The sequence below is a fragment of the Bifidobacterium olomucense genome, from assembly GCF_012932375.1.
GTDB lineage: Bacteria > Actinomycetota > Actinomycetes > Actinomycetales > Bifidobacteriaceae > Bifidobacterium > Bifidobacterium olomucense.
On record NZ_JAAIIG010000008.1, the window covers coordinates 1 to 115,343 of the forward strand.

The window sequence follows — 115,343 nt, forward strand, 5'->3', positions numbered from 1 at the left end:
GCCGGCCGTCGGCATCGATGCCTACGAGAACGGATTCGGCATCAGAAAAGGATGGGCAGGACGCTCAAAATAATCCACGCCACGCGATGACACGCGCGGATAAGACCCACGTTTCTTTACTTAACCCGTTTATCCAGTAGACGCTGAGCCATGCCATTCGATGCGGTCTCGCTGATGGTCTGCCAACCTCGGCGTTCCGCCATACGCCGGAACTCGGCAAGTATTACTGTTTTGCCCACGCCGCGTGCGCCGGTTACACGCATAAGTCGTCCAGGTGCTCCCGATCCATTATCGAGTCCCTCTTCAAAATCATCGAGCACAATGTCTCTTCCAATAAGCACCGGAGGTAAATGTCCTGCGCTTGGCTTGAAAGGATTGATTCTTGTGCTCAGCATGATACTCCAGAGACTAAGTTAATACATATGTTGCGTAGTGCGACGTTGCTTGCCCATTGTAGCAAGATTCTAAAAGAATCTAAGAAGTTCTAAAACAATCTAAAAGTTCTAAAACAATCTAAAAGTTTCTAAATCTTCGATGTCGCCCCCATTCGCCGCAGGGCACAGGCTACAGTAATATAAAGAACCATGGCTGAAGAACTTTTCACTCCACACAACATCATTGTGACCGGTGGCTGTGGCTTCATCGGTTCCAACTTTGTCCATTATGTCTATAACAACCACCCGGATGTGCATATCACGGTGTTGGACGCGCTGACCTACGCCGGCAATCTGGAAAACATCAAGTCCATTCTGGGCGACCGAGTGGAGTTCGTGCACGGCAACATCTGCGACGCCGAGCTGCTCGACAAGATCGTGCCCGGCCACGACGCGATCGTGCATTACGCCGCCGAATCCCACAATGACAACTCCATCGCCAACCCGGAACCGTTCCTCAAGACCAACGTCGAGGGCACCTTCCGCCTGCTGGAAGCCGCCCGCAAGTACGACGTGCGCTACCATCACGTCTCCACCGACGAAGTCTATGGCGACCTCGCTCTGGACGATCCGGCCAAGTTCACCGAAGAGACCCCATACCATCCTTCCAGCCCGTACAGCTCCACCAAGGCCAGCTCCGACCTGCTGGTGCGCGCGTGGCACCGCACCTTCGGCATCCGCGCCACGATCTCCAACTGCTCCAACAACTACGGCCCCTACCAGCATGTGGAGAAGTTCATCCCGCGCCAGATCACGAATATTCTGGAGGGCCTCAAGCCGAAGCTGTACGGTAACGGCTCCAACGTGCGCGACTGGATTCACACCGACGACCACTCCACCGGCGTGTGGACCATCCTGACCAAGGGCCGCATCGGCGAGACGTATCTGATCGGCGCGAACGGCGAGCGCAACAACCTGACCGTTCTGCGCGACATCCTGACCGTAATGGGCAAGAGCCCCGACGATTTCGACTGGGTCAAGGACCGTCCGGGCCACGATCGCCGTTACGCAATCGACTCGACCAAGTTGCAGACCGAACTCGGTTGGAAGCCCACTCATACCGACTTCCAGAAGGGTTTGGAACAGACCATCGCTTGGTACACCGACAACCGTGATTGGTGGGAGCCTGCCAAGGCCGCTACCGAAGCCAAGTACAAGCAGCAGGGACAGTGAACTATTGAGGGGAGTGGCGTCCGAATTGGACTGGCTCCCCTCAATCAATTTTACTGGTCAACCATGCCGATGCCTTATCGCGGGCACATCCTCTCCCTCAAATCAGGGAACAAGCTAAGAGCAACCGAATACGAATACCTTATATATAAGGACAATAATTATGTCGTTTGATTTCGAAAAGGAACTCAAGGTCACAGAGACCAATATCCCGGGCCTTCTGGTGTTCGATCTGCCGGTCCATGGCGATAACCGTGGTTGGTTCAAGGAGAACTGGCAGCGTGCCAAGATGACCGCGCTGGGCCTGCCGGATTTCGGCCCGGTTCAGAACAACATCAGCTTTAACGCTACCAAAGGCGTGACCCGTGGCATTCATGCCGAGCCTTGGGACAAGTACATCTCCATCGCCGCAGGAGAGATCTTCGGCGCATGGGTGGATCTTCGTCCGGGGGAGAGCTTCGGTCAGGTGTTCACCACCCGTCTTGACCCGAGCAAAGCAATTTACGTGCCGCGCGGCGTGGGCAACAGCTTCCAGGCGCTGCAGGACGGCACCGTGTACACCTATCTGGTGAACGCGCATTGGAGTCTGGAACAGAAGAAAACTTATACGTTCGTGAACCTCGCCGACCCGGAACTCAACATTCAGTGGCCGATCCCGCTGGAAGAATCCGAGCGCTCCGAAGCCGACCTCCACCATCCGATACTCAAGGACGCCAAGCCCATGGCTTCCAAGCGCACGCTGGTGACCGGCTGCAACGGCCAGCTTGGCCACGCGATCCGTGCATATGCCGAGGCGCACAACCTTGAAGGCTTCGAATACACCGATATCGATGAATTTGATTTCTCTGATCCTGCTGCATACAGCAAATACGACTGGAGCCTGTACGGCACGATCATCAATGCCGGTGCCTACACGGCTGTGGACAAGGCCGAAACCGCTGAAGGCCGTCCGATCGCGTGGAAGGCAAACGCTCAGGGGCCGGCGCTGCTGGCGAAGGTAGCCAAAGACCACCACATCACGCTGGTGCATGTCAGCTCTGATTACGTGTTCGACGGAACTGCTGAGGAACATACGGAAACCGAGGCGTTCGCGCCGCTGGGCGTGTACGGTCAGACTAAGGCCGCCGGCGACATCGCCGTGGCCAATGCGCCGGAGCATTACATTCTGCGCTCCAGCTGGGTAATTGGCGAAGGCCATAACTTCGTCAAGACCATGATGATGCTGTCCAACAAGGTAGCCGATCCGAATGATGGTCTGAATCAGGTGACCGTGGTGGACGATCAGTACGGCCGCCTCACCTTCACGCGCGATATGGCCGAAGCGATCTTCCATCTGCTGGACTCCCGCGCTCCGTATGGTACGTACAACCTGACTGGATCCGGTGCCGTGAAGTCCTGGGCGGACATTGCCGCTGCCGTGTTCGAGCAGACCAACGGCAACGGAGACAAAGTCAAGCCGATTAGCACCGCAGAGTACTTCGCCAACGCCAAGGCTCCGGTCAGCCCGCGCCCGACCCACTCCGCGCTTGATCTGACCAAGATCAGCGAGGCCGGCTACACGCCTGCCGACTGGGAGGAGACGCTCAAGACGTATGTGGCCCAAGAACTGGCCAAGTAAGCCAAGTAAGGAGAACAGGCAATGAAGGGCATTATTCTTGCGGGAGGCTCGGGCACTCGTCTCTACCCGTTGACCACGGTGACCTCCAAGCAGCTGCTGCCGGTGTATGACAAGCCGATGATCTACTACCCGCTGAGCGTGCTCATGCTGGCCGGTATTCGAGACATCCTTATCATCTCCACGCCGAAAGACCTGCCGAACTTCGAGCGCCTGCTAGGTGATGGTTCTCATTACGGTGTGAACTTCTCCTACAAGGTGCAGCCTTCGCCGGACGGTCTGGCACAGGCGTTCCTGCTCGGCGAAGAGTTCATCGATGGCGAGCCGTGTGCGCTGGTACTGGGCGACAACATCTTCTACGGCAACGGTCTGGGCAACACGTTGCGCAAGGCTGTGGCCAAGGCCGAAGACGGTGAAGGCGCGAGCGTGTTCGGCTACTATGTGGACGATCCGGAACGCTATGGCGTAGTGGAGTTTGACGCGAACAAGAAGGCCGTGTCCATTGAAGAGAAGCCGGCGGTGCCGAAGTCGAATTACGCGGTGACCGGCCTGTACTTCTACGATGAGCGCGTGACCGAGTTTGCCAAGCAGGTCAAGCCTTCCGCCCGTGGTGAGCTGGAAATCACCGATTTGAACAAGATGTATTTGGAAGCCGGTTCGCTGAATGTGCGTACGTTGGGCCGCGGTTACGCATGGTTGGATACGGGCACCATGGATTCCCTGTATGAGGCAGGTGAATTCGTGCGTACCGTGCAGCGCGCGCAGGGCTTGCCGATTGCGGTGGTTGAGGAGATCGCTTACCAGAACGGTTGGATTAACCGCGATGAGCTGCTGGAGTCCGCTGAGCGTTACGGTAAGAGCCCGTATGGCAAGCATCTGAAGGATGTGGCCGACGGCAAGGTGGTGCTGATTCCCAACCAGTACTGATGTGACGCCGATGAGCTGTGGCTCTCAGCTTAGCTGATTGATGAATGACGCGGCTAACGTCGAATGTAGACGTGGCCGCGTCATTGTCGTATTAGAAAGTTTTTTTAAAGACCGAATGCAGCTACGACCCCGCTCCTCGTCTCTCTAAAACTCGCGGGGTGGTATTAGTCTGTTGAACTATATGTGAGATTTTTTCCGAAGAGTTAGGGAAGACCATTGACCATCGCTGATTTGCTGCAGATTTTACGCAAGCATTTGGTATCTGCGATTATTTCCTTTGTGGTGGTGTTCGCCGCTGTCGCTGCAGTCACGTTCATTATGCCGCCCAAGTACACGGCCACCGCTGAAGTGTTCGCTACGTATACCGGCCAGTCCGGGCAGGAGCAGTCCACGAACGACATGAGCTCCGGTACCAACTACCTGAACACCCAGATCAAGACCTATCCGGAACTGGTCAAGACCGAATCGGTGCTGCAGCCGGTGATCAACGATCTTGGTCTCGACATGACCACCGCCGATCTGGCCAATGTGGTGACCGCCACCAACCCGACGAACACGTTCATGGTGGATATCTCCGCTGAGGTGGGTGATCCGCAGCAGGCTGCCGACATCGCCAACAGCGTGGCCAAGAACCTTTCCAACCAGATCTCCTCCGATCTGTACAGCACGGACGGCGGCAAGTCGCCGATTAAGCTTTCCGTAGTGCAGAAGGCTCAGGTGCCGACCGGCCAGAGCTCCCCGAACATCCCGCTGTATCTGGCCGCCGGTCTGGTGCTGGGTGTGATTGTGGCCGTGGGCGTCGCCCTGCTCAAGGACATCCTGAACACCAAGGTCGATACGACCGACGACGTGCGTGAAATTACCCACGCTTCTTCGCTGGGTACCGTGCCGTCCGCAACGATTCTTGACGACAGCCGCCCTGTGGTGGTCGCTCAGCCCGCCGGCAGCGAGGCCGAAGAGTTCCGTCGCATCCGTACCAACCTCTCCTTCCTCACCACCACCGCCACCAACGATCGTGGCCGTCTGCTGGTCATCACCTCCACCGACCCGTCCGAAGGCAAGACCACCGTCTCCTCCAACGTGGCTGTGGCACTGGCCGAGGAAGGCAAGAGCGTACTGCTTATCGACGCCGATCTTCGTCACCCGTCCGTGGCACACAAGCTCGGCATCGAAGGCCATGTGGGTCTGTCCCACGTGCTGTCCCGTCAGGCTTCTCCGGCGGACGTCATCCAGAAGTACTGGAAGCAGAACCTGCACATCATGCCTGCCGGCAAGCGTCCGGCCAACGCCAGCATTCTGCTCAACTCCGACATCATGAAGGAGATGGTGGAACAGGCGCTCACCCAGTACAACTACGTGATCATCGATACTGCACCGCTGTCCGTGGCCAGCGACGCCACCGTGTTCGGCCGTATGGCCGGCGGCCTGGTGCTGGTAACCGGCAAGGGCGTTGTGGAGAAGAAGGAGCTGGAAGGCACCGCGCAGGCGCTGAAGACCGCCGAAGTGCCGATTCTGGGCTTCATCTTCAACTTCGCCGATCCGAAGAAGATTCATTCGAAGAACTATTACTACTACTATTACGAGGACGGCAACAAGCGTTCCTCCCGCAAGGAGAGCCGCTCTCGTAAGAAGTGATCTTCTCTAACTGAAGAATCTCATTGAACGTGCCGGTTGTGGATATGAATCCATAGCCGGCATGTTTTGTTTTTTCCGTTGTCAGTTCAACTATTGGTAAAGAAATATGGAGTCTTGCGGACAATTGGTTCGTTATGGCAACGGGTCTGGATAGACTAGCCCTTTGGTACGGTCTTGATACGCAGTTCGATAGACAGACTGGAATAAGGCTGGGACGCGCCGTTACCGGTGCGTGTGAGTTTGAGTGAGTTGCAAAGGAATGAAAGATATGGGAACAGAGGGACGTCCTGAACCGAAGCTGGACGCAGGTTCTCCCGCAACGCCCGCGAGCGGAGACATCGTTGACACCTTCTGGGACATTCCGCCAATCGAATTTCCCTCTGAATCTGGTAACGCTGGTGCGTCTGCTACCACCGATAGCGAAGCTCAGAGCACGCTGAAGGGATTGCATGACGGTACGAATGCACTGAACGTCGACGAAAACGCCGGTCTGTCGTTCCCCTCGTTCGATGACGTGCTGCAGTGGCCTACCGCCAATTCCTCCGCATCATCGGCAAAGTCCTCGGCCGACAACGCCGAAACTGCGGTGCTTGGTACTTTCCCGGATGCTCATGCGGCAACGCAGCCCGATGCTCCAACCGCGACGATGGCGATGCCGAGCGTGCCATCGGCTGATGCACAGTCTTCTGCTTCCGCCGGGCAGACGCTGCCTTTGTTCACACCGGTCGATAAGCCGTCGTCTGATACGTCCAAGAGCAATGAACACGACGATTTGAATATCGACTTCAGCGCCATCGAACACAATCCGGAACCGGTGGAGGAGCCGAAGCACGAGAATGCCGGTGGCGCTCGTGCCGAGAAGGGAAATGGCAAAGGCAAGATCATCGCTATCTCAGTGATCGCAGTTGTGGCCGTGATAGCGGCGATCGTAGGCGGTATTTATTACTGGCGTACCGATGATCAGCGTCAGGAAGCCCGGCGTCTGCACAGTGCCGCACTGGCGCAATGCGAAAAGGCGGTGGATGAATACTCTGCGGCGCAGGAGGCTTTGACCAAGGTGCTTTCCAACGCGAAGAGCGCTCAGGCCATCAAGTCCGATCAAGTGGCGGACGGTGCTACCGTAACCGCGCTGAAAAAGGCGGTCTCTGCAGTGAAGGATGCTGAAACCATCGAGTGCAAGGCATCCGCGTCTACGACGAACCTAAAGGAATACGCGAAGACGGCTACTACGCAGAGCAAGACTGCGGAAAGCAATGCTCAGGCGATCACCGCCGCCGCCAAGGCCGTTACGGACAGCAAGAACGCCAAGGATGTGAACGACGCCAAGCAGTCTCTGCAAGACAAGATCACCGAGGCGCAGACGTTGCTGGATTCCAGCCTGTACGCCGTGGCGGACGACACCACGCGTACCACGCTGAGCGCTGACGTCGATGCAGCCAACGATGTGCTGGCCAACAAGTCCACCGATGTCAAGGCGATGCAGGCCGCAGTGACCACGCTGAACACGGATATTGACGCCGTCAACGCGTCCATGGCCGCATACACCGCCCAGCAGCAGGCCGCAGCTCAGGCGCAGCCTGATACCGGTTATTACAACGGTGGTTTGACGGGCGGCAACACCGGCGGTGCCTTAGGCGACGATACTGGTGGTAATTCTGGTGGTAACTCTGGCGATAACTCGGGTAGTAACGGTAGTGGCAATTCCGGAAGTAACTCTGGTGGTAATTCTGGAGGTAATGGTGGTAGTAACTCCGGAAGTAACTCGGGCAGTAATGGTAGTAACGGTGGTAGCTCTGGTGGTAACTCTAGTGGTAACTCCGGCGATAACTCAGGCTCTAATGGCTCTGGAACTGGAACCGGTAGCGAAAGCGAAGAGACTGAATGATTTTGGATATGTATAGAATTAAAAGTCGTATGCATATCACATAAGAAATGTCCTGCACCGCAGCAAAGTGGTGCAGGACATTTCTTTATATAAACCGAAAATCGATACCAATCAGGCGGTCTTCTTGCGGCCGCGGCGCTTCATCGTGCCGGCGGTGGCATTGTCCACATCGAAGATCACGGTCTTGTTTTCCGGGTAGGCGGCACCGTTGACGGAAGCGTAAGCCACTTCACCTTCCGGAGCTTCGGCCAGCGTGAAATAGGCCTTCACAGCCTCCACAATCACCGGATCCTTAATGCTCACGGAAGCGGTCTGCTTGCCCTCGGCCTTGCTGAACTTTACTGCGTTATCGGACTTATCCGAAGCGGGGGCAATAGCGATTTGCTTGGTCTTCTCGTTGATCAGCACCTTGACGAACGGCGGGAAACCAAGCACTTCAACGGTGGCCTTGTTGAAACGAACAATCGAATCGGTCACCGTCATAACAGTTTTGCCCACCGGCTTGACCAAACGGACCTCTTCAAATCCCTGCAGCAAGGAAGCCATAATGATCTCCTTAATAGTCGAATAATATATGTATTCTCCTTGGCTATTCTAACGAATAATAACTGAATAATGCAAATGCAATTATGGAGATATGATCAGGCAATTATCGAATGAAAACCGACAATAAAACGTAAGATTTGATTCAAGATATTCTATAAAAGAACCGCGCATACAGTGCAATGCAAAAAGTCCTTTTCGTGAATCTTATTCACGAAAAGGACTTTATTGTACCTGACGAATCCTGATGAATCGAACCCGGAGAAGTCAGAGATCAAAAATCAGTAGTTCTTATACGTCATCCAGTGGTTGTACGCCTGCACAATGCCGCCGTAACGCTGGTTGCAATAGTCCACGAACCACTTGAACTGGGTCTTATAGTTGGTCTGCCAATCAGCGCCGGCGGAAACCATCTTGCTGCCCGGGTAAGCCTGAGCCAATCCGTAGGCGCCGGATGTGGGGTTGGTCGCCGTGGGGCTCCAGCCGGATTCGTGGCTGATGATGTAGTTCGCGGCGGTGAAATCTTCTTCGCTGTACCCATTGGACAGCAAATACTGATGCGCCCACGACTGAATTTCACCAGCTGGCGTCGTAGTGCCAAGCGAAGCGGACGACGATGACGAGGAAGACGACGTAGCCGTACCCACCAAAATCACCTTGTCGACCGGAGCCTGTTTGACCCACGATGCGAACACATTGGAGGACACGACCTTATCGCCGGCCTTGGTCACCAAAGCAGTGGTTTCCAGAATACCGTTCTGGCCTTCGGTCTCCACCTTCTCCTGTCCCTTCGGCAGATCGCTGGTTTCCTTGCGGACCTCATTGAAAGCGATTTCCGTTTCCGTGGTCTCCACATCGGCATTGGCGCGATCAATGGTGATCACCGTAGCCTCGGTAACTTTGGAATCCAGCGCCGGGGAGACCGAATCGCTCGGATCCAACGTGATATTGCCGGTTTCCAGCACATCCTTGACGGTGGTCATATCCGGCTTTTCACCGAGCACCACGCGCGAATCACCGTTGATTTTCACCGTGACGAATGTGGTGTTCTTATCCGCACTGTTGATCGCGCCGCGAGCGGCGGAACGCGAGGCGGCCGAATCAGTGGCGGAAAAAGCGGTGACGGTGTTGATGGGGGCCGTGGAATCCGACTGGTAAAAGTTGCGGGACACCACGCCGGCAGCAGTAATCAACCCTGCGGCGGCCACCAATGCCGCCACCTTCGCCGTCTGCTGACTGCTCAGCAGGGACTTGATGAGGGGGGTACGCTTGCCGTGTTTAGTCATTGCGCTCCTTGATTGATCGCACATAAATCCATGTACACGCACAATCACAACGTTGTGTACACGAATTCCTTACACACATCACACCCTATGATAGACCGTGAAATAGACGGCAAAGAGCGGGCAGATGACGCGCCGAAAAAGTGCCGAAAAGTCAGCGGATATCGGCGAAAACGCCGGATAATCAGGCGGCCGTTCCGTTTGCGGCGCTCAGATCGAGAGCTTTGGCCTGAGCGATCAGATCATCCAGATCGGAAGCCTGCAATGCTCCAGCCTGCTGAAAGACCACCTGACCCTGCTTGACGATCATCAGCGTAGGCACAGCCTGAATGCCGGCGGCCTGAGCCAGATCCTGATTCGCGTCGATATCCACCTTCGTGAACGCGATGTCCGCGTTCTCCGGTTTATCGGAAGCGGCTTCGAAAATCGGGCCGAACGCGCGGCACGGGCCGCACCAAGTAGCCCAGAAATCCACAAACACGATATCGTGATCAGTGACGATTTTCTCGAAATCAGCAGACGTGATGGCAGTGGTGGCCATGGTTCTCTCCTTGCAGTAGACAATCTCCAGTAAACGATCTTCCTATCGGATGCACACCAGCTTTCCAGCACCACCCAACATTTGCCCAGATTTCGCTGGAAGGTGACACAGGAAACGCATTCACGCGCGATAATGGGACACATGCCAGTCATGAATGATGAAGTGCCCGACGAGGGCGATTTCGACGCCGACCGCAAGCGCGGGGAATTCGACAACATCACGCCCGAGGACTTCATCCACGGCGGTGGGGCCGGGCACGGCAACCCGCCGGGATGGCTTGGACCTGCGGACATCAACCGGGCGCGCCATCAGATGCCGATCGCTTACGTGGAGATCGTGCCGGTGCGCACCGATGAGCTGGGCCGCATCGCCCAAGTGGGATCGCTGCTGCGAGTGTCGGACGACGGATCCATAGAGCGCACCTTGATTACCGGGCGCGTACTGTTCCACGAGACGTTGCGCGAGGCCATCGCCCGCAATATCGCCAAGGATCTGGGCGACATCGCATTGCCGCTGCTGCCGGCCTCGCTCCACCCGTTCACCGTGGCTGAATTCTTCCCCACGCCGGGATTGAGCGAATATTACGATCCGCGCCAGCACGCCATCGCACTGTGCTACGTGGTGGCCATCGGCGGCGACTGCAAGCCGCAGGATGAGACATTGGACGTGGAATGGGTGGCCCCTCGAAGCGACATGATGGAGACTTTCATCAACCAGATGAGCAACGGCCACGATCGTATTGTGCGGCAGGCGCTGGCCTGGGCGGGTATCTGAAGTAGATGTCGAGATATCCGATTGCGAGCTGATACGTCGTGTATCGAGCTCGCATCAGGTTCGTGTCGGCCTCATACCAGAAGTGGCAAGAGACATACGCAAAAGACGTATGCAAGGGACATGCGCAAAAGACATACGCAAACAATGGTCTTCGATCTTCAAGGAGATGGAGCATGGCAATCGAATTGGCCAATCATATCTATCGTGACGGCGAGGGCATGCCGGTGGTGCTGATGAACGCCTATCCGGTGGACCATCGCATGTGGGACGTCTGCGCGAAAGCGCTCGCCGACTTTTCCGATCTGGACGACGTGCCGCCTTTCCCGATCTGGGCCCCGGATATGGCTGGTTCGGGTGCCTCGCCGGTCCCGAGCGATGCCGACAGCGGCCCTCGACTGGCGAATGGCGCCTACAGCGAGGCGTTGGACCGTCTGGCCAAGGCCTACGTGGACTTGGTGAAGGCCGCCGGGTATAGCAAGGCCATTTGGGTCGGGCTTTCGATGGGAGGCTACGTGGCGATGGATATCCAGCGCCTGTTCCCCGATGCCGTGGGCGGACTGGCCCTGTGCGATACGATGGCCGCATCGGACGGCGTGGGCGGCGAAGCGCGACTCACCATGGCGAACGCCGCCGAACAGACCCAATCCGTAGAACCGGTGATGCATTTCGCACAGCCGGCCGAAGGGGACTCCACGGTGAAGCGCACGCCGGCGTTCATCGAAACGATGAGCCGGTGGATCAGTGAGCAGAATCCCGCTGGCTTGGCTTGGCGACAGCGTATGACCTACGGCAGGCCGGAGTTGGGCGATGTGCCTGGCACGATTGACGTGCCGACCGTGGTGGTTTCCGGCGAAAACGATCCCACCAGCAATCCGAGCGTCATGAAACCGCTGTCGGAGCGCATCGCCGGTGCTGAGTTCGTGGCCATCCCGGATTGCGGGCATTTCAGCGCAGTAGAACACCCGGACACGGTGGCGCGGGCGTTGCTTGCTTTGGTGCGGCGCGTGCAGGAACGCTAACGACGCTGACGAGACTGACGAAATCGCTGACGAAATCAAGGAGTGCTCTGATATGGCAGCCGATATTCATTTCTCACCGCTGGCGCTGACCCGAGCGTTGCCGTTTCTGCCGTTGGCTCAGGGCGACATCGATTATCAGGTCGATCGTCGTATCGAGCCGAATCTCATCGAGAACCTGCTCGCAGATCCGAACACCAAAGTGGTGCTGACGCGGGGCGGGCGTATCGCGGTGCCGCGCGGCCAAGGCGATCTGGTGGATTACGAAAACGTCAAAATGCGGCTGGCCACGCTGCCGGGAGCATATGTGAGCGCTGAGCTGAGGCGTTACCCCGAAGTGGTGGCGATGTTCCTGGGCGCGTATGCGGGAGCGCGTGGTGCGTCCGTAGTCGCGGTGGATATCACGCGTGTATCGCAAACCGATGCCGCTGCTGCTGCAGGTGCCGACGACGCGTTCGACGAAACCGTGAGTCTGCCCGGGGAAGTGCCGTCCGCAAAGCCGACGTTGCTGCAACAGGCCGTCACCCGTTTCGACTGGGTTGATCTTCGTGGATTCGCGCCGCACGCCAGCGCTCGTGAAGCCGGTCAGGCCACCAGCGCCATCACGCTGAGCATCTGGCATTCACGGCAGCGATTCTGCCCCACGTGCGGTTCCCCGGTACGCCCTGCGTTGGGCGGCTGGGCTCAGCGTTGCACGAACGAAGCGGACGGCAATCGAATACTGTTCCCGCGCGTGGAGCCCGCGGTAATCACCGCCATCGTGGACGGCCGCGACCGTCTGCTGCTGCAACACAACGCCGCATGGAAAGACCCGAAACTGTATTCGGTGTCCGCCGGATTCGTGGAAGCGGGGGAGAACCTCGAACACGCTTGCCGTCGTGAGGCCATGGAGGAGACCGGCATCCAGTTGGGCGAGGTGAGATATCTCGGCTCCCAGCCGTGGCCGTTCCCGGCTTCGCTGATGATGGCGTTCAAGGCGCATGCGGTCACCACCGATATACAGGTGGATGGGGAGGAGACGATGATCGCCCGTTGGGTGACGCGCGACGAATACACCGCCGAACTGGTCTCCGGCCGTATGGTGGCACCGGGACGCGCCACCATCGCCCGCTATATGATCGAAGAGTGGCTCGGCCGCGAGCTCTAGCCGCAAGCCCGGCGGAGCTTTGACGGTGTTAGTCTGGTGCGTATGAACGAAAACGACAACGAACAGCCGCTGAACCTCGATATCCCCGACCACCTCGAATACTCCGAAGAGCATGCGTGGGTGGACCGTTCCGTCGATCCTGCCATCGTAGGCATCACCGAATACGCCGCCGATCAGCTCGGCGAGCTGGTATTCGTGGACTTGCCCGAACCCGGTTCCCGCGTGGAGGCCGGCGATGAGATTGTGGAACTGGAATCCTCCAAGGCCGTCCAGCCGCTGATCAGCCCGGTGGCCGGCACCGTCAAGTATGTGAACCGTGATGTGGCGGACGATCCGTCCGTCATCAACGGCGATCCGTACGGCGAGGGATGGATCGTGAAGATCGAGCTTGACGATGACGAGCCGGATCTGCTGAGCGCCGAGGAGTACGCCAAGATCGTTCGTTGAGCATGCGCTGATCATGTGTGATTTCCGGGATTCCCCTGAGGGCTCTTCTCAGGGGAATCCCGGGGTATCGGCGACTGTTTCATAACACGTATGGCTTATATTGGTGACTATGAGAAGCCCACGTGAGGATTTTGAAGCAGCTGGCAAGCATCTGCCCTGGCATGACGCGGCGCATCGTGCGGCGCTTGCCAATGCCACCGGTGTCGAAGGTGCTGTGGCTGGCAACGTGGCCGGCAATGACGCCAACGTTGGCAACAGCCTTGATGACATGCCCACGGTGCCCATCCCCGCGCGCAAAGCCGTCACCACATTCGATAATCCCTCCAAACGTGAGCGCATCGAAGTCAAGCCCCCGCTGACCAGATTGACACGTCGCGTGATCACCAACGTATTCGGAGTCTGGTCGCGTATCTCCACGCAGGTGGTACGCCAGTGGGGCTGGTACCCGCGTGTGGAACCGTACGTGGGGTATGGCACCGGCGATTACTCTCGGCTGATCTGCCGCACGGTATATGCACCCGAACATGCGCAGTCCGGTGTGCTCAGCCGCGGCATCCGCGGGATGCTGGCCGTACCCGCGCCGCGTACGCATGTGCAAGCCAGCATTGACGGCATGCCGCTGAACACCATGCAGATCGGCACTTCCGAAGTGTACGACAAAGTGGATCGTACGCTGGACCGCAGCGGCGAATACGCTATTTCAGATTCGGCCGGATACCTCGATCTGGTGGCGCAGCATCGTCTGACGCCCGGCATCCATCAGGTGTCGTATGGGGTGAGCCGCCGCAAGCCGGTGAGTGCCAATCTGTACACCATTCCCGCCAGCGCCAAGGTGGGCATCATCTCCGATGTGGACGACACCATCATGATCACCCAGGCGCCGGTGCTCTGGAAAGCGGCCTACAACCTGCTGTTCCTCAACCCCAAGAAGAAAGCTTCGGTGCCGGGCATGAGCGTGCTGTTCACGCGCATCGCCGACCTGTTCCCCGGCGCACCGTTCTTCTACCTATCCACCTCGCCGTGGAATGTGGAAAGCTCGATTCGGCATTTCATCACCGATCACGGCTTCCCTGAAGGGCCGCTGCTGCTGCGTGACCTTGATCCCCGGCCCAAAACGTTCGTACCGTCCGGTCCGCAGCACAAGCTGGAGTTCGCCGAACAGTTGATGGCCGACTTCCCGGACATGAAATTCATTCTCGTGGGTGACGATGGACAGAAAGATCCGACGACGTACGCCACCATCGCACGTCGCTACCCGGGTCGTGTGTTGGCGATAGCGATTCGTCAGCTGAGTCCGAAAGAATCCACCGGCATCGCTTCGGTGGCAGGTGTGACCGCCACCCAGCCGATTCCGGTAACCGATGTGCCGGTGTTCACCGGGACCACCGGGTCGAATCTGCTGAAAACCATGCTGCCGTACCTGAAAGCCCATCTGGGGCAGTGATGTTGCGTTCGGCGACGTTTCGGGGCGGGCCTATAATCGCCTGTTATGACTGAGCCGAACAACAACGCGGCGGCCGCGATGCCGCCTTATGCCAAGCGCGAGCCGAAACGTCGAGAGTTTCACGGGGATGTGTTCTTCGACGACTACGAATGGATGCGCGACAAGGAATCGCCAGAGGTACGCGACTATGTGGCGGCACAGAACCGCTACTGCGAACAGCGTATGGTACATCTGGCGGGATTCCGCAGCACACTGTTTGAAGAGCTGAAATCGCACGTGGAGGAGACGGACATGTCCGTGCCCACACGCATCAACGATTACTGGTATTTCACTCGCACCCAGCAGGGCAAACAGTACGGTGTGCAGTGTCGCATGCCGGTGCGCGGCGAAGACGATTGGGATCCGCCTGAAGTGGACCCCAAAGGCGAGCCTGGCTCCATGCCCGGTGAACAAGTGGTGTTCGACGCGAACGCAGAAGCGGAAGGCCATGATTTCTTCCGACTCGGCGGCATCGATTTGAGCCGTGACGGACGTTGGATGCTCTACGGTGTGGATGTCAGCGGTGACGAACGCTACGATTACCGCATTCGCGACCTTGCCGCTCGTAACGAGGACGGTTCGCCAGTGGAGTTGCCTGAACAGTTCAACGGCATCGGCGGGGCATGCTTCACCCCGGACGGCCAGTGGGTGTTCTGGGTGGAAATCGATGATTCCTGGCGTCCGTTCGCCATCTGGCGTCATCGGGTGGGTACTTCGGTCGAATCGGACGTGTGTGTGTATCGAGAGGCCGACGAACGATTCTGGGCCGGTGTGGGCATCAGCTTCGATGAGCGCAACATTGTGATCGGTACGGGCTCCAAAACCACCACCGAGGTGCTGATGCTGCCGACTGCCACGCCGGAAGGGGAGTTCTCCGCCTTCATTCCGCGTCAGGACGGCGTCGAATACGATGTGAGCTTCGCATGTTTTGAAGGCGCGGGAGAAGATGGCTCCGACATTCCGCTCGCCGTGGTGTACCACAACGCCAATAATCCGAACTTTGAAATCGACGTGATCGATATGCGTCGGCATGAGCCCCCATACCGTTTGGGAGAAGGCGTGTGCGTGGCGGCGGGTTCGCCGTATGGTTGTGAGCACGGCGAGATTGATAAGCCGATTACCGAGGCGTATTACAATCCCGTCAATCCGGCGATTCTGGAAGGTGCCCACGGTCTGGGCATCGAAGGGATCGCCTTGCATCGTCATTTCGTGACGCTGAGCTACCGGTCCGACGGCCAGCCGCATGTGGCATATATGCCCAAGGACGCCGCAGCCGCCGATTTCTTGGCCGGCCGTCCGTGGCGGTTCCGTGAGCTGCTGCCGCCGCCTTTGGACAATGATTGGGATATGGTGGCCGCCGAACGAGACGATGAGACCGGCGATCATGGTGAATGGTTGTGGACCGAGGACGCCAAGGTACCCGAGGCATCTGCGTCTGATGTGAACGGAGCCGGCGCCGTGGACCACACCTCATCGTCCGACGGGGCAAGCGATGACCATCTGCCCGGCGAAACCCGGCGACTGTACAGCATCGGCACCGGCGGCAATCCTTCGTACGATGCCCCACGCATGCGGTACTCGTTCTCCAGCTACACGCGTCCCGGTGAGCTGCATGAAATCGACCCCGCCACCGGACAGGATACGCTGCTCAAGCGGGCCACTGTGCTCGGCGGATTCGATCCGCGCGACTATATGGAACGTCGCGTGTGGATCACCGCGCGCGACGGTGAACGCATCCCCGTGTCTCTGGTATGGCACCGTGACTGTCCGGCACAGGATGCGCCGATGTTCATCACCGGCTACGGTGCCTACGAAATCTCTTCCGACCCTGGTTTCTCGGTCTCCAGACTGAGCATGCTCGATCGTGGCGTGCTGTATGCCGTGCCGCATATCCGCGGCGGTGGTGAGATGGGACGTGCTTGGTATGAGCAGGGGCGTCGACTCAACAAGAAGCATTCGTTCGAGGACTTCGTGGACGCCACGTGTGCGCTGCAGCGTGCACGTCTGGCAGACCCCCGCCGCACTGTGGCCAATGGCGGATCGGCCGGTGGCCTGCTGATGGGCGCGGTGGCCAATATGGCTCCCGAATGCTATGCGGGCATTGAGGCCGATGTGCCGTTCGTGGATGCGCTGACCTCGATTCTCGACCCGGATTTGCCGTTGACCGTCACCGAATGGGACGAGTGGGGAGACCCGCTGCATGACCCCGATGTGTACCGATATATGAAATCGTATACGCCGTATGAGAACGCGCCGTCGGGGGCCGATGCCGGTGCAGAGGCGGCCGGTGAGAACGTGGGCGGTACTGATGTGGACAGTACTGAAGGGGTGCCGACTCTGGCAGCCCATTTCCCGAAGATCTTCATCACCACCTCGATGAACGATACGCGCGTGCTGTATGTCGAGCCGTTGAAATGGCTGGCGCGCCTGCAGTCCGCCGGTGTGGACGCGGTGGCGAAAATCGAGGTCGAAGCTGGTCATGGCGGTATTTCCGGGCGTTACAAGCAGTGGGAGGAAGTCTCCTATGAAAACGCTTGGTGCATGGCGGTGATGCATATCACGCGCTAGGCGTGGCCGTTTGCTGAAGAGGTTGCGTTGGTTTGCCGCGTTGATTCGGGCGTGATTGGCTGGTCGACGTGGCAAACTGAACGCCATACGAAACGCCATACGAGTTGTCATGGCATATGTGCATGTCCACGTGCTGAGCGGAATATTCCCGGCGCGTGGTGGGCCGACTAGGCTCCTGATGCTATGGCAAAGACATATAAAATCGCCGTGATTCCCGGCGACGGCATTGGCAAGGAAGTCACGCCCTGGGCACAAAAGGCTTTGGAAAAGGCCGCTGAAGGCGTGGCCGATTTCGAGTACGAGCATTTCGATCTGGGTGCCGAGCGTTATCTGCGCGACGGTGCGATCCTGCCCGAAGATGAGGAGGAGCGTATCAAGCGCAACGATGCGATTCTGCTCGGTGCCGTGGGCGATCCACGCATCAAGGCCGGCATTCTGGAGCGCGGTCTGCTCCTGAAGCTTCGCTTCGATCTTGACCAGTACGTGAACCTGCGCCCCTCCAAGCTGTACAAGGGCGTCACGTCCCCGCTCGCCAATCCGGGCGACATCGACTTCGTGGTGGTGCGCGAAGGCACCGAAGGCCTCTACTGCGGTGCCGGCGGTGCAGTCCGTCGCGGTACTCCGAACGAAGTGGCCACCGAGGTCTCCATCAACACCGCATACGGTGTGGAGCGCGTGGTGCGTTACGCATTCAAGCTGGCCATGAAGCGCAAGAAGCACGTGACCTTGGTGCACAAGAAGAACGTGCTCGTCAACGCCGGTGACATGTGGCAGCGCATTGTGGACGAGGTCGCTGAGGAATACCCGGAGGTCTCCCACGACTACCTGCACATCGACGCGACGACCATCTTCCTGGTCTCCGATCCGTCTCGTTTTGACGTGATCCTGACGGACAACCTCTTCGGCGACATCATCACCGATGAGGCCGGTGCCGTGGTCGGCGGCGTGGGTTACTCCGCCTCCGGCTGCATCAATGCCTCCGACGAATACCCGTCCATGTTCGAGCCGATCCACGGCTCCGCACCGGACATCGCCGGTCAGAACAAGGCCAACCCGACCGCCGCAATCCTCTCCGCCGCAATGCTGCTGGAACATCTCGGTTTCGACGATGCGGCCAAGAAGATTCACCAGGCTGTCGAAGCGGACATCGAGGAGCTCGGCTCCACCGTCCGTTCCACCGATCAGGTCGGTCAGGACATTCTGAACCGTATGTGATCGTTGCGGGAGAACGGATTCGGCAGGGTGGCGTCGACCGTCACCAATAACCCGTGTTCGTTCGCTTCTCCGTAGAAATGCCGTATTCCCAGCTCGGCTCAACTGGGAATACGGCATTTTGTCTGCCCCGTATGTGTGTTGTCCCCTTCATGCACCTTCGCGTGTTGTCTCCTTCATACCCCTTTGCGAAAATGACTCGTTACGACGGTCGTAGCGGTACATTTTCGCGGGAGGGGAGAGGCGAAAGAGGGGAGAAGGGAGGGGAAGGGAGAAGAGGGGAGAGAGGGTGGCAATGGTGTCGCTGCTATGGTGAGGGGATGATGACAACGAGTCGTGGGGAATATAAGGTGCCGGGCGGCAAACTGGTGGCCGCGGAGGTGACGTTTGACGGAGAAGGGACGGTCCGGTTCTGCCGTCTCAGCGGAGATTTCTTTGCGGACGCGCCGACCAATGCGCAAGCGGACGCGTTGCTGCGCGGCGTCGAGACGGCTCTGGTCTCCGGCCGGCCGGTGCAATCGGTGATGGACATGCATCCGACTGTGAGCCTGGTCGGCACCGATGCCGCCGCCATCGAAACCGCATATGCTCGGGCGGTGGGCAATGATGATAGTCAACGGAATGCCGTTGCGGCAGCCGGCCATGCCTCGGGAAATCACGATGCTTCAGAAAGGCACAGTGATCGCGAAAGACACGATGCCGTCGACTATGCAGCACGTTGGGAACAGTTTACGCACAACCTTACGGTCGTCCACGATGTGCCGCGCTCGCCGGGCCAACAGATGGAACTTGATGAAACATGGGCCCGCGAAGTCGCTTGCGGACAGCGTGGACCTACGTTGCGCATCTGGGAGTGGGCCGGCCCGGCCGTGGTGATCGGCCGATTCCAATCCGCGCCGGACGAGGTCAATCTGGACGTAGCCGAGCGTCTCGGCTTTGATGTGGTGCGCCGTTGCACCGGCGGCGGCGCGATGTTCATAGAACCGGGCAATACCATTACCTATTCCCTGTATGCGCCGCTGGAGTTCGTACGGGGCGTCGGTATCGAGGAATCCTATCGGTTGTGTGATTGGTGGCTGGTCGAGGCGTTGCGCGATTTGTCTTTGGACGTGCGGTTCACCGGATTGAATGACATCGCCTCGCAATACGGCAAAATCGGGGGAGCGGCACAGCGCCGATTCCCGGCTCCGCGAGATGATCAACGTGCCACGTACGTGGATACGGGCAGCGCCAGCCATTCCATAGCTTCGGTCTCGGGCCTCAATCCAGACTTAGGATCAGGCTCGGTGCTGCACCATGTGACGATGGCGTACGACATCGACGCCGCAACCATGGCGACGGTGCTCAACACCAGTCGGGAGAAAATGTCCGACAAAGCCGTCAAATCAGCGGTTAAACGAGTCGATCCGTTGCGCAGCCAGACCGGAATGGCCCGTGAGGAAATCATCAATCATCTGATTGGATGGTTTGGGGCGCAGACAAGCCGCGTTACAATATGACGGATAGCTGAGGCTGAGGACGGCCTTTTCAGGGACAAGGATGGTGCTGATGAGCTTGGATACGCCCAATGCGTTTGCCGACGAGGAGAACATCCTGCTGCATACGGCGCTGTTCAAGCAGGTTTCTCCGGCTGAAGCCGAGGAGCTACTGCCGCATCTTCATCGTGCTTCATTCGACAAAGGCGAATACATCTTTTCCGAAGGTGCCACCGACCACCGCATGTATCTGTTGGAGCGCGGACGAGTCAAGCTGATCCGCACCTCCGCGGACAACCGCGTGCAGCTGCTATCCATCCACGCCTCGGGCGAGGTGCTTGGCGAAATACCGGTGTTCGATCCGAACGGCGGTCCGCGTACCGCGTCCGCTGTGGCCATGAGCAACGGCACCCACGTCGCATGGTTGGAGCGTGATGCCCTGTTCGCTTGGCTGGACGAGCATCCGCGCGTGGCCATTGACATGCTGCAGGTGATGGCAAACCGTCAACGCGCCAACAATGAACGCATCTCCGATCTGGTATTCATGGACGTGCCGGCACGTCTGGCCAAAACGCTGCTCAACTTGGGATCACGCTTCGGCGAGCCTGTGGAAGAGGGTCTGAAAGTGCCGCATGATCTGACGCAGGAGGAGTTGGCGCAGCTTGTGGGCTCCAGCCGAGAAACCGTCAACAAGGCGTTGATGGACTTCTCGAACCGTGGATGGATTGCGCGCGACGGCCGTTCGATCGTTATCTTCCAACCCGGTATGCTGATCCGGCGCTCGCGCCGATAGCGTCGATGCCGTCGGTGGCGCCGATACCACCGGAGACCATCGAAAACCGGCTTTCGGTTACCTTTCAGCGAGTTTTAGGCTGGTGCGGTTCTTGTGATGATTGTCCGCACAGGTTCATCTGAACCGGTGTTGGTAGGGCACCCCATTTAGAATGGGGCGCATGCCCAAAAAGAAGTCCCTCACAGTCCGTCGTGTGTTTGTTCTCCTTCTGGCCTACATCATGCTCGCCGTCTGCGGCGGCGTGGTCGCCAGCGTGCTGTTCCTGCCTGGCGTCATCAGCGCCAACAAGGCCGCCAAGGCGGTGATCCCGTCTCTGAAAGTGGAGAACGTGGACTTCGATGTGACCAGTCTGCCGCAGAAATCCACCATGTATGCGAACGACGCCTCCACGGTGGTCGCTACGTTCTATAACCAGAACCGTATCGTGGTGCCGCTTAAGAAGATTTCCAAAACCATGCAGCAGGCTGTGGTGGCGCGCGAGGACCGCCGCTTCTGGACCCATGCCGGTGTGGATGTGCAGGGCGTGATGCGTGCGTTCGTGCAGACTTATTTGGTCAAGGGAGATACCCAAGGCGGCTCCTCCCTGACCCAGCAGTATGTCAAGAACGTATTGCTGATGCAGGCCATCGAAGATGACGATCCGATCGCCCAGTACCATGCCACCGAAGACACGATCGCCCGTAAGATTCGTGAGATGCTGATCTCCGTGCAGATGGAGAAGAAGTACTCCAAGGCGGAGATTCTGCAGGGATACCTGAACATCGCACAGTTCGGCTCCAACCTATATGGTGTGGAGACCGCGGCACAGCGCTACTTCAGCGTATCCGCCGCCGACCTCAACGTGGTGCAGTCCGCCACCATCGCGGCCATCACCAAGAACCCGACGCATTACGATCCGCTGGTCGAAGAGAATCAGAAAGCAGCCGAAGAGCAGCGCAACATCGTGCTCAAACTCATGTACGATCAGGAGTTCATCACCAAGGCCCAGTATGACGAGGCCGTGAACACGCCTCTGGTGGATACACTGAAGGTGCAGGATGTGAACGTCGGTTGCCAGGATGCCGGCGATTACGCCTTCTTCTGCGACTTCGTGGTGCACCGTATCCAGAATTCCGAGGAATTCGGCGCCACCCGCGCCGAGCGTAACAAGCTGCTGCAGGAAGGCGGTCTGAAGATCGTCACCACGCTTGACGTGGAGACGAACAAGCAGATGATGGAAACCGCCCGCGCCACGGTTGACCCGGCCGATTCCAGCGGCATGGAAATCGCCATGGCTTCGGTGAAACCCGGTACCGGCGAGGTATTGGGCTTCGGCTTGAACCGTTACTACGACGCCACCCCTGAGGCAGCCAACGATGCCACCAAGTCCAGCCAGAACTACGCCGTGGATCTGGTGGATGGCGGCGGCTCCGGATGGACCATCGGTTCATCGTGGAAGCCGATCAACTTGATCGCGTGGATGGAGGCGGGGCACTCCATCAACGACAACCTGCAGACCACCACGCTCTATCCCACCACGGACTTCGCCTGCGACAACTACACCGGTGGTGCCGATTCCTGGAGCGTATCGAACGCCTTGGGCACCGGTACGGTAAACCCGGAAAGCCCGTTCTTGGGTCTGGTTCGCTCGCATAACACGACGCAGGCCTCCATGGGTTCGATTCTGAAGCTCTGCAAGATCGCGGACACGGCCACCGAAGTGGGCTACCATGATGCGGCCACCGGAGAAACCATCGAGAAGACCAGCGTATACACGCCGTCCATGCTGATCGGTTCGGTGAACGTTTCGCCGTTGACGATGGCCAGCATCTTCGCGGTCTACGCCTCCAACGGTGTGCAGTGCAACCCGATCGCCATCAATAAGGTGACCGACAAGGACGGCAACGAGCTCAAGGTGCCTTCCGCGAACTGCCATCAGGCGGTGGACAAGGACATCATCCAGACGCTGGCTTACACCATGAACCAAGGTGTGACCAGATCGGACGGTGCCGGTGGTACCTTCCAGCTCAGCAATGGACGCAAGTCGTTCGGTAAAACCGGTACGAGCGGTGATCTGGCGGTGACGGCAGGTTCGTTCATCCCCAATCAGATCGCCACGTTCGCAGTGGTCGGCGACGCTCAGAACCCGTACACCCACCCGATCGCCAACATTGCCATCAACGGCGTGTACAACAGCTACTGGGATGGTTCGACGATCGCTTCGCCTGCGGTAACGAAGTTCCTCAACGCCTATGCCGACGCCAAGCAGCTGCCGATCGACAACAGCTACGGTCAGCCGGTTTCGAAGTACACCACCAGCGGCAAGTATCTGGGCATTGGCGGCCGTACGTTCAGCGTGCCCAATACGTCGACCAACAACAACAGCAATACCAACAACAATAACCAGTCGAATACCACTAACAACAACAGCCAGTCGAACAACAATCAGTCCGACGCGAACACCAACCGCGAGGGCAACAACTGACGGCATGACCGATCGGTAGGCATTGCTGAAGTTACGTAGTTGACGGGCGTTACCTGGTTTCAGGTGACGCCCGTTTTACAATATGAAGGGCGCATCGAGGCGGAGGACATGGTATGCCCATACCGGACCGATGTGGTTGAATACGGCAAGGTACGTCTATGCACATGTGTTGGAAGGGGAAACATAACATATGGCCGACAACGACAATGCAATCACTCGTGACAACGACGAGACGACATCCGGCGAGGATTTGAGTCACGGAAATTTCGATTTCCGAGGATTCGACGTTCCTGATCTGAAGGCGGTTACGTTGGCCGGCGCTTCAGGCAAGGGCAAGCATGATCGCAAAGAGAAGGCCAAGGGTGGGGATAAGGCCAAAACCAAGGATAAAACTAAAGCGAAATCCGGGAAAGCCGGCAAACGCGGCAGCGACGAGCACGCCAGCCGCAACGACGTATCCGGCAATGATTCCAGCAACAGTCAGGAAAGGCACGGCGAGACCGTAGGGAGCACCATGAACAAGAAAGATACATCCGCGAAAAAGGACCGTCCGGGACTGTTTACTCCGATTGCGATGCGCGGAGTGACGGTGCGTAACCGCATCTGGCTGCCGCCGATGTGTACGTATTCGGCATACGCCCGCGACGGACGTCCGACGCCTTTCCATTACCAGCATTATGTGTCCCGCGCGTTTGGCGGTTTCGGCATGGTGATTGCCGAGGCGACGGCCGTAGCGCCGGAGGGGCGCATCTCCCCCTGCGATCTGGGCCTGTGGGAAGACGGACAGATCGATTCGTGGCGTTGGATCGTCGATGGCATTCGCGAAGCGGGTGCGGTGGCGGCCGTGCAGCTCAATCATGCCGGTCGCAAGGCCTCCACCGGCTGCTTCGCCGTGGGCTATGAAGGACAGAGCGTGCCGCAGGAGGCGGGTGGGTGGCCGACCGTGGCACCGTCCGATATTCCGTTCGGTGCGCTGAACAAGCCTCGTGCATTGTCGGTGGATGAGATTCATGGTTTGGTCGGTGCGTTCGCCGCCGCAGCCGGCCGTGCGATGGCTGCCGGATTCCAGGCTGTTGAGATTCATGCAGCTCATGGATACCTGATTTCCCAGTTCCTCGATCCCCTGATCAACGAACGCGACGATGAGTATGGTGGCGATCTGACTGGACGCTCCCGTTTCCTCATGGAAGTGGTGGATGCCGTGCGTGGCACGGTCGGCGACGCCGTGCCGGTGCTGGTGCGTGTGTCCGCTACCGATTGGGCTGCGGGCGGCTGGGATCTTGACCAGACGATCGTACTGGCCCGGATGCTCAAGGAGCATGGCGTCGATCTGGTGGACGTGTCCACCGGTGGCATGGTCTCCGGCGTATCCGTGCCGGTAAAGCCGAACTATCAGGTGCCATTCGCCGAGCAGATCAAGATCAAGGCCGATGTGCCGGTCAGTGCGGTGGGATTGATCACCAAGTCGAAGCAGGCGGCCAAGATCCTGTCCCGTGGTGAGGCGGATGTGGTCGAAATCGGTCGCGCCGCGTTGCGTGACCCGTATTGGCCGTTGCGTGCCGCCAACAAGCTCGGGGTGCCTTCGTCCGAAGCGCCATACGCGCCGCAGTATGTGCGTGGTGCGTACTGATCGATGCGCTGAGTTGATGGTGCCTGATACCGACTATGCCTGATACCGATGGTGCCGTGAGGCGGGAGAGCGTTTGGGGTCTCCCGCCTCACGGCACCATTCGTTAATCGGTCCGGGACCGCGATGCCTAATTATGCTCAGGCATCCACGCCGACGGCATCGGCCACGTGATCGAAGCCGTCGCGCTTGAGCAGCTCTGCCAGGCCGCGCTTCAATACGGTGATCTGCTGCGGTCCGCGATACATCAGGGAACTGATGAACATCACCAAGCTGGAGCCGGAGCGAATCTTGGCGTAAGCCTGCTCGGGGGTGAAGACGCCTCCGATGCCGGCGATGGCGAACCGGTCGCCGTATTCGCGGTAGACCTTGCGGATCAGATCGTTGCTGGCGCGATAGCAGGGGCCTCCGGACAGTCCGCCTTCCCAATCGCGCGGAATCTCCAAGCCGGTGCGGTCCTTCTGCAGATTGGCGATGGACAGGCCCTGCACATGGTGTTCGGCCAGAACATCCAGCAGTTCCTTATACTCAGCCCATGGCTTGTTCAGCGGCATTTTGACCAGCGTAGGCTGCGGGCGATCGATCTGATCCAACGCGGTGAACAGACGGTCCAACGCTTCCGGTGAGGCGGTGAACGGTTCGCCGACGTGCGTATTCGGGCAGGAGACGTTCACTTCCACCATCGCCGTGCGTCCTGCGGCGCGGCGCATGGAGATGCAGTAATCCTCGATGCCTTCCTCCAGATCGCCGCATTGCGCGTCATTGGTGCGTGCGATCGATACGGATACCTGCATCTGCCGGGCTTGCGTCCATGCCTGCTCGGCGCGTTCGATCACCTTGTCCGAACCGATGTTGGCCAGTCCCACGTGCACCATCATCGAATCGTATTCGGGGAGACGATGGAACCAAGGCTTGGGGTTGCCCGGGCAGGGGCGCGATGTGGTGGAGCCTACGGTCTCAAAGCCGAAACCGGCGTTGTCGAGCAGCACCGGCATCTCGCAGTTCTTGTCGAGGCCTGCGGACAGGCCGAACGGATTGGTGAAGTCGACGCCCATCACCTGCGTCTCCAGTACGGGGTCGGTGTAGTTGAGCATCGTGCGCTCCGCCCACAGCAGCGGGGGCATGTGCTTGACCGCGCTGCAGAACTGGATCATCTGGTCGTGCGCCTCGTCGGGACGGTGATTGAACACGAAGTTGGGCTTGATGATGTGCTTGTAGCCGAAGGTGAACAGATCGGTGGTCGCCTTATTGACGGCGTCATGCCAGAAGCTTTGTGAAACGTAAGTCATGACCACTATTGTCTCACGTTTTGCATTCCGCAAATGTGCGATTTTGCGCGGTTTTGGGTCGAAAGATCGTGTATTGGGAGAAAAAATACGGGGTGTTGTCCTCAAAACGCTCAGGTCGGTTTGGTTCTTGAGCTTTTGTGTGCGATAATGTTCACATGATTTCGTCACAACGTCAGCACCTTATATTGAGCAGGCTGCGCACACGTGGTGCCGTGCGCATCACCGCGCTATCGAAGGAGCTGGGTGTGTCAGCGATGACCATCCGCCGCGATATCGCCGAGCTTGCAGACAAGGGTTTGTTGAAGCGCGTCCATGGTGGCGCCGTGACCACCAGCACCTTGCTCAGTGAGCCGCTGTTTTCCGTGAAATCCCAAATGGATATCGGGCTGAAAGACGCCATCGCCCAAGAAGCTGTCAAATACGTGGCACCCGGAGATGTGATCGCCATCGGCGGCGGCACCACGGCGTACGTCTTTGCCCAGCACCTGCTTGAATCGCAGCAGTCCAGCGGCATCACCATTCTCACCAACTCGATCCCCGTGGCCGAACTGGTGCAGGCCCTCGAATCGAAAGACGTCGAGGTGATCGTCACCGGTGGTGTAATCACCCGATCGAATTCGCTGGTCGGTCCGATCGCGGACAAGGTCGTAGCCTCGTTGCGCGTGAACACTGTGTTCCTCGGCACGCATTCCGTGTCGATTCCCCGTGGCTTCCTGATGCCGAACTCGCTGGAAGCCGCAACCGATATGGCGATGATGAGCATCGCCGATCGAACCATAGTTTTGACCGATCACACCAAGTGGAGCTGCACATCGCTGTCATTGTTCGCGCGCTTCGACCAGGTGGACACGGTCATTACCGACGACGGTCTCGACCCTGACTCCGCCGCCAAAACCAAGGATTTGGTAAAGGAACTCGTTCTGGCGCATCAGAGCGAGACCATAGAGGAAAGTGAGTGATCACCCATGGCTGATTTCGCCAATTACACCCCGGGGGAGTACGCGAAGGAGCATATTCGCATCACGCCGACGACGCTTGCCGACGGTCGTGACTTCTTCTACTTGGATGATGATCCGGAGTATGTCTCCGGCGCCAAGACCCGCGAGCTCAAGGATCCGCGCCCGCTGCCGTATCGCTTCAGCAATCAGCTGAACGCGGCTGGCGAGGAAGTGCCGTACGCGGCCCCCGAAATGCGTCGCGATCCGCTCACCGGCGACTGGATTCCGATGGCGACCGCCCGCATGAATCGTCCGATCACCGCAGGTCCCGGTGCCACCGCCAAGGGCAACCCGCTGGCCGCCCGCAAGCCGGGAGACCCGTATCAGGACGGCGAAGTGCCGGACACTGATTACAACGTCGTGGTGTTCGAGAACCGTTTCCCCTCGATGGTGCGTGTACCGGGCCGTTCCGAGGACGTGACCTACGTTGACGGCAACCCGCTGTGGGAGAAGAAGATGGCTGCCGGACGTTGCGAAGTAATCTGCTTCGATCCGGACGAGAACGGTCTGCCGGCCGACCTGCCGGTGTCTCGTCTGCGTACCGTAGTGGAGGCTTGGGCATTCCGCACTGCCGAAATTTCCAAGATGGACGGCATCGAGCAGATCTTCCCGTTCGAGAATCACGGTCAGGAGATCGGTGTTTCGCTGGCCCACCCGCACGGTCAGGTCTACTGCTATCCGTTCATCGCTCCGAAGATGGAGAAGGAACTGCAGCACACCGAGGCCTACCATGAGAAGACCGGCGGCAACCTTTTGAAGGACATCATGAACGCCGAGCTTGAAGCCAAGGAACGCGTCGTGATGCGCAACCATTCGTGGGTGGCTTACGTGCCGGCCGCTGCCCGTTGGCCTCTTGAGGTTCACGTGGCTCCGGTGCGCGACGTACTCACCATCGATGAGCTCAACGACGAAGAGCGCTGGGATCTCGCCTCCATGTACTCGCATCTTCTGAAGCGCGGCAACGCCTTCTTCGACAAGGGCGACGGCAAAGGCATGGACCTGCCGTACATCGCCGCATGGCATCAGGCCCCGATCCACGACAAGCGCCGCGAGAACTACCGCCTGAACCTGCAGTTCTTCTCGTTCCGCCGCGCAGCCAACAAGATCAAGTATCTGGCCGGCTCCGAATCCGGTATGGCCGCCTGGATTTCCGATACCACGCCTGAACTCATCGCCAAGCGCTTCCATGAGCTCGGCGATATCGACATCGCCGACTGATTGACTGCCACGTGCATCAAGCATCCAATCGTGCGCATCAAACCAAGAAAGACAAAACACCAATGACTGCTGTTGAATTCATCGAACCGATTTCGCATGAGGCCGGCGTGGAGCAGGCCAAGACCCTGTTCTCCAAGACGTATGGCGTCGAGCCGGAAGGCGTATGGGCCGCTCCGGGCCGTGTGAACCTTATCGGCGAACACACCGATTACAACGCCGGCCTGTGTCTGCCGATCGCTCTGCCGCACCGTACGTTCATCGCGCTTTCCCCGCGCGAGGACACCAAGGTGCGTGTGGTCTCCGACGTGGCTCCGGACAAGGTCGCCGAAGCCGACCTGTACGAGCTTCAGGCCCGTGGAGTGGACGGGTGGGCCGCCTATCCGACCGGTGTGGCCTGGGCGTTGCGCGAAGCCGGTTTCGACAAGGTCAAGGGCTTTGACGCCGCCTTCGTCTCCTGCGTGCCGCTGGGCTCGGGTCTGAGCTCCTCCGCCGCCATGACCTGCTCCACCGCGCTGGCCTTGGATGACGTGTACGGCCTTGGCTACGGTGACTCCGATGCCGGCCGTGTGACCCTGATCAATGCCGCCATCAAGTCCGAGAACGAGATGGCCGGCGCTTCCACCGGTGGCCTCGACCAGAACGCTTCCATGCGTTGCACCGCCGGACATGCGCTGCTGCTCGACTGCCGTCCGGAATTGACTCCGCTGGAGAACGTCTCCCAGCAGGAATTCGATCTGGACAAGTACGGTCTCGAACTGCTCGTGGTGGACACCCAGGCACCGCACCAGCTCAACGACGGTCAGTACGCCCAGCGCCGCGCCACCTGCGAACAGGCCGCCAAGATTCTCGGTGTGGCCAATCTGCGCGTCACCGCCGACGGCATCGCCAAGGCTGATGATCCGTTCCAGGCTCTGAAGGAGACGCTGGACGCTCTGCCGGATGAGACCATGAAGAAGCGTGTGCGCCACGTGGTCACCGAAATCGAACGCGTGCGCTCCTTCGTGCGTGCCTTCGCCCAAGGCGACATCGAAGCCGCAGGTCGTCTGTTCAACGCGTCCCATGACTCGTTGGCCGCCGACTACGAGGTCACCGTGCCTGAGCTCGACGTTGCTGTGGATGTGGCCCGTCACAACGGCGCTTACGGCGCTCGCATGACCGGCGGCGGCTTCGGCGGTTCCATCATCGCCTTGGTGGACAAGGGCCGTAGCCACGAAGTCGCCCAGGCCATCGCCGACGAATTCGAAAAGCGCGGCTTCCACGCGCCGAGAGCGCTGGCCGCAGTCGCAGCGCCGAGCGCCAGTCGCGAGGCCTAACCCCCGCGACACGCGCGGCCGTACTTACGAAAAAATGAAAAACGTATTACGGTGACGTTCTGTTTTGAATAATCGCATGCCAACCGGCGTATTGCTCGCCGGATGGCATGCGATTTTTTGTTGCCGAATGTGACCCGGACGTTAGGGGTTTTCGGCGCTCGCCAATGAAGTCGTACACCGTGGGTTCGCGTGATCATCGTGAACGGTAACGGTGCGCGGCGGCATGCGTGGCGTGCGTTGCGCATCGGCAACGAACGAAGAGATATAAGAAGAGGATTCCGTTGTCCGAAAAACAGGCAACCATTCGTAATACCCAGCTCGACGATTCCGCGTTCGTCGCAAACCAGCCGAAGCATTTCGACCATCCGCACAAGGTCATGCTCGGCCTGTACATCAGTGTGTTCTTGGGCATGCTGTCGGAAACGTCCATGAATATCACCTTGCCCGACCTGATGACCGATTTCGGCATCTCGTCCGGTACGGCGCAGTGGATGGTCGTCGGCTACATGCTGGCCATCGGCGTGGTGCTGCCGTGTGTGGGCTTCATGCTCAAATGGGTGAAGGCCAAGACGCTGGTGCTGTTCTCGCTGGTCTGCTTCCTGATCGGTGCGGTCGTGTGCACCATTGCACCCACGTTCCCGATTCTGCTGGCCGGCCGTATCATGCAGGGTGTCAGCACCGGCATCGTGCTGCCCACCATGTACACGGCCATCATGCGTGTGTTCCCGCTGCATAAGATCGGTGCGGCCAATGGCGTGGCAGGTCTTGTCATTATGTTCGCGCCCGTCATCGGCCCGACCATCGCCGGCGCGCTCATCGGCGCGTTGTCATGGCGTGCGATTTTCGCGTTGTTCGCCGTGGTCGCCGTTATCGCAATCGTGTGCACTGCGCTGTTCTTCGTGACGCCTATCGAACGTACCCGTCCGACCGTCGATGTGATTTCTATCTTGGCTTCGGCGATTGGCTTTGGCTGTTTGGTCGCCGGTGTGAGCCTGATCAGCGACATGGGCTTCGCTCCGGCCGTTATCGGTCTGCTTGTTGTCGGCGTGCTGGTTCTCGCGTGCTATGCATACCGTCAGCTGCATATCACCGATCCGCTGCTTGACTTGCGCGCACTGGGCATTGCGGCGTTCCGCACGCCGGCCATTATGATCAGCTGCTCGTTCTCCTGCACGTTGGCGTTCATGTACTTGGTGCCTCAGGAACTGCAGCGCGGCATGGGCTTGAGCTCCACTGTCGCCGGTCTGCTTATGCTGCCCGGTGGCGTGATCAATGCGCTGTGCACGCTGGCTGCAGGACGGCTGTTCGACCGGTACGGTGCGAAGAAGCTGGTGTGGGCCGGATCGGTGCTGACCGTTATCGGCGGCGCGCTGTTCTTCGCCATCGGTGTCTCCACGCCGATCGCCCTGTTCCTTGTCGCGCACATTATCGTGATGATCGGCATCCCGTTCATCCAGCAGTCCTCGCAGTCCGCGGCGCTCAAGTCGCTGCCCGGCCACATGGCGGCAGACGGCAGCACGATTATGAACACCATGCAGCAAGTCTGCGGCGCCATCGCCACCGCCGTGGCCACCTGTCTGCTCGGCCTCGGACAGACGAACTATACGGCGGCGGGCGGCACGAATCCCGCACAAGGTTTTGTGGACGGCTCCCGTTACGGCTACCTGTTCGGCTTGGCGCTGGTCGTCGTCGTTCTGGCATGCTCCTTCCTGCTTAAGGAACATAAGGACGAGCCGAAGCTGGTCCCGGTGCATGTGGATATCGAGAAACTGGCCGCCTGACCTGTGCGCTCTTCCTGCGCAGTCGAGATGAGTCATGAGATGAGTCATCAGGCGTAACGGGTGTTCCCCTATACTGGGGAACACCCGTTTTTTTCACGCATGTTCGAAATCATTTCCGATCATCATCAATCAGGGAGCGCCATGAACAAGGCCATCATCACCGTCGTAGGCCAGGATACCGTCGGCATCATCGCACGAGTTTGCACCTACCTGTCCAATCATCACGTCAACGTTCTTGACATTTCGCAGACCATTATCGACGGCTTCTTCAACATGATGATGATCGTCGACTACTCGAAGTCCGACAAGGAATTCTCCGCGATGGTCGGCAACCTGGAGGATCTCGGCGACGACATCGGCGTGCGCATCCGCTGCCAGCGTGAGGAAATCTTCACCAAGATGCACAGAATTTGATGCTGCTGGGCTGGCGAAAGGAAACACCATGCTGAATATCATGGAGGTCCACGAGACCAATCAGATGATCGAGCAGGAAAAGCTCGACGTACGCACCATCACCATGGGTATTTCGCTGCTCGACTGCGCAGCGGACGACGTTGACGTGACCTGCGAGAACATCTACCGCAAGATCACCACGTATGCCAAGGACCTCGTTTCCACCGGTCAAGCCATCGAAAACGATTACGGCATCCCGATCGTCAACAAGCGCATCACCGTCACCCCGATCTCACTGGTCGGCGCAAGTTCGTGCAAGACCAGCGAGGACTTCGTCAAAATCGCTCACGTGCTCGACAAGGCGGCCAAAGAGGTTGGCGTGGACCTGATCGGCGGCTATTCGGCGCTGGTCTCCAAGGCCATGACCCCGGCCGAGGAGCTGCTCATTCGCTCCTTGCCTCAGGCCCTTTCCGAGACGGATATCGTCTGCTCGTCGGTGAACGTCGGCTCCACCAAAACCGGCATCGACATGAACGCGGTGGAACTGCTCGGCCGCATCATCAAAGACATCGCCGAGCGCACCGCAGACAACGACTCTTACGGTTGTGTGAAATTCGTTGCGTTCTGCAACGTGCCGGACGACAATCCGTTCATGGCCGGCGGTTTCCACGGCGTGACCGAGGGCGACGCCGTGATCAACGTAGGCGTTTCCGGCCCGGGCGTGGTCTCTCGCGCGCTCGATGCCGCGAAGGGCAAGGATTTCGAGTTCCTGTGCGAAACCATCAAGCGCACGGCCTTCAAAATCACCCGTGTGGGTCAGTTGGTGGCGCAGGAGGCCTCGCGGCGTCTCGGCATTCCGTTCGGCATCATCGACCTGTCGCTGGCTCCGACTCCGGCCGTCGGCGATTCGGTGGGCGAGGTGTTGGAGAAGATCGGTCTCGAACAGGTCGGCGCGCCCGGCACCACCGCGGCCCTGGCGATGCTCAACGATCAGGTCAAGAAGGGCGGCATTATGGCGTCCTCGTATGTGGGCGGCCTGTCCGGCGCGTTCATCCCGGTCTCCGAAGACAAGAACATGATCGATGCGGCCGCTTCCGGATGCCTGACCATCGAAAAGCTCGAAGCCATGACCTGCGTATGCTCGGTGGGCCTTGACATGATCGCCATTCCGGGAGACACCTCGGCGTCCACCATTTCCGGTCTTATCGCGGACGAGGCGGCTATCGGCATGGTCAATCAGAAGACCACCGCCGTGCGCGTGATTCCGGTGGCCGGCAAGGGCGTGGGAGAGACGGCCAACTTCGGCGGCCTGATGGGGTACGCGCCGATTATGCCGGTCAACCAGACCTCGTGTGAGGCGTTTGTGACCCGTGGCGGTCGCATCCCCGCGCCGATTCACTCGTTCAAGAACTGACGGGACCTGCTTTTCGTCGCGTCTCGTCGCCCCGCCGCACTTTATCGCCCTTTATCCGGAAGAACGTACGCTGAGCAAACGGCAGCGTACGTTCTTTCCGTATAAAAATGGTATCGTAGAAGGTAAGTAACAACGATGTTCGTGTGAGGTGGGGTGCGTGCACGTTCATCATGCGGTTGGACCATGGGATGTGCTGTTGCGATATGTCCCGTGGTCTCGTGAGAGGTCAAGCGTGAGAGATCAAGGGAGACGAATCATGAAGCGGCCGGTATTGCGATCTGTATCTTCTGTATCTTGTCTAGTAAGAGTGGCGTGCGCGGCGCTTGCCTCAATAGCTTTGCTTCTTATGACGCTGGTGCTGCCCACGCCGGCCTGGGCGGCGGACGGGCCGTTGACCGACGGGCCGTCCCTCAAGCAGACCGGCAGCGCGGATTTCAAGAACTACACGGATCTTTCGATCCTCGGCGTATCTGACGATGGTTCGGTTGCAGTTGTATCGGCGTCGAATCAGGGAACAGAAGTATCTAAATATTTCATGGTGACGACCAAGGATGTATCCCTGACCGAAATCGCCAGCGAGAAAGCTGACAGCGATAAATCCTATTCCGTGATGGTCTCTCAGGATGGCAAGTACGTCTATTTCTATGATTCCGTGGACAAACAAGTCAATATGATCGATGTGGCCACGAAAAAGACCACCGTGTTGCCCGGACTGACCTTGGAGGACGGTTGGTATTTATCATGGGCCGACCATGATCGTTTGATTATTTACGAGGGCACAGACGACAACGCAGCAGTTGCCGTATATGACGTCAAACAGCAGCGATTGCTGCCTTCCGTGGACCTAAGCGATATTTTTGGATACGTCACCGATTCGACGCTTTCTCATGTGTATACGATTGAAGCTTCATCGGGAAGTTCTTCGGGTACGTTGCATACCTATGATCTGACAACTGGTCAGAAAACTGATTCAAAGTCGGTCAGTTTCCCCTCCGGCATCAATTTCGACACTGTGGGGCCATACTGGTTTATGCCCGATGGCAAGACAATGCTGGTGGTTTTCTATACCAGCGATTATGACGCGATATATGCGAGGTTGGATACCAAAACCGGGAAGATGAGTTACCTCTCGGACAAGCCGACTGCCGTAGGTGTTATAGGCGGTAATCGATACGCGCTCGTCTATGAAGGCAAATCGGGTGGCCCATCCGAGCCGTTGCGGTACTCCGACGTCAGTGATCTATCGTCAGTGGGTATCTACGATACCGTTGCCGGGCGCATGATATGGAACGTGAACGACTCGTCGCTCATGAAGATGCTTGCTTGGGAGGGTGGCGTCTCGTCTGTGAGCCTGTCGGAAGATGGCCGGTATGCATTCGCTGGATCGTCTGGTGATTCCGATGGTCGTGTTGAGGTCATCGATATGAAGACCGGTACGAAGTCGACAGTGGCGACTCCGGACAAGAATCGTCAGTATCTCGGTTCGTCAGCGGTCAGTCTGTCGCATGACAGCAGTACGTTGCTGATTGCCACGGTGCCCACGAGCGAAGGATATGCAGACGGAGATAATGCCGCCAAACTGTTGATCTATGACACCGGCATAGGCGGCAATCCGTGGTCCCGACCGAAGGCTTGGATCATGGTCGGTGTGGGTGCCGGCGCGGCGGTGATACTGCTGGTGGTGATCGTGCTGCTGGTGGTGCGTGCGCGCAGACGTCGGCGTCGGCAGGTGGCGGCCGGTGGCGTGGCCGGTGTTGGTGTTGGTAGTGGTATCAGCGCGTTTGGTGCGGGGGTGCCGGCGATGCCGGGTGCGTCGGGTATGCCGGGCGTTCCGGGGATGCCGAATGCGCCGAACATGCCGAATGCGCCGAGTGCACCGGGCGTACCGGGCGCTTCTGGAGTGTCAGGCACCATGCCGCCGGCATCATCAGGCGTTGCTATTCCGTTACCGACTATGGCTCAGTCCGGTCAACGTCCCGTGCAGGTTCCGGGCGGGGCGCAAGCCGGGCAGTCGCGACCGAAGTTCTGTACGTCGTGCGGAGCTGCATTGGGCGATGCCAGCGTCAAATTCTGCCCGCAGTGCGGTCGGCGCGTGGCGTGAGGTTTTTGTGAGTCGTGACGTGAGTCGTCCTGACTCGTCTCGTGACGTGAGTCGTCCTGACTCGTCGTCTCGTAACGTAAGTCGTTACGAGACGGATCGTCACGAGTTATCTTGAGCCGTCACGTACGTTTTCCCAGACTAAATCATCTCTCATCTGGAAAAACGTACGGTGAGTAGGAGTCAGCGTACGTTCTTCCAGACAAGTCTGAAATTACTCTGGAAGAACGTACGGTGAGGTGGACGAACGGTGAGACCGATGCGCGGGTGAGACTGGCGTGAGTCGGGACCGGCTCACGATGAACTGATATACGTCGGAACTGGTATACGGTCGGAATGGAAGAATGAGTTTCGCTGTGTTCGATTACCGGAGATGATTTTCATAGTGAGGATGACGGTTTTGATAACTGATGGCATCCGACCTGTTTGCCTACTGGTTGGGCTGGTAATGTTCAATAACACAGTTATCCACATTTGATCGGCAGATCAAGGAAGTTGTCCACAGCAAATGTGTATCGGTTTGCGCAATCCGTCGATTGCCCTTACCGTGAGGAAATGAAGCAGCACAAAGCAGTGAATTCGGCTTTATCTCAAGCCGAGCAGGAGCATCGTTGCGTAGTCGGGAACACGGATGCCATGCGTTGTGCGTTGAAGCGACGACATGAGGTCGGCGAGCTGTGCTCACCGTATAAAAATCTATATGCATCACCTCAGTATTGGGGCCAGCTCAACAAATGCCAACGTACGCTTCATGTGGCTCGTGGACTTTCGTTGCTGCACCCGAACTGGGTGTTCGCCGGATTGACCGCCGCGGACGCCTATGGTTTCGATCATCCTTGGAAACTGCACGATAACACCGTGCATCGTGTGGATACCTTTGGGTGCGCCACCGCCGATCGAGGAAAAGTGTCTAATCATTCGGGACGGAACATGCTTTCCTCTCGTCGGAGCCGGCGAAACGAGAAGTGCACGAATACCAGTGATTGTTACGTGCCGCAATATGGAATAAGGCGTATGTACATTTCGTCCGCCGTCGCCAAACAGGTGAATGGCATCATGGTGACCGACGAAATCCGCACATTGATTGATTGCGGGCTGAGCCTACCTTTCCTGTACGCATTGCCGATTTTCGATTCCGCCGCACGACAAGGCGTGGATATGCGAATGGTGCGGGAAGCGTGCAAAGGATTGCGTGTGAGCCTCGCACCTATTGAAACGTTGCTTACCTATGTTGATGCCAGAAGCGAGAACGGTGGGGAATCTGTGGTTCGTGCGTCAATCATCAATGACGGATTTGCGTTGCCGGAGCTTCAGATCGAATTCTGTGATCCTGCACATCCCACACGTCGTTATCGTGTTGATTTTCTGTGGCGATTGCATGATGGCCGCATTATCGTACTGGAATACGATGGCATGGCCAAATATGAGGATTTCTCCATGACCAAGGGGCGTAGCGCCAAACAGATTCTCAATGAACGCGACGAGCGGGACTGGGCGTTGCGGGCGGCAGGGGTGACCACCATACTGCACTGTACCTATGAGGATGCCGTTACAACGAATCGCCTATTTCACATGCTGAAGGATGCCGGTGTGCCGCAAATTCGTTCGGCGAGATGATCGTTCTGATGATTTTGAGAAAACAGCTGGCGTATGAATGGCGCAGGCGTACGTTTTTCCAGAGTAATTTGATGCTTTTCAGGAAGAACGTACGCTGAGTGGGAGTCAGCGTACGTTCTTCCAGATGATGAGTGATTTAGTCTGGAAGAACGTACACTGAGACGCGGGCTGGGACGATAGACGATAGGAGTCGGTTTCGGAAAAGAGCGGAACCGACGGTCAAACGGAAACGGCGTCCGGACTCAATCACCGTCCGCCGGCGAAGCCCAGCTGACGCCATGCCTCATAAATGGCGATGGACGCGCAGTTGGTCAGGTTCAACGAGCGCAGGGAGGGGCGCATCGGCAGACGCACCTGCTCGGCCACGTGCGGGCCGGCCATGATGTCCATCGGATCGGGGATGTCGCCCGGCTCGGGACCGAACAGCAGAATATCGGTAGGACGATACTCGATGTCCGTATACAGCTTGGTGGCGTGCGCGGTGAAGGCGATGATGCGCGAATTGGGCATCGACTCCACAAGATTCTCGAAATTCGGGTGCAGCACCACGTGGGCCATGTCATGATAGTCGAGGCCGGCACGGCGAAGCTTGGTGTCGCGCAGATTGAACCCCAGCGGCTCCACCAGATGCAGAATCGTGCCGGTCACCGCGCACAGGCGGATGGCCGAACCGGTGTTGCCGGGAATGCGCGGGGAGTAATAGCACAGGTGCGGTGTGACGGTTTCCGTGGCGGCGGCCTTTTCAGCCGAAAGCATCGCATCGACCACGCTGATCGGATTGCCGTGCGCGTCGGTCACCAGTTCGTCCGGCCCGTAATTGGACTTGCGGTAGCCGTATTCGAACATCTTCTCGACTTTGGATTCCGGGTTTGACGCCGGATTCGATGCGACGTGTGATGCCGGGGCGATATCGGCGTTCGATTGGTGGTCAGCGGTGTGCGGGGTCATGTCCGTCTCGTTCGTCATAGCTGCTAAGGATAAGAACGATGACCGACACCGTGGACGGGCCTGAAAACCGAATATAAGTCGCAAGTCCGGTTAGCAGGGGCGGTCAAGGTGATGCTTGATACTCGAAAAGGCCAGAAAAGACTCGGAATATCGAAATATAGAAAACCCAAGGAGCGAGACGAGCATGTCGGCAAATTCGGCAAATACTGATGCGCAGCAGCTCAAGCGGACCCGTATCAAGCTCGCCGCATGGTGGGAGGCGAACGCGCGCGATCTGCCATGGCGGTTCGGCAGAACCAGCCCTTGGGGAGTACTGGTCTCCGAAGTGATGAGCCAACAGACGCAGATGAGCCGGGTGGTGCCGTACTGGACCGATTGGATGGCACGATGGCCGGACGCGCAGGCGCTCGCAGACGCGCCCAAAGCGGATGTGATCACCGCATGGGGGCGGTTGGGATACCCCCGCCGCGCCCTGCGATTGCAGGAATGCGCTCGCGTGGTGACCGAGCAATACCATGACGAACTGCCGCATACCTATGAGGAATTGATCGGTCTGCCCGGCATCGGCGACTATACGGCATCCGCCGTGCTGAGCTTCGCGTTCGGCAAGCGTATCGCTGTGATCGACACGAATATTCGCCGCGTGCTCAGCCGCGTGTTTCTGGGCGTCGAGTCGCTTGGGGGAGCGGCCAGCCCGGCCGAGCGGGCGCTCGCCAACCGTGTGCTGCCGGAACAGAGCGGGGCGGGCGAATCGGTGACGTGGAATCAGTCGGTGATGGAACTGGGGGCCGTGGTCTGCACGGCGAAATCACCGTTGTGCGAGGCTTGTCCGGTTGCGGACGATTGTATGTTCCTCAAACTCGGCCGTCCCGGTTTGGGCCAGCGTCGCACCCGGCCTCGCCAACGATTCCAAGGCACCGACCGTCAGGTGAGGGGATTGGTGCTTGCGGCGTTGCGCGAGCTGCCTGCCGGTGCGTCACTGCCCAGAAAGGACGCCGGGAAGCTGTGGAATGATCAGGTGCAGCTGGCCTCCTGCATCGCCAGCCTTGACGATGACGGACTGATCGAAATCACCGAAGATGATATGTTGCGTTTGCCGCAAGGCTGATGTTCTGGTGAAAATGACGCCCCTTGCCGTGTGTGCGAGCCGGTGCGACCGTAGACTGGAAACGTTATGGCAGTACAGAGGAACAATTCGGGTGCAAACGGCGTAAGGTCCGGTAGGGGAGCGGACTTCAGTGCCGGACGATCGGCTATGTCCGCTCGCTCTGGCCGCCTCGGTCGCGGGAGTGCAGGTATGCGCACGACTGTGCCCGGCCGCCCGGCCGGACCGAAGAAGCGCAAGCTCAGCAAGAAGAAGCGGGCGATGTACCGTCGCCGTCGCATTGTGGCGGCATTGATTGTGCTGGTGGGACTGGCGCTTATCGGCACATGCGTATACAGCTTGGGCCGCGGCATCGGTGCCATCAATACGTTGATTCATCATGACGATATCTATGCGATTTCGCGCGACGCCGTGCCCACTCCCAAGAAGGTCAGCAGCGTCAAGGATTGTACGGCCAAGGACGTCTCGCTGGAGTTGTCCTCCAAATCGCAGTCCGTGGGTGTGGGCGGATCGCTGGATTTCACGGCGACCATCGTGTATGAGGGGTCAGGCAGCTGCTTGATAGACGGCTCGGACGCCGGGCGCGTGTTGACCATCACCTCCGGCAACGATACGATTTACCGCTCTGACCTGTGTGCGGCCGACTCCCGTATGCTGCTGATGGCCAAGGGAGACAAGGACGCCCGGACGCTGACCTGGAACACCGATGCCAACGGCTCGCTTGCCGAATGCACGGATGAGGACACGTGGGCGCGAGTCAATGCCGGCACCTATGTGGCGCAGCTGAGCCTGAAGGACCATCCGAAGGTCACCAGCGACAAAGTGGTGTTCACCGTAGAATAGGCAGTCTGGGCAGCTGCAATCCACGACTGGAGTTGTCCCTATATATCGCTATGCTGAAGAATTTGCATGAGGTGTGTCATATTGCGGGCATGCCATCGACAATGAAGCGTCCGCATAGGCATATGGTGGCCATGCCGGCGCTCCCAGGGGAATTACTAGTAATCTAAGCGAGCGATAAGGAACGTCCATTGGCTACTGAGTCTACGACGAACACCACCACCATCATCGCACGCGCCGACCAGCATGACATTGACCTGCACAAGGCGTCGGATCGCGTGAACTTCGGTTCCATCAAGGAACCTATCGATGTGCCCTACCTGCTGGGCGTGCAGACCGACAGCTTCGATTGGCTGATCGGCTCCGACCGCTGGAAGAAGCGCGTCGAGGAGGATGAGGCCAACGGCACCAACACCGTGCCTCACACTTCCGGCCTCGATGAGGTTTTCGACGAGATCTCCCCGATCGAGAACTTCGCCCAGACCATGTCCCTGACCTTCTCTGACCCGTACTTCGAGGAGCCGCGCCACACGGTTCAGGAGTGCAAGGAGAAGGACTACACCTACTCCGCACCGCTGTACGTGAACGCCGAGTTCGAGAACGGCGACACCGGCGAAATCAAGTCCCAGACCGTGTTCATGGGCGACTTCCCGCTGCAGACCCCGCACGGCACCTTCATCATCGGCGGCACCGAGCGAGTCATCGTCTCCCAGCTCGTGCGTTCCCCGGGCGTCTACTTCGATCGTCAGCAGGACCGTACCTCCGACAAGGAAGTCTTCGGCGCCAAGATCATCCCGTCCCGCGGCGCATGGCTTGAGTTCGAGATCGACAAGAAGGACCAGCCGCAGGTGCGTGTGGACCGCAAGCGCAAACAGTCCGCCATCGTGTTCCTCATGGCCATCGGCATGACCAAGCCGGAGATCCGCGAGGCCTTCAAGGATTACCCGCTGGTGCTCGACGCTCTGGAGCGCGAGACCCTGGAGACCCAGGACGAGGCCCTCGTGGACCTCTACCGCAAGATTCGTCCGGCGGACACCCCGACCCCTGAGGCCGGCAAGAACCTGCTGGATTCCTTCTACTTCAACACCAAGCGTTACGATCTGGCTCGCGTGGGCCGCTACAAGATCAACCGCAAGCTGGGTCTTGAGGCCGACTTCAACGATCGCTCCCTGCATCAGGAAGACATCATCGCCACCATCAAGTACCTGGTGGCCCTGCATGACGACGCCAAGACCTTCCCGGGCAAGCGCAACGGCGAGGACGTGGACCTGCGCGTGGACGTGGACGATATCGATCACTTCGGCAACCGTCGTATCCGTCAGGTCGGCGAGCTGATCCAGAACCAGCTGCGCACCGGCCTGAGCCGTATGGAGCGCGTGGTGCGCGAGCGTATGACCACGCAGGACGCCGAGGCCATCACCCCGCAGTCCCTGATCAACATCCGCCCGGTGAACGCCACCATCAAGGAGTTCTTCGGCACCTCCCAGCTCTCCCAGTTCATGGATCAGAACAACCCGCTCTCCGGTGTGACGAACAAGCGTCGTCTCTCCGCTCTGGGCCCCGGTGGTCTGTCCCGCGACCGCGCCTCCATGGAGGTGCGCGACGTGCATCCGTCCCACTTCGGCCGTATGTGCCCGATCGAGTCTCCTGAAGGCCCGAACATCGGTCTGATCGGCTCTCTGGCAACCTTCGGCCGCGTGAACCCGTTCGGCTTCATCGAGACCCCGTACCGCAAGGTCGTCAACGGCCATGTGACCGACGAGGTCGAGTACATGACCGCCGACCGCGATCTCGACCACGTCATCGCCCAGGCCAACCAGGAGCTCGACGAGAACGGCAACTTCGTACAGAAGTCCGCCCTTGCCCGAGTGGGCGAGGAAGAGGCAGTCGATGTGCCGGTGAGCTCCGTGGATTACATGGATGTCTCACCTCGTCAGATGGTCTCCCTCGGTGCCTCCCTGATTCCGTTCCTGGAGCACGATGAGGGCCACCGAGCCCTGATGGGTACCAACATGCAGCGTCAGGCCGTGCCGTTGATCGAATCCGAGCGCCCGCTGGTGGGCACCGGCTCCGAATGGCGTGCCGCCAACGACTCCGGCGATGTGATCAAGGCCGACAAGGACGGCGTGGTGACCTACGTCTCCGCCGACCTGATCCGTGTGATGAACGACGATGGCACCACCAGCTCCTACAAGCTGGCCAAGTTCCAGCGCTCCAACCAGACCACCTGCTACAACCAGCGCCCGATCGTCCACGACGGCGAGCGTGTGGAGGCCGGTTCGGTTCTGGCCGACGGCCCGGCCATCCAGAACGGTGATCTGGCACTGGGCAAGAACCTGCTCATCGCCTTCATGCCGTGGAACGGCTACAACTACGAGGATGCTGTGATCATCTCCCAGCGTCTGGTGCAGGACGACACTCTGTCCTCCATCCACATCGAGGAGTACGAGATCGACGCCCGCGAAACCAAGCTGGGTGCCGAAGAGATCACCCGCGACCTGCCGAACGTCGGCGAGGACGCGGTGGCCAACCTCGATGAGCGCGGCGTGATCCGCATCGGCGCCGAGGTCGAGGCCGGCGACATTCTGGTCGGTAAGGTCACCCCGAAGGGCGAGACCGAGCTGACCCCGGAGGAGCGACTGCTGCGCGCCATCTTCGGCGAGAAGTCCCGCGAGGTGCGCGACACCTCCCTGCGCGTGCCTCACGGCGAGACCGGCACCGTCATCGGCGTCAAGGAGATCACCCGCGAGGATGCCGAGGAGGACGGCGACGAGCTGCCCAACGGCGTCAACCAGATGATCCGCGTCTACATCGCCCAGCACCGTAAGATCACCGTGGGCGATAAGCTCTCCGGTCGTCACGGCAACAAGGGCTGCATCTCCCGCATCCTGCCGGAAGAGGACATGCCGTTCCTCGCCGACGGCACCCCGGTCGACATCATGCTCAACCCGTTGGGCGTGCCTTCCCGAATGAACCTGGGCCAGGTGCTCGAACTGCACTTGGGCTGGATCGCTCATTCCGGTTGGGACATCTCCCTCGATCCGAATATGGAAGCCGAGTGGAAGAAGCTCATCCCCTCCGGTGCCGAGAAGGCCGAGCCGAACACCCCGGTGGCAACCCCGGTGTTCGACGGCGTCAAGCCTGAGGTGCTCAAGGGTCTGCTGTCCACCACGCTGCCGAACCGCGACGGCGACCGCCTCGTCGGCCCGGACGGCAAGGCGACCCTGTTCGACGGACGTACCGGCGAGCCGTACACCAAGCCGATCTCCGTGGGCTACATGTACATGCTGAAGCTCCACCACCTCGTGGACGACAAGATTCACGCCCGCTCCACCGGTCCGTACTCCATGATCACCCAGCAGCCGCTCGGCGGTAAGGCCCAGTTCGGTGGCCAGCGCTTCGGTGAGATGGAGGTGTGGGCCCTTGAGGCCTACGGCGCCGCCTACACGCTGCACGAGATGATGACCACCAAGTCCGATGACGTTGACGGCCGCGTGCGCGTCTACGGCGCCATCGTCAAGGGCGACAACCTGCCGCCGGCCGGCATCCCCGAGTCGTTCAAGGTGCTCCTGAAGGAAATGCAGTCCCTGTCCCTGAACGTCGAGGTCCTGAACGCTGAAGGCGTGGCCATCGACATGAAGGACGAGGAAGACGATCCGGTCAGCTCCACTGACGATCTGGGCTTCAACATCGGCGCCCGCCCCGACGCGGCCGCCAAGGAAGACCAGAAGGCCGAAGAGCCCGAGTACCAGTGATCCAACACGGGCCGTGCATGCCAAGGCCGCCCGTCCTGCAGCGTCTGCGAGTTGCGCAACGCGTATGCGGGACTACGACGGGCGGCCTTGAGCACGGCTCCACCGCTAAGCGTGAACGAAACATTTTCTAAAGAAACGGATTAACAAGTGCTGGACGTCAACGCATTTGACAAGATTCGCATCGGCCTCGCCACCGCCGATGACATCCGTGGCTGGAGCCATGGTGAGGTCAAGAAGCCCGAGACCATCAACTACCGTACCCTGAAGCCCGAGAAGGACGGTCTGTTCGGCGAGCAGATCTTCGGTCCGACCCGCGACTGGGAGTGCGCCTGCGGCAAGTACAAGCGCGTGCGCTTCAAGGGCATCGTCTGCGAGCGATGCGGCGTGGAAGTGACCCGCTCCCGCGTGCGTCGTGAGCGTATGGGCCACATCGAGCTGGCCGCCCCGGTCACCCACATCTGGTTCTTCAAGGGTGTGCCGAGCCGCCTCGGCTACCTGCTGAACGTTACCCCGAAGGATCTGGAGCGCGTGATCTACTTCGCCTCCTACATGGTCACCGAGGTGGATGACGAGACCCGTCACAACGATATGCCCGGCCTGCAGGACGAGTTCGATTCGGAGATCAAGCGCCTTGAGCAGCGCCGTGACTCCGATATCGAAGCCCGCGCCAAGAAGGTCGAAGAGGATTTGGCCGCCCTTGAGGAGGCTGGAGAGGCCAAGGGGCCGGCCCGCGCCAAGCTGCGCAACGGTGCCGAGCGCGATATGGCCGCCATCCGCACCCGTTACAACGACCAGATCGCCCGTGTGGACGCCGTCTTCGACAAGTTCAAGAAGCTCAAGCCCGGCGACATGGTGGACGACGTGGACCTGTGGCGCGAGATGCAGGACCGCTACGGTGATTACTTCGACGGCTGCATGGGCGCCGAAGCCATCAAGAAGCGTCTGCAGTCCCTCGATCTGGAGTCCATCTCCAAGGAACTGCGCGAGGAGATCAAGGACGCTTCCGAGCAGCGCAAGACCAAGGCCCTGAAGCGTCTGAAGGTCGTCAACGCCTTCCTGACCACCGGCAACAAGCCGGAGGCCATGGTGCTCGACGTGATCCCGGTCATCCCGCCGGATCTGCGCCCGATGGTCCAGCTCGACGGTGGCCGTTTCGCCACCTCCGATCTGAACGACCTGTACCGTCGTGTGATCAACCGTAACAACCGTCTGAAGCGCCTCATCGAGCTCGGCGCTCCGGAGATCATGCTCAACAACGAGAAGCGCATGCTCCAGGAAGCCGTGGACTCCCTGTTCGACAACGGTCGTCGCGGCCGCCCGGTCACCGGTGCCTCCAACCGTCCGCTCAAGTCCCTGTCCGACATGCTCAAGGGTAAGCAGGGCCGCTTCCGCCAGAACCTGCTCGGTAAGCGAGTCGATTATTCCGGCCGTTCCGTGATCGTGGTCGGTCCTTCCCTGCGCATGCACCAGTGCGGTCTGCCCAAGCCGATGGCTCTGGAGCTGTTCAAGCCGTTCGTCATCAAGCGCCTTGTGGACCTGAACTACGCGCAGAACATGAAGTCCGCCAAGCGTCTGGTGGACCGTGGCGACGCCGAGGTGTGGGGCGTGCTCGAAGAGGTCATCTCCGAGCATCCGGTGCTGCTCAACCGTGCACCTACGCTGCACCGTCTGGGTATTCAGGCCTTCGAGCCGATTCTGGTGGAAGGCAAGGCCATCCACCTGCCGCCGCTGGCCTGCGCCGCCTTCAACGCCGACTTCGATGGCGACCAGATGGCAGTCCACCTGCCGCTGTCCGCCGAAGCTCAGGCTGAGGCCCGTTCGCTGATGATGGCTTCCGACAACATCCTGAAGCCCGCCGACGGCCACACTGTGACCATGCCGAGCCAGGATATGATCCTCGGTCTGTACTACCTGTCCACCGTGCTTGAGGGTGCCAAGGGTCAGGGCCGCGTGTTCTCCTCGCTGGAAGAGGCCGAAATGGCACTCGACCGCCACGAGATCGACATGCAGGCCAAGGTGCTGATTCGTCTGCCGGAAACCTTCGTGCTGCCCAAGAACTGGGAGCCGGGCGAGGTCAAGGTGCTCGATCCCCGCGAAGGCGAGAGCGACGTGGCCAAGGAAGAGCGCATGCACGACGGCAGTGTGCTGTTCGCCACCTCCTACGGCCGCATCCTGTTCAACCAGACGCTGCCCACCGACTACCCGTTCGTCAACGATCAGGTGGCCAAGGGTCGTCTGTCCAAGATCGTGGACGACATCGCCATGCGCTACTCCACCCAGCAGGTGGCCGTCACGCTGGACGCCCTGAAGGATCTCGGCTTCACCCGCGCACCGTGGTCCGGTGTGTCCTTCGCCTTCTCCGACGTGAACGAGCCTCCGGAGCGCGATCAGAAGATCGCCGAGTACGAGGCCAAGGCCGATAAGGTCAACGCCAACTACGAGATGGGTCTGTTGACAGAGGAAGCCCGTCGTCAGGAGCTTATCGACCTGTGGACCGAGTGCACCGCCGAGGTGTCCAAGGAAGTCGAGGAGAAGTTCGACCCGACCTCCAACCTGGCCATCATCGTGCAGTCTGGTGCACGAGGCAACATGATGCAGATCAACCAGATCGCCGGTATGCGAGGCCTCGTGGCCAACCCGAAGGGCGAGATCATTCCTCGTCCTGTGAAGTCCAACTACCGTGACGGCCTGTCCGTGCTGGAGTACTTCATCTCCCAGCACGGCGCACGTAAGGGTCTGGCCGATACCGCACTGCGTACCGCAGAGTCCGGTTACCTGACCCGTCGTCTGGTGGACGTCTCCCAGGACGTGATCGTGCGCGAAGAGGACTGCGGCACCAAGGCCGGTCTGCCGATCCGCGTGGCCGATCGCGACGCCGACGGCAACCTGGTGCTCGTCAAGGCCGCCGACGGTGGCCCGTACTCCCGTCTGCTCGCCGCCGACGTCATCGACCCGGCCGACGGCCAGACCGTGCTGTACAAGCGCGACGACGCTCTGTCCATGGACGTGCTCAACGACCTCGTGGCCCACGGCGTCGAGGAAGTCAAGTGCCGCTCCGTGCTCACCTGCGAATCCAAGCGTGGCGTGTGCGCCAAGTGCTACGGCTGGTCCCTGGCCACCAACAAGCTGGTGGACGTCGGCGAGACCGTTGGTATCGTGGCCGCCCAGTCCATCGGCGAGCCTGGTACCCAGCTGACGCTGCGTTCCTTCCACTCCGGTGGTGTGGCCGCGGCTTCCGATATCACCCAGGGTCTTCCTCGTGTCACCGAGCTTTTCGAGGCGCGTACCCCGAAGGGCGAAGCGCCGATCACCGAGTTCGCCGGCACCATCAAGATCATGGAGAACGATCGCGGCCGTCAGATCATCCTGACCCCGGACGCCGATTCCGGCGCTCCGAAGGAAGAGGGCATCATCAAGCCGATCACCTATCAGGTCTCCAAGCGCGTGCCGCTCAAGGTGGCGGATGGCGACCACATCAAGGTCGGCACCCAGCTGGTCGAAGGTTCCGTAGACCCCAAGAAGATCCTCACCATCCTCGGCAAGCGCGCCGCCCAGGTGAACATCGTGGAAGAAGTGCACACCGTGTACCGCTCCCAGGGCGTGGATATCCACGACAAGCACATCGAGGTCATCGTGCACCAGATGACCCGTCGCGTGACCATCATCGACTCCGGCAGCACCGATCTGCTGCCCGGCGAGCTGGTGGACAACGCCCGCTTCCGCGAGATCAACCGCAACACGGTCAAGAACGGCGGCAAGCCGGCCGTCGGCCGTCCGGCGCTGATGGGCATCACCAAGGCCTCGCTGGCCACCGATTCCTGGCTGTCCGCCGCATCCTTCCAGGAGACCACGCGCGTGCTCACCGAAGCCGCCCTCTCCGAGAAGGTCGATGACCTCAAGGGTCTTAAGGAGAACGTCATCATCGGTAAGCTCATCCCGGCCGGTACGGGCCTCGCCCGCTACCGCAACGCCGTGGTCGAGCCCGACAAGGCCATCCGCGACACCATCTACCCGAACTTCGGCTTGGGCGGCGACGGTGACCTCGGCGACGCGACCTTCTCCGATGCCGACCTGTCCGACCTGAACTTCTCGAACCTTGAGTTCGGTGATCTGAAGCTCGGCGACGACTTCAACCCGGACGACTTCTACTCCGACCAGGGCGACGACCTCGGCCTGGGCGACCAGCAGTAAGTCGTGCCCGGTCGTGATTCGGCAATTCGACGGCCTCGTATGAGGTGACTCAGACGGCCCGGACCTTCATCAAGGGTCCGGGCCGTCTCATATTTCATGCAATCGTAATAAAAACAAGCTTTCCGGGAAGGTATCCGGTAGAGGGGAACGTGTAGGGTGACGGTCTAGGAGTGTAGGTATCTCACCGGTGGTTTGCGGCTCGTTCCTGCACGTCGTGATTGTGTAGAGAAGAAGACAAGTGTTGGAGGGCCACCTATGGTGGGATTGAACACAGTGGTCGGCAAGCGGTACAAGATCCTGACCCAGATCGGCAAGGGCGGCATGTCGGCCGTGTATCTGGCCATGGATTCCTCGTTGAACAAGCAGTGGGCGGTCAAGGAGATCCGTAACGTCTCCGATCCTGTGCAGCGTGATCTGGTCATCAAAAGCCTGACCGTCGAGGCGAACATGATCAAGCGCTTCGACCACCCGGCGATTCCGCGTATCGTCGATCTGATCGAGGAAAAGGGCAGCCTGTTCGTAGTCATGGACTACGTGGAAGGCCAGACTCTGGCAAGCCTGCTCAAGAAGGAAGGCCCGCAGTCCGAAGACGACGTGGTGGATTGGGGCATTCAGCTGTGCGATGTGCTCGACTATCTGCATCGCCGCAAGCACCCGGTGATCTTCCGCGATATGAAGCCCTCGAACGTGATGCTCACGCCGGAAGGTTCCATCAAGCTTATCGATTTCGGCATCGCGCTGGAAACCGGCAAGGGGGCCGACAACAAGCCGCTGGTGGGCGACGACCGTCAGCTGGGTACGCCGGGCTTTGGCGCGCCCGAACAGTTCACCGAAGGCGCCACGGTGGACGCCCGCACCGATATCTATGCGTTGGGTGCCACGCTGTTCTACCTGCTGACCGGCTCCCACCCGCGTAAGAACGGCATCGTACCGATTCGCCAGATCAACCCGTCGCTGTCTCAGGGTCTTGAGGCCGTCATCGAGAAGGCCACCCGCGAGAATCCGGACGAACGTTTCCAGACCTGCGCTGATTTCGCATACGCGCTCAAGCACTATCGTGAGGAAGACGAAGCTTGGCGCAGCGCGCTGAAGGCCAAGTGGCATGGCTTCCTGGGCACGTCGATCGCCGCCGTGGTCTGCCTCGCACTGGCCGGCGGCTGCATGCTGCTTGCCAACCACGCACAGAACAGCGATTACGACTACTGGATGGCCCAGGGCGCGCAGAACACCGATGATACAGCCGCCGAAGCGGCGTTCGTGCGTGCCGCCGAAGTCAAGACCACCGCCACCCAGCCGTATGAGGAACTGATCAAGCGTTACACCGCTGACGGTGACTTCACCGATGCTGAAGAACAGATCTACAACGAGCTCATCAGCCAGCATGCGACCGATCTGCGCAAGGATGCGGACAGCTGGGCTTCGCTGAGCTACGACACCGGCCGTATGTACTGGTACTACTATTCCGGCTCCAAGATGGCCAGCCAGACGGCATCGGCCACCAACACGGACCCGCAGCGTTATGCGCGTATCCGTGCCGCTTCGCAGTGGATGCACAACGCCGCCGAGGATACCAACTTCAAGAACGCGAAGATCGCCAAGATCTACGCCGATATCGCCGACTTCAACACCGAGATCGTGCCGCTGATCAACGAGGGCTCCGATTCGGGCAAGTACCTGCCGTACTTCACCAAGCTCAACGATCTGGTGACCGCGGCCGGTCAGGAGAATAACGATGTGATTCGCCTCGAAGCCGCCAACCTGACTCTGGATGCACTGCGCGTCTATCCGCGCAAGTTCCGCGCCGATGGTGTCAAGCAGCAGGCCATGAGCGATCTGGCGGATGCCGCCGCGACGCTCGCCGATCAGGCTCAGACCACCACCGACGAGCTGGACGCCAGCAAGAAAACCGCGCAGGAAGCCGTACAACCCACCAAGGACGCCATCGCCAACGCCTTCGTCGATATCAAGGGGGATGCCAAGTGAACGCTGATACCTATAGGACTCTGGCAGTCGTATTCCTGGCTTTGGCCATAATTCTTGCGGTTGTGGCCGTCGTGCTCTTCCGCAAGTTCAACATTCCTGCAGTGCGCGATGCACTCACCGGCAAGCGTGCCGAGCGTGAGATCGCCGAACTGCGTGGCGTGCGCGCCGGCTCTTGGGTGAACGCCGAGGAGATGGGCGAAGGCAAGCGACGCAAGCAGCGTAAGAAGGGCGTTTCCGCGTCCGATTCCACCACCGGCACCGGTACTGGTACGCACGACACCAGCGATATCGAGTTCCGTCCGGTCACCGGTACGGGTTCGGGCACCGGTTCCGGCTCGCTGGGCTCCGCCTCCACCAAGGGTGGCGTGACTCGACCAGCTGCCGACAAGCCTTCTGCCGTCCCGGATGCCGCCCGCTCTGCCGGGTCGGCCGCAAAGACCGACTCCGCGCCGGTCGAGGAAGAAGACGAAAGCACGCGCTTGGGTACCAAGGCAGCCGTTGAATCTGTGGTTGAGATTCCGGTGTCGATGGCCTCCGCCGCCGAACTGGCGGATGAGGGCGAGACCGCCCTCATGCAATTCCGCAAGACTACTGACGAACCGTCCGATGACGATGAATCCCGCACCATTCTGGTTCGTGGAGGGAAGAAACACTGATGAATTCGTTGCATACCAAAAAGAACTGGCTGAAGCCCGTTATCGGCGTGGCCGTGTCCGTGGCCGCGCTGGCCATGGGTGCCTCTGCCGTAGTGGCCAACGCCGCTCCGGAAGACAATCCCGATGTTCAGGCTTCTGCCCCTGCCGCCAATACGGTAACGTCGACGCGTACGTTCAAGGTCGTCAAGCAGAACGATGCGAACGGTGCCGGTGACGCTGCCGACAACACCAGCGGCGACGCCAACAATGGCAATACCGATGGCGATAACGGTACGGCCGATGGAACCGGTGACGCCGGCAACAATCCGGATGCCTCCACCACGACCCCGTCGATGAACATCGCGGTATATGCCGCCGGTGACGACGGTGTGGTGGCCGACGGCACCAAGCCGCTGACCTCTGGCGCCACCAACGCATCCACCGTACGTTTGGGCATCACGCTGTCCAATGATGCCGGATTCCCGACCGACGATTCCTTCGATAAGGACGGCAAGTACACCGGTGCCCAGAAGGACCAGTCCGCGCTGGCCATCGATGTCGAGCCGTTGGGCGGCCGATTCAATATCTCTTATGGCGACTTCACCAAGGTGACCGATGCCGATGGCAAGGTCACCGGTTATGAAGTCAAGCCGAACGACGGTCCGTCGCTTGCCCTCAACGGCGACAGCGGCACGAAGTTCACCATTACCGTGGACACGCCGGTCTACGATGCCACGAAGGAAACCCCGCTCGACCTGAGCAAGTTCGTGGATGCTGAAGGCAACAGCACCATCGTTGTTCCTGAGCTCACTCATGACACCACCAAGCCGGATGCCGTCTCTGGTGCCAAGTTCAACGATGACGCCACGTGGTTGAAGAGCAAGGATGGCTCCAAGTGGCTGACGACCGCTGCGCCGACCGTAACGTTCACCGCTCCGGCAGACGCCGCAAAGCTCACGCTGACCGACAAGAGCGGCGACAAGCCCAAGTCCCAGGATCTGACTGCGGGCGATGCCGGCTACACGTGGACGTTGCCTGAAGGCAGCGCCGATCTGACCAAGTTCTCGGTGACCGCCACTGACACTGCGGGCAATGTGTCCGATTCCGCCGTTTTGACCGACCTGCTGAAGGCCGCCGATGCCAACGCCACAGTCCAGACCTCGGTAGTCGACACCAAGGCCGGCAACCTCACCCTGAAGGTGAACGGCAAGCCGGCAGATGGCAAGGACGTGAACGGCGTCAAGTACTACCAGTCCGTCACCGGCTTCTCCGTAACCAGTGAAAGCGACTACTTCGATACCGAACTTGCCCTGCTCAAGGACAACAACATCAAGCTGCTGACCACCGGTGCAGGCGATAAGGCCGTTGCCGCATGCGACGTGTACACCGCCAAGGACAAGGTCGTGGACTGTGGCACAGCAGGCCTTGACCTCAAGGACGGCAACTTCACCGTCGCGCTGAACGACAAGCTGCCGGGACTGACCGCCGACACCGCGCAAAGCAAGACGTTCTCCATCGACGGCACCGCACCGACCGTCAGCTCCGTGACCTATGGAGCCGACAAGAACAACGATCTGGCCGGCGCAAACGGCGAGGTCATCGCTTTCGGCGATGCCAAGCGTACCCTGACCTTCACGCTGACCGATTCCGGCGCCGGCATCACCGCTGATGATGCTTCCGCCATCACGCTTAAGGGCACTGGCGCGCTCACCGATCTCGGTGCAAGCAAGGCTCGTGACCTGAAGGCCGATGATTACGACGTCGCCGTGGCACAGGTCGCCGATGCCGACGGCAACCCCGTGGCCGGCAAGTACACGGTGACCGTGACGCTTAAGGCCGCCGCATCGTACGACTTCAGCAAGATCTCCATCGCCGTCAAGGATCAGATGGGCAACGATACCGGCGACACCGCGCTGAACAAGATCGCCGGTGCCGCACTACCGACGCCGCTTACGATCGCCGGCGCGCTGAACGTCACCACCAAGCTTGCAGTGGCCAAGAACGCCGACGGCAAGGATGCAGTGGATGGTGCGGATGGCCTGAAGTGGTACAACAAGCCCGCCACGGTGAAGGCGACCGTCGCCGGCAACCCGCTGGCGGCCAAGATCGTTGAGGCGCTGAAGAACAGCAAGGATGTAGCCGTCACCAGTACGCTGAACGGCAAGGCTCAGGATGCCGTCACCTTGGGCGACCTTACGGTGACCGCCGGCAAGAACGGTGAGGCGACCGTGACGTGGAGCGTGCGTCAGCCTGATGCCGATGGCGAGTACACGTTCGGCATCGCCAACACGGGCGATGCCGCGAGCGTGAACGTTCAGCGTCTGTTCGGTACCGCGGATATCGCGGGAACCAGCTTTGGCGTGGATACCACGGATCCGACTGTCGACAGCGTGACTTATGCCGCTGACGCCAATGATTTCAAGGCCTCCGACAAGGAGACCATCGCCTTTGGCGCGGATGCCGATTCCACTGCAAGCCGTACGCTGACCTTTGCGCTGTCCGATGCCGGTTCCGGCATTACCGACGGTGATGCCTCTGCGATCAAGCTGAACGGCAAGATCACCGACCTTGGCGCAACCGAGGCCCGTGACCTGAAGGCAGCTGATTACAGCATCGACGCCGTGACTGCGGCAACCGATGAGAACGGCGCAGACGTGGCCGGCAAGTACAACGTGACCGTGACCCTCAAGGCCACTGGTTCCTACGACTTCAGCAGCATCACTATCCAGGTAAACGATAAGGTGAACAATTCCACGCTCACCAATATCGATGCCATCGCCACGAAGAACGACCTGCCGTCCGTATTGACCATCGCCGGCAAGCTTTCCGCTATCGACACCAAGCTCGAAGTGGTCAAGGACGCCGACGGCAAGGATGCAGCGGATGGTGCCGACGGCCTGAAGTGGTACAACAAGCCGGTCACCGTGAAGGCGACCATTACCGGCAATCCGCTGGCTACCAAGATTGCCTCGGCTCTGAGCAAGAGCACCGATGCAGCGGTGACTCGTACGTTCAACGGCAATGCCACTGACATCGCCTTGGGCAACCTCGCCGTGACCGCCGACAAGGACGGCAATGCAACCGTGACGTGGGCCCAGCTGAGCGACGATGGCGAATACGCCTTCAAGCTTGCCGACAACCCGAGCGTGGATGTGCAGCGCCTGTTCGGCACCAATGGCGTCGAGGGTGTGAACTTCGGTGTGGACACCACGCCGGCCAAGGTAACCGCCGTGACCTACACGCCGGAAGGCACCACCGAGGAACTGAACGGTACCACCATCTACATCAACGGCACCGCGAAGCTGATCATTGCTGCTTCCGATGCCGATGCCAATGGCAAGGGCTCTGGTATCGCCAAGGTCACGCTGGACAACGTCCAGTTCTCCAAGGTCGATGCCGACGGCAACGAATCCGCGCCGGTCGCCAAGAGCTTCACCGCCACCGATAATGGCGATGGCACCTACACCGTGGAACTGACTGCTGCGGGCACGTACTCCTTCTCCGGTGCCACCGCTGTGGCTCAGGACAAGGTCTCCAACGTTGCCGAGGCATTCGATGTTGCCGGACAGGACAGCTTCAAGTACACCAAGTTCATGGTCTCCAACAACAATGTTGCCGAGGATCTGTATCCGTCCATCACAGTGAAGCCGGATGCGACCGATATCGATGGCGTTGCCACGAGAAACACGCTTGATGGCATCGCGCTGACTTCCAAGTCCACGTGGTTCAAGTCCGTAATCGACAGTCTGCCGAACGATCCTGATGCCGGCGAGCCGGTTGTGGCTTCCGGTACTTCCGAGACGGGGGCGAAGTACAAGCTGTACGCCGGTCCCGTGTCCGGCCCGGACAAGAATGGCGTGTTCACGCTGAGCGTGGATACGAAGGACTTCGACGCGTTGCCGGATGCCCAGAAGAACGGCAACCACACCATTACCCTGGTGGATAAGCTGCAGGATGCCGACGCGCCCACTTCCGTGAAGTTCCGCTTCGACAACACCGCCGCAACCGTGACCGGCATCGCATATGACGCCAACAACGGTGTGGACCAGACCATCGAAGATGGCGACATCATCACCGCGGACGGCAACACCACCCGCTACATCCATATCAAGGCCGCTGATCTGCTGCCCGGACATGGCGCCGATCAGGCCGCCGCGGATGCCGATCAGGTGTCTGGTCTGGCCAATGATAAGGAAGTTGTCGTCAAGGAGGATGGTGCCACCACCACTCTTCCGTACGATGCCGCCACTGACAGCTACACGCTGACGCTCAACAAGGCGGATCATCGCTATGACATGAGCACGATGTACCTGACCGTTACCGATCGCATCGGCAACGTGACCGTGTCCAAGTCCCTGAAAGCACTTGCCGACGACTTGGCCGACAGCACCCTCAAGGGCATCGACTCCATCACCATCAGCAACGCCGACGCCGACAAGGCCATCAAGACCACCATTCTGGTCAACGGCAAGCAGGATGTGAACGGCAAGTACCTGCACTTGAAGGATGGCGACGCCATCCCGACCATCCAGCTCAAGGTGGAGGGCAACACCTCCTTCGCAAGCCGCTGGAAGGCCGTCAAGAAGCACTACAAGAACGCCGCGGTAATTACGAGCAAGCTCGCGACCACCGGTGAGGGTGAGGCATACGGCACCTGCATGCTGGACACCTCCACCGAACCGGTCAAGTCCGGCGACGCCTACCTCATCACCTGCAAGCCCGCGGATAGTAAGAAGGCGCTGCTTTCCGGCGCGGACAACGGTATGTACACCTTGACCTTCGCCCTGTCCGGAACCTACAACTCCTCCAACAAGGAAGTCGCCGCTCTGCAGACGCTGTTCGGTGCTCTGGAAGATGGCGGCAAGGTCGGTTACACCGCGCAGTCCGTCCAGATCGGCGTGGATCACGAGGCTCCGTCCTTCACCGGCCTTACCTACAACGGCAAGGACACCGATCTCGCGGATAACGCCAAGACCCCGGCCAAGCTGCTCGCCAACGGTCAGCGCACGATCACCTTCAGCGTGCATGATCTGCTGGCCAACAAGAATGCGACCAGCGACGCCAAGAGCGATGCGAACAACACCTCCGGTCTGGACGAAAACTCCGTCAAGGCAACCGCCAAGATCACCGGTTTCGACGGCAAGGTAGGTAAGGAACAGCAGCTGGCGGTCGCCAAGAACGCCGACGGCACCTTCACCATGACCCTCGCCGACAACGGCATCTACGAGCTGAAGAACATCAGCATCACCGCCTCCGACCGTGCTTGGAAGATCGCCAAGGACGGCACGGTAAGCGCCGATGTGAACACCGTGGACAAGGCCACCAGCACCCTTGCCGAGTTGAAGAAGGCGCTGAAGGCCAACGGTGTGCCGGATTCCATCGCCGTGTCCACCGCGGCTGGCACCACCCAGACGCTGATCAACGGTGCGAAGGTCGCTGCGACCTACAACAAGTCCATCGACTCGTTGAGCCTGAAGATTACGGACGATCCGGCATTCGGCTTCCGTTCCGATATCCTCACCTCCGATGCCTATAAGAACACCGACGTGTTCACCGGCAGCACCGTGACCTACGCCGCCAAGCCCAATGGCGTGGAACTCAACGGTCTGACCTTCGGCAACGGCGAGTTCGACAAGTCCGCCGGTACCATCACTTGGAGCGGTGACACGCTTGCCAAGTTCATTAAGCCGCTTGACAGGCAGAACGGTCAGGTCAACGGCGACTACGTGCTCGGCACGCAGCTGTCCGCTGATTCCGTCACGTTGCTCGCAAGCCCGGCCAAGGCCAGCTTCGTGCTCGATACCGTCAACCCGCAGATCACCAAGATCAGCGCGGCCAAGGGTACCAAGGGCACCGATCTGGTCGAGAACTACGAGGTGAACGGCACCAAGTACAACGTGTACGCCAAGGCCGGCCAGCAGCAGTTCGTGGTCTCCGTCAAGGATCTGCTGCCCGCCGAACAGCGCGCCAAGGGTGACCGCGAGAGCGACGCCAAGAACGAACTGGGCACCTCCGGCATCACGGACAACACCGTGACCTACACCATCCCGGCACCGACCGATCTGGCCGGCAAGACCATCGGCACCGAAGTCAGGAACAAGACTGCCGTGGTCGACGCCACCAAGGGCACCTTCACCATCACTCTGGCGCAGGAAGGTTTCTACGATCTCGCGAAGATCACCGTAACCGCCAAGGACAAGGCCGGCAACGAGATGAAGGCCGACTCCGTACTGGATGGCAACGGCGAGGAAGAGGTCGTCAAGGACGGCATCAACTACAACGCCATCGTGGCTGACGTGAACGATGACAACTCGGTCCGTCTCAAGGTCTCCAAGGCCTCTGACTACGCCGACTCCACCGTTGCCGGCTACTACTTCCGCGGCAAGACCGTGGTGGATTACGAAGTCACCGATAAGTGGTTCCCGCTCTACCAGCAACTGAACCAGTTGCACGGCAACCTGCTCGCCGGCAGCACCGGCGACACCGCTCCGCAGGACGCGAACGCGGGCGTCACCGGCATCAAGGGCCTGAAGGTCACCGACGCCGGCTGGAGCCAGGTGGGCGAGACCTACACGTGGAAGATTTCCGGTCAGCAGGTCGTGAACACCAACCAAAACGACGAAGTCGAAGGCCACTACGGACTGAACTTCGCCTACTCCGGCCTCAACGCCAAGAAGCAGGTGACCAAGCAGTTCGTTATGGACTGGACCGCCCCGAAGCTCGGCAACCTCACCTCCTCGGTGACCTCGCCGGCCAAGTGGAAGTGGATCTTTGCCAACAATGCCGTGACCGTAACCCTTAACGGCGTCACTGATCCGATCTCCGGCATCTGCTCGGCTCGCGCCGCCAGCACCGACGGCAACGATTGCTCCGCCCGCAACAAGGAGAGCGTGGCGTTCAGCGCACTCGGCTTCGACAACCGTCTTGCCGATGCCGCCGCCCATCCGGCTCCGCAGGTGACCTACAACGGTTCCGCCGCCTCCGGCTCGATCAGCTTCAGCTTCAGCGGAGACAGCCAGCGTCTGACGCTGGGCAACACTTCGATCAAGCTGACCGATGCCGCCGGCAACCCGGTGGATACGGGTGCGCTGAACCAGTACGCCGGCGTGAACGGTACTGAAGCCGCGAACAACATCAAGAACGTTGACGGCATCGCCATCGACACCGTGGCACCCACGGTCTCTCTGGCATACGACAACAATGATGTGCGCAACGGCAAGTACTACAAGGCCCACCGCACCGGTACCGTCACTCTGGTCGACTCGAACTTTGACTTCTCCGTCAAGAACGAGCCCGGCCGTGTGATCGTCACCACCACCGTGGACGGAGCCAAGACCACCGTGCCGGTCTCCGCTTTCACGAACTTGAACGGCGATCGCAAGACCTATGTCGCCAGCTTCGGTGCCAACAGTGATGGCGACTGGGTGGTGGATATCGCCTACACCGATCCGGGCGAGCATGCCTCGAACACCATTCACGACGAGTTCACGGTCGATACCATCGCGCCGAAGCTCGCGCTCACCTTCGACAACAACAGCGCGAAGAACGGCATGTACTATGACGCCGACCGTACCGCCACCGTCAAGGAAGTCGAGCGTAACTTCTCCGATGGCGAATCGGTGATCACCGTTACCGCGAAGGACGACAAGGGTGCGGATGCCGCTGCCCCCGGACCTTCCGGCTGGAGCCGTACCGGTGGCGAGCGTGAATCTACCGAGTGGACCAACACGGTGGCATTCACCGGCGAGGCGCACTTCACCATCAAGGCCACGGCCACCGATTTGGCCGGTAACGTGGCTGAAGAGGTGAGCGAGCCCGAATTCGTGATCGACAAGACCAAGCCGCAGATCAAGATCGACCGTGTGGAAGACAAGACCGCCTATGCCGGCACCGTCGCACCGCTGATCGACTTTGACGATACGAACATCGACATGAACAACGTGACCTACACGTTGGTCGGTGCTCATCGCGGCGATCTGAAGGGCGAGAATCTGCCTCGCAGCATCACCACGAATTCCGACAACACGCGCACCGTGGACTTCACGGACTTCGACCGCAAGGTGGATGTGGACGATGTCTACACCATCAAGGCCACGGCCACCGATATGGCAGGCAACAAGTTCGAAGCCCAGAAGACCTTCTCGGTGAACCGTTTCGGCTCCACCTACATGTTCGATTCCGACACCACCAACCTGCGTGGCGCGTATCTGAAGAAGGCATCGAATGTGGTGATCACCGAGATCAACGTCTCCGGACTTGACCCGACCACCCGTCAGGTCGTGGTAGCCAAGGACGACAAGGCGACCACGCTCAAGGCCGGTGATTTCACCGCGAAGAGCTCCGACGATCGTGGCTGGAGCCGCACGATCTACACCGTGCCGGCATCCTACTTCTCTTCCGACGGCTACTACCGTGTGCAGGTGCAGTCCGTGGATGAGGCGGGCAACCTCTCTCAGAACACGATGGACAAGAAGGACGAAGAACGCAAGGGCAACGCCGAAGTGAACTTCGCTCTCGACTCCACCGCGCCGACCGCCTCGCTGCTGGGCGTCCGCTCCGGCTCGGTCTACTACGACCAGCAGGGCCACAATGTCTCGATTGATTCCAAGGACAACCTTGCCCTTGATTCCACCGAGGTGTACGTGGATGGCCAGCTCAAGGGCAGCTGGAAGGGTGCCGAACTGCTCAAGTCCACGCCGAGCATGACGCTGGACGCCGATGCCAAGGCCCATGAGATCGTGATTCACACGATTGATAAGGCCGGTAACGAGGCGACCGCCACCTACGACAATGTCTACGTGGCGTCCAACTGGTGGCAGTACGCCATGCACACCGGATGGATCCGCAACACGATGGTCTTCGGTGCCCTGCTGGCACTGGCCGCCATCGCCGGCGCGATTATCTGGGCGAGCCAGCGCAGGAAGAACGCACGCTGAAATGCTGCGGCTTCCGTGACTGCAACAGATAGTCTGACGGACAGGAAGTGACAACGTATGACGGGCTGGAACGACACTTTGTCGGGCCAGCCCGTCTGCGTATATACGGGGTTTATACGGGTTTGCGGGTTTGTGCGGGTTTTGCGGCGGCTCAACCGGCCCTTTGCATATAGTCACGCAGAGCGGATTCTGGTTCGGCGCATCGACCTGCAATAACAGGGAAAGAACGGAAGAGCATAGGGATGGAGCGGCAATCATGAAAGTGAAGTTTTCCAAAGACTGGTACACCGGCGTGCAGACGCTTACGGCACGCACCACACGAGGTGAGTCGCTCGATGTGGAGCATGCGAAATGGCTGACGAAGAGTCATTGGTATTTGTTGCCGTTGCATTATGAGAGCACCGGCAACGAAATCGTATTCCAATACGATGCGACCAGCACGACGTCGTTGCATGACGTGCTGCGCCAAGTGGTCCCCGGTGACCAGTATGCCGGGCTACTGCTTGCCGTGCTCTCAGTGATGGAGCAGTGCGAAGCGCAGCGGCTCCCTCTGACCTACGTGCAGTGGGATCCCAAACGTATTCGCATTTCATCGCAGAACCAGCCGTTGTTTATGGTGATACCGGCATTGGGCGTTGAACCGGACCGTCATAGTGCCACCACGCTGTTGGCCTTGCTGTCCGACGACAAAAAAACCCGTATCTCCGGCGATGCCGCGCAGGAGTATCAACGGGCGCTTGCAGGACTGATCGGGCAGGTTCAGACGGTAAGTGCCGAGGTGCTGCACGATCTCTTGGCTCATCTGATGCCGGCCAGTGTGAAACCTCGCGCCGTGCAGGAGCAGACCGCGAAAATACCGTCCGAACAGGGAGACGTCGCTGACGGTACCGAATTCGGGGCTACGAGATTCGGCGATACGCTGCTTGGCGCCACTCGATTGGGCAGCACACTGCTCAGTTCCGACAATGTGTCGACTTCGACTGTGCCGGCAGACTCTGCGCCGTCGTCGGTATCTGAGGATGATGGTCAGGACGGCAGTACGGTGCTCTCGTCGTTGGCTCACCGTTCGATGCCATCCGAACGTCCTGTGCTGTCTGAGGGAATCCTGCCAAGCGAGGGGCCGGCTCTGCCTGAGCCGTCATCTTCGACCCAAGCCGAAATGACAGATCAGCAGCATGCAGGTTCCGCATCTGGTTCGGAATCTGAGGAGGCGCAGCCTCAACAACATCAGCAGTTCGGTGAGATACCGGATGCCGAGAAGAGTGCGGCAGTGACACCGATGCAATGGCCCGGCGTGGAACGAGAGACCGCGCCAGCCGTCTCCTCGGCAACTCCGACCACACCGGCTGCTCCGACCATTCCGGCCGCAACCGTAGAGGCTCCATCCATACCTCAGCGGACCGTTTTCCGGCGCAGCATCGCGGATGAACGGGCGTCCGCCCGGGCAATTGCGCAACCGCCGCTGCGCAAGCCTGTAAAGCCGGCCTTTGATGATTTCGACGAAAGCGATAATGAGGGCGAGACGATTTTGCGTCCCTCGACCAAGCAGACCGTCGGATTCACCGTCACCCGACTGCGTGATGGCAAATCGGTAACGGTACATGGTGCCCATGCCACCATCGGACGATCGAAAACCGCGGATATCCATATGGGCGGCAATACCAACGTCAGTCGTATTCATGCGGTTATCGATATGCTGGATGACGGGCGGTTCTCCATCACCGATAATCATTCGGCCAACGGGACTGAAGTAGGAGGACGAGAACTGGCTGAGGGCGGCCGCGAATATCTGCCCTCGGGCGGTGATTTTACGCTGGCTGACGATACTTTCGTGGTGACGCTCTTACAATAGAGGCATACGAGAGAGACCAATCGAAGACAATGATGCCGTGAGATAGGGGAGAGGACTATGAGACGATGCCCGAGATGTGGTAGTGGGGTTGCCGACGGCCAGATGGTGTGCGCCCGGTGCGGCAATCCGATGCCTGCGCCAGTTGCACGCGGAGGGGTCCCTCAGATGCCTCCGCAGCCAAATGTACCCATGCCGAACGTCGGTGTGCCGCAGCCGTATGCCCAGCAGCCTTCCCAGCCGCAGCAACCGTATGCTCCGAGTGTGTCGAGCGTCCCAGGTGTTTCCGGGCAGGCCATGCCGGCACAAGCTGTGCCAGGGCAGTCTGCCGCTCCGCAAGGACAGGCTACCGGGCAGTGGGGCGGTGCCGCCGTGCCTCCTATGTCCGGGGTCCCCAATGGCGCCGGGAATGGCAAGAACAACGGCCACAAGCGCAACATCGCGGCCATCATCATAGCGATAGTCGTCGTGGTGGCACTTGTAGCGGGGTCAGTCGCGGGCTTCTTCGTCTGGCGCAACTGGAAAGCCGGCAAAGAGGAAACCACTTCACAGACGGCGAAGTCGAAGTCCAAGACAAAATCCAAGACAAAGTCCAAGTCGAAAGACAACACCAAAACCGAAGAATCCGAGCCTAAATCCACAATGACCAAAGCCATCGAAGTGGAGATGGTTGGCTTCTCGTGCGACTACACCAACTCCAACTCATGGAATTGGGTGGGCGGTGCCATGGTATCCAACGTCATCCACTGCTGGGATGGCGATGCCACCGCGGATTCGGATTCGTCCTATTCCTCGGGCGATTCGTTGGACGGCAGCGGCGAGTACTCCTTCGGACTATGGACTCCTGCACTGGATGCCTCCAAAGAGATCCATGTCTCCATGCTTGAGTCGGGGGAGAAGGAGTATTCCGAGCCGCAGGTAGGAGCCACGTACGGCAATAATCCTGCGGTGTTCGTGTTCTATGCGGTGAAGACGAAGGCGGTGGGCACCACTCCGGAAAGCGTGCATCTGTATGCGCAGGAGGTGAATGTCGAAACCGGCGAACTGTCGGACCGTATCGACCTGAAGACCGAGGAAGACAACCTCATCGACTACGAGCAGGGCTATGAGTATTCGATACTCGCCGAATCCCGGGATATGGTGGCCATCGCCAAAACCTGGCACAGCGACGAGTCGTACACCACCAACGGTGATTCGGATACCACCAATGTGGACCATACGCAGGTGATGGGTGTGACTCGCGGCAAGGATACCGCGCAGGTGCTGCAGACCTTCCAGGACAAGATCGCCGTAACCGCCGACAGCAGCGGTTACCAGTCCATGAAGAAGACTGATATATCCGTGAATTCGACAGACGTATCCGACACATATTTGGTGGAGGATGATACGTATCACCTGTATTCCGTGGAAAACAACAAGCAGATCATGAGCTTCCCTACGAACTACTGCAACCCCAAGAACAGCTGGTCATGCGATGTGGATCACCTATGGTCTCTTGGCGGCAACCAGTATGTAGTGGACGATCAGGTGATCGATTCCTCGACTGGAAAGGTGCAGTCGCTGCACGACCTGCTGGGTCTGAGCAAGGACGAACACATCGAAGCCAAAGACCAGTTCGTGGACGGCTCGATGTACATACAGACCGAGGACTACGACAATAACGAAGGTCGTCGTGTGTTCCTGATGGGATCGGACTTGAGCCCGACGGAAGTGTTGGACGGGTCGCAGTGGGCGCGTCTGCTGCTCAACGACGGCAAGTTCATGGGCATCAACTACCTGACCAAAACCATATACGTGCAGACCACCGATGAACAGATCATCGTGAACGCGCAAGGTGAATCGGTCGGCAACTATACCCTGCTTCCGGTGTACGACGATCCGGCGGATTGCGACCATACGCAGATGGAATGGATGATGTGGAACAAGAAATCCGATGGCAGCAACAGCATCATCGTGACCATCGGTCAGGCTCCGGGAGATCCGGCTCCTGATCTGCCGACGGATTCGTCTAATTCAGCGGATTCTTCCGATAAATCTGATTCCGATTCTGATTCCGATTCTGATTCCGATTCGAGTTCCAGCAGCTCCAAGAAGTCCGGTAGTTCCAAGAGCTCCGGTGACTCTAAGAGTTCTAAGAGCTCCAAGAGTTCCAAGAGCGAGAAGTAGGGATACTGGGGATAGCCGGAATACTGGGGATACCGATAACGGAACAAACAGTAATGGCCTGTTGATTCGACTGATCGTGTACCGATCGACGAACCAACAGGCCATTACTGTTTGCATTAGTGCCGGTGGACGGTTGGCGAACTCGACATCGCTGGCCGTCCACCCATAGCGTTCCTCAGTAGCTGTTTCCGGTCACTCACTGCTCGGTGAGCTGGAAGAACTGATCGCCGATGCGCACGGTGGCCGGAGCGGTGAGCTTAAGCGGTGTGCCCTTGACCACCTGGGTCTCCTGACCGTCACTGATGATGTAGGTGCCGTTGAGCGAGCCGTAATCCTCAATCCACAGTTCACCGTCGGTATCGATGCTGATGGCGGCATGGTTACGCGACGTGGTGCGGGTCGGATCCTCGATTTTCTCCGACTTGGCACCCTGCGGCACGTCCATGGACGGCTTGCGGCCGAGCAGCGTGCTCTTATCGATCACGATGGTCTGGCCGGTGACGTCGTTATGCAACTGGTACGTCTTCTGCGGGGCCTTGGATGTGAACGAGGACGACAGCACAGTGCTGTCCCAATCCTCGATGTCGTCTTCGGCGGCGTGCGGCGTCGCGCTGGGTTCTGCGGCGTGCTGGGGGCCGCTCGCCGGCTGTTCATAGACCGGTTGAGCGTTCTGCTGCGGCTGTGGCTCTTCGTAGGTCACGGCCGCCGGTTCTGCTGTGGGCTGGGTGGCCGGCTGGACCTCAGGCTGAGCTGCAGGCTCCGGCTGATCGTCTGAATACCAGCCGAATTCAGGTGCGGGAGGATAAGGAAGTTTGGCCATGGTTTGCCGTCCTTTCACTGACGAGACGCCAGTGCGGCGTTGATTGCCGGATCGCCGAGCTGGCCGAGCCAGTCCAGCAGCGCGGGATAGGTGTTGGGGTTACGAGCGATGCAGACGCGCAATTCAGGAGCATACTGCGCAATCTGGGCGATCTGCATCTGATCCGTGGTGGTCAGCGCCAGCTCGGCGGTGAAGCCGTACGGATTGGTGGCTACGGGCTCTTCGAAGGCGGCCTGAGCCGGTTCGGCCTGCTGCGGCTGTGCGTACTGCTGTTCTGCGGCAGGCTGGGCATACTGCTCCGCAACGGGCTGGGCGGCTTCGGCCTGCGGCTGGGCATACTGCTCCGCGGCGGGCTGGGCAGTGGGCTGAGCTTGCGATTCTTCCTGGTCCTGCACCGGTCCGCCAATGGCATCGGCGGTGAAGCCGTACTGTGCCAGCGTTTCGCGGGCCCGTTCATCGCCGAATTCAGCGATCCAGCGCTTCAGACCGGGGTAGCAACGCGGGTTTACGGCGACATTCGCGCCGAATTCCGGATTCTCATATGCGATTTTCGCCAACAGAATCGGATCCGCGTTAGGATCCTGTACGGCAGCGACCGCAGCATCATAATCAACCATGGGAGTACCTCCTTATGTTCGCTCGGTTATGCCGAACGTATGGTCCGTAGGGTTTGTAGTGTTGCGTCTTCGATGGCGCCGATGTCTTCGCCCGCGTCCAACTTGAATGCGCTGAACGCATGGTATTCAGGCTCCGGCATCGGCATATCAGCCACAATCACGGTGATGTTGTCTGTTCCGCCTGCGTCGAGCGCGGCCGCGACAAGAGCGTCCACGGCTTCCTGCGGGTCGGAATGTGCGGCGGCTATCGCGGCGATGCGCTCATCAGGCACCTCGCCGTGCAGTCCATCCGAACAGATAATGAAACGGCCGGTCATATCGGCCACATAGATGTCGGGAGCGATGCCTTCCGGATCGCCGAGACATTGGGTGATGATGTTACGCGGAATAGTCGCCTCGGCCACCTCAGGCAGCATCTCGCCGGAATCGATGGCTTCCTGCCGCTGAGAATGGTCGCGCGTGATGCGTGTCAACGATGCGGCATCCCATACGGTTCCGGAAAGAGCGGCTGGTTCGTCGTTCTGCGGCAATGGATTCATATGATACGTGCGTGAATCACCGATATTGATCACATACGTAAGGTTCTCATACTCGGATGTATCGTCGTCTACCAAAGTCGGATCACAGGTATCGCCTGTTTCCGGAGCGCCGGTGGTATCCAGCCATCCCGATGGCAATACCAGACCGGTGCATGTGGTGCCGGCCACGCCGCCAAGTTTGGTGCCAAGGGCGAGGATATCCTGTTGTGCCTGAGCCAGGGTACTGTCGATGTCTTCTCGTGTGCGACGGGCTAGGCTGGCCAGCTCAGCCATATGCTGTGCCGCGAGTCGGCTGGCTTGCTCGCCGCCCATGCCGCCGCCCATGCCATCGCATACTACGAATACACCCTGTTGGGCAAATCCGGTGTCTTGATTGTTTTTGCGTCTCAGACCCACATCACTGGTCATCGCGATACGGATTGGACCTGTGGTCATGCCGTCTTCCCCTTCTTAACGTTGCCCGGTGCATGTGTTTTCGACGTATGCGGCTTTGCTGCGTGTCTATGTGCCAGTATAGACACGCTTTTCAACGAAAGTCGTGTTCGTACTCGCCGCAGATAAGGCAAAGATGCCAGCATGGCCTTTCGGAGTTTGCTGACATTCGTCCAATAGGCACGTGCCTGTGTATCCTGAACGCTCTGGCCGGAGAACGCGGCATAGTCGGCTTCGCGCCCGAGCTGTATCAGCGCCCGCTGACCGGTGCCGAGTTGTTGCGCAATCGCTGTGGCCTGATCCCGTCGGGTTCCTTGGGCGGTGATGCCGCTTTGCAAGGCAAGTGAACGAATCGCATTCCATCCCGCGGCTACCCGGTTGGCTGGTGTGCCGTGCCGGCGGTCTCGCGCCAGCAATATGGCCTTAACGGTGAGAATCAGCGTGCAAACTATAAGCAGTATCCATAGCGGGCTGCCGTATATCGCCACCGCACGGGTGACTCGCCAGAATCTGAGCCAGAACAGATTCGTGGGTTGCGCGTCGGCATCGGCACCCGCCAAAGAGCTCTGTCCTTTGGCCTGAGTCTGGTCGCGCAACGGATCAGTCAACGGTACCGGAGGTTGACGGACCAGCGTTTGCGGGTTCGGCGGCGTGAGATTCTGGTTCTCGTCAGGAACCTTGGTCTCTTTCGGCGTGGGGTAGAAGGCCACCCACCCCAGCCCCTGCAGTTTGATCTCCACCCAAGCGGTCACATCGTTGCCGGTGAACTCGGTTATGGTGTTCTTGCCGTCGGTTGTTTTGGTGCGTGCATCGGTGATATTGCCGTTTTCGTCTTTGGGAAGGAACCCCAGCACTACACGGGACGGCAAGCCGAGCTCTCTGGCCATGAGTGCCATGGCGGAAGCGTATTGTTCGGAATCGCCCACCATGGCGGTGCCGGCAAGCAGTTTGTTCACACGGTAATTGCCATGACCGGCGTCGGACGGATAATCGCCTTGCAAACCATGGGAGAACCATCCCGAATCTTTCAGAGTCTGGGCCAATGCGGTGGCGGCCGCTCCTCCCGAGGATTTGCCTCCGGCGATGGCCGTAGCCAGTTTGCTGACCGAGTCGGGAACGTCTTGTGCCTGCGGTTGGCTGATGCGCGCGGCTTTCGCTCGGCTGATCTGCTGGTCCGATGGCTTTTTGACGAGGACTCCGGATTCGATGTAGGTCATGCCTTCGCGTGTGCCGGTGGGAATGATGGCGGAATCGGTGTCCGTGTTGTAGTAGAAGACGTTGCTGTCTGAACCGGTGGTGTTGCGCGCGCTGCTGGTGTTGCGCGCGCTGCTGGTGTTGCGCGCGCTGCTGGTCTTATCGGATTGTTGATCATCGCCGGAATCTTTGGTGTTGCCGGTGAATGCCACGCTTGTGGCGGCACCGGCAAGCGGCAGCCACGTGTCGCTGAGTCCCTGGTGGACTGTGAACGTCGTCTTGAACCTGCTGCCTTTGTCATCGGTCGGTATTGCTGTGCCCACACGCTCGTAGTTCGAGGAACTTGAGGCCTCGGACGAATCGGACAGATTCCAGACCGTGCCGTCGAATCGGTCCATCACCGCCAGCCTGACCGGGGTTCCTGACGGAAGATTTTCGGCGCTCAGCAGTACATCGTTCTTATGGTTTTTGATATAGGACCGCATGCCGCTTAATGGGCTGGTGTAATCATAAGGACTGAGCGGAGGATCGTAGTGATCCCGTAATGTGGCGCGATGTTGGGCGACCAGCAGTGTGCCTCCAAAAGCCAGACCTGCCGCCAGAGCCAGAATTACGATGGCGCAAATCCAGCGTCCCCATTCCAGAAGATCCAAACGCCAGGAAAGCCAAACCATCAGTATGATGGCGGCGGCGATGCCGCACGCGGCTCGCTGCCATCCGGTGTCCGTGCCCAGCAGCGCGCAGACGGATACGGCAGCGGCATATGGCAGACAGCTCAATGACGCTATCGCGGCATTGGAATCTACGGCGAATATGCCGGCCAAGAAGGTAAGCCAGAGTCCGATGGTCCACACGGCCAGCAGACATCCGTCGGACGTACCCAGTGGCGGGGTGACGGAGATCAGGTATTTGAATGAGCCGAATGTGGTCTGCCATCCCATGCTCAGCGTTCGTATCGTGGGAAGCACGTGCGAGATGGTCGTCTCATTCAACGCGATAACTGGCCCGATGATGCATTGCGCGAACGCCAGAAACACCAGCTGCCACCATAAACGTAGTGCTGGTTGGGTGCCCATGAGTGCGATTATGGCACCGATGATCGTAGCTGGCACCGCAGCGGTGGCCCAGATGATGACGCTGCCATAAACGTCGATAAGATTAGCCTGCGCAAGCAGCATCAGCACGGATACCACCACGATGCTGATGCATTGACGGCTCCAAAGCTGTCCGCCGAGGCTGCGTCCCTGCAACAGATTGCCGCGAGTCATCCAGATCACCGAATGTGTGGAATCCGCCCATGATCCGGTAGTGGTGGAACCGGTATACGTTGACGATGTGGCATCGGTATGGCTGTAGCCTGATGATGCGTCGAAACCGGAGGATCCGGGAGAGAAGGGCGTGTGTTCGGCGGTCACGGTTGTGGTTGCGTTTGTGCGTGCACCGTGGAAATGTTGCCCGGTTGCGGGTGTGAATCGATGGAAGATCATGCCAGCACCCCCATAATCATGGGCAGATCGTCGAGCTCGCCGATAGTGGCCAAGGTAAAGTTCGCGAACCGACGGATACCGCGGTTGGCTCCGGCATTCGCTTGGAGCACCACGCAACGTGCTGAGCGGGGCAGTGCCAATGTCATACGTTTGATATGGTCCAGATTTTTCAGCGATCCCACGGTGAAGAAATAGAACGAGGCGTCCGGACTGTGCTTGAGCGTGCTTTCGGCAAGGTTCGGATTATCCTCGCGATCCGGCTCGATGGCGCTGGCATCGTCGAGAAACGCCATGGCATTGCGGGGCTGGGCATGGGCGTCGCCCGCATGGGCGAATAGAGGACGATCCTGCAACAGGCATTGCACACCGATGGAGGAGTGTATGGACACCGCCAATTCGAATTCCTCCCCAGTGGTGTAATCATCAGGGTTGATGTCGATGGTCACCGATGTGTCAGTGCGCCGGGTGGCCTCGTATTGGCGAATCATCAATGAACCGGTTTTAGCTGAACTGAGCCAGTGGACATTACGCACATCATCACCGGGCTCGTATTCGCGCAAGCCGTAGAAGTCGAGGTCGTCGTCAACGATCTGACCTGAAGGCTGGCCTTCCAGATCGCGGGGCACTCCGGCATTGAGAGGGTTCAGCCGCACGGTTTTGGGATGAATGAACACGGTGATGTGCTCGGCGAGCTCCTTCTCGTGACGAATCAGGCCAAAAGGATCGCCTTTGCGGATACGCAGTGGGCCGACGGTGAGCAATGCTCTTGAAATAGCGCGGAATTCCACGTTTGTTTGTTTCGATTGCCCGGGCGCGAGCATGGGAATGTGGAAACGCTCATGCACCTGCCCGATCGGCAGATCGCCGCGTGCTGTGGCGGTAGGTGTTTTACCGGCGTTGTCGATGCCGACGATGACGGATACGGTATCTCCGGCGGTGACCCGTCGGCTGGAGACCTCAATCGAGGCGTGGAACCGGGTGTTGCCAAGGGACAGCAGAATGGCGGCGCACATCATCACCGCCGATACGCAGGCAAAGGCCAGCAACTCATGCCAGCCTACGATGAGGAATGTGACAAGGCATGCCACACCGGCTCCGGTGACGGCCCATCCCAGCGGAGAGACGTACGCGGTGAGCAGCCGTCGAACACGTCTGTACAGGCGTGAGAGCGTGCGTCCGGCACGCCGGTGGCGTGATGCGGTGAACGCGGATGAGAATGCCATAGAAGACCTTTCCTCAGGGAAGTGGCTTTGCGCCGGAGCTGTTCTCGTTCTCGGGAGGGGAAGAGCCGGATGCCGGATACCCAGCGATGCGATGTATCAGTTATGGAGGTTGAGAGGTCAGGCGCCGATGGTGGGCGCGGGAACGTCGTCCAATATCTGCGCAATCAGGCTTTCTGCCGTGGCTCCATCGAAAGTGGCTTCCGCAGTGAGCGTGATGCGGTGAGCAAGCACCGGCAGCGCAAGATCCTTGACATCGTCGGGCACAACATAGGCTCTGCCGTCCGCCGCAGCCCAGATGCGAGCGCAACGGGTGAGGGCCAGAGCTCCGCGCATGGATGCGCCTACTGTGATTTTCTCGTTGTGCCTCGTCGCCTCGACCAGACGTACGATATATTCACGAATGGCGTCATCCACGTAGATACCGGAGGCGACTTGACGCATATGCATAACCTCATCGCCGGTCAGTACCGGGGAAACGGTCTGTGCCCGATCGGTAATGTCAATTTGCTTGAGAATATCCACGGAAACGTCATGGCCGGGATACCCGACCGAGGTTTTGATGAGGAATCGGTCCATCTGGGCTTCGGGTAGCTTATAGGTGCCGAGCTGCTCGATGGGATTCTGCGTGGCGATTACGATAAACGGCTGAGGAACGTCATGTGTCACGCCATCGACAGTGACTTTCTGTTCCTCCATAACCTCCAGCAACGCGGACTGGGTTTTCGGCGAGGCTCGATTGATCTCGTCGGCCAGCACGATGGAAGCGAAAATCGGGCCTTCCCTGAACTCGAACTCACCGCGTTTCTGATCGTAGAACGTCACACCCACCACATCCGAGGGCAGCAGATCAGGCGTGAACTGGATACGTTTGAAACTGGTGTCGATGGAATTGGCCAGACCTCGTGCCAACTGGGTTTTGCCGGTACCTGGGTTATCCTCAAGCAGCACGTGGCCGCCGACCATCAGCGCGGTTACGCATTGCTTGATTGGTGCGGCTTTGCCGATGACCACTTGCGAGATATTCTCAACCAAAGCAGTGAAGGAACGTTGGAATTCCTGCACTTCGGCGGTAGGTTGTGGCAATAGGCCGGAATTGATATTGGAAGGCAGTGTCTGCTGCTGTGCGGCTTGCTGTGCGGGCGCAGGGGATTGGGACTGTGCGGGGGATTGGGATGATGAGGGAGCCTGATTCCGCGCCGCAGCGGAAGCATTGGATTGGACGTATGCCTGCGTATTGGGCCGCATCATGTTGGATTGCGTTTGGGATTGTGTTCTGGATTGCGGTGGCAGCGTCCCAGTGGCGTGCGGTCCGCCGGAGATGTCTCCCGCATGACCTGCGTTATAGGAGGTGCCGGCTTTCCCAGGGCGAGGCAAGGCGACCTTGGCGGAGGTTCGAGTGGCATTGTTCGTGTGCTGGGTACCGTGCGATTGGTGTGGCAACGCAGGTATGGTCTGAGGCTGTGGTTTGACCGCCGTATGATCGTTCGATGCGGGAACGACAGCGGCAGAACGCGTTGTGCTTGGGCGTTGGGGCAGGTTTGGCTTTGCCGTGGACGGCGTTCCGGCTGTGACATGAGATGTTGAATCTGACGGCTCCGCAGCAATTTGGTCTGCAATATTACCGGATTGTTGAGACGCGATGTCTGTAACATGTGTGACGTCAGACAAATGCGTTGCGTCAGACAGTTGCGTCATATCGGAAAGCCGAGTCGCATCATCGATGTGTTCGCTCATGGGATTCTCCTACTGCTGCTGGTTGGTGGATGTGTCACGTATTGGGGTATTGGCCATGCCGAGTATCCAAGGATTGTTGATGAGGGTGTCCGCATGCACTCCGGATTTAAACGATGACATGGATGCGCTCGGTGAGTCTGAATTGTCATTGCTGTCCTCGCCGGTTGAGCTGCTGTCGTTGTTGTCTCCTCCATCTGATGTCGATGGTCGTGTGCCCTCGATGGTGCCGCCCTCGGCGGTGTTGGACAATTCATCCAACCCCTGTTTGCCGGTGACTTTGACGCTCCAGTGATATTCGCCATCGTCGGCCTTTGGAAGGTCTGTGACGTCCAACGATTGATTCGGAGTGCCGGGCGTCCACGTAAATGGCGTGTCGTTGATGATGATTTGGATATCGGCAGGTTTGCCATAGGTGTTGACCGTTCCACCAGTGACTTTGACTATATTGCCGTTCTCCGCCCACCGCAGCTCGGTTGGCGCGCTGATCTTTGCTTTGACCTTGTAGGTATATGGGCTACCGCCTGACGGTCCTCCTGTAGCCGGGGCGCTTTCCGTGCCATTGAGTATCTGCGTGACGGTTGCATTGCTGCACACCGTCCATGGTTCCATGGTGAACGTCGCTGAGGTTCCGTTGACGGTCTTGGTTCCAAATCCATCAGCGGTGACCCGGTATGACTGTGCGTGACCGTTCTTGTTCCATTCGACGGTGCACTGGCCGTCGTCTCCGCTCGTGGTCACATCGGTGGGCGACGGAACCGTGTAATGCGGAACGAATGAGGCTTTGCCTGTGGCGGCTGTGGCGGAAGAGCGTTCCGGCACCACCTTGGCCGTTATCGTGATTTCATCGGTGTTGAGCTGGGATTCAGCGATATCGAAAGTGATGTTGCGCACGGAGCAGTCGACCACGTCATTGGTATCACCGCCGATGAGGATTTCCTCGCATCCCGCATTACGGTTGTTGTTCAATGTGATAACGGCTTTGCCGTCTGTGCCATTGTTGGACAACGTTACCGACGGCGCATCCGGATTACCCCATATGTCACTGGGTTCGGATGCAGCGGATGCCGCACCCCAATTGACCTTGTTATGCGCCTTGACGGTTGCGGTTACGGTAGCGCCATCTGAAATATCCGCATTGTTGAAGGTGAAGACCATTTCGGTGTTGGTACCGCTGGTTTCCTTGGTCTGTTGCGCACCGGTTCCGCTGAGGGTCACTGTCACCGAATAGTTGTCTACGGCACTGAAGTCGCCGGTCGGTGCCTTCCATGTGACTGTGGCTTTGGCGTTTCCTCCGGATACCGTTACTTTCGTAGGAGCGGTGGGGACTTTGTCCGGCGTGGCATCGACGGATGTGGACGGCTTGGACCATCCAACTTCGTTTTGCGCCGCAACGGTGAACGAGTAGGTTTCGCCATTCTTCAGGCCGGTGACCTGACATGCGGTGACTGCGCCGCAATCCTTTTCTCCTTCGCTGGCTCCGGTCCAGTTCACCCGGTAGTTGGTGATCGGGCTGCCATTGGCATTGCCGGCCGTCCATGAGAGATTCACCGCACCGTCCTGTGGTTCTCCGGCCACTGGCGAGAGCAATGGGGAATCGGGTTTGTCGATCACCGATACGGTGATCGTACCGGTAATTTCACGTTCCCGGGTTTTGGTACCGTCTTGCACGGTGACAATGACATTGCTGGATGAAGCTCCCAGATTCGATGCGGCGGCAATGGTGATACGCCCTGAAGCGTCGCAGCCGGTTACTGTGAGTTTGCCGGCATTATCGACACGACATCCCACCACCGTCAGGGAAGTATCCGGGAACGGATTGTAGGCACCGGAAAGAATATTGACGGAATCGTTGCTACCGGCCTTGATCTGCAGCGTCTTTCCGTTCACACGAGCCAATGGTCGTGTGGAGGAAACCACGCGTACCGTTACTCCGGCGTTGACAGTACCGGCGCTGTAGGCGATTTGGATGGGCACAGATACGGTCGTACCGGGAGAGGCATCCTTGGCGGCGGAGATTTGCAGGGTGCCGGAGGAAGACAGATTCGTGGTGATCTGTGCGGACGATGCCCCGCCGCCTGAATAGGTGTACTGTTTCTCATCGTCATAGACGCCTGCCGGTGCATGGGTGAGTGCGGTCAAATCGATGGTTTTTGTTCCGGCTCCCGCTTCGACGTCAATGGTGGATGACGAGAACGTTGGGGGTGGTACATTGCGTCCCACCACTGTGATTTGCAAGGTGATCACAGCGGTATTGATGATCTTGGTCTTATCCGTTCCCTGTTTGCCGTCCACTGCGGTGAAGGTGATCGAAGCGGGACCGGCATAATCCTTGGCGGCGGTGAACTTCAGCGTTTTGTCGTTCACATACAGATCGGAATTGGAAGCCTTTGTTGCGCTGACGGATCCGGCGCTTTCGATATACGGTTCTTTGCCTGCTCCTACGCGGACATAGTCATTGATGTTGATTTCGATGGTCTCACGTGCATTGACCTTCAACTCCGGAGCCTTGGGACGTAGCGTGGGTGGGAAAACGCCATAGGCCGGTACTTGAATGAACGCCGTGGAGGTGATGTCGTAGGTGGTGTTGGTCACCGTATAGGGAATGGAATGTGCCTGCGAAGTAAGATCGACCGTGATGATGGTTGAGTGCTCGCTGCCCTTGACCCGTGCATGGTCCGCTGCGGAAGGATGTACACCGACCTTGAGTTCGCCGACTGTTCCGGAAGGATTCGCTATCCACTGAGAAACATCGACATCCACGGATTTCTTGTCAATGGTGGCTGCGGATGGTACGCGGTAATCATAGGCAGTGGGTGGCTCGATTGGGGCGTTCGGATCGACGTTTACCGTCAATGTGGCGGTATCGGAAAGTCCTGCCTTGTCTTTGACCGTGTAGGCGATATAAGCTGTGGTGGCATTCGCCGGAGTGGTAAATGACAGCATATTGTCGGTCACTGTCACGCCATCAATGCCTTGGACCTCAAGCTGCTTGTCGACGGTCAACTCGGTATTGTCCCCTGAAATATCATTCTGGGTGACCGGCACCGTGGCCGCGGTGTTTGGCCTGAGCGTTATTTCGTCGTCACGGGCGTACACGCCTGAATCGGAGGCACCTTGGAACACGCCCACTCGAATCTGGGCCTGTGCTCGTTGTCCGGTCCAATCTTCCACTGCATAGGAGAAGGTATCGGTGCCGGAGGAATCAGGGTAGGACTCATAGACCAGGTAATCCGAACCGACTTCGGTGATACGGCCCAGAGATGGTGCTTTGTTGCCTAATCCGAGCAGCTGATCATCGTCGCCGTCCGCATCGATGCCTGTTAAGGTGATGGGAATGCGGACTTTCTGTCCGGCTGCCACCTGAGCTTCGACATCATGCGGCGTGGGAGCGGCCTTTCCGGCAGCGTCGCTGCGATGCACGGTGATGGTAATGATGGCAGAAGCTACATTGCCCAGATTGTCCTCGACCGTATAGGTGACGGGGAATACGCCGGTTGTGTCGGATGCCTGATATCGTACGGTGTCTCCGGAGACGAATACCAGACCATGGAATGTGTTCTTATCGTATTGCAGGTTGTTTTTCAGTTTTACCGTGGTGCCGTCCGAATACGTGACATGATCGAGTACGTCCACTGACACGATGCCGTTGGTGCGTACCTGCGTATTGACGTTGTCGGCTTTGGGCACCGAATTTGCTGCGGTAAGTGCCGGCGGCTGCAGGATGATGGTACCTTTTGCCGATCCCTTGGCGTTCGCCACTGTATATGTTATGGATACCGGCTTTGAAGGCACTTGACGTGCTGTGATATAGACACGCTTATGGCTGACCAGTCCGACCTTGATACCAGAACTGGCGTCGGCATTTACGGAGGTCACGGAAAGTACTCCGCCCATTGGATCGACGTCATTGGTCAATGGTTCCACGATTGCGGTGTTGTCTGCACCCAGCAAAGCCACATCATTGGCAGCTACAGGTTTGGCGGCTTCACCGGTTACGGCTTGCACCTCCACACGGGCAAGGCCAGTGGCGGGAAGCGATCCTTGGGTGATGGTGTAGGACACATAATAGGTGCCGGGATCGTTGGCCTTGAAGTTGATGGACATGGTGGCTGCATTCGCAGTGGTGCTGGCCCCTTTCGGCGTATCCACTTGGCTGAGCTGCGCGGGCTGCGAGGATGTGGTATGCACATAAGGGGTGAGTTCGATGACGGTGTCTGTATTGGGAGCGGTGGTTTTTGCCACCGGGTCGATAACTGCAGCCAAGGTGTTTGCCGGTTTGATGGAAAAGTACATCATGCCGGTTCCGGTATCTTCGCCATCGGAGGCGGTGAGTTCCACGCCCACTCGTCCTGATTCCAGCGCTCCGGTATTGAACGTCAGCTGTCCGTCCGCTCGTGTGGATACCTGTACCTGATCGGTGTTCTGGGCCACGGCCGAGATCAGAGTGAGCGGATCTCCATCCGGGTCGATAAAGCTGCCGAGTGCATTGGCTGTATAGCTGGCTCCCTGTTCCACGTCTATTTCCGGCGGCGTGTCGAACTGTCGCGGTGCGTGGTTGTCTGATCCACTGAGCGTGACAGTCGCTGTGGCGCTGGATGTCTGGCCTCGTCCATCGGAGATTTCATAGGTGAAGGTGAGTGTGCCTGCCGATGCGGAGGACGCATCAAGCTGGAGATATCGTCCGTCATAGATCGGTGAAATAGTAACGTCTTTATTGTTCGGAGCTCCGACCGAATTGATGCGGAGTACGGAGCAGTCGGTCTGCTCGTCATTGCGCAATACATCGAGAATCTGCTCCGAACCCGCCCGAGCGCCGAATTCGTCGTCTTCCGCTTTGATCTGTCCGGACTGTGCCGAGCAGGTTTTTGCGAAATCGTGATGGTTGTTGGCCGAATCGCTGTTCTGTTGTTCCTTTTCGGTTTGCTCGGTTTGGACTCGGTTCCATTGAATTTTGATGACCTTGGTGGAATCATCCGGATTCCATACATTGCCGTCAACTACATCATTAAGCACCACCAGACGGTGGTTGGTGCGAAACACGAGTTCGGACGTGGTGTTGACGGAGTCAAGGCTCTCGAATTGCTTGGTGTCTGCGGCAGAACAGACTCGAATGTAGTTGCTGGCTTTCTGACTCCAGGCTGCATATACGCATCCATTGGTGGACACCGGCTGCGCCGCTTCAGCCTTGCCTGAATGGGCGATAAAGTTCGCAGAGGCACCGGATTTCAGCGGTATCAAGGCAAGGCCGCGAGGCGAGGATGCGGCTACCCAGCTGTCCTGCTTGTCGTCGGTGGGCGGCGCTTGCAAGGTGAGTGAGCCGGTGGTGTCTACTTGCACGCGTCCCTTGTGAGAAATAACGGTGTTGCCGGAAGCGATTACCGGCTGTGTTCCAACGACTGTGAAGCTGTCAGCCGCTTGCTGCGCGCCATTGGTCAGCGATCCGACTTCCTGGGCGTTCGAGGCTTCTGGACTGTCGAGAGTAAGTACCATGCCATCGGATGGCCTGTACCCGTATACTGTGCCGTCGTTGGTTACAGCGATGCGGCCTCCTTCGCCCAGTTTCATTTGAGGTTCGGAGGTAGTTGGCGTCACCGCGTCGAGATGTTCGGTGAGGCCCGCCCATACATTGCCGGTTTTCTCGTTGATGAAGGCGATGGCATCGCCGCCGATTACGGCGGTGGTCTGCGATTTGAGATCTGTTTTTGCGTCAGTGCCTACTGTGGAGGCTTTGATCGAGAATGCTTTGGACGGCTCGGTGAGTACGGTGTCGCCATCATGTTGAACGACATCGAAACGTGACGCGGTGGAGGCTACACCAGCATCCGGCTCTTTGTTCTTTACATTGAATCGTGCCGCTTTGTGATTGTTGAGAGACGTGATCCAAACAGTGCCGTCATCCAGCTGGACATGGCGTCGGGTGACGGTGCTGATAATCAGAGAACCGGCCACCAGCCCGGCGAGCAGCAACAACGTAATCACCGGCAGCGTCCATCGATGTCCGCCGGAAGGCATAAGTCGACGCAGTATGGCACCTAGGCGTCTGCGCCGCTCATATGACTGGGCTGATACGCTCATGTGGTTCCCTGCCCCTTCTCGCTTCTACTCGTCAGTGTAATGGTGCTGCCTTGGGACGTCCAAGCCATGACTATGACTTAAACGCGCAACGTAGGTGAGGTGTACCTTATTGTGGCTTGGCGGCACACCCGATTGTCGGCGTTGCGGACATTTGATGGTTCTTGCGCACGATGGATACCTGTATGCATGTCTGTTGACCATCTTGCGGGTCAACGGTCACAGTGGTGTCGGATGTGGTTGTGGTCTGAGTGCTTTGATCTGCACCGTCTCCTTGCACCAAGGCCCAAGCGTAGGAATCGCCCTGCTGCTGATCTGGGTTCGTCCAGGTGAAGGTCACGGATGAGCCGTCTGCGGCGTACGTGCCGGTCAGATGCTCAGGGCTGGGAACCGTGGCATCGTCTGTGCCGGTAACGGTGTCGTCCTGCTGATTGAGGGTGTTGTCGTTATCTTGGGTGCCGGCACCGGCCAATTGTTTGGTCTCGGCCCCGGAAGTGCTATCCAGCCGGGGGAGTACGCCATAGACGAATACCAATGCCACCGCAACTATCGCAGCCGCTACTGCCGTTGCTATGGCCGCTGGCTTAATCCATGCCCGGTTCTGGACGGTGCTGCGAACAGTTGGTGCATTGCCGTTACGGGGTCTTTCAATGTCTTTGGGGTAGGGTGGCATGCCTTCCACCGTCACCGGTGTGGCATGGCCGAAGTTCGCGAATTGCACGCGTTGCATGGCTCGTGCGAACTCCAGCGCGGAATAGTAGCGTTGGTCTGGATTCTTGTTCAGTGCCCGGCGCAACACCGATTCCACGTCCGCTGGCACGTCCGGACGGTTCAGGCGAGGCAGCGGCTGGTTGATGATCAGTGAGATGAGCTCCGATTGGGTATGCGGATGATATTCATGCTGGAATGGCGAATATCCTACGAACATGGCGTACAGTGTGGCCGCAAGAGAATAAATGTCGGCGGCCTCCGATCCGTTGGTCAGATGCTGGAGGACCTCAGGCGGTGCCCATGGCGGGGAGAAACCGGTCTCAGTGCGGTCGTAGACATCGGTGGAGATACCGAAATCCGCCAATACCGGCAAGCCTTGCGCGGTGATGAGAATATTGCTGGGCTTGATATCGTGATGAATGATATTGGCCCGATGCGCAGTGAACAGCGCGCTTGACAGTTTGATTCCCAGATCAAGTACCTGATCGCAGGTCATGGACCGGGCTTTCATCACGCTGTTATAGGTGCCGCCCGGAGCATATTCGATAATAATGTATCCATGCCCGTCCGAAGTGACGCCAGCGCCGTATACGGGCAGGATATAGGGATGCGAGGAAAGCTTGGCCATGAAATTCGCTTCGCGGTTGAACAATGCCGCTGCGCGTGGATCCAATGTCTTGGCGCTTACCTTTACCGCTACGGGACGAACCGGCATGCGTTGGTTGTATAGATATACGGTGGCGGTGGCTCCACTGCCAAGCAACTGGACGAAATCATATCCCGGTATTTTCGGCGGCCTCATCGGTATGCCGGTCATGGTCCCCTCCTTCTTCATTGATGAATGCGCTCTTCGCGCTTGCGCAACAGGATACCGCTAAGAATACAGTCCGGCATAGGAGGGCGGTAAAATTTTACCGCCCTCCTATGCCGGGGGTTACGCTTGAGCCATGACGAACAGACTTGACCCTCATGAGATTATGAACGGCCTCGATCGCGATGGTGTGACGAGGCTGATCATAGGCGCGCCGGGAAGCGGCAAGACGGGATTTGCCGTGGCGCTGCTGGTAGAGGCTTTACGCCGCTACGGTGGAGCTGGGGCGGCGATGGCCGTACCGGGACGTGTGGCTGCGGAATCTTTGAGCAATGAGGTAATTCACCGGTTGGGATTCTCGCAAGAGACGCGTCCGGTCGGTACTTTGGGCGCTATGGCATTCCGCGTGGTATCCGCTTTGCGGGCTGTTCAAGGACTGGTCGCTCCCCGTTTGCTGAATGGAGCCGAGCAGGATGCACTGCTGAGAACGGTGATGGCGGTGCATCTGAAACATGCAGCTTTGGGCGATGACTGTAATACTTGCGATTTGTTGCGTGAATACTTCGCTCAGGATGATTGGGCGCATGTGATACGTTTCGATTCCGGTGGAGATGCATTCCGCACGATGGACTCGCCAAACCTTCGCGAGTCCAACGATTCGGTGCCGGTGGTCGGTGGATCTTCCAGCGTAGAGGTGTTCACGCGCGGCATTTCAGATGCTTTCATCGGGCAATTGCGCGATATGCTCGCGAGATTAGATGAGCTTGGCGTCGGTCCGGATGAAGAAGATCGACTGTTGCGCCGGGCGATTGCGGAGCCTCGGCTGACGGTGCAATGGAAACTGGCTTTTGCCTTGCGCAAGGAATATATCGTCGCTCAGCGTCAGGCATATCCGGGGCAGTATCGTTTGGATGCGTCATACCTGTTGGTGGCTGGGATGCATGCGGTGCGTGAGGCTATGGCACTCTGGCGGCAGACGGGCAAGGTCGATGCTTCAGGGACTGACATGTCCGCTCAACTGGAATCAATGAGCATCCCGCGATTGCTGGTGGTGGATGATGTACAAGATACAACACTGGCGGGTATGCGTTTTCTTGAGGTCCTTGGCGCAGCAGGTGTCAAACTGGTGTTGGTCGGTAACCCGGATGAGTCGGTGCAATCGTTCCGTGGCTCGTATCCCGAATATCTGATGCGGCGTGCGGTGCGGGGAAGTCTTGGAGCGATTGAAGAACCTCTGGCGCGGCATGAAGGTGCGCAACAACTTGCGAATACCCAGACCGTAAGCCCTATAAGCGACCCTATCAGTATGGTGCGATTGGTCGCCAGCCGTGTTTCCCTGTCAATTCCTTCTCCGGAAGACGAGCCGTTGCCGCCTGCCTTAAGGTCAGGCAAGATCACCGATGTCTTGAATAAAACGTGTGAGCCTGGCTTACATGATGGCACATTGTTCGCGAGGCTTTACCGTTCCGCGCGCGAGGAACTTGATGACGTGGTATGGCGCATGAAGCGCTCGCATCTGGACCATGACGTCAAGTGGAATGACATGGTGATCATTGCGCATGACAATGCGACCGTCCGTCGCTATGGTGAACGGTTACGCCGCGATGGCGTACCTGTGCGCTATTCGTCGATTACTCGGCCCCTCAAGGATGAGAGTCTGGTACAGGGGTTGTTCGCGGTACTGGAACTTGCGCAGTTACGCATTGATAAGACCCAGTCGATTCGCATGAAACCCGCTGACTGTGCCTCTTATGTGCATTCGCGCGTGAGAGCGCTAATGGGTGGACCGCTGATAACTACCGGAGACGCTCCGGGAAGGGGAGTTCCCGGGCGCATCGCTCCGGTGGATTCGGCGATGAATGCGTTGGAGTCTTTAGCGCCGATTGCCCAAGATAGCGCGTTTCTCAGTTCGTTGCTCTCATCATGGGAGTCCATATGTGATTCGATACGCAGCCATGCTTGTGAAACAGGCTGTGAAACACTGTGTGAAACAGGTTGTGAAACAAGTAGTGGGGTGTCTGATGCTGGTTCACCGGTGATCGAGACCCTCGACATCGCACAGCAAGACGACGGATCCGAGTTGTCTTTTGGTGCTGATGCGTTGTATGTGATGCTGGGGTTGGATCTACCGTCGGCCCCGGCTCGGTCGGTAGTGGAAGCCGTGCATGCGGTGCTTGGCGAAGATCCACAGGCGCGGGCGTTCGCTAACCTATGGGCCATGGTGAGCAAGGTATCGAACGCCTTGCGTCGTTTGCCGGTGGAACAGCGATCACAGCCGCGCTACGCTTTGTCCGCGGCATGGGAGGCTGCGGGACTTGCATCTGTATGGCAACGAACGGCGCTGCTGAATACCGAAGATGGACGTACGGCGAATGATCGTTTAGACGCTGCCATGCGGTTGTTCCAATTTGCCGAAGATGCCGCCGCGAGCCGTGACCTGGAGGAATTCATGGCGCAAGTGCGTGGCATGGAGGTACAGGCTGATTCACTGGCGCATGTGGGCCCGGTGGAAGATGCCGTAATGCTGACTACGCCCGCCGGCGCAGCAGGCAGACATTGGCGTTATGCCTGGATACCTCAGGTGCAACAGGATGTGTGGCCGAATCTTGCCGGTCGCAATACCATGTTCGGCGGGGAAGACCTTGCCGAACTGGTGTTGAGGGGGCCGCAAGCGATATCACACAATGCCGTGGGTGGTTCCGGCATGAATCAGGATCCGCAGTTCACGGCTGTGATGTCTGCGGAGAAAAAAGGTTTTCTGGTTGCGTTGACCCGTGCCGAGCAAATCGCGATCAGCGCCGTATGGAACGATGACTTAAGTCCCTCGGATTTCCTCTTCGGATATATGCCGGAATACTTCCCAAGAAATCGACAGCAGGCGCAATTCGCTGCCGTAGGTGATTCCTCTGATGACGCATATCCGGATTACGCGGGATTGGATGCTGATCCCAGAGGATTGGTGGCGGCGGCGCGTACCGTAATGGCGACGCATGAGCCAGATGAGGTCATTGCGCGGGACGCCGCTCAGGCTTTGGCATTACTTGCCGTACATGGAGTGGAATCAGCGGATCCCGCCAATTGGGCGTTTACGCAACAACAATCTATACGGCATCACGGTGGCGATGATGCGCATCAGGCAGAAGACGTGTGCCATAGAGATGGGACGGATGGGACAGAGCACTGTCGACAACACGGTCGGTCTTCGGAGGAACGTTGTTCGTCGGCTCCTTCCGCAGCAGCGCAGACTCCAATGGCGCGAACAGCGATGGCGCGGACTTCATCGGGGCCGGATACCGCAGCGCAGTCGGTTCCGTCGCTCGTGGTAACGCTTTCGCCTTCCGCGGTTGATGGCTTATGGGCATGCCCGGTGTGCTGGATGTTGGAGAACCGTTTCGCCGGTCCGCGTATGAGCTCGGTGGCCACCGGTTTTGGCACTGTGATTCATGCTGTGGCGCAGCAAGGCAGTGAGGAGGGCTTGGATTTGCTCTCCTGCCACGCCGATCGGCTTGAGGACTTGGGATTAGATGCCACTGCATCAATAGATCAACGTATTGAAGCGGTCCATCAGCGCTTGTTGACCATATATCAGGGCAGAAGGCCTGATCCTTCCTCCATTGCGGATACCGGCAACAGGTATGCGGCGACCCGCAAAGATGAATCGGCGCAGGCCGCTCTTGGCGCTATCGCCGATTACTTTGTGCGTAGTGATGCTGATCCAGAGGCATATTTGGGAAAGAACGCCAAGAATTTTGCTATCGGACGGCTGGCCAAGGTCGAATGTGAACGTGAATTCACCGCACGATTTGGGTGGCATGAAATAGCAGCCGCCTATAATGCGTTGTCCGGTGTTCGGCCGATTGACCGTTCCACTCTGATGCGCATGATGGGGGCGTTGGTCGGTGGCTGGCCTGAAGGCATGGATGAGGGGCTTATCGTGCGTCTGTCCGGCCGTATCGATCGCATGGAGCATCGTGTTCTTGCCGATGGAAGCGAGCGTATTCGCCTGATTGACTACAAAACAGGCAAAGTGCCGTCCGTAAAGCGAATTTTCAATGATCTGCAGTTGGTGTGCTACCAGCTTGGTCTTGCTTTTCCTGAGGTCATCGATGGCGATATCCGTAAGGCCGATCGACTGGATCAGACACCCACTATTGCGCAAAGTGCACTATTCCATGTTGGTCAACATGCTGCGCCGGCGCACAGCTATGCGCCGGAAGGCGCTTTCCAACCTCCTCTGTTCGTTGACGGAGCGTTGAACGAGACGCCGTTCACAGCACGGCAGAACTATCAGAAACTTGAACGCTTCTTGGATATGCCAATGCTGAACGTCAACCAACCGCCTTGTGGGGTGCCTGTGCAGGCTTGGCAGCAATTCACCGCTTTCGCGGGTACGCAGACACTGTGGGCATTGACCATGATCGCCCGTGTCATGTATGCGGCTGCGGCCATCAGGTCGTCTGAACTTACCGCGCATCCGCAATCCACCCATATTGAGGTATGCCGTATGAAAGATGTATGCCCTGCGTGTGCTGGGCAGATCAGCACTGTATTTGAAACGAGGCAGGCATGAGCACATTTGTCCCGAGCCCGGAGCAGGCGTCCATCATCAATGCACCAGCCGATTCGGATGTTCTGGTGGTTGCCGGTGCTGGTTCCGGAAAAACCTTTACCATGACACAGCGTATCATCGCGCTTATTCACCGCGGTGTGGCACCGGAACGCATCCTTGGGCTGACCTTCACGCGCAAGGCGGCCGGAGAATTGCTGGAACGAGTTTCTTCGGCGGTAGCGGGGGAAACGGATAGCGCAGACGCATCAGCCATAATTTCGGACCGAGCGTTTCTCAAACCTGCGATTTTCACCTATGACGCCTTCTTCCAGACCATTGTGCGCCAATATGGCTTATTGGTGGGCTTTGACCAGCAGACGCAGCCACTCAGCCAAGCCGGAGCACTTCAACTTGCCACCGAAGTCATCGACGCGCATATGGATTTGGTGTTTCAAGAGGATTTCGGATCATTCTCGCACTTGGCCGGATACGTGTTGACCTTGTCTGACGCCATTGGAAGCGCCATGATTGGAGGCGACTGCGTCAGCTTTGCGCAAGCTGTCGATCTGGTGCGGCAATGGGATACGGCATTTGCCAAGCGCATCGAAACCGTGCTGGAGCATGAGACCGTGCCTGATGCCGAACCGACGATCCCCAAGATCAAACGTCTCAAGAAAGACACGGATGCCAGCTGGCAGGCCAAGCTCGATGATCGTGCTGCAGCATTGCATGCACGTTGTGCATACCATTGTGGCGAACTGCTGCAGACCGTACGCAAACGAGATATTCTCTTGCAGCTGGTCGAAGCGTACGCACAAGCCAAGCGTGAACGGAATATGGCGGAATTTTCCGATTTCACTATTGCGGCATTCCAACTGATCAGCCGTTTCCCGTCAATCGGCAAACGAATACGACGCCGGTACACTCATGTGCTGCTTGACGAATACCAAGATACTTCCACCACACAGGCTGCATTGCTTGCATCGCTGTTCCATACAAAGGATGGACGGTCCGCCGTCAATGCTGTGGGCGATCCGTTCCAGTCCATCTATGCATGGCGAGGAGCGAGTCCTGGCGCATTCCGCATGTTTCAGCGGGATTTTCATATGGATCCGGACTCCAAGCCGTTCCCCTTGTCGGTGACGAGACGCAATAGCCGCATCGTGCTTGAGGCAGCCAATGATCTGACGTTGCCATTGCGTTCCCATCCGGCACGGCCTTCCAGCTCGCTGATGCGAGAGGTGGGTGTCTCTTCGCTCGACCCTATGCCGAATGCACCAGAAGGTACGCTCGGCGTACTGGGATTTGCTACCGCCGGCCAAGAGATGGATGCGGTGGTGCGATTCTGTAAACAGGCGATTCGCCAATATCGTGCGCGCGATGGCAAGGAGGCTGATGACGGTGGGAAGGCGTCGGTCGCGGTACTGTTCCGGTCCAAGTCTCGTATGCCCCAATATCAGGAAGCGTTGGAGCAGGCTGGATTGACCACGTTCGTAGTCGGATATTCCGCATTGCTTGAACGACCTGAGATTCGTGATCTGATGGCACTGCTGCATGTGGCGTCGGACCACACGGATTCCGGATCGTTGATGAGACTGCTGGCCACACCAAGATTTGCCGTCAGCGCGGATGATCTGACACTGTTGGCACGTGTTGCCGAACAGTGCAATACCGAACAACGGTTTAGAGCGTTGGTACAAGCGGGACTGGCCTCAGCGGATGCCCCTCAGGAACAATGGGCAACTGTGGTTCGGGAGCATCGCGATCAGGTGGCGAATGCGGTGTTCCTGCCGGATGTGTTGTTGCGTACGGATATCGAATTGCTGATCAAACCCTTGAGCGAGTGGGGTCGGTCTGCGGTGTCGCATATGGCCAAGGCGCTGCGTCATGTCCATGGTGCCATCGGCCGGCCGTTGAACGATGTGATTCGTGTCGGTGTCGAAGCATTGGATCTGGATATTGACACCGTGGTGGCTGAGGCGCTGCATGACCCTCGACGTCACGCCAATCCCACGGTGGCTCGTATGCCCATGCATGCCATCGTGGATTTGGTCGATACCTATACGAGAGAGATCGCAATCGATCAGACGCCTACGTTGCGGGGATTCATGGCATGGGTCGATCAATTGTCTTCCGTGGAGGATGAGGCGGCCAATCTTCCCGATACGTCGGTGGATGTGGAATTGATGACGGTACATCAATCCAAAGGGTTGGAATGGGATGCCGTTGCCGTGGTGGGGTTGACTGCAGGAGGTTTCCCAAGCAATCAGGGCGATCATCTTAAAGTAGAGCTGGATGAGCGGCATCCCGGTGGTCTGGAACATGGACGATGGGTGGCGCCTCAGTATCGGGACGTCGCCGATTCGTGGCTGACCGACCCCACCGCGGTACCGGTACCCGTACGTGCAGATGCGGCAATTCTTCCAAGATTCCCCCATGATGCGGATGTCGCGATGTCTCCAATGGAGGCATTGGAGACGCTGGATGATGTGGAACTCATTGATGATGAGGCCTTCGGTTCCATGCGTCAGTTCGGCGATGGTGTAGACGAGGTTGATGCTTCTGGTTGGTATCTGACGCAGACGGAGGAATACGGTCGCAGACTCCATGCCGATGAACGGCGACTTATGTATGTCGCGCTCACCCGTGCCCGATCGGACGCCATGCTGACCTATAGCGCCTATGCGGGGGAATATGGCCGCGATCCTTCTGCAGTGCCTAAGGGAGCGCGTGCTGCCCAGGCTTCCAATTTCTGGCTTGAAGTACATGACGCTCTGATCTCGCACGACCATGTGGTCACGGCTCGTCAATGCGTGGAGCAGCTGGGAGATAAGGTGGCTCTCGTCTCCAAGCAAGACGAGCCGATTGAGGCTCCCGAGGGATTCTTCATAGGGGAGCGGGCTTCCGTGTACTGCAACGCCGTGATAGGCGCGGCATGGAGCACGCCAATCGCTCAACAGGATAAGGCCGAGTCGTTACCCTGGCCGGCTACCCTGAGCGCATCCATCGTTGAACGGCTTGATCGTGGCATCGGTGCCGTGCGGCAACAGATAGAACAAGCCGACCGTATCGCTGCCGGCCATATCGCTGCCGGCAAGGGTGCCGCCGCCATTGGTGGGCACGTGCAAGAGAGCCAGGGGGAGCTGGAGTGCCACCAGCCGGCTGGGCCATTGCTGCAGCGAGCGCAGATATTGGTCAGCGATGGGGATCTGATGACCGGACCATTGCAAGGGCAGGCGTTGGATGAGATGGTAAAAGCAAAAGCCCAACGTGTGTTGTCTGCAGGACGGCAGAATGTTACCGGGTTGCAGGCGCGAGTCGGCGGCATGGGGGAGCGGGAAGAACGCATGTATTGGAGAAGCATCGTTCGCCCGGTTCCGCGTATCTCATCCCCGGCAGCGGAAGCGGGCACACGATTCCATGAGTGGGCTCAGCGGTTCATCGGTGCGGGAAGCATCGATGAAAGGGGCACCAGAGAGGCTGTTGCGATGGATGAAGGCGAGCTGTTGCAGTGGCAGAAGCGGCTTGCCGCATCCCGCTGGGCTCGGCGTACCCCGGTCTGGCTGGAGCGCGCCATCGTGGTGGACGTGCCAGGCATTGGTATTGTCAACGGCAAACTGGATGCGGTGTTTGCGGGGGGATTGGATCCACGGGATTCATCCAAACGATTCACCATTGTCGATTGGAAAACCGGGCAAAGACCCACGCAACCACAGGATGTGGCGCGTAAACTCGCCCAGCTTGACATGTATAGGCTGTTGCTCGCTGTGGTGGAAGGTGCGGCGTTGGAGAGTATCGACGCTACCCTCTACTATGTCAGTGAGTCTCAGGAAGACTTGCGCGAGCTTAAAGCCCGCGCCAAAACCAAACAGGAAATCCTTACCGAGTTGAGCTCCGGAATCTCTGAACAATCCGACAACGACTAGGCCATGAAACGCCTATGACAAGGTGCCGGCGCACATACGAGCAGTTCGACTGTCATATGTCGCAATGTTCGCGCATCTGTCCGTGGGAGAAACGCACCGCGTGACGTTGCTCAGAGACCGCTACCCTCGGAAGGTACGTGTGGGCGGGCGCACGTGCCGGACGAATAATCAGTAAGGAGTAAAAGAGTGCCTACGACTCGTGTCGGTGCCAAGTCGTACCCCATCCAGTCGCCCCAGTCGCCATATGCACGTCTGTTCGCATTGCCCGGAACGAAAGCGTTCTGCATTTCAGGCGCCGTAGCCCGTCTGCCGATTTCCATGATGAGCCTCGGCATCGTGCTGGCATTGAACCACCTGTACGACAATTGGACAGTGGCCGGGACTATGAGCGCCGCATATGTGCTCGCCATGTCTTGCGTTACGCCGTTCTATGCGAGGGCGTTCGATCGATTCGGACAAGCCCGTGTCGGTCGGCTGGCGCTCGCCGTGCAGATTGCGGCAATGCTGTCGTTCGCGATTGCGGCTCTGGTACGGGTTCCGCTGGCGGTTCTCTTCGTTCTTGCCATCATCATGGGCCTCACGCAGTTCTCCTTCGGGGCTTTGGTGAGAACCCGCTGGGCGTATGCGCTGCGCAATGTGGAGAATGGCGATACTTTGCTGAATACCGCCTATGCCATGGAAGCGGCGATTGATGAAATCGTATTTATTCTGGGGCCGATTATGGCCGCTTGGCTCGCTACGTCGGTACACCCGGTCTCTCAGCTGTTCGTGCCTACTGTGGCATGCGGCATCGGCGGTACGGTGTTCTTTTCCTTGAAGTCCACGCAGCCGAACCTCCTCGTACAGGAGATCGACGTGCCGTCGAGTCCCGAACTGTGTGACGACGGTCAAGCTGCTGGGCGCAACGTCTGCGAGACCCGCGATGTCAACGACGGCGATAGCGGTGCGGGTTCGGCGCGGGATCACGCGGACCAGCTCACCTTGCGTCAGCTGAAAACACGGGCTCCCAAAGCCAGAAGCGTGCTGCTCTATGCCGGGGTGTTGCCGTTATTGGCGGTGTTCGTAGTGTTCAACATGAGTTTCACTTCCTTCGACGTCTCCATCACCGCAACGATGAAATCCGTGGGATTGGAACCATTCTTGGGTGTGCAGCTCGCCATGTTCGCCGTAGGCTCGTGCGCCGGAGCACTGATGTTCGGTTCCCGACAGCTCAAAGGCTCCCATTGGGCGCATATGGTGATGTTCCTGTCCTTGCTGACTGTGGGATATGTGTTCTTCCGCCTGACCATGGATAATCTCATCCTGCTGGGGATCGTGGAGATTCTGGCCGGTCTGACCGTTTCTCCGCTATTCGCCACCGGTAACCTCATCGTCAAGGATCTCGTGCCGGCCGAGTCGCTGACCGAGGGATTGAGCTGGGTGACCACCGCTGGCACGGTCGGCACTTCGATCGGCTCATCGGTGGCAGGCGTTGTGCTGGATGCATATGATCCTCATATCGGCATGATGCTGCCATTTCTGTTTACCTTGGCCACGGTACCGATCGCTTTGGCGGGTTGGTGGCTTGCCCGGCGACGAGCCTGAACTGGGCAGCATCAACGCTGCCTTATGATGTCCTAGGAGCGTCCTAGGAGCGTCCCGGGAGTCTTGCGCGCCCGGTGTTGAATCCATCATGAAACCTGTGTTCGGACTCATCCTTGTGTTCATGGACATTCTATTGGTTTGCCTTGGCTCAGGTGGTAATCTGTTTGCCGATTCGACGGCGTGGTGGTACTCCTTGCGCATGCCAAATGCGCAAGGAGTACCACCACGCAGAAGCAGATTGAAGACAGGATAAAGCGCCCGGTGTGAGCTGTGGCGGTGGTGACACCAGAAAGCAAGGGGAAGAGCATGATCAAGGTTTCCGTAGTTGGGGCCAAGGGACGTATGGGCTCGCATGTGGTCGAAGCGGTGAACAACGCCTCGGACACGCAATTGGCCCTCGCACTGGACGCCGGCGATGATCTGACTCAGATCACCCCCGACAATACCGATGTCGTGGTGGAGTTCACCGTGCCGAGCGTGAGCCTCAACAACGTACTCACCCTGATCGGTCAGGGCGTGGACGTGGTGGTGGGCACCACCGGTTGGACCGACGAGAAGCTTGCCCAAGTCAAGGAAGCCATCGCACAGGGTCCGAAGCCAGATGCCCAGAAGGTGTTCATCGCCCCGAATTTCGCCATCTCCGCGGTGCTTGCCGATTACTTTGCCGTAAAGGCAGCCAAGTACTTCGAATCCGCCGAAGTCATCGAGCTGCATCACCCCACCAAGGTTGATGCCCCTTCCGGCACTGCGATTCATACCGCTCGCGGTATCGCCGAAGCACGCAAGTCCGCCGGCATGTCCCCGGTGCCGGACGCCACTGAAACTGACGGCGGTTCCCGCGGTCAGGTCATTGACGGCATTCATGTGCACGCAGTCCGTCTGCGTGGTCTCAACGCTCATGAGGAGGTGCTGTTCGGCAACGCCGGGGAGCAACTGACCATTCGTGCGGACAGCTTCGATCGGACCAGCTTCATGCCTGGTGTGCTGCTTGCGGTACGCAAGTTGGCCGGCGACGCTCCTACCGGAGTGACTGTGGGTCTCGATCACTTCCTGGACTTGTGATTCACAGCGGATCCGCTGTGAATCATTGCGGCCATCGACATCACAACGGCACCGCAATCAAACAGGAACCAATATCCAATCAACACTAATTTCACTACCTCATAAGCCAGCATATTGCACATACGCGGACGGTATGTGCAGACCTGCACTACATCCGCGAGATCTATGCGGATGATGCAAGGACAAGAACAACAAAGAGTCCACAACGGGAAGTACGGTGAGCACTATGAGCGAGCATGATATCCACCTTCTTGATCCGGCGCCTTTCGGTCGTATTCTGCCGGCCATGGTCACCCCGATGAAAGCCGACGGTTCCGTCGATTTCGAAGCCGCACAGAAGCTCGCCAAGTATCTTGTCGCGGACGGTGCCGATGGTCTTGTGGTCAATGGCACCACCGGTGAATCGCCCGTCACCCACATGGACGAGAAGGTCGATCTGGTAAGAGCCGTCAAGGAAGTCGTCGATGTCCCGGTGATTTCCGGTGCCGGCTCCAACGACACCGCCCATACGGTGCGTATGGTCGAGCAAACCCAAGAAGCGGGTGCCGATGCGGTGCTCGTGGTCATGCCTTATTACTCCCGCCCCTCGCAGAACGGCATTGTCGGCCATTACAAGGCTGTCGATGCATCCGCCGAAAAGCCGATCATCGTGTACGATGTCCCCGGCCGTACCGGCTTGAAGGTCAAGGTCGAAACCTATGACCGTCTTGCCGAACTTGAACACGTCAAGGCCGTCAAGGACGCCACCGGCGATCTTGCGGCCGCTGTGGAGAAGCAGCAGCGTACTGGTCTCGCTTGGTATTCGGGCGATGACGGTCTGTTCCTGCCGTTCCTCTCCATCGGTGCCGTCGGCATCATCTCAGTGATTGCCCACGTCGCCTCCAACCCCATGCAGCAGCTTGTCCAGGCGTTCGATCGTGGTGACATCACCACCGCACGTCGTCTCGCCAACCAGCTCGCCCCTCTTGTCCACGCGCTGAATGGAGATGGCTATCAGGCCGTCATGGCCAAAGCGGCGCTGAAAATCAAGGGCGTAATCGACTCTACCGAAATGCGTTTGCCGAACATCGGTCCCGATGCCGTTCAGCTTGATAAGACCGAAGAAGGCATGCGCGCATCTGGACTGCTGTAAACGGGTTGCCGTCCTCCGTCTTCGCATGACAGAGCGGAGACAACTACAGAACAACGATCTCAAGAAGTTATGGCAACAGAACAGAAGAATAACAAAGCATCCAAGAACTCGAACTCTCGTCGTCGCGGCACGGGCCGCGGACGCAATTCCGGCGCGAACAACCGCACGCCATCGCGTAAGATCAACACCCCGCAGCGGGCCACCGCCCCTCAGCAGGATGACGTGTTAATCGCGCCACCGAAGTACCGCAAGGGCTCCATGCGCATTACGCCGCTTGGTGGTCTGGGTGAAATCGGCCGCAATATGAACGTGATCGAATACAACGGTCACCTGCTGCTTATCGATTGCGGTGTGCTTTTCCCTGAGGAAGAGCAGCCTGGCGTGGATCTCATCCTGCCTGATTTCGGGTATATCAAGAACCGTCTGGACAAGGTCGATGCGCTCATCCTGACCCACGGTCACGAAGACCATATCGGCGGTGTGCCGTACCTGCTCAAGCTGCGTCCGGACATTCCGCTGATCGGCTCCAAGCTTACGCTGGCGTTCGTGGATGCCAAGTGCAAAGAGCATCGCATCAACCCCACCAAGGTCGAGGTTACCGGGCGTGACCGGCTCAAGGTCGGACCGTTCGATCTGGAATTTGTCAACGTGACCCATTCCATTCCGGATGCTTTGGCCGTCTATGTCAAGACTCCGGCCGGATCTCTGATCGATACCGGCGACATCAAGCTTGACCAGCTGCCGCTGGACCACCGCATCACCGATCTGGTGGAATTCGGTAAGATCGGCGAAAAGGGTGTGGACCTGTTGATGATGGACTCCACCAACGCCGAGGTGCCTGGCTTCGTCAAGCCGGAGACCTCCATCGGTCCGGCTCTTGATCAGGCATTCGCCCAAGCGACCCGCAAGATTATCGTGGCAAGCTTCTCCAGCCATGTGCATCGTGTGCAGCAGGTGGTGGACGCGGCCCACAAGTATGGCCGCAAAGTGGTGTTCGTCGGCCGTTCGATGGTGCGCAACATGTCCATAGCCGCTGATCTGGGATACCTGCATATCCCCGAAGGTACCGTTGTGGACCTGAAGCAGGCCAACGACATTCAGGACGACAAACTCGTCTACATGTGCACCGGTTCGCAGGGTGAGCCGATGGCCGCCTTGGGACGCATCGCCGACGGCAACCACCGCGATATCAAGATCAACGAGTTCGATACGGTGATTCTGGCCAGCTCCCTGATTCCCGGCAACGAGCACGGCGTATACAAGGTCATCAACAAGCTCGTACAGCTCGGTGCCAAGGTGGTCAACCGCGACAATGCGGCCGTCCACGTGTCCGGCCACTGCAATGAAGGCGAACTGCTGTACATGTACAACATCGTCAAGCCGAAGTGCGCCATGCCGATCCACGGCGAGAACCGTCATCTGGTGGCCAACGGCCTGATCGCCGTCAAGACCGGTGTGGACCCGCAGAATGTGGTGCTTGCCGAAGACGGCGACGTGGTGGACCTCTATCACGGCAAGGCTGCGGTCGTCGGCTCCGTGCCGTGCGGCTATGTGTATGTTGACGGCGATTCCGTGGGTGAGCTGACCGACGAAGAGCTGGAGAAGCGTCGCATTCTGGGTACTGAAGGCTTCGTCTCCGCCTTTGTGGTGGTCGACACCGACAACCGTGAAGTGGTCACCGGTCCGAAGATCTACCTGAACGCCGTGGCCGAGGACGAAAGCGAATTCGATAAGGTTCGTCACCAGATCGTCGAACAGCTCAACGACCAGATGATGCAGGGCACGAGGGACACGTACAAGCTGCAGCAGATCGTGCGCCGCACGCTGGGCAGCTGGGTCGCTCGTCAGTTGCATCGCAAGCCGATGATCGTGCCGGTTGTGGCCGACATCGCGCAGGACGTCGATGCTGAGGCGAACAAATAGTAATCAGCTGCGCAATACTTACGGCACTGCGACAAGCTGAGACAAGCTAATATGCGTGTGCCGAATCGTATGCGACAAACGGAAAACGGATAATCCCGGCCGAGCAATCCGAGCGGCCGGGATTATCGGATATCATGCAGAACCATTCGGGAACAACAAGTAAGGAGTGATAGCAAGTCATGCCCGGTTCCAATCTCACCCGCGTCGAAGCCGAAGAACGTAAGGCTATCGTCGAAGCGCCGATTCATTATCACATCAGCCTTGATCTGACCACCGGCGCGAAGACCTTTGAGTCCTCCACACTGATCTGTTTCAACGCACAGCCCGGATCGTCGACGTTCCTCGATCTGATCGCCGACGAGGTGACCTCTGTCGAACTCAACGGAGAATCCTTGGATCCCGCCAAGGTCTTCGCCGATAGCCGCGTCATGCTCCACGACCTCAAGACCAAGAATGAGGTAACCGTCAAGGCCAGGTGCCGCTACTCCAACACCGGTGAAGGTCTGCACCGTTCGGTGGATCCCTCTGACGGCAACGTCTATCTGTACTCTCAGTTCGAAGTGCCGGACGCGCGTCGTGTCTACGCTGTGTTCGACCAGCCCGATCTGAAGGCCACGTTCGATTTCAAGGTGCTTGCTCCTGCAAGCTGGATCGTTACCTCCAACATGCCGGCTTCCAGCGTCGAAGATGATCCGCGGGAAACACAGGATGGAACCTTGGGCGACAAGCCGAACGAAACCACCCGTCTGTGGGTGTTCGAGCCGACTCCGGTGATGAGCTCCTACCTGACTGCGATTTGCGCCGGCCCGTACGCCGAATGGCACACCGAATACCTGAACGAGGATGGTCGTACCGTGCCGATGGCTCAGTACTGCCGCCAGTCTCTGGCCGAGGCCTTCGCCAAGGATGTGGACTACCTGTTCGACATCACCAAGAAGGGCTTCGCCTTCTATGCCAAGACTTGGGGCGTGCCGTATCCGTACGCCAAGTTCGATCAGATCTACGTGCCGGAATACAACGCCGGTGCCATGGAGAACATCGGCATGGTCACCATTCGCGACTCCTATGTGTTCGAATCCAAGGTGACCGACGCTTTGGCCGAACGTCGTGTGGTGACCGTGCTGCATGAGCTGGCCCATATGTGGTTCGGCGATTACGTGACGATGAAGTGGTGGAACGATTTGTGGCTCAACGAATCCTTCGCCGAATTCACCTCCACTCTCGCCACTGCGGAAGCCACCGAATGGCATGATGCATGGGCCACCTTCTGCTCCGGCGAGAAGAGCTGGGCCCTGCGTCAGGACCAGCTGCCCACCACGCATCCGATCGTCGCCCCGATCAATGACCTCAACGATACCTACGTGAACTTCGACGGCATCACCTACGCCAAGGGTGCCTCCGTGCTGAAGCAGCTGGTGTTCTACGTTGGACGTGAACGCTTCTTCGAAGGTATTCACAGCTACCTCAACAAGCATGCCTATTCCAACGCCACGCTTGCCGATCTGCTGGGCGAGCTGGAGAAGACCTCAGGTCGTGATCTGAAGGCTTGGAGCGCGAAGTGGCTGGAGGAATCCGGCATCAACACCATCGCAGCGTCGGTGGCCGAAGCTGCTGACGGCACCATTGCCGAGCTCAAGCTCACCCAAACCGCTCCGGAAGAGCACCCGGTGCTCCGCCCGCACCGTCTGGCCATCGGCTTCTACAACGAAGACAAGTCCACTGGCAAGATCGTACGCACCGAGCAGTTCGAACTTGATGTGGATGGCGAGACCACCATTGTTCAGGCCGCCGCGGGTAAGCCACGACCGGCCCTGATTCTGGTGAATGACGATGATCTGACCTACACCAAGATTCGCTTCGACGCTGAGTCTCAGGCCTTCGCCGAAGCCAACCTGCATCGTTTCGACGATGCTCTGGCCCGCGCCGTGACTTGGCTGGCGTTCTGGGATATGACCCGCGATGGCGAATTCCCGGCCGAGCGTTTCGTGGACATGACCCTGCGTCTGCTGGCCACCGAAACCGAATCCACCACCTTCCGCTACGCTCTGGCCTGCATGAGCACCACCGCCCACCATTATGTGGCACCGGCTCGTCGCGAAGACGTGCTGCGCCACGTGGCCGCCGGACTGTGGAAGCTGGCCAACGCCGCTGAAGCCGGCTCCGACACCCAGTTCCAGCTCATCACCGCTTACCTCGGTTACGGAGAGGAAGGCGACGAGGCATTTGCCGCCAACGCTCGTGGTCTGCTCGATGGCACGGTGAGCCTGCCGGGCCTTGACATCGATAACAACTTCACGTGGACCATCGTCAACGCGCTGGCCAGCGTGAACGAATTCGGCGACAGTGATATCGAGGCACAGCTTGCCAGGCGAGACACCACTGAAAACCGTGAGTTCGCGCTCGGCGCACGTGCCGTCAAGGGCACGGCCGAGGCCAAGGATTGGGCATGGGATCAGGCTCTGCACAATGACGATTTGACCAACTCCCAGCTGGAGGCTGTGGCTCGTGGCTTCTCCGCCACGCCGGACACCGAACTGGCCGAGCCATTCGCCGCCAAGTACTTCGAGACCGTGGACTGGATCTGGGCCAACAAGACCTACCATATGGCCGAGGCATTGCTCAATGGCCTGTATCCCGGATACGCCGATCCGGCCACGCTGACCCGTCTCGGCGATGCATGGCTGGAGGAACATTTCGCCGCTGACAATGCCCTGAAGCGTTTGATCGTGGAGAACGTGGCCTCCTCGCACCGTACGCTGAAGGTCCGCGACTACAACGCCGCCCTGTAAAGGGAAGTCTTCGTTTGTTTTCGCTGCTATGGGTCAAGCGCTGCAAGACATTGCAGCGCTTGACCCATAGTGCGTTACAGCGGGGATGTTTTCCCCGGGGATTACAGTCATGTCATACGATGTCGCCTAGTGCCGGAGCCAATACCGTGCGTTTATAGAATGCCGATTGGCATAGTCCTCAGGGGATGGCAGGCAATTGCGATTGCCCGTATCATCTCTCTGATGTGGTTTGTACACATGATTTCATAGCGGGTGCTATTCGGATGATGTACCACGGTGCTGCGGTACGTTATCAATAAATACGAGGTTTCGCATAATAATCCCACGAAATTCCGCAGGTTTTCGGTTGCAAAGTTTGTTGGCCCGTTGGCTAGATTGGTACATAATGCGGATTCCAATGATTTTCCAATGAAGTGCCACGCATGACACACCATACGTTGCCCAACGCGTCATACACCACGCGGACAATTAGCTCTTGCCGTGACCAAAGAATCTTTATTCCATATAGCAGAAAAACAACCGCAATCAGTCATTGACGTCCTTAAGCTCGCTCAAGGCCGGAAGCGTCCGGTTCGTGAGAAAGGATGTCACAGGATGATTGCAGGCTTCTCCATACTGTCACTGCTGTTAATTCTGCTGGCCGGTATTGGTGCCGGATTCGTGGGATACGCGGTAGGTGCATCCTCGCTGGTTTCCTATCCGGCGCTGCTCGCCTTCGGCATTCCGCCGGTGCTTGCGAACGCATCCAATACCGTCGGCGTGGTAGGCACGGGTATCGGCGGTGTGATGGGAGCGCGTCGTGAGCTCAAAGGCCAGACCCTGCGCGTCATCACTTATGTGGCCATCGGCGCCATTGGCGGCGTCATAGGTGCGTATTTGCTGCTGGAACTCGACCCCAAGGTATTCGAATTCGCGGCCCCTGCGTTGATTCTGTTCAGCTCGTTGATCATCGCCGTCAATCCACGTGGACGTATGCAGGCCAAACAGGCCGCTGCCGATGCCGCAGCACAGCTGGCCAACATCAATTCAGCCGTGCAAGCCGTGGCATCGGAGCCGGCTGCCGAACAGCGCAAAGCCGAAGATCGCGCAGCGGGATTTCCCATTGATCAACCGGTACAGCCGATGAATCAGGATTCCTGGTGGGTTTGGATTGGCGTATGGGCCGTGGCCATCTACTCCGGTTATTTCGGAGCCGGTGCCGGCACCTGCGCGCTCGCCGTTCTGGATGCTGCCAAAATCGGGCCGTTTCACAAGATCAACGCGTTGAAAACGTTGATCGGTACCGGTGCGAATATCACTGCTTCCGTGGTGTTCATCATCAAGGGTGCGGTCGACTGGCCGGCTGCCATCATGCTGTGCCTCGGCTGTTTCATCGGCGGATATATCGCCCCACCGATTACCCGGCGCATCCCCGCGAATATCATGCGTGCAGCCGCCGTGATCGCCGGCATCGTGCTCACCATCGATCTGGCCCTCAAGACCTACTGATCTTACGTGTTTTCGTGCGAAAAGTACGTAAAACCGGCTTCGTACGCCCTCTTTACGCCCGATTCGCGCGAAACGTGCAAGGGGGCGGAAGCAGGGAAGCGAGGAGAAAAGCCGGGTGATTGGACCACGGGGCGAGGAGATGTATTTGCTGGGATTTATATGGTACTAGGCAGGCAATTGCAACCGAATTGAGCAGTATTCCGCAAATCAGTATGACATCGTGCCTTGGGCCGATTACCATGGGTCACGTTATTGGATGAGACGGTATGAAGCCGCTCAAGTGAAGGATGCAAGAGTATGCCGAAAATGTTTGGAACCGATGGTGTTCGTGGCCTGGCCAACCGTGATCTGACCGCCCGATTGGCGCTGGATCTGGGCGATGCCGCCGTGCGTGTGCTGGGCGATGCCGGCACCAAAGACAACCAGCCGGAGGGTCGTCGCCGTGCGTTGGTGGGACGCGATACCCGTGTTTCCGGCGACTTCTTGGCTTCGGCTCTTTCGGCCGGCATGTCCGCAGGCGGCTTTGACGTGATCGATGCCGGTATCATCCCAACCCCTGGTGTGGCTTACCTGACCAGCGTGCTCAACGTGGAAATGGGCGCGGTAATCTCCGCTTCCCATAATCCGATGCCGGACAACGGCATCAAGTTCTTCGCCCGTGGCGGCTTCAAGCTGCCCGACCAGAAGGAAGACGAGATCGAAGCGGTGCTCGGCGAGGACTGGGAGCGTCCGACCGGTGCCGGTGTGGGGCGTGTGAGCCACGACCAGACCACCGCAACCAACCTGTACATCGATCATCTGGTATCCACCATCGCCCCGCTGAACGATGACAAGACTCAGCCCAAGCCGTTGAAAGGGCTGAAGATCGTCGCTGACTGCGCCAACGGCGCCACCTCCGTAGTGGCTCCTGAAGCGTTGCGTCGTGCCGGCGCCGATGTGATCGTCATCAACGCTTCGCCGGATGGCTACAACATCAACAAGAACGCCGGTTCCACTCACCCTGAGCAGCTGCAGGCCATGGTCAAGGCCACCGATGCCGTGATGGGCGTGGCCTTCGACGGCGACGCCGATCGCTGTCTGGCGGTCGATGAAGACGGCAACATGGTCAACGGCGATCAGATCATGGGTATTCTGGCCCGTGCCAAGCAGCGTGAGGGCAAGTTGGCCCATGACACGCTGGTGGTTACGGTGATGAGCAATCTGGGCTTGAAGCTCGCCCTGAAAGACATGGGCATCAAGACCGTGGAGACCTCGGTGGGCGACCGTTACGTGCTGGAAGAGATGCTCAAGGGCGGCTACACGCTCGGCGGTGAGCAGTCCGGCCACGTGATCAACCGCGAATTCGCTACCACCGGTGACGGCACCCTGACGGCTCTGACCCTGTGCAATGAGGTCGTCAAGTCCGGCAAGAGCCTGAAGGAACTCGCCGCTGACTTCCCGCAGCTGCCGCAGACCCTGATTAACGTGCCGAACGTCGACAAGAAGGCCGCCGCGACCAACAAACGTATTCAAGCAGCAGTGGCCCACGAAGAGGAGCTGCTGGGCGATTCCGGTCGTGTGCTGCTGCGCCCCTCCGGCACTGAACCGTTGGTGCGTGTGATGGCCGAGGCCGCAACTCAGGCGTATGCGGATGAGGTCTGCACCCGTCTGGCCAAGATCGTGGCCGAAGAACTCGCCTTGTGACCGTTTTCGGAAATGATTTTCCGAAAACGGTTCCGGCTCTCCTGACTGAATCACCCACACCGTCCCCATCTCAAGGAACACCATTCATGTTCGGTAACAACAACAACAAAGTAGATCTGGAGCTCAACCGCATCGTTGAGCAACTCATCAAAACCGGTGGCAAAGAACGGATTCTGCCGATCGTACAGGCCGGCGAGCCGGTCCTGCGCCAGCAGACGGTTGCCTACCATGGTCAGCTGTCCAAGCGCACGCTGTCCAAACTCATCGACACCATGCACACCACTATGCTCGAAGCGCCCGGTGTAGGCCTTGCAGCCACGCAAATCGGGCTGGGACTGGCTCTCGCCGTGGTTGAGGACCATGTGCGTGATGACGAGGATGATCCGCGTGAGATCGCTGAATTCCCGTTCCATGTGATCATCAATCCCTCCTACAAGCCTGCCAGCGATAAAACCGCCAGCTTCTATGAGGGCTGTCTGAGCTTCGACGGGTATCAAGCCGTACGCAAACGCTGGTTGGATATTGAAGCCGAGTGGGATGACGAGGATGGCAAACGTCATAAAGAACATCTGCACGGCTGGCCTGCGCGAATCTTCCAGCATGAAACCGACCACCTCAGTGGTGAGCTGTACATCGATCGCGCCGAAATCCGCTCGTTGACCACCAACGAGAATCTTGAGGATTACTGGTGCGAGGATCCGGTGCCCACCGAAGCTTCTGAAGAGCTCGGCTTCGCGCTGTGACGCTGTGACGCCGCGACGCTGTGACGCGGTGATGCTGTGACGCCGCTGATGAACGGCCGTCAGCCGTTCCTTGTTCCCGCAATAAGGCCATATCTCGTGAAAATGTAACGCTTACCGTCACTCAGCGTACCTTTTTCACGAAGTTCCCGGTTATCGTGCGCGACGTAACGTCAGGATTGGGAGGAGATAGGAAGCGTGTTGGCCGATCCGGCATCCTCGACGGCTGGAATCGCCGAGACGGCCGGCGCTCTGATACGCTTCAGCTCAACACGATTCCCGTCTCAGGCCATCGCTATACTCCTGACCTCGTGAGTAACTATCAGGACAGCCGCCAGCAGCGTGAGAACCGCCGCCGCATCATTGTGCGTGTGGTGTGCGTTGTCATCGCCGTGGCCATGCTGGGTTCCCTGGTCATTCCCGCAATCTACGCGGGGCTTTGACGCTGCCTGCACACATTGCCCCGCGACTCGGCAAGCGTCCGGAAGCGCTTTTGGCCATGCCATCGTTCGCGCGAAACTGAATGATGGAGATGCACGGCGCAGTCCTAACGCTACGATATCGCGCAGCGATACGCAGAAGGCGCCATAACGATGACGAATCAAGCTCAACATCATCCGGCGTCTACAGGTCGCGGAAATGTGTGCAGGCTGTCAACGAAGACGTGATAGTCCAAGGTATTGCACAGTACGAACAGTAAGGTAACAAACGATGGCTGAATTTGATTTTTCCCAGGCGATAGGCGAAGCCCGCGCCAAATATGATTCCATCGCCAAGGCGTTGGATGTCGACCGACTGAAGGCTGAAATCAAGGATCTCGAAGCACAGGCGGCGGCACCTGGCCTGTGGGACGATCCTGAGAACGCGCAGAAGATCACCAGCAAGCTGTCCGCCGCCGAATCACAGCTGAAAAGGCTTGAATCCGCGGCCCAGCGCATCGACGATGTGGAGACGCTGGTGGAGCTCGGACGCGAGGAAGGTGATCAGGAGTCGCTGGATGAAGCCCAGAACGAAATCGGCGACATCAAGAACGATCTTGACTCCATGGAGATCCAGACCCTGCTTGACGGCGAATACGACGAGCGCTCCGCAGTGGTAACCATCCGCTCCGGCGCGGGCGGCGTGGATGCGGCTGACTTCGCCCAGATGCTGTTGCGCATGTACCTGCGTTACTGCGAGCGCAACGGCTTCAAGGCCAAGGTGATGGATACTTCTTACGCTGAAGAAGCCGGCATCAAATCCGCCACCTTCCAGGTGGATGCCCCGTACGCCTACGGACGTCTTTCCGTGGAAGGCGGCACCCACCGTCTGGTGCGTATCTCCCCGTTCGATAATCAGGGCCGTCGTCAGACCAGCTTCGCTGCCGTCGAGGTCGTGCCGCTGGTCGAAGCCACCGATCACATCGACATTCCGGACACGGATATCCGCGTGGACACCTATTGCTCTTCCGGTCCTGGCGGTCAGGGTGTGAACACCACCTACTCCGCCGTGCGCATCACCCACCTTCCCACGGGCATTGTGGTGACCATGCAGGACGAGCGCTCGCAGATTCAGAACCGCGCTTCCGCCATGGCCGTGCTGCAGTCTCGACTGCTGGTGCTGCGTCATGAAGAGGAAGCCAAGAAGAAGAAGGAACTCGCCGGCGACATCAAGGCCAGCTGGGGCGATCAGATGCGCTCCTATGTGCTGCATCCGTATCAGATGGTCAAGGATCTCAGGACCGGTTACGAAACCAGCCAGACTCAGGCCGTATTCGATGGCGACATCAACGGTTTCATCGAGGCTGGCATCCGTTGGCGTCACGAGCAGCGTCGCGCCGCTTCCGAGGAGTAAATTCTCGCGGAGCGACTTCCATCGTTCCGGCTTCCTGGATCAGGAGGCCGGAACGGATCATAAGAGCTACAGAGCTACACAAGGGAAAGCATTATGGCACTGATCTCGTTGGACAACGTATCCAAGATCTACCCCAAAGGCACGCGTCCGGCGCTCGACAACATCAATCTCAATATCGAGCGTGGCGACTTCGTATTTCTGGTGGGTGCTTCCGGTTCCGGCAAAACCACGCTGCTGAGTCTGCTGCTGCGTGAAGAGGAGGCCACCGGCGGTGAGATTCGTGTCGCCGGCAACGATCTGCGCCGTATCGCCAACCGTCAGGTGCCGCAGTACCGTCGCTCTTTGGGGTTCGTGTTTCAGGACTACAAGCTGCTGAACAACAAAACCGTCTGGGAGAATGTGGCGTTCGCTCTCGAAGTGATCGGCACGCGCCGCTCCACCATCAAGTCGTTGGTTCCCAAGGTGCTGGACACCGTGGGCCTGACCGGCAAGGAAAAGAACTATCCGCATGAGCTGTCCGGTGGCGAGCAGCAGCGTGTGGCCATTGCCCGCGCCTATGTGAACCATCCGCAGATTCTGCTGGCGGACGAGCCCACCGGTAACCTCGACCCGACCACGTCGCTGGGCATCATGGAGGTGCTGGATGCCATCAACCGCACCGGTACCACCGTGGTGATGGCCACGCATAACGAAGAGATCGTCAATTCGATGCGCAAGCGTGTGATTGAGTTGCACAACGGCAAGATCGTACGTGATGAGGCCCATGGCTCGTATGATTCGGCACTGTATTTCCCGGATGCTCAGGTCGAAGCCAAATCCGGGGCCGCAAATCATATGTTGCCGTCTGTTTCGGTTGCCGACGATCCTGAAGGCCCGTCCGAGGGCATCGCGCGCTTGGCTAATTCCGTACATTCCGGCCGCACCGGTCGCTATGGGGAGACTTTCGCCCCGATCGAAGATACGTTGACGTGGGGCAAGGGCATTCCGCTTGACGATCCGGCAGCGGCCATGGAACGTACGCAGGCTTACAATCCGCTGACTGGTGAGTCTGGTGAGTCTGCCGGGGCCGATGGGGAGCATCAGACCGATGACAGCGATCAGACCGCTCAGCCGAAGTCTGCGAATCCTTCCGGTACCGTGACCGACTCGCAGGATACCTCAGCGCCGCACAAGACCGAAACGTCTTCAACGGATACGCCAAAGGACGAGAAGGAGACTGCTGAGGTCTCTGCATCCACTTTGCCGCCTGCTCCGCTGCCGCCTGCGCCGCCGGCTCCGCCAGTCGGGCCATCGCGTCCATCCGCTGGGCGAAACCAGAATACAGAGCATTCGCAGCACACACAGGAGAAGGAAGACTAAAGCATGCGTGCACGATTCATCCTGTCTGAAACCTGGACCAATCTGACCCGTAACCTGTCCATGCTGCTGTCGTTGACGTTGGTCACGTTCATTTCGTTCCTGTTCATCGGTGCTTCGGTCCTCACTCAGGCCCAGATCACCAAGGCCAAGGGCGATTGGTACGACAAGGTCGAAGTGGTGGTCTGGCTTTGCCCGGATGGCACCAGCCAATCCGCCAACTGCGCTTCCGGCACCGCGCCATCTGCCAGCGAAATCACGGCATTGCAGAAAACCATCCGTGACGAGCTGAGTGATGTGGTATCCGAAATCACATACGTCAGCAAGCAGGATTTCTACGACAACACTTTTACCAAGCAGTATCCGAACGGCGAATTCCAAGGCCGTACGCTGACCGCGGACGATATGCAGGACTCCCTGTGGCTTAAGCTCAAGGACCCCACTAAATATCAGGTGGTCTCTGAAGTGCTTTCCAGCAAGGAAGGCGTGGAGGATGTCACTGATCAACGGCAGATCTTCGATCCGGTTTTCGCGGTGCTTAATCGTGCCACGGCCGTTACGGCCGTGCTCGCCGGCATCATGGTGCTGGTCGCCATTCTGCTGACTGGCACCACCATCCGCATGTCCGCAGCGTCACGACGTACGGAAACCGAAATCATGCGTTATGTGGGTGCTTCGAATTGGACGATTCGATTGCCGTTCATCTTGGAAGGCATGATCGCCTCGATGATCGGCTCGCTGTTGTCGTGTCTGATGCTATCGGTGATCGTGCGGGTGTTCATCACCGGATGGCTGGCGCAATCGGTGACGTGGATTCCATACGTCAATCAGTGGACCGTCCTGATTATTTCTCCGTTCCTGGTATTGGGTGCGGTGCTGCTGTCGGTCGTTGCTTCGACGATTTCCCTGAGGCGATACCTCAAGGCCTAACCGGTTGCGGCATGTGAGCGGAACTTCTGAACGAGAGGGGAGTCGGTCTTATGCGACTTCTCTCTTGACGAACGCTCATTCAGCAACACGTGTTATGGTGAGGGCTTGACAATAATGAAAGGACTCTGAGCGCATGACGAAGTCACACGTGATGAAGCCGATGCTGGCGGCTGTGGTGGCAGGGGCTGCCTGCCTGGCCGGTTTGGCAATGACCCCTGTGATTCCTGCCCAGGCGGACACGTATCCCGATCTGGTCAACGCTCAGAATCAGCATGCGGCGTCCGCCCAGCGCGAGGCGGAGCTCAAGCAGCAGTTGGCCGGTGCCAACACGGAACTGGCTGCCAAGGTACTTGAGCTGGACGATCTGACCAACAACAAGATTGTCGCTGCTCAGGCCAAGGTCACGCAGGCCAATGAAGACGCGGCTACGGCTCAGGACGAAGCAGATGCCGCTGCGGATCGACTTGCCGCCGCACAGAAAGACCAGGCGACGCTTGAGGAACAGATCAAGCAGACCGGTAAGGATTATGACGATGCCCATGCCGCCGTCGCGCAGTTGGCCCGCGAGGAGATGCACGGTTCCAATGCTTCCGATGTGATGAGCGTGGTGACCGGTGCCACCAGCACGCAAGACTTCGTCAACTCGATGCAGTCGCGAGACGCGTTGTCTCGCAATGAAGCCAATGCCGCTTCTTCGGCAGCCACCACGTTGAATACGTCGATGAACCGCAGTGAGCGTCTGGCGGCCATTGAAAAGCAAATTGCCGTGCTGAAAACCAAGGCGGACGAGAAGGCCGCTTCGGCCCAGACCGCTGCTGAAACCGCGCAAAGCGAGCGTGACGCGCTTGATAAGTTGCGCCAGCAGGGCGAGGAAAAGCGCAACGAGCTTTCCGCACTGGTGGAGAACCTCAACGATGAATCCGCCAAGCAGGCGGCGCAGACCGTGCTGATCGCATCGCAGGTGGATTCCTATAACCGCCAGTATCAGAAGGAACAAGCCGAAGCGGCCAATAAGGTGGATCCAGGCATTCAAGGCACCACCACCGTGCCGTCCAACCCCACGGTGACGCCGTCCACTCCCACAGTCACGCCGTCCATGCCATCCACCGGCACCGGTGGTCAGGGTACATCCAACGGCGATTATGGCAACGCCTATGTGGCCGGTCAATGCACGTGGTGGGCGTATGACCGTCGTAAGCAGATGGGCATCAACACCCCGTCCTACCTTGGCAACGGCGGTGATTGGTGGCGTACGGCTCCGTCGTACGGTTTGCGGGTGGACCACAACCCCGAAGTGGGTGCGGCGCTCTCTTTCCTGCCCGGCCAGGACGGTGCCGATGGCACTTATGGTCATGTTGCTGTGGTGGAAGCTGTCAACGGCGATGGTACGTTCGTCATCTCCGAGATGAATGCCCTTGCCGGCCCGTTCAACACCAACTCCCGCACTCTGACCAACGCAGGCCAGTACTGGTTCGTCCACTGATCGACGTGCCGCGGCCTGCTGACAGCATGAAGTAACGAACGTGAATGAATCAGTGAAAGGAGGTGGTCATGGCCAAGGAAACCGGTGAAAAGCTGATCGTGCAGAACAAGAAAGCACGACATGACTATGCCATCGAAGACAAGTATGAAGCGGGATTGGCGTTAACCGGCACTGAAGTCAAGTCCCTTCGTGAAGGACGTGCCTCGCTGGCGGAAGCTTTCGTCTCCATCGACCGTCGTGGGGAAATGTGGTTGGAAGGTGCCAATATCCCCGAATACCTCAACGGTACCTGGAACAATCATGCGCCCAAGCGCAAGCGTAAGCTGCTGCTGCATCGCATGCAGATCACCAAGCTGGCACGCGGTATTGAAGCCAAGGGCTACACGATTGTGCCGTTGAGCCTGTATTTCAAAGACGGTCGCGTCAAAGCGGAAATCGCATTGGCTCGCGGCAAGAAGGAATTCGATAAGCGTCAGGCTCTGCGTGAAGAGCAGGACAAGCGTGAAGCCTTGCGCGCCATGCGCTACGCCAACATGCGTCACTAATCATTCCTCATTAATTCGTAATTCCGAGGCCGGCTTCAAGCCGGCCTTTTTTCGTCTGCCATTCCAGTCGCTCCAGTTACCTCAGACCGTAGCTTGGTGGTTGTGGTATGCGTGGCTCGACTGTAAGCTCGGCCAAACGGCCTTGAGTGTGTCGAGCCACGCATACCACAACCACCAAGCGTCAGCTGCTGCCGCCAGCTGTCTTTGCTTTACCAGTTGCTTCCGTGGACTGTCTTTTTCAGCAGCCTTTGCAAGCGTTCTCCCTGCCCATGTTCCTCGTGAATATCGGGGCCAATCGGTTCCGGGTCGCGGAATCGACACTAATCGGTTCCAAAACATGGAATTGACACCAAGCGATTTCAGAACGTGGACGCAATCCCACAGATTAACCAAGACGTAGCAAAGTGAACCTACTCTCCACAATTAGCCGGAAACATACCCGCCGGTCGACAATTACGGAGAGAGGAAATCCAATGTCTTACAGCAAGGGAATCAAATCGTTCAAATCCGTCACCGCAGCCGCACTGGGTGTGGCCATGCTGATCGCCGTTGCCGCATGCGGCACCACTGACAGCTCCACCACGTCGGCGGCCGGAGACAAAAGCTCGTCCAGTTCGTCCAAGACCGAGGGCTTCGATACCAGCTCCATCAAGAAGGATGACGCCATCGCCGCATTGCTGCCCGATTCTGTGGCCGGCGACGGTACGCTGACCGTCGGAACCGATACCTCCTACGCTCCGGCCGAATTCCTTGCCGAGGACGGCAAGACGCCGGTCGGTTTCGACGTGGACCTTTCCAAGGCGCTGGCCGCCGTGTTCGGTCTCAAGGAGGAGACGGTTTCCTCCACTTTCGATTCCATTATCCCGTCCGTCGGTTCCAAGTACGATATCGGCATCTCCTCGTTCACCGTAACCAAAGAGCGTCTTGACGCCGTGGACTTCGTGACCTACTTCAAGGCCGGTTCCACATGGGTCACCAAGAAGGGCAATCCCGACAAGGTGGACACCTCCAACCTGTGTGGCGTGAAGGTGGCCGTGCAAACCGGCACCACCCAGGAAGAGGAAGTCAATGCCGCCAACGCGCAGTGCAAGGCTGACGGCAAAGATGCCATCGATATTCAGTCCTCCAAGCTGCAAACCGATGTGACCACCGCCGTGGCCTCCGGCAAGGCGTCCGTGTTCTACGCTGACTCCCCGGTGGCCGGCTATGCCATTGAGCAGACCGGTGACGAATTGGCCGCCCTCGGCGACGATACCGGCGTGACTCCCGAGGCCGTGGCCATCAAGAAGGGTGATTCCGCCACGGCTGAAGCTGTACAGAAGGCGATTCAGAAGCTGATGGATGACGGCACCTACAAGAAGATCCTCGACACTTGGGGCGTGTCTTCCGGCGCTCTTGACAAGGCTGAAATCAATCCTGCGGTAGAGGAGTGACTTCAGCGACATTCCAACGTATGGAAAACAGCATCATGGCAAGGGGCCTGCGATGCATTCCCCGAAGAGTGAGGGAAGGCGAGACGCAGGCCCCTTAACGCGCTCGTAGCATCGCCGGAATACCCTGCTTACCTGTATATTGGGTGAACTGTCGGAGAATTCGCATTTCCCCGCCAAGCCCTAAGACATGTCCTAGGAGAAGAAGAGAGAGGACCGCTCATGTCAACCAAGAATTTGAAGGCTGGCGTCGCATTCATGATGGGTGTGGCCATGCTGGTTTCCACCGTGGCTTGCGGCACCACTGACGAGGCCACGTCCAGTGACTCCGGCAAGAGTGGTTCCGGTGATGCTGCAACCATCACCAGCTACGATGTGTCCGGCATCAAGAAGGACGATGCCATCGCTGCGCTGCTGCCGGATTCCGTGACCAAGGACGGCAAGCTGACCATTGGCACCAACCCGTCCTACGCTCCGGCTGAATTCCTGGACGCCGACGGTAAGACCCAGATCGGCTACGACATGGACCTCGCTCACGCTCTGGGCAACGTGTTCGGTCTTGACAGCGAAATCGTTTCGTCTAACTTCGACACCATCATCCCGGCCGTCGGCTCTAAGTACGATCTGGGCATGGCTGCGTTCACCATCACCAAGGAGCGTATGGAATCCGTTGATTTCGTCTCCTACTTCACCGCCGGTATGGCGTATGCGGTGGCCAAAGGCAACCCGAACAACGTAAGTGAGGATGACCTGTGCGGTCTGAAGGTCGCCGTCGAAACCGGCACCGTCGAGGAAGAGGCCATCAACAAGACCGCCGAGCAGTGCAAAGCCGACGGCAAGAAGGATATCGAGATCCAGTCCTCCAAGCAGCAGACCGATGCCACCACTGCTGTGGTGACCGGCAAGGCCGACGTGTTCTTCGCCGACTCCCCGGTCGTGGGCTACGCCATCGCGCAGACCCAAGGCCAGCTTGAGCAGCTGGGCAAGGACTTCGACGATGTTCCCACCGCCATCGCCATCAAGAAGGGCGACAGCGCCACCACCGAGGCTGTCCAGAAGGCCATGCAGAAGCTGATGGACGACGGTACGTATCTGGACATTCTCAAGCACTGGGGCGTGGAATCCGGTGCGTTGACCAAGGCTGAAATCAACCCTGTCACTGAGTAAGTCTTCGGTTCTGCCATTTCCCCGTTGAAGGTCTGCGCGGTACAGGCCTACGCTGAGCGATCCGCGTGTGAACGGTCCATGCCGAACAGGCCCATGCTGAACAGGCCCTCAACGGGAATTGAGCGGAAACTGGAGAACCGTAGGTAATGATCCCAAAGGAAGAATATGGCGAAGAAAGAAGTTGACGGCGAAGGGCTGGATATTCCCAACCGTATCAAGGCGCTTCCGGTCAAGCGTCCCGGTCCCATCGTGGCTGCCGTGATCGTGGCGCTGCTCGCCGCGATGCTCATTCAGGGCATGATCACCAACCCGAGGCTGGATTGGCCTACCGTATGGAAGTACCTCTTCAACGAGAACGTGCTGGAGGGCATCCGCTACACACTGGAGCTCACTGTCATCTCCATGGTGGTGGCGATTATCCTTTCGGTCATTCTCGCTATCATGCGCAAGTCCATCAACCCGGTGTTGCGTGGCGTGAGCTGGTTCTTCATCTGGTTCTTCCGCGGTACTCCTGTATACACGCAGCTCATCTTCTGGGGTCTGTTCTCCGTGCTTATCCCGAAGCTGAGTCTAGGCATCCCGTTCACCTCGGTGGAATTCTGGAGCGTCGATTCCTCCGTGGTCGTCACCGCCTTCAACGCTGCATGGATTGGTCTGGCTTTGAACGAGGCCGCCTACCTGTCCGAAATCGTGCGAGCCGGTCTTGAGGCCGTCGATCCCGGCCAGACCGAAGCCGCGCAGGCGCTTGGCATGAGTCGCACGCTGATCATGCGTCGCATCATCCTGCCTCAGGCCATGCGCATCATCATTCCGCCTACCGGCAATGAAACCATCGGCATGTTGAAAACCACTTCGCTGGTCACTGCCGTGCCGTTCACCCTTGAATTGCAGTTCGCCACGAACGCCATCGCCAATCGTATTTACAAGCCGATTCCGCTGCTGCTTGTGGCCTGCTTCTGGTACCTGCTCATCACTTCCATTCTGATGGTGATTCAGTCCCGTCTGGAGAAGCATTTCGGCAAAGGCTTCGACGCTCGCGCCATGGGCACCCGCGGCAAGCAGCCGCCACTGCCGGGCAAGACCGAGGGTGAGCCCAAGGACGATGTGAACAAGCTCAATGAGGCCGCATTCACCGGCATGACCGCGTGAAGCAGGGAGAGGCGAATCAACAATGACTGATACTGCAAATACCACCGCTTCCGTCGGCACCGGCACCCAGCCCGCCATCAAGGCTACGCAGGTGCATAAGGCTTTTGGCTCGTTGCACGTATTAAAAGGCGTGGACCTTACCGTTATGCCCGGCACGGTGACTGTGATTCTTGGTCCTTCCGGTTCCGGCAAGTCCACGTTCCTTCGTTTGATCAACCAGCTGGAGACTCTGACCGGCGGTTCCATCGAGGTGGATGGCGAGCTGATCGGCTTCAAACACGTCACCAAGAACGGTCAGGATGTGCTGCAAACCTTGGATGACAAGGAGATTGCAGCCCAGCGTTCCCGTCTGGGCATGGTGTTCCAGCGGTTCAACCTGTTCCCGCATATGACCGCGTTGGAGAACGTGATGGAAGCGCCGGTGCACGTCAAGCATATCGGCAAGAAGGAGGCACGTGAGCTGGGCGTTGCCGAGCTGGAGCGCGTGGGACTGGGGGACCGTCTCGACTACTACCCCTCGCAGCTTTCCGGTGGTCAGCAGCAGCGCGTGGCCATCGCCCGAGCCTTGGCCATGAAGCCTGAGATCATGCTTTTCGACGAGCCCACCTCTGCACTCGATCCTGAGTTGGTGGGCGAGGTGCTGAACGTCATGCGCTCGCTCGCCAAGGAGGGTATGACGATGGTGTGCGTGACCCATGAGATCGGTTTCGCCCGCGAAGTGGCCGATCAGGTGGTCTTCATGGATGGCGGCGTGGTCGTGGAAAAGGGTGGGCCTGACATTATCGACCACCCCACCGAGCCTCGTTTCAAGGACTTCCTACAGCATGTGCTGTAGGAAGGCTGTTCGTTTTTCCTCAGCACTGCCGTGCTTCGGCGTCGCCTACGTGCAGTCCACTGGACTGTACGTTTTACGGCTCCGTCTCCAGCATGTGCTGTAGGAAGGCTGTTGAAGGCTGTTCGTTCTGGGCATATACCTACCATCAATTAACGGCATTACCGGGTTCTGGGCATATACCTACCATGAAAACACCAAAATCGGTGCGCTCGTGGTATGTATATGCCCAGAACCATCTTTACGGTAGGTTAATGCCCAGAATAATTGGTAGGTATATGCCCAGAACTGGAATGGGCTCTCATGGGGGAACGTATACGCGACTGCATATCAGTGCGAGCAGTGTGTCGACAATGCAAAACATCCGTGCTGGCTGACAGGCCGGGTCGACTCAGGACATATACGTCCGGTAGGCTGGTGAGCTATGTGTGGAATTGTTGGATATGCAGGACATATTGAAACCGCGTGCGATAAGCCTTTGGAAGTCTGCTTGCAAGGTTTGGAGCGTCTCGAATACCGCGGTTATGATTCGGCCGGCGTGGCGCTGACCGCTCCCGGCATGGACAAGGTGGCCGTTCGTAAGAAGGCCGGCCGCTTGAAGAACCTCGTGGAAAGCATCGAGCGCAAGCCGATGCCCGCCGCCACCGTAGGCATCGGCCACACGCGTTGGGCCACCAATGGCGAACCAAGCGATGTGAACGCCCATCCGCACACCAGCATGGACGGCAAAGTCGCCATCATCCACAACGGCATTATCGAAAACGCTTCCCAGCTGCGCCTTGATCTGCAAGCCGAAGGTTATCGGTTCGCCTCTGCCACCGATACGGAAGTGGCCGCCAAGCTGCTCGGCAAGATCGTGGACAAGGTCATCGCCGAGAAGGGTCATCCTGATCTTTTCGAGGCCGTGCGTCGCATGGCACGTATGCTGGCCGGTGCGTTCACCATCCTTGCCACCGATTGCCGTCAACCGGATATCGTGGTGGGTGCTCGCCATGACTCTCCGCTGGTAGTGGGCCTTGGCGATGGCGAGAACTTCCTCGGCTCCGATGTGGCCGCGTTCGTGGCCTACACCAAGCGTGCGATGGAAGTGGACCAGGATCAGGCCGTATGCGTTTCCGCTGATTCCGTGGTCGTCACCGACTTCGATGGCAACGTGATTACCGATCCCAAGACCTACACCGTGGACTGGGATGCCTCCGCCGCCGAAAAAGGTGGCTGGGACTCCTTTATGGATAAGGAGATTCACGAGGATCCGGCTGCCGTGCAACGCACGCTGTTGGGGCGATTCGATGCCAAAGGCGGCATCACGCTTGACGAGGTGCGTATCGACGAACATGACTTCAAGGCCATCGACAAGATCATCGTGGTGGCCTGCGGCACCGCAAGCTATGCCGGCCAGGTAGCAAAATACGCCATCGAGCATTGGGTGCGTATTCCGGTGGAAGTCGAGCTGGCACACGAATTCCGCTACCGTGATCCTATCCTGACCCCGCGCACGCTTGTAGTGGCCATCTCTCAATCCGGTGAAACCATGGACACGCTTATGGCTCTGCGTCACGCGCGCGAACAGGGGTCCAAGGTGCTTGCCATCTGCAATACGCAGGGTGCCTCCATTCCACGCGAATCCGATGCCGTGCTGTACACGCATGCCGGCCCCGAAGTGGCCGTTGCCTCTACCAAGGCGTTCGTGGCGCAGATCACCGCTGCCTACCTGCTTGGCCTGTATCTGGCTCAGGTCAAGGGTGCCATGTTCCGCGACGAAATCCATCAGGTACTCGATTCCTTGAAGGACATGCCGCGCAAGATCCAGTGGGTGCTCGATACCCAGCCCAAGACCATCCAAGCGGCGGCCGAACACATGGTCAACGCCAACTCCTTCCTATTCCTCGGCCGACACGTGGGCTACCCGGTAGCGTTGGAAGGCGCGCTGAAACTGAAGGAAATCGCCTACACCTTCACCGAAGGTTTTGCGGCTGGAGAGCTTAAGCACGGTCCGATCGCTCTGGTGGACGAAGGCGAGCCGGTGGTGTTCATCGTGCCACCCGAACGTGGTCGCAACGTGCTGCACGCCAAGGTGATTTCTGGTATTGAAGAGGTCAAAGCTCGCGGTGCCTACATTATCGCGGTTGCCGAGCAGGGCGATCCGGATGTAGAGCGGTATGCGGATGTGGTGTTCTGGCGTCCGCAGTGCCCAACGTTGATGAGTCCGCTTGTGGACGTGGTGCCGTTGCAGCTGTTCGCCATGGATATGGCTAAGCTCAAGGGCTACGACGTGGATAAGCCCCGCAATCTGGCCAAGTCCGTCACCGTGGAGTGATGCGTTTCTTGTACAGAAGCTGATAGCGTAACTTGACCGCCGTCGGGCCTAGGGATGCGATGCTGGACACACTCAAGGCCGTTCGGCCAAGCTTACGGTCCATCGCATTCCTAAGCCTGACGGCTCCATGCATTAATTTATTAACTTTATTAACTTTACTAACTTTATTAAGAGGCTGGCAGACGCATCGCTTGACACGCTCCGGGCCGCTCTGGGCAAGTCCGTCACCGTGGAGTGATGCGTCTGCCAGCCTCCCCCCGTTGGGATAAGGTCAAGGCTGTTCGGTTAGGTTCCAGTTTGATAGGTCTCGCCAGCCGCAGATGGTGTCCCGGTTGCCGCAGTTGAAGGCAGTTGAAGAAGGTGATATGGAGCGTCCACATCGATTTGTGACTGAAGAACCGCATATCCCGTTTGACTTGGATGTGTTGTACGAGGATGAGCGGATTATCGTGGTGGATAAGCCGCATTTTCTGGCTACTATGCCGCGCGGCATGTGGTATCGAGAGACGGCGCTGATTCGGCTGCGCGAACAATATGATGAGCCGGATATTACTCCGGCGCATCGTCTGGATCGTATGACCGCCGGCGTACTCGTGTTTGTGCGAGATAAAGCTTGTCGTGGCGCGTATCAGATGCTGTTCCAGAACAGGCAGGCGGTCAAGGTCTACGAATGTTTGGCTCCTTGCAAGCCCGTGGTGCGTCCCCGGTACGGCACCATCGCCCAGCTGGAATCACCTCGGCCTTTTCCTTTGCTGCGGCGCTCGCATATCACCAAAATTCGTGGCGTCATGGCTGCATATGAGGAGCCCGGCGTAGTGAATGCCGAAACAATGATCGAGCGTGGGGAACTGATATCGGACAGTCCAATGATGTGCCGCTATACATTGCATCCGCGCACCGGCAAGACGCATCAACTGCGTGTCCACATGAACTCGTTGGGATTGCCGATCATGGGTGATGATTTTTATCCACGCATCGAAACCCGTTCTTATGACGATTTCAGTCGGCCCCTGGCCTTGGTCGCTCGTACGTTGACGTTTACCGACCCCATTACCGGTGATCGGCGCGAATATGTCTCCCGCATGTCGTTGTAAAACGTGCTACGCGGAGCCTTATATGCATGGCCATTTTTCGGATGGCGACGGCACGCTGGTCGATTCAGCTGATGTCACGCACAGATCCGCGTTCGACCAGCTCGGTGGGAATCACGGTTTTAACGCCCACCGGCACGCGATCTCCCTCGCATTGGCGGCGGACCATGGAGAAGGCGGTGGCACCGATGTCGCGGAACCGCATGCGCATGGTGGTCAAGTTCAGGCGGGGGACCATGTCCACGAGCGAATCGTCCACGCCCACCACGCTCACGTCCTCGGGCACGCGCTTGCCTGCCGATTGCAGACCCAGAATAGCGCCGTAGGCCATCTGATCGTTGGCTGCATAGATAGCGGTGCAGTTCGGGTCGTGCGCCAACGCTACGCCAGCCTGATATCCGGAATCAGCGCACCAGTCGCCGATATACATGCTCGGCACCGGCGCGCCCATCTGTTCCAGCGCCTCGCGCCAACCGCGGGCGCGGCTTTCGGCGGCGCGGGAGGTGGCGGGGCCGGCGATGTGGTAGACGGTTTTGTGTCCCTTGCTCATCAAATAGTCCACGATGGCGGTGGAACAGCCATACTGGTCGGCGTCCACGGTGGGGCAGTGGTCGGCGGGGCCCTCGCAGATGAGTACCACCGGCAGCTCTTTGGGCGGCTTGTAGCCCACGAAGTCGGAGATGCGTTCCTCCAACACTACGATTACGCCGTCTACTGGCTGACGCTGCATGCGTTCGATGGCGGAGGCGAGCGTGCGTTCGGTGCCGTGGCGCATGGTCTGGATGGTCACGGAGTAGTCGTCCTCGGCGGCGCTGGAGATGACAGAGTCGAGAATACGGGAGTTGCCGAAGCTGGCGGTATTGAACATGACTACGCCGATATCCTGGAAACGACCGCGTTTCAGCGCTCGGGCCGCGTAGTTGGGGCGGTAGCCGAGTTTCTGCATGGCTGCTTCGACCTTCTGTCGTGTCTCGGATTTGACGGCGTCGCTGCCGTTGGCCACACGGGACACGGTTTGGGGGGAGACTCCGGCTTCTTTGGCCACATCCTGCATCGATACCTGCGACGGCCTGGACATCGTACACGCCTCCGATTGCTTAGAAGTACAACAATTTGATAACAACGA

Annotated in this window: 70 protein-coding genes; 55 read left to right on the forward strand and 15 right to left on the reverse strand. The window is 58.7% G+C overall.

Annotated elements, in window-relative coordinates:
* Positions 1-116 precede the first annotated feature (116 nt).
* Positions 117-320 (reverse strand): P-loop NTPase family protein, encoded by a 204-nt coding sequence (locus tag G1C97_RS08755; protein ID WP_417852226.1) that lies wholly within the window; start codon positions 318-320, stop codon positions 117-119.
* A gap of 264 nt (positions 321-584) precedes the next feature.
* On the opposite strand from G1C97_RS08755, the gene rfbB reads away from it, so the two are divergent.
* The 5 genes from rfbB to G1C97_RS08780 all read left to right on the forward strand — a co-directional run bounded on the left by rfbB (position 585) and on the right by G1C97_RS08780 (position 7,666).
* Positions 585-1,607 carry a dTDP-glucose 4,6-dehydratase gene (gene rfbB / locus G1C97_RS08760; RefSeq protein ID WP_169241449.1) on the forward strand — a complete coding sequence of 341 codons (1,023 nt, stop codon included), beginning with the start codon at positions 585-587 and terminating at the stop codon, positions 1,605-1,607.
* Between the two features lie 160 nt (positions 1,608-1,767).
* A complete protein-coding gene (locus tag G1C97_RS08765; protein ID WP_169241450.1) occupies positions 1,768-3,222 on the forward strand; it encodes a sugar nucleotide-binding protein in 1,455 nt (484 codons plus the stop codon).
* 21 nt (positions 3,223-3,243) lie between these two features.
* On the forward strand, positions 3,244-4,146 hold the full coding sequence (rfbA, locus tag G1C97_RS08770) for a glucose-1-phosphate thymidylyltransferase RfbA (protein WP_169241451.1): 903 nt from the start codon (positions 3,244-3,246) through the stop codon (positions 4,144-4,146).
* Between the two features lie 216 nt (positions 4,147-4,362).
* A complete protein-coding gene (locus tag G1C97_RS08775) occupies positions 4,363-5,781 on the forward strand; it encodes a tyrosine-protein kinase domain-containing protein (protein ID WP_169241452.1) in 1,419 nt (472 codons plus the stop codon).
* Positions 5,782-6,049: 268 nt separating this feature from the next.
* Positions 6,050-7,666 carry a hypothetical protein gene (locus G1C97_RS08780; protein WP_169241453.1) on the forward strand — a complete coding sequence of 539 codons (1,617 nt, stop codon included), beginning with the start codon at positions 6,050-6,052 and terminating at the stop codon, positions 7,664-7,666.
* A 111-nt stretch (positions 7,667-7,777) separates the two neighbouring features.
* On the opposite strand, the gene G1C97_RS08785 is transcribed toward G1C97_RS08780, so the two are convergent.
* From G1C97_RS08785 to trxA, 3 genes are all read right to left on the reverse strand, one after another.
* Positions 7,778-8,212 (reverse strand): hypothetical protein, encoded by a 435-nt coding sequence (locus G1C97_RS08785; protein WP_169241454.1) that lies wholly within the window; start codon positions 8,210-8,212, stop codon positions 7,778-7,780.
* A 278-nt stretch (positions 8,213-8,490) separates the two neighbouring features.
* Positions 8,491-9,495, reverse strand: coding sequence for an aggregation-promoting factor C-terminal-like domain-containing protein (locus G1C97_RS08790; RefSeq protein ID WP_169241455.1), 1,005 nt, complete (start codon positions 9,493-9,495; stop codon positions 8,491-8,493).
* Positions 9,496-9,676: 181 nt separating this feature from the next.
* Positions 9,677-10,033: a thioredoxin gene (gene trxA, locus G1C97_RS08795; protein ID WP_169241456.1), complete on the reverse strand. Its 357-nt coding sequence runs from the start codon at positions 10,031-10,033 to the stop codon at positions 9,677-9,679.
* Positions 10,034-10,174: 141 nt separating this feature from the next.
* On the opposite strand from trxA, the gene G1C97_RS08800 reads away from it, so the two are divergent.
* The 11 genes from G1C97_RS08800 to G1C97_RS08850 all read left to right on the forward strand — a co-directional run bounded on the left by G1C97_RS08800 (position 10,175) and on the right by G1C97_RS08850 (position 25,042).
* Positions 10,175-10,807 (forward strand): NUDIX hydrolase family protein, encoded by a 633-nt coding sequence (locus G1C97_RS08800; RefSeq protein WP_100496785.1) that lies wholly within the window; start codon positions 10,175-10,177, stop codon positions 10,805-10,807.
* 173 nt (positions 10,808-10,980) lie between these two features.
* A complete protein-coding gene (locus G1C97_RS08805; protein WP_169241457.1) occupies positions 10,981-11,826 on the forward strand; it encodes an alpha/beta fold hydrolase in 846 nt (281 codons plus the stop codon).
* Positions 11,827-11,878: 52 nt separating this feature from the next.
* Entirely contained in the window at positions 11,879-12,970 is a 1,092-nt protein-coding gene (nudC, locus tag G1C97_RS08810; RefSeq protein ID WP_169241458.1) for an NAD(+) diphosphatase, read from the forward strand.
* Positions 12,971-13,012: 42 nt separating this feature from the next.
* Positions 13,013-13,417: a glycine cleavage system protein GcvH gene (gcvH, locus tag G1C97_RS08815; protein ID WP_169241491.1), complete on the forward strand. Its 405-nt coding sequence runs from the start codon at positions 13,013-13,015 to the stop codon at positions 13,415-13,417.
* 109 nt (positions 13,418-13,526) lie between these two features.
* Positions 13,527-14,861: an App1 family protein gene (locus G1C97_RS08820; RefSeq protein WP_169241492.1), complete on the forward strand. Its 1,335-nt coding sequence runs from the start codon at positions 13,527-13,529 to the stop codon at positions 14,859-14,861.
* Positions 14,862-14,906: 45 nt separating this feature from the next.
* Positions 14,907-17,468: a S9 family peptidase gene (locus tag G1C97_RS08825; RefSeq protein WP_169241459.1), complete on the forward strand. Its 2,562-nt coding sequence runs from the start codon at positions 14,907-14,909 to the stop codon at positions 17,466-17,468.
* Positions 17,469-17,651: 183 nt separating this feature from the next.
* Complete coding sequence (locus G1C97_RS08830) at positions 17,652-18,683, forward strand: 3-isopropylmalate dehydrogenase (protein WP_169241460.1); 1,032 nt, start codon at positions 17,652-17,654, stop codon at positions 18,681-18,683.
* A 320-nt stretch (positions 18,684-19,003) separates the two neighbouring features.
* Complete coding sequence (locus G1C97_RS08835) at positions 19,004-20,179, forward strand: lipoate--protein ligase family protein (RefSeq protein ID WP_169241493.1); 1,176 nt, start codon at positions 19,004-19,006, stop codon at positions 20,177-20,179.
* Between the two features lie 49 nt (positions 20,180-20,228).
* Positions 20,229-20,948, forward strand: a complete 720-nt coding sequence (locus tag G1C97_RS08840) for a Crp/Fnr family transcriptional regulator (RefSeq protein ID WP_169241461.1) — start codon at positions 20,229-20,231, stop codon at positions 20,946-20,948.
* 151 nt (positions 20,949-21,099) lie between these two features.
* Positions 21,100-23,412 (forward strand): transglycosylase domain-containing protein, encoded by a 2,313-nt coding sequence (locus G1C97_RS08845; protein WP_169241462.1) that lies wholly within the window; start codon positions 21,100-21,102, stop codon positions 23,410-23,412.
* Positions 23,413-23,602: 190 nt separating this feature from the next.
* Positions 23,603-25,042, forward strand: a complete 1,440-nt coding sequence (locus G1C97_RS08850; RefSeq protein WP_205832588.1) for an NADH:flavin oxidoreductase/NADH oxidase — start codon at positions 23,603-23,605, stop codon at positions 25,040-25,042.
* Between the two features lie 137 nt (positions 25,043-25,179).
* Here G1C97_RS08850 and G1C97_RS08855 read toward each other — a convergent pair whose 3' ends face one another.
* Positions 25,180-26,328: a quinone-dependent dihydroorotate dehydrogenase gene (locus tag G1C97_RS08855; protein WP_169241463.1), complete on the reverse strand. Its 1,149-nt coding sequence runs from the start codon at positions 26,326-26,328 to the stop codon at positions 25,180-25,182.
* A gap of 155 nt (positions 26,329-26,483) precedes the next feature.
* Between G1C97_RS08855 and G1C97_RS08860 the strand changes: the two genes are divergently transcribed.
* The 8 genes from G1C97_RS08860 (at position 26,484) to G1C97_RS08895 (ending at position 37,160) form a co-directional block, all read left to right on the forward strand.
* Complete coding sequence (locus G1C97_RS08860) at positions 26,484-27,287, forward strand: DeoR/GlpR family DNA-binding transcription regulator (protein ID WP_100496795.1); 804 nt, start codon at positions 26,484-26,486, stop codon at positions 27,285-27,287.
* 6 nt (positions 27,288-27,293) lie between these two features.
* Positions 27,294-28,544: a galactose-1-phosphate uridylyltransferase gene (galT, locus tag G1C97_RS08865; RefSeq protein WP_169241464.1), complete on the forward strand. Its 1,251-nt coding sequence runs from the start codon at positions 27,294-27,296 to the stop codon at positions 28,542-28,544.
* A 62-nt stretch (positions 28,545-28,606) separates the two neighbouring features.
* A complete protein-coding gene (gene galK / locus G1C97_RS08870; protein ID WP_169241465.1) occupies positions 28,607-29,857 on the forward strand; it encodes a galactokinase in 1,251 nt (416 codons plus the stop codon).
* Between the two features lie 281 nt (positions 29,858-30,138).
* Positions 30,139-31,638: an MFS transporter gene (locus G1C97_RS08875; RefSeq protein ID WP_240951086.1), complete on the forward strand. Its 1,500-nt coding sequence runs from the start codon at positions 30,139-30,141 to the stop codon at positions 31,636-31,638.
* A 141-nt stretch (positions 31,639-31,779) separates the two neighbouring features.
* The gene (locus G1C97_RS08880; protein ID WP_100496840.1) at positions 31,780-32,052 is read left to right on the forward strand and encodes an ACT domain-containing protein; all 273 of its coding nucleotides are present in this window, start codon (positions 31,780-31,782) and stop codon (positions 32,050-32,052) included.
* A gap of 28 nt (positions 32,053-32,080) precedes the next feature.
* Positions 32,081-33,445 carry a PFL family protein gene (locus G1C97_RS08885; RefSeq protein WP_169241466.1) on the forward strand — a complete coding sequence of 455 codons (1,365 nt, stop codon included), beginning with the start codon at positions 32,081-32,083 and terminating at the stop codon, positions 33,443-33,445.
* A 346-nt stretch (positions 33,446-33,791) separates the two neighbouring features.
* A complete protein-coding gene (locus G1C97_RS08890; RefSeq protein ID WP_169241467.1) occupies positions 33,792-35,546 on the forward strand; it encodes a zinc-ribbon domain-containing protein in 1,755 nt (584 codons plus the stop codon).
* Positions 35,547-36,557: 1,011 nt separating this feature from the next.
* Positions 36,558-37,160, forward strand: a complete 603-nt coding sequence (locus G1C97_RS08895) for a hypothetical protein (protein WP_169241468.1) — start codon at positions 36,558-36,560, stop codon at positions 37,158-37,160.
* A 246-nt stretch (positions 37,161-37,406) separates the two neighbouring features.
* Here G1C97_RS08895 and G1C97_RS08900 read toward each other — a convergent pair whose 3' ends face one another.
* Positions 37,407-38,006, reverse strand: a complete 600-nt coding sequence (locus G1C97_RS08900) for a tRNA (cytidine(34)-2'-O)-methyltransferase (RefSeq protein ID WP_205832591.1) — start codon at positions 38,004-38,006, stop codon at positions 37,407-37,409.
* 286 nt (positions 38,007-38,292) lie between these two features.
* Here G1C97_RS08900 and G1C97_RS08905 point away from each other — a divergent pair, with 286 nt between their 5' ends.
* The 9 genes from G1C97_RS08905 to G1C97_RS08945 all read left to right on the forward strand — a co-directional run bounded on the left by G1C97_RS08905 (position 38,293) and on the right by G1C97_RS08945 (position 63,568).
* Positions 38,293-39,216, forward strand: coding sequence for an HhH-GPD family protein (locus tag G1C97_RS08905; protein WP_169241469.1), 924 nt, complete (start codon positions 38,293-38,295; stop codon positions 39,214-39,216).
* Between the two features lie 66 nt (positions 39,217-39,282).
* Complete coding sequence (locus G1C97_RS08910) at positions 39,283-40,056, forward strand: hypothetical protein (protein WP_169241470.1); 774 nt, start codon at positions 39,283-39,285, stop codon at positions 40,054-40,056.
* Positions 40,057-40,244: 188 nt separating this feature from the next.
* Positions 40,245-43,808, forward strand: coding sequence for a DNA-directed RNA polymerase subunit beta (gene rpoB / locus G1C97_RS08915; RefSeq protein WP_100496801.1), 3,564 nt, complete (start codon positions 40,245-40,247; stop codon positions 43,806-43,808).
* A 147-nt stretch (positions 43,809-43,955) separates the two neighbouring features.
* Positions 43,956-47,999, forward strand: a complete 4,044-nt coding sequence (locus G1C97_RS08920; RefSeq protein ID WP_169241471.1) for a DNA-directed RNA polymerase subunit beta' — start codon at positions 43,956-43,958, stop codon at positions 47,997-47,999.
* Between the two features lie 255 nt (positions 48,000-48,254).
* Positions 48,255-49,982, forward strand: a complete 1,728-nt coding sequence (locus G1C97_RS08925; protein WP_100496803.1) for a serine/threonine protein kinase — start codon at positions 48,255-48,257, stop codon at positions 49,980-49,982.
* On the forward strand, positions 49,979-50,638 hold the full coding sequence (locus tag G1C97_RS08930) for a hypothetical protein (RefSeq protein ID WP_100496804.1): 660 nt from the start codon (positions 49,979-49,981) through the stop codon (positions 50,636-50,638). The genes G1C97_RS08925 and G1C97_RS08930 overlap by 4 nt, the downstream gene beginning before the upstream one ends.
* Entirely contained in the window at positions 50,638-59,553 is an 8,916-nt protein-coding gene (locus tag G1C97_RS08935) for a beta strand repeat-containing protein (protein WP_169241472.1), read from the forward strand. Before G1C97_RS08930 ends, G1C97_RS08935 begins: the two co-directional genes overlap by 1 nt.
* 256 nt (positions 59,554-59,809) lie before the next feature.
* The gene (locus G1C97_RS08940) at positions 59,810-61,405 is read left to right on the forward strand and encodes an FHA domain-containing protein (RefSeq protein WP_169241473.1); all 1,596 of its coding nucleotides are present in this window, start codon (positions 59,810-59,812) and stop codon (positions 61,403-61,405) included.
* A 189-nt stretch (positions 61,406-61,594) separates the two neighbouring features.
* Entirely contained in the window at positions 61,595-63,568 is a 1,974-nt protein-coding gene (locus tag G1C97_RS08945; protein ID WP_205832589.1) for a zinc ribbon domain-containing protein, read from the forward strand.
* Positions 63,569-63,764: 196 nt separating this feature from the next.
* On the opposite strand, the gene G1C97_RS08950 is transcribed toward G1C97_RS08945, so the two are convergent.
* From G1C97_RS08950 to G1C97_RS08985, 8 genes are all read right to left on the reverse strand, one after another.
* Positions 63,765-64,388, reverse strand: coding sequence for an FHA domain-containing protein (locus tag G1C97_RS08950; protein WP_169241474.1), 624 nt, complete (start codon positions 64,386-64,388; stop codon positions 63,765-63,767).
* A gap of 14 nt (positions 64,389-64,402) precedes the next feature.
* Positions 64,403-65,005, reverse strand: a complete 603-nt coding sequence (locus G1C97_RS08955; protein ID WP_100496809.1) for a variant leucine-rich repeat-containing protein — start codon at positions 65,003-65,005, stop codon at positions 64,403-64,405.
* A 26-nt stretch (positions 65,006-65,031) separates the two neighbouring features.
* Positions 65,032-65,979, reverse strand: a complete 948-nt coding sequence (locus G1C97_RS08960) for a PP2C family protein-serine/threonine phosphatase (protein ID WP_100496810.1) — start codon at positions 65,977-65,979, stop codon at positions 65,032-65,034.
* Positions 65,976-68,438, reverse strand: a complete 2,463-nt coding sequence (locus tag G1C97_RS08965) for a transglutaminase-like domain-containing protein (RefSeq protein WP_240951087.1) — start codon at positions 68,436-68,438, stop codon at positions 65,976-65,978. The genes G1C97_RS08960 and G1C97_RS08965 overlap by 4 nt, the downstream gene beginning before the upstream one ends.
* A gap of 215 nt (positions 68,439-68,653) precedes the next feature.
* Positions 68,654-69,880, reverse strand: a complete 1,227-nt coding sequence (locus tag G1C97_RS08970; protein ID WP_169241476.1) for a DUF58 domain-containing protein — start codon at positions 69,878-69,880, stop codon at positions 68,654-68,656.
* 117 nt (positions 69,881-69,997) lie between these two features.
* Positions 69,998-71,614: an AAA family ATPase gene (locus G1C97_RS08975; RefSeq protein WP_169241477.1), complete on the reverse strand. Its 1,617-nt coding sequence runs from the start codon at positions 71,612-71,614 to the stop codon at positions 69,998-70,000.
* A 9-nt stretch (positions 71,615-71,623) separates the two neighbouring features.
* Entirely contained in the window at positions 71,624-77,689 is a 6,066-nt protein-coding gene (locus tag G1C97_RS08980) for an Ig-like domain-containing protein (protein ID WP_169241478.1), read from the reverse strand.
* Positions 77,690-77,795: 106 nt separating this feature from the next.
* Positions 77,796-79,214, reverse strand: a complete 1,419-nt coding sequence (locus tag G1C97_RS08985) for a serine/threonine-protein kinase (protein WP_169241479.1) — start codon at positions 79,212-79,214, stop codon at positions 77,796-77,798.
* Positions 79,215-79,344: 130 nt separating this feature from the next.
* Here G1C97_RS08985 and G1C97_RS08990 point away from each other — a divergent pair, with 130 nt between their 5' ends.
* From G1C97_RS08990 to G1C97_RS09095, 22 genes are all read left to right on the forward strand, one after another.
* Positions 79,345-83,778, forward strand: a complete 4,434-nt coding sequence (locus tag G1C97_RS08990) for a PD-(D/E)XK nuclease family protein (protein ID WP_169241480.1) — start codon at positions 79,345-79,347, stop codon at positions 83,776-83,778.
* A complete protein-coding gene (locus G1C97_RS08995) occupies positions 83,775-87,683 on the forward strand; it encodes a UvrD-helicase domain-containing protein (RefSeq protein ID WP_169241481.1) in 3,909 nt (1,302 codons plus the stop codon). The genes G1C97_RS08990 and G1C97_RS08995 overlap by 4 nt, the downstream gene beginning before the upstream one ends.
* Before the next feature lie 321 nt (positions 87,684-88,004).
* A complete protein-coding gene (locus G1C97_RS09000) occupies positions 88,005-89,267 on the forward strand; it encodes an MFS transporter (RefSeq protein ID WP_417852227.1) in 1,263 nt (420 codons plus the stop codon).
* Positions 89,268-89,573: 306 nt separating this feature from the next.
* Positions 89,574-90,329: a 4-hydroxy-tetrahydrodipicolinate reductase gene (dapB, locus tag G1C97_RS09005; RefSeq protein WP_100496818.1), complete on the forward strand. Its 756-nt coding sequence runs from the start codon at positions 89,574-89,576 to the stop codon at positions 90,327-90,329.
* A gap of 226 nt (positions 90,330-90,555) precedes the next feature.
* Positions 90,556-91,461 (forward strand): 4-hydroxy-tetrahydrodipicolinate synthase, encoded by a 906-nt coding sequence (gene dapA / locus G1C97_RS09010; RefSeq protein WP_169241482.1) that lies wholly within the window; start codon positions 90,556-90,558, stop codon positions 91,459-91,461.
* Between the two features lie 69 nt (positions 91,462-91,530).
* A complete protein-coding gene (locus tag G1C97_RS09015) occupies positions 91,531-93,384 on the forward strand; it encodes a ribonuclease J (RefSeq protein WP_100496820.1) in 1,854 nt (617 codons plus the stop codon).
* A gap of 179 nt (positions 93,385-93,563) precedes the next feature.
* Complete coding sequence (gene pepN, locus G1C97_RS09020) at positions 93,564-96,173, forward strand: aminopeptidase N (protein WP_169241483.1); 2,610 nt, start codon at positions 93,564-93,566, stop codon at positions 96,171-96,173.
* Between the two features lie 594 nt (positions 96,174-96,767).
* Positions 96,768-97,661 (forward strand): sulfite exporter TauE/SafE family protein, encoded by an 894-nt coding sequence (locus tag G1C97_RS09025; RefSeq protein ID WP_100496822.1) that lies wholly within the window; start codon positions 96,768-96,770, stop codon positions 97,659-97,661.
* Between the two features lie 297 nt (positions 97,662-97,958).
* Positions 97,959-99,344: a phosphoglucosamine mutase gene (glmM, locus tag G1C97_RS09030; RefSeq protein WP_169241484.1), complete on the forward strand. Its 1,386-nt coding sequence runs from the start codon at positions 97,959-97,961 to the stop codon at positions 99,342-99,344.
* 86 nt (positions 99,345-99,430) lie between these two features.
* Positions 99,431-100,087: a peptide deformylase gene (locus tag G1C97_RS09035; protein ID WP_100496824.1), complete on the forward strand. Its 657-nt coding sequence runs from the start codon at positions 99,431-99,433 to the stop codon at positions 100,085-100,087.
* Positions 100,088-100,242: 155 nt separating this feature from the next.
* The gene (locus tag G1C97_RS09040; RefSeq protein ID WP_169241448.1) at positions 100,243-100,527 is read left to right on the forward strand and encodes a hypothetical protein; all 285 of its coding nucleotides are present in this window, start codon (positions 100,243-100,245) and stop codon (positions 100,525-100,527) included.
* 268 nt (positions 100,528-100,795) lie between these two features.
* Positions 100,796-101,917, forward strand: a complete 1,122-nt coding sequence (prfB, locus tag G1C97_RS09045; protein ID WP_169241485.1) for a peptide chain release factor 2 — start codon at positions 100,796-100,798, stop codon at positions 101,915-101,917.
* 93 nt (positions 101,918-102,010) lie between these two features.
* Entirely contained in the window at positions 102,011-103,276 is a 1,266-nt protein-coding gene (ftsE, locus tag G1C97_RS09050; protein ID WP_169241486.1) for a cell division ATP-binding protein FtsE, read from the forward strand.
* Between the two features lie 3 nt (positions 103,277-103,279).
* On the forward strand, positions 103,280-104,203 hold the full coding sequence (gene ftsX / locus G1C97_RS09055; protein WP_100496827.1) for a permease-like cell division protein FtsX: 924 nt from the start codon (positions 103,280-103,282) through the stop codon (positions 104,201-104,203).
* Between the two features lie 133 nt (positions 104,204-104,336).
* The gene (locus G1C97_RS09060) at positions 104,337-105,686 is read left to right on the forward strand and encodes a CHAP domain-containing protein (protein ID WP_169241487.1); all 1,350 of its coding nucleotides are present in this window, start codon (positions 104,337-104,339) and stop codon (positions 105,684-105,686) included.
* Positions 105,687-105,754: 68 nt separating this feature from the next.
* Positions 105,755-106,231, forward strand: coding sequence for an SsrA-binding protein SmpB (smpB, locus tag G1C97_RS09065; protein WP_100496829.1), 477 nt, complete (start codon positions 105,755-105,757; stop codon positions 106,229-106,231).
* Positions 106,232-106,704: 473 nt separating this feature from the next.
* Positions 106,705-107,664, forward strand: coding sequence for an ABC transporter substrate-binding protein (locus G1C97_RS09070; RefSeq protein ID WP_100496830.1), 960 nt, complete (start codon positions 106,705-106,707; stop codon positions 107,662-107,664).
* A 219-nt stretch (positions 107,665-107,883) separates the two neighbouring features.
* On the forward strand, positions 107,884-108,828 hold the full coding sequence (locus G1C97_RS09075) for an ABC transporter substrate-binding protein (protein WP_169241488.1): 945 nt from the start codon (positions 107,884-107,886) through the stop codon (positions 108,826-108,828).
* A 165-nt stretch (positions 108,829-108,993) separates the two neighbouring features.
* The gene (locus G1C97_RS09080) at positions 108,994-109,977 is read left to right on the forward strand and encodes an amino acid ABC transporter permease (protein WP_100496832.1); all 984 of its coding nucleotides are present in this window, start codon (positions 108,994-108,996) and stop codon (positions 109,975-109,977) included.
* A 22-nt stretch (positions 109,978-109,999) separates the two neighbouring features.
* Complete coding sequence (locus tag G1C97_RS09085; protein ID WP_100496833.1) at positions 110,000-110,812, forward strand: amino acid ABC transporter ATP-binding protein; 813 nt, start codon at positions 110,000-110,002, stop codon at positions 110,810-110,812.
* Between the two features lie 421 nt (positions 110,813-111,233).
* On the forward strand, positions 111,234-113,126 hold the full coding sequence (glmS, locus tag G1C97_RS09090) for a glutamine--fructose-6-phosphate transaminase (isomerizing) (RefSeq protein WP_169241489.1): 1,893 nt from the start codon (positions 111,234-111,236) through the stop codon (positions 113,124-113,126).
* Positions 113,127-113,491: 365 nt separating this feature from the next.
* Complete coding sequence (locus G1C97_RS09095; protein ID WP_169241490.1) at positions 113,492-114,220, forward strand: pseudouridine synthase; 729 nt, start codon at positions 113,492-113,494, stop codon at positions 114,218-114,220.
* A gap of 64 nt (positions 114,221-114,284) precedes the next feature.
* Here the strand turns inward: G1C97_RS09095 and G1C97_RS09100 are convergent, their stop codons facing one another.
* Positions 114,285-115,271 (reverse strand): LacI family DNA-binding transcriptional regulator, encoded by a 987-nt coding sequence (locus G1C97_RS09100; RefSeq protein WP_169241497.1) that lies wholly within the window; start codon positions 115,269-115,271, stop codon positions 114,285-114,287.
* Between the last annotated feature and the right edge of the window lie 72 nt (positions 115,272-115,343).

Excerpts from the sequence above, each read along its gene's own strand:
- G1C97_RS08835 (WP_169241493.1), top strand. The coding sequence starts at position 19,004 with ATGACAACGAGTCGTGGGGAATATAAGGTGCCGGGCGGCAAACTGGTG.
- galT (WP_169241464.1), top strand. The coding sequence starts at position 27,294 with ATGGCTGATTTCGCCAATTACACCCCGGGGGAGTACGCGAAGGAGCAT.
- G1C97_RS09000 (WP_417852227.1), top strand. The coding sequence starts at position 88,005 with ATGAGCCTCGGCATCGTGCTGGCATTGAACCACCTGTACGACAATTGG.
- G1C97_RS09035 (WP_100496824.1), top strand. The coding sequence starts at position 99,431 with ATGTTCGGTAACAACAACAACAAAGTAGATCTGGAGCTCAACCGCATC.
- G1C97_RS09075 (WP_169241488.1), top strand. The coding sequence starts at position 107,884 with ATGTCAACCAAGAATTTGAAGGCTGGCGTCGCATTCATGATGGGTGTG.
- nudC (WP_169241458.1), top strand. The coding sequence starts at position 11,879 with ATGGCAGCCGATATTCATTTCTCACCGCTGGCGCTGACCCGAGCGTTG.
- G1C97_RS08925 (WP_100496803.1), top strand. The coding sequence starts at position 48,255 with ATGGTGGGATTGAACACAGTGGTCGGCAAGCGGTACAAGATCCTGACC.
- rfbA (WP_169241451.1), top strand. The coding sequence starts at position 3,244 with ATGAAGGGCATTATTCTTGCGGGAGGCTCGGGCACTCGTCTCTACCCG.
- G1C97_RS08950 (WP_169241474.1), bottom strand. The coding sequence starts at position 64,388 with ATGGCCAAACTTCCTTATCCTCCCGCACCTGAATTCGGCTGGTATTCA.
- G1C97_RS08900 (WP_205832591.1), bottom strand. The coding sequence starts at position 38,006 with ATGTTCGAATACGGCTACCGCAAGTCCAATTACGGGCCGGACGAACTG.
- G1C97_RS08880 (WP_100496840.1), top strand. The coding sequence starts at position 31,780 with ATGAACAAGGCCATCATCACCGTCGTAGGCCAGGATACCGTCGGCATC.
- trxA (WP_169241456.1), bottom strand. The coding sequence starts at position 10,033 with ATGGCCACCACTGCCATCACGTCTGCTGATTTCGAGAAAATCGTCACT.
- G1C97_RS08935 (WP_169241472.1), top strand. The coding sequence starts at position 50,638 with ATGAATTCGTTGCATACCAAAAAGAACTGGCTGAAGCCCGTTATCGGC.
- G1C97_RS08960 (WP_100496810.1), bottom strand. The coding sequence starts at position 65,979 with ATGACCACAGGTCCAATCCGTATCGCGATGACCAGTGATGTGGGTCTG.
- G1C97_RS08885 (WP_169241466.1), top strand. The coding sequence starts at position 32,081 with ATGCTGAATATCATGGAGGTCCACGAGACCAATCAGATGATCGAGCAG.
- G1C97_RS08980 (WP_169241478.1), bottom strand. The coding sequence starts at position 77,689 with ATGAGCGTATCAGCCCAGTCATATGAGCGGCGCAGACGCCTAGGTGCC.
- rfbB (WP_169241449.1), top strand. The coding sequence starts at position 585 with ATGGCTGAAGAACTTTTCACTCCACACAACATCATTGTGACCGGTGGC.
- G1C97_RS09025 (WP_100496822.1), top strand. The coding sequence starts at position 96,768 with ATGATTGCAGGCTTCTCCATACTGTCACTGCTGTTAATTCTGCTGGCC.
- gcvH (WP_169241491.1), top strand. The coding sequence starts at position 13,013 with ATGAACGAAAACGACAACGAACAGCCGCTGAACCTCGATATCCCCGAC.
- pepN (WP_169241483.1), top strand. The coding sequence starts at position 93,564 with ATGCCCGGTTCCAATCTCACCCGCGTCGAAGCCGAAGAACGTAAGGCT.
- G1C97_RS08995 (WP_169241481.1), top strand. The coding sequence starts at position 83,775 with ATGAGCACATTTGTCCCGAGCCCGGAGCAGGCGTCCATCATCAATGCA.
- G1C97_RS08910 (WP_169241470.1), top strand. The coding sequence starts at position 39,283 with ATGGCAGTACAGAGGAACAATTCGGGTGCAAACGGCGTAAGGTCCGGT.
- G1C97_RS08970 (WP_169241476.1), bottom strand. The coding sequence starts at position 69,880 with ATGGCATTCTCATCCGCGTTCACCGCATCACGCCACCGGCGTGCCGGA.
- G1C97_RS09015 (WP_100496820.1), top strand. The coding sequence starts at position 91,531 with ATGGCAACAGAACAGAAGAATAACAAAGCATCCAAGAACTCGAACTCT.
- G1C97_RS08765 (WP_169241450.1), top strand. The coding sequence starts at position 1,768 with ATGTCGTTTGATTTCGAAAAGGAACTCAAGGTCACAGAGACCAATATC.
- G1C97_RS08890 (WP_169241467.1), top strand. The coding sequence starts at position 33,792 with ATGACGCTGGTGCTGCCCACGCCGGCCTGGGCGGCGGACGGGCCGTTG.
- G1C97_RS08805 (WP_169241457.1), top strand. The coding sequence starts at position 10,981 with ATGGCAATCGAATTGGCCAATCATATCTATCGTGACGGCGAGGGCATG.
- dapB (WP_100496818.1), top strand. The coding sequence starts at position 89,574 with ATGATCAAGGTTTCCGTAGTTGGGGCCAAGGGACGTATGGGCTCGCAT.
- G1C97_RS08975 (WP_169241477.1), bottom strand. The coding sequence starts at position 71,614 with ATGAGCGAACACATCGATGATGCGACTCGGCTTTCCGATATGACGCAA.
- G1C97_RS08965 (WP_240951087.1), bottom strand. The coding sequence starts at position 68,438 with ATGACTCGCGGCAATCTGTTGCAGGGACGCAGCCTCGGCGGACAGCTT.
- ftsX (WP_100496827.1), top strand. The coding sequence starts at position 103,280 with ATGCGTGCACGATTCATCCTGTCTGAAACCTGGACCAATCTGACCCGT.
- G1C97_RS08800 (WP_100496785.1), top strand. The coding sequence starts at position 10,175 with ATGCCAGTCATGAATGATGAAGTGCCCGACGAGGGCGATTTCGACGCC.
- G1C97_RS09080 (WP_100496832.1), top strand. The coding sequence starts at position 108,994 with ATGGCGAAGAAAGAAGTTGACGGCGAAGGGCTGGATATTCCCAACCGT.
- glmM (WP_169241484.1), top strand. The coding sequence starts at position 97,959 with ATGCCGAAAATGTTTGGAACCGATGGTGTTCGTGGCCTGGCCAACCGT.
- G1C97_RS08905 (WP_169241469.1), top strand. The coding sequence starts at position 38,293 with ATGTCGGCAAATTCGGCAAATACTGATGCGCAGCAGCTCAAGCGGACC.
- G1C97_RS09060 (WP_169241487.1), top strand. The coding sequence starts at position 104,337 with ATGACGAAGTCACACGTGATGAAGCCGATGCTGGCGGCTGTGGTGGCA.
- prfB (WP_169241485.1), top strand. The coding sequence starts at position 100,796 with ATGGCTGAATTTGATTTTTCCCAGGCGATAGGCGAAGCCCGCGCCAAA.
- G1C97_RS08955 (WP_100496809.1), bottom strand. The coding sequence starts at position 65,005 with ATGGTTGATTATGATGCTGCGGTCGCTGCCGTACAGGATCCTAACGCG.
- dapA (WP_169241482.1), top strand. The coding sequence starts at position 90,556 with ATGAGCGAGCATGATATCCACCTTCTTGATCCGGCGCCTTTCGGTCGT.
- G1C97_RS08895 (WP_169241468.1), top strand. The coding sequence starts at position 36,558 with ATGTACATTTCGTCCGCCGTCGCCAAACAGGTGAATGGCATCATGGTG.
- G1C97_RS08990 (WP_169241480.1), top strand. The coding sequence starts at position 79,345 with ATGACGAACAGACTTGACCCTCATGAGATTATGAACGGCCTCGATCGC.
- G1C97_RS08825 (WP_169241459.1), top strand. The coding sequence starts at position 14,907 with ATGACTGAGCCGAACAACAACGCGGCGGCCGCGATGCCGCCTTATGCC.
- G1C97_RS08985 (WP_169241479.1), bottom strand. The coding sequence starts at position 79,214 with ATGACCGGCATACCGATGAGGCCGCCGAAAATACCGGGATATGATTTC.
- G1C97_RS08780 (WP_169241453.1), top strand. The coding sequence starts at position 6,050 with ATGGGAACAGAGGGACGTCCTGAACCGAAGCTGGACGCAGGTTCTCCC.
- G1C97_RS08945 (WP_205832589.1), top strand. The coding sequence starts at position 61,595 with ATGCCGAACGTCGGTGTGCCGCAGCCGTATGCCCAGCAGCCTTCCCAG.
- G1C97_RS08830 (WP_169241460.1), top strand. The coding sequence starts at position 17,652 with ATGGCAAAGACATATAAAATCGCCGTGATTCCCGGCGACGGCATTGGC.
- G1C97_RS08855 (WP_169241463.1), bottom strand. The coding sequence starts at position 26,328 with ATGACTTACGTTTCACAAAGCTTCTGGCATGACGCCGTCAATAAGGCG.
- G1C97_RS08940 (WP_169241473.1), top strand. The coding sequence starts at position 59,810 with ATGAAAGTGAAGTTTTCCAAAGACTGGTACACCGGCGTGCAGACGCTT.
- G1C97_RS09070 (WP_100496830.1), top strand. The coding sequence starts at position 106,705 with ATGTCTTACAGCAAGGGAATCAAATCGTTCAAATCCGTCACCGCAGCC.
- galK (WP_169241465.1), top strand. The coding sequence starts at position 28,607 with ATGACTGCTGTTGAATTCATCGAACCGATTTCGCATGAGGCCGGCGTG.
- G1C97_RS08845 (WP_169241462.1), top strand. The coding sequence starts at position 21,100 with ATGGGGCGCATGCCCAAAAAGAAGTCCCTCACAGTCCGTCGTGTGTTT.
- G1C97_RS08840 (WP_169241461.1), top strand. The coding sequence starts at position 20,229 with ATGAGCTTGGATACGCCCAATGCGTTTGCCGACGAGGAGAACATCCTG.
- G1C97_RS08860 (WP_100496795.1), top strand. The coding sequence starts at position 26,484 with ATGATTTCGTCACAACGTCAGCACCTTATATTGAGCAGGCTGCGCACA.
- G1C97_RS09085 (WP_100496833.1), top strand. The coding sequence starts at position 110,000 with ATGACTGATACTGCAAATACCACCGCTTCCGTCGGCACCGGCACCCAG.
- ftsE (WP_169241486.1), top strand. The coding sequence starts at position 102,011 with ATGGCACTGATCTCGTTGGACAACGTATCCAAGATCTACCCCAAAGGC.
- glmS (WP_169241489.1), top strand. The coding sequence starts at position 111,234 with ATGTGTGGAATTGTTGGATATGCAGGACATATTGAAACCGCGTGCGAT.
- G1C97_RS08850 (WP_205832588.1), top strand. The coding sequence starts at position 23,603 with ATGGCCGACAACGACAATGCAATCACTCGTGACAACGACGAGACGACA.
- G1C97_RS09100 (WP_169241497.1), bottom strand. The coding sequence starts at position 115,271 with ATGCAGGATGTGGCCAAAGAAGCCGGAGTCTCCCCCCAAACCGTGTCC.
- G1C97_RS09095 (WP_169241490.1), top strand. The coding sequence starts at position 113,492 with ATGGAGCGTCCACATCGATTTGTGACTGAAGAACCGCATATCCCGTTT.
- G1C97_RS08820 (WP_169241492.1), top strand. The coding sequence starts at position 13,527 with ATGAGAAGCCCACGTGAGGATTTTGAAGCAGCTGGCAAGCATCTGCCC.
- G1C97_RS08790 (WP_169241455.1), bottom strand. The coding sequence starts at position 9,495 with ATGACTAAACACGGCAAGCGTACCCCCCTCATCAAGTCCCTGCTGAGC.
- smpB (WP_100496829.1), top strand. The coding sequence starts at position 105,755 with ATGGCCAAGGAAACCGGTGAAAAGCTGATCGTGCAGAACAAGAAAGCA.
- G1C97_RS08785 (WP_169241454.1), bottom strand. The coding sequence starts at position 8,212 with ATGGCTTCCTTGCTGCAGGGATTTGAAGAGGTCCGTTTGGTCAAGCCG.